Consider the following 112,518-nt stretch of genomic DNA (forward strand, 5'->3'; position numbering starts at 1 on the left):
GCGCCAGACCGCGAATGGCAAAAAGCCGCTCCTCGGTCTCTTCCAGATCGTGCGGGTTGAACTCCAGCGCATCGAGACATTCGGCGACCTCGCGCCCGGCCTCGTCAAGCTCCGCCATGGCGCGGGTCAGCGCGGCAATCGCCGCCTCCAGACGCCCCTCGGCCTTATCCGAGGCACCTTCGAGCCAGCGCAGCGCATTGGCCATGGCGCCCTCGGCCCCCTCATACCCAAGCGCATCGGAGGCCCGGGCTATATCCTCGCGGATGCGCTCGGCGGCCTGCATGGTGCGGCGGCGGGTGTCGAGTTCGGCCTCTTCCTCCGGCCCCGGCGCAAGCGTGTCGAGCTCCTCCACCGCGTGGCGCAGGAACTCCTCCTCGGCGCGCATCTCGGCCAGCGCCGCCTCCGCCGCCTCCAGCCGCTTGCGCGCGCCGCGGCGCTCGGCCCAGGCCGCGCGCACCGCCGCCAGCTCGGCGGAGATCGCCGCATAGCTGTCGAGAATCGTCCGGTGGCCCGAAGGGTTCAGCAGGCCGCGGTCGTCATGCTGGCCATGCAGTTCGACCAGCGTATCCGAGAGCCGCCGCAGCACTTCGCCGCTGGCGCGGCGGTCGTTGACCCAGCCGGTCTTGCGCCCATCCGCCGAATTCACCCGCCGCAGGATCAGCTCGTCGGAGACCGGCAGCCCCGCCTCCTCCAGAACGCCGCGCGCCGCGTGGCCGGAGCTCAGCTCGAACACCGCCGTCACCTCGCCCTGCGCGGCACCGCTGCGCACCAGCTCGGCACGACCGCGCCAGCCCAGCACGAATCCCAGCGAATCCAGCAGGATCGACTTGCCCGCCCCGGTCTCGCCGGTGAGCACGTTGAGACCGGGCTGGAACATCAGGTCCAGCCGGTCGATGATCAGCATGTCACGGATTTCAAGCGCGCGCAGCATGATGCGTATGGCGGGGGATCACCCCGCCATCCCCTAAAGCCACTGGCCCTTGACCATCTGGCGATAGATCTTCGACAGCCAGTTGTCGCCCGCGGCCTCCAGCTCGAGCCCCCGGCCCGTCAGCAGCTTGTAGCTGTCTTCGTACCAGTCGGTGCCCTGATAGTTGTAACCGAGAATCGCACCAGCGGTCTGCGCCTCGTCGGTGAGGCCCAGCGACAGATAGGCCTCCACCAGCCGGTGCAACGCCTCGGGCGTGTGGGTGGTGGTCTGGAAATCCTCGACCACCACACGGAACCGGTTGATCGCCGCGCCGTAATGCTGACGCTTGAGGTAATAGCGGCCGATCTCCATCTCCTTGCCGGCGAGATGGTCGAAGGCGAGATCGAATTTCAGAATCGACGAGCGCGCGTATTCGCTGTCGGGATAGCGCTCGATCACCGTGCGCAGCGCCTGCAACGCCTGGAAGGTCAGCCCCTGGTCGCGGCCCACTTCCTCGATCTGGTCGTAGTAGCTGAGTGCCAGAAGATACTGCGCATAGGCGGCGTCGTCATCGGTCGGGTAGAAGTCGATATAGCGCTGCGCCGATGCGCGGCTATTCTCGTAATCCTTCTCGAGATGATAGGCATAGGCCTGCATGATCAGGGCGCGCTTGGCCCAGTCGGAATAGGGATAAAGCCGCTCGACCTCGCCGAAATAGAACGCCGCTGTCTCGCCATCCCTGCGGTCGATCTCGAACTCGCCGCGCTCATAGATCTGCTCGGCGGAATAGGTCTCGATGGGAACATTCCCCCGGGCAAAGCCCGGACGTTCCTGCGCCGTGCAACCGGCCAGAACAATGGCGGAAAAAGCCGCCCCGATCACAATCTTCCGCGATCTGCCGCCTGCCATGCCCGACAATCCTCATATCCCTTGCAGCGGACCGGTCCCCGATCCTTGGCATGGTCCTAGCACAGAAAATTCCGGGGCAAAACGCCTTAACGGCGATTTGACGCCGGCAAAACGATCAGGCGACGGCGGGGATCTCGTCGCGCTCGACACCGGCCCCGGGCAGGCGCGCGGCAACCAACCGGTCGCAGAGCGTGAGGCGATAGGCCTCCGGATCCGCAAAGAGCGCATGCAGGAGCATATTGGTGATGGCGTGGCCCGCCTTGTGGCCCTCGTAATGGCCGATGATCGGCGCGCCAGCGGTAAAGAGATCGCCCAGGGCGTCGAGCATCTTGTGGCGCACCGCCTCGTCGTCATGGCGCAGACCGCCCGGCGAGAGCACCGCGTCGCCATCGACCACCACGGCGTTTTCATAGGTGCCGCCGAGCGCCAGCCCGTTGGCCTGCATCGCCTCCACATCCGACTGACGGCAGAAGGTGCGGCTGTCGCAGAGCTCGCGCACAAAGGTGCCGTTGGCGAGGTTGAGGCTCTTGTCCTGCGTGCCGATGGCGGAATCGGTGAAGGCGATGTGGAAATCCATGCTCAGCCCCTCGCCTTCCGGCGCCGGGCTCAGCCGGGCCCAGCCGCTGTCGGTCTTCACCTCGACGGGCTTGAGGATCTCGATGGCGCGCACCGGCGCATGCAGGCCGCGTACGCCGCGCGCCAGGATGCCGCGCACGAAGGGGGCGGCGGAACCATCGAGAATCGGCACTTCCGGACCGTCGATCTCGATCAGCGCGTTATGCACGCCGCAACCGGCCAGCGCGGCCATGACATGTTCGATGGTCGAGACCGCGACACCGGCGGCGTTGACGATGCGGGTGCAGAGCGGGGTCACCTCGACGGCGTCCCAGCGCGCGGGCACCAGCGTGTCGCCCAGCAGGATATCGGTCCGCTTGAACCAGATGCCGTGCTCGGCCATGGCCGGACGGATCGTCATACGCGCGGGCTTGCCGGAATGCAGGCCAACGCCTTGAAAGGTCACAGCGGAACGGAGTGTCGTCTGCACGTGGATCACCTCGGTCTTCGGAACCCGCCTCCCCAATAGGCGGCTTCTTCGAGCTTGGAGATATAGACGCCCCCCTGTCATCTCAAATCAAAGATTGTAACCGCCTGAAACATCGCCGTAACGCGATGCGCGAAACCCCGCGCAGCTTTGAAAATCGCCTCGGAACCCACTGTTATAGAATAGAAAAACGCCCCGAAATCGGGGGCGTTCCCATCCGCTTTCGCGAGAAAATCAGTTCGCCTGACGCCGCAGGAAGGCGGGAATTTCAATCCGGTCCTGATCCTGCGCCTCTTCCGGATCCGACACCGGTGCCGGCTGATGAGCCTGAACCGGCGGCTGCTGGCGGCGCGGCGCGGGCGCCGCTTCCTGGGCATGGCCGGTCATGCGGTTGATCAGCGAGTTGATGCCAAAGCGCGGCTTGTCGCCCTCGGTTCCGCGCGCGGCCCCCGCAGGCTGCTGCGGCTGCATCTGACGCGGCGCCTGCGCCTGCCCTGCCGCCTGCTGGCGGTTGCGCGCGGCGGCGGCCTGAAGCCGGGCCATGGTGTCCGGCGAAGGCGTGCCCGGCGTCGGCGCGCGCGGCGCGACAAAGGTTTCGGGCTCGGCTTCGAGCGCGTCGGGCTGCGGCTGGAACTGCGCCACCTGCGGACGGTAGGCCGGCGGCGGCAGATCGTCCTGGGCCTGGGCCGCGGCGGGGGCCGGCTCTTCGAAGAGGCTCTCCGCAGGCTCTTGCGCGTGGCGCTCGCTCTCCAGCGACTCAAAGAGCGACGGCTCGTCCTCCTCGTATTCCGGCTCTGCCACCTGCGCGGCAACCGGGGCCGGCGCGGGTTTCGGTGCCGGAGCCGGGGCCTGTGCCGGCGCGGGAGCCGGTGCGGCGGCAGCCGGGGCCGGCGCTTCATCGGTCATGGTCGGCTTCAGCGGCTCCGACAGTTTGCGGCGCGGCACCGGGATATCGTTCTGCACGGCGGTGGCGTCGATGCCGGTGGCGACGACGGAGACGCGCATCACGCCTTCCATGCTGTCATCCAGCGTCGAGCCGACGATGATATTGGCGTCGGCATCCACTTCCTCGCGGATGCGGTTGGCCGCCTCGTCGAGTTCGAACAGCGTCAGGTCGTGGCCGCCTGTGATGTTGATCAGCACGCCCTTCGCGCCCTTCAGCGAAATCTCGTCGAGCAGCGGGTTCGCTATAGCCTTCTCGGCCGCCTGGATCGCGCGTTCCTCGCCCTCGGCCTCGCCGGTGCCCATCATCGCCTTGCCCATCTCGTCCATCACCGAGCGGACATCGGCGAAGTCGAGGTTGATCAGGCCCGGGCGCACCATCAGGTCGGAAATGCCCTTCACACCTTGATAAAGCACATTGTCGGCAAGCGAGAACGCCTCGGTGAAGGTGGTCTTTTCGTTGGCCAGACGGAACAGGTTCTGGTTCGGAATGATGATCAGCGTGTCGACGACCTTTTGCAGCGCCTCGACGCCGTCCTCGGCCTGACGCATGCGCTTGGCGCCTTCGAACTGGAAGGGCTTGGTCACCACGCCGACGGTCAGCACGCCCAGCTCGCGCGCGGCCTGCGCGATGATCGGGGCTGCACCGGTGCCGGTGCCGCCGCCCATGCCGGCGGTGATGAAGCACATATGCGCGCCGGCCAGGTGATCGACGATCTGCTCGATGCTCTCCTCGGCGGCGGCGGCGCCCACGGAAGCCCGCGCACCGGCGCCCAGCCCCTCGGTCACCTTCACGCCCAGCTGCACCTTGTTATGCGCCATGGACTGTTGCAGCGCCTGCGCGTCGGTGTTCGCGGTGACGAAATCCACGCCCTCGAGCTGCTGGGTGATCATGTTGTTGACGGCGTTGCCGCCGGCACCGCCCACGCCGAAGACCGTAATCCGGGGCTTCAGCTCTTCCTGGCCGGGCATCGAGAGGTTGAGTGTCATATGCTGGTCCGCCTGTCTTTTATGACTTGTTTGCACGCCTGTCCTGCGCCTTTGCGAGCAATTCTTACCGATATCTGACGGGTCGGTCACGTAAAAAACGCAGATTCGCCACGAAATATAGGGGATTCTGGGGCCGTCCGCGCGGGATTTCGCCGAAACCGCTAGATTTTGCGGCCTGCGCGCATCCACGCGCAACAGACCTCGGGCGGCACACCGGGATCACGGGTGCCGTCAGGGTGTTTCGCTCGCAATTTTCCGGGAAGTCTGCCCGACAACCCTCACCTCTGCGTCTTGTGCACAGATCTGTGGATAAGCTAGCAGAGTCGCGCTCCGCCGTCACCCCGGTATCTGTGGCGAAACGCGCGGATTTTCGCGCGCCCCGCCCTTTCATCTTTCTTCAAATACTCAAAAAAAACATCCCGCCCGCGCCACGGGCGCCGCCGCTCACCAGTTGTCGCGGAACCATTTCACCGCGCGTTTCAGCGAGCGCGCCGGGTATTTGTCGACCGGGATCTCGAAATCCCACCATTCGTCCTGCGGATGCGCCGCGAAAAGGCACATGCCCACGGCGCTGGCAAAGCCCGGGCCGGTGGCCGCCTGCGGCAGCCCGTGCACCCGCATCGGCCGGCCCAGACGCACCTGCGAGCCCAGGATCCGGCTCGCCAGCCCGTCGAGCCCGGGGATCTGGCTCGCCGCGCCCGTCAGCACGATCTGCTGGCTCGGCATATGCTCGAAGCCGGCGGCATCCAGACAGGAGCGCACCTCTTCGAGGATCTCCTCCACCCGGGGCCGCATGATGCCGATCAGCTCGGCGCGGCTGACCTGCCGGCGGTCATGATGCCAGTCGCCGGTATCGCCCGAGATCTCGATCATCTCGCGGTCGTCCATGCCGGTGGCGACGACACCGCCGTAAAAGGTCTTGATGCGCTCGGCCATCGCCATGGGGATCTGGAGCCCCATGGAAATGTCGCCGGTCACATGGTTGCCGCCCATCTGCACGGCATCCGCATAGATCATGTGTTTCTTCATGAAGATCGACACGCCGGTGGTGCCACCGCCCATGTCGATACAGGCCGAGCCCAGCTCCTGCTCGTCCTCGACCAGCGCCGCGATGCCGCTGGCATAGGCCGAGCTCGCGAGCCCCGCGAGCTCCAGATCGCAGCGCTTGACGCAATGCGCGATGTTCTGGATCGCCTGCGCGTTCACCGTCAGCATATGCATGTCGGTGGCAAGCTGCTGCCCGATCTGGCCGCGCGGGTCGTTCAGCCCGGAGCGGTGATCGAGCGCGAAATTCACCGGCTGCGCGTGCAGCACCTCGCGGCCATGGCCGAAATCCGGCACGTCGCAGGCCGAGAGCACCCGCGCCACGTCCTGCTCGGTCACCATGGTGCTCTCGATCTCGACCTGCCCGGCCAGCCCGTAGCTGCGCGGCTCGGCGCCCGAGAAACAGACGATGACGTGATCGACCCGGATGCCGGCCATCTTCTGCGCCGCCTGCACGGCGGTGCGGATGGCGCGCTCGGTCTCGCCCATGGCGGCGATCTCGCCGAATTTCACCCCGCGCGAGCGCGTCGTCGCCGCGCCGATGACGCGGAAGCCCGACTGACCGGCCAGCGAGCCGATGCCGTCATCGCCCAGCTTTTCCGTGCCGTCGAAGCGCAGCACCAGGCAGGCGATCTTGGAGCTGCCCACGTCCAGGATCGCCACCACCCCCCGCTGCATCGCCGCCTTGCGCATGTTGCGCATGGCGCGCTGGGATTCATAGAGCTCGATCATTATTGGTTTTCTCCGGTCTCCATGGCCTTGATCCGCCAGTATTCGCCTATCGCCTCGCCGTTCAGCCGCAGCGTCGGGCGCCGCGGCAGCCGCAGATCCACCGCCGCGATATCGCGCGACAGCATGTCCACCGCCTGATCCATGGCGATGGCGCGTTCCAGCGCCCGCACCGCGCCCGTCTCGGGCAGCATCAGGCGCTGGCCGCGATCCAGCACCACATCCCAGCGGCGTTCGCCGATCCGCTCCAGACCGCGCAGCCGCCCGGCAAGCGGCGCCGCCGCCTGCACCAGCTCCACCGCCTCGGCGACGAAATCGTCCGCGCCCTTGCCCGCGATCACCGGCAGCTCGGGATAGTCGCTCCGCGCCATCGCCGGCCTGACCCGCGCGCCGCTATCGTCGAGCAGCTCCAGCTCGCCGCGCAGCCGCCAGAGCGCCACCGGCACGCGCTCGGTCACGTCGATCTGCAACACCCCGCCCTGCCGGATGCGCAGCCGCGCGCTCTCGACCGCATCCAGCCCGACAATCGCGCCCTGCATCAGGCCGAGATCGAGATCGAAGGAGCTGACGGGAAAGTCGATGGGCAGGATCTCGCGGATATCCTCGGAGACGCCGGGGCTGGCGCCGTCGATGGCCATGAGATTGACCATGAATTCCGGCCGCGTCTCGATCTGGTTGCGGATGCCGGCGATCGCGTCGAGCACGGCGGTGCGGTGATCCTCATAGGAGAAATACCAGCTCGTCGCACCGAAACCGATCAGCGCCGGCAGCCCGACCCGCAGCGCCAGCCGGAAGAGCGGCGTCAGCATCAGCCGCTCGATGCGGTATTTCAGCCGCGAGGGCGCGGGATCGGGGCGGTGGACCTGCGGCGCGGGCGTCTCGGTCATCGGTTGCAAGAGGCATCCTCCACCAGCCAGCGGCAAAACTGCCCGAAGCTGTAACCAAGATATTGCGCCTGCTCGGGCACCAGCGAGGTCGGCGTCATGCCCGGCTGGGTGTTGGTCTCGAGCAGCACCAGCCCGGCAAGACCGCGACTCTCGTCCCAGCGGAAATCCGTGCGGCTGGTGCCCCGGCAGCCCAGCGCCTCATGGGCGCGCAGCGCGTAATCGAGACAGGCGTCAAAGATCTCCTGCGGCACCTCGGCGGGCAGCACATGGCGCGAGCCGCCCTCCTTGTACTTGGCGTCGTAATCGTACCAGCCATCGGTGAGAATATCGGTCACCGTCAGCGCCCGGTCGCCCATCACTGTGGTGGTAAGCTCGCGCCCGGGCACATAGGCCTCGACCATCAGCGTCTCGGGCATCTCGGCGGCCAGGCGCGGCGGCGAATTGGCCCCGTCCTGCACCAGATAGACACCGACCGAAGAGCCCTCGTTATAGGGCTTCACCACATAGGGCGGCGCCAGAACGTGGCGCGCTTCGATCTCGGATTTGTCGGCAAGCAGGCTGTCCACCACCGGCAGCCCGGCGGCGCGATAGACCTGCTTGGTGCGTTCCTTGTCCATGGCCAGCGCCGAGGACAGAACGCCGGAATGGGTATAGGGAATCCCCAACCATTCCAGCAGCCCCTGCACGCAGCCGTCTTCGCCCCAACGGCCATGCAGCGCGTTGAACACGACATCGGGCGCGAGCGCTGTCAGCACCTGCGCCAGATCGGGGCCGGCATCGACCTCGGTGACCTGGAATCCTTCATCCCTCAAAGCGGCGGCACATTCCCGTCCGGAACTGAGAGACACCTCGCGCTCTGCGGAGGGGCCGCCCAACAATACCGCCACTTTCGGGTTTGCCCTGCTCGACATCCCCAAAACCGCCTCGAAATGATGGGGCTTTGCGCCCCTTGTTCTGCTCTGGGGGTGATCCCCCTTATGGTCGGCGCCCCGCGTTTTGCGATGATCGCCGCGTCCGTTTCAGCGCGGTTGCCCGGCCTCAGGACACTGCGGGTTCTCCGACCCGCATGATTTCCCAATGTAACGCTATTCCGCTGTGTTGGAAAACCTTTTTTCGCACCTCCTCGCCCAATCCTTCCAGATCGGCGGCGGTTGCACCTCCGGTGTTCACCAGGAAATTCGAATGTTTGGGCGACATCTGCGCCCCGCCCCGTGTGGCGCCGCGCAGGCCGGCCTCGTCGATCACCTTCCAGGCTTTCAGCTCGTGGGAGTCGTCGGCGCGGCCAGTGGAGCTGAACCCCGCCGGGTTGCGGAAGGTCGAGCCGGCGGTACGGTCCTTGCTGGGCTGGCTCTCGTCGCGTTTCTTGAGCTGCGCCGCCATGCGCGCCTCAAGCGCCCGCGGGTCGCCCGGCGCGCCCTCGAACACCGCCTCCGTCAGCACCCAGCCCTCGGGCAGCGCGCTCTGGCGGTAGGCGAGTTTCAGCTCAGTCGGCGTCAGCATCACCAGCGCGCCGTCGCGGGTGACCGCACGCGCCTCGATCAGATGATCGGCGACGTAGGAGCCGTAGCAGCCGGCATTCATCCGCACCGCGCCGCCGATGCTGCCCGGGATGGTGCGCAGAAAGGTCAGGTCCACCCCGGCCTGCGCCGCGCGCTTTGCCACATGCGCATCGAGCGCGGCGGCACCGGCGGTGACGCGGGTGCCCTCGATGGAGATGCCGTTGAAGCCGCGCCCCAGCCGGATCACCACTGCGCGGATGCCGCCGTCGCGCACGATCAGGTTCGACCCCACGCCCATGGGGAACACCGGCTGCCCGGCAGGCAGCGCGCGCAGAAAGTCGCGCAGATCGTCGAGATCGGCGGGTTGAAAGAACAGATCCGCCGGCCCGCCCACGCGCAGCCAGGTCAGATCGGAGAGCGGGCGGTCCGCCGTGAGGCGCCCGCGCACGGGGGGAAGCGTGTCAGTCATCGCGCGCCTTCTGCCGCGCCCTGCGGCGGCAGTAAAGCCCCGGCGCCTCATCGGCGACGGACAGACAGCCTCACTCGGCGCTCATTCGCCAAACCCGAGCCGCACGCGCAGCCAGCGCCAGAGATAGCGCAAAGGCCAGCGCAGGATGCTCATCCCGGCCAGCAGCACGATCAGCCCGATCCAGGGCCCGTTTTCCCAGACCACATAGACCAGCAAGGGCAGGCCCGACCCGATCAAGAGATAGGCCCGCCGCCAGTGATTGTCGCGCGAGGGCAGCATCGCCAGCACATTGGCGGCAACGGCCCAGACACAGGCCAGGAAAAGAGAAAGGGTCATCGGCATCCCCTGCATGCGTCACGGGCAGGCCCCAAACTGCCCCGGATCAGCCCTGTCCCGCAAGGCCCGCGACAAGCGCCAGCAGCGACAGCGCCACACCGGCCACCGGCACCGCCATGGGCACGCGGAACGGGGCGTCAGGCACCCGCCGCTTGACCGCGATCAGCGCCGCGTTGATCAGCACAAAGACCGCCAGCAGCACCGCCGATGTCGTCCCGGCCAGCACGTCGACCGGCAGCAGCAGCGCCGCACCGATCACCGCCGCGCCGACCAGGGCGGTGGCGGGCAGCGGCGTGCCGAAGCGCGGATGCGCGTGGTGGAAGACCGCCAGCACGCCGCCGGCCTTGCCGAGCCCGAACAGCACCCGCGCCGCCATCACCACCTGCGCCAGCACACCGTTGAGCGCCGCAAAGACGGCAATCGCCGAAAACCCCGCCGCGCCGCCGCCCCGCGTCTCCTGCCAGACCAGCGCCAGCGGCCGTTCGGAAGCGGCCAGTTCCTCCAGCGGCACCGCCCGCACGGCAGCCCAGGAGACCAGCGCATAAAGCAGGGTCGTGACGACGAGAGAGGTCAGGATCGCGCGCGGCATCGTGCGGGTGGGCTCACGCACCTCCTCGGCCATGTTGACCATGTCCTCGAAACCAATGAAGGCGAAAAACGCCAGCACCGCCCCGGCACCGATGGCCGCAAAGCCGGGCGGCGGCGCGGTCACGTAATCCGGTGCTGGCGCGGCGCCCATCCCGGCCCAGACGATCAGCGCGAGCCCGGCAAGCTCGATCACGGTGAAGAGCGCGGCAAGGCTCAGGCTTTCCAAAACCCCCAGCCCGGCGACCAGCGTCAGCGCCAGACCGAGCCCCGCGACCCCGAGCCAGATCGGCAGATCGACGATACCGGTCAGATACCCGACCCCGCCGCGCAGCACCGCTGCGGCGGAGATCGTGCCGGCCACGACGATGGCGAGCCCGACGAGCACAGCCAGCCGCGGCATATCGAACCCCGCGCGGATATAGGCGGCCTCACCCGCCGCCTCCGGCACCCGCGCAGACCATTCGGCATAGGAAAGCGCGGTGGGCGCGGCCACGGCTCCTGCCGCCAGAAACGCCAGCGGCGCCCAAACGCCCGCCGCCCCTGCCACGGCGCCGACCAGCACGTAGATACCCGCGCCGACCATGACACCGACGCCATAGGCGGTCAGCAGCCCGAAGCCGATCCGGCGTTTGAGTTGCTCGCTCATCCTCCCTGCCCTCACCTACAGCGTGGCGCCAAAGATTTTTCGTACGAAAAATCTTCGGCCTCGCGTCAGTCGGCCAGGCGCTGCGGCAGGTTGTTGGCCCAGGCCGAGATCGTGCCCGCACCAAGGCAGACCACCATGTCGCCCGGCCGCGCCTGTTCGCGCACCAGCCGTTCCAGATCGTCCTCGCTGAGGATCGCGCGGGCATGCCGGTGACCGTGGCGGATCAGCCCGGCGACCAGATCGTCGCGCGTGGCGCCCTCGATGGGCTCCTCACCCGCCGCATAGACCTCGGCGATGGCCACCACATCGGCCTCGTTGAAACAGGCGCAGAAATCGTCGAACAGCGAATGCAGCCGCGAATAGCGGTGCGGCTGATGCACGGCGATGACCCGGCCTTCGGTGGCCTGACGCGCGGCTTTCAGCACGGCGGCGATTTCCACCGGGTGGTGGCCGTAATCGTCGATGATGGTCACGCCGTTGACCTCACCCACCCGGGTAAAGCGGCGGTTCACGCCGCCGAACGCCGCCAGCGCCGTGCGGATCTCGTCGCGCTTCATCCCCAGATGCCGCGCCACCGCGACGGCGGCCAGCGCGTTCGAGACGTTGTGATCGCCGGGCATCGGCAGGGTGCAATCCTCGATCTTGCTGTCCTCGCCCTGAAGCAGGATGTCGAAATGCGCGATGCCCTTCTCGTAGCGCAGGTTCACCGCGCGCACATCCGCCTGGGCGTTGAAGCCATAGGTCGTCACCCGCCGGTCGCTGACCCGGCCCACCAGCGCCTGCACCTCGGCGTGATCGGTGCAGCAGACCGCCAGCCCGTAGAAGGGAATATTCGAGACGAACTGATAGAACCCGTCGCGCAAGTTCTCGATGCTGCCCCAGTGCTCCATGTGCTCGGGGTCGATATTTGTGACGATGGCGATGGTCGCAGGCAGGCGGTTGAAGGTGCCGTCGCTCTCGTCGGCCTCGACCACCATCCACTCGCCAAGCCCGACGCGCGCGTTGGATCCGTAGGCATGGATGATGCCGCCATTGATCACCGTGGGATCGTAATTGCCCGCATCCAGCAGCGTCGCCACCATGGTCGTCGTGGTGGTCTTGCCATGGGTGCCGGCCACCGCGACGTTGGATTTCAGCCGCATCAGCTCGGCCAGCATCTCGGCCCGGCGCACCACCGGCAGACCGCGCCGGCGCGCCTCGTCGAGCTCGGGATTGCCCGGCTTGATCGCCGAGGAGATCACCACCACCTCGGCGGTCTCGAGGTTCTCGGCCGTCTGGCCCTCGAAGATATGCGCCCCCAGCGCCTCCAGCCGCTCGGTGATCTTGGAGCGTTTGAGATCCGAGCCTTGCACCACATAGCCGTGGTTGAGCAGCACTTCGGCGATACCCGACATGCCGATGCCGCCGATGCCGACGAAGTGAATGGGGCCCACATCGCCCGGAAGTTTCGTCGCGGCGCTCATCATGCCCCCCTCGGTGACCCGTTCGTGTTTCATCCCTGCCCGTCCTCTGCTGCTTATTGTTGTTGGTCTTCGTCCTGCCCGAACCCGGCGAGCTGCTCGACCAGCCAGGCCAGATGCTCTGCTGCCTCCGGCTTCGAAACCGCGAGCGCCGCGTGCGACATCTGCGACGCGCCCTCGGGGTTGCTCAGCACCGCCATGATCGCCTCGGACATGTTCTCGACGCTGAGCTTGCTTTCGGGGATGCGGATCGCGGCTCCGGCATCGACCAGCCCTTGTGCGTTGACCGACTGGTGATCGCCCGCCGCCGCCGCATAGGGCACGAGGATCGCGGGCCGCCCGATCACAGAGATATCGGCGACCGACGAGGCGCCCGAGCGCGAGATCACCAGCTGCGCCTCGGACATGCGGGCGGGGATATCGGTGAAGAAGGGCTGCACATCGGCGTCGATGGCGTGCTGGTAATAATATTGCGTGACGCGCTCGCCATCCTCGTCGCGGGCCTGATGACTGACGCGAAGATTGCGCAGGATCTCGATAGGCAGGCGCTCGATGGCCGGCGGCACGATGTCCGACAGAATGCGCGCGCCCTGGCTGCCGCCGATCACCAGCAGCGACATAGGGTAATCGCCCGGCACGATATAGCCCGCGCCTGCCCGCTCATGCACCGCCATGCGCACCGGATTGCCGGTATGCACGCCCTCCACCCCCTCGGGCAGCTCCGTGGGCCAGGTGCCGCAGGCCACAACGTCGACTTTCTTGGCAAAGATCTCGTTGACCCGCCCCAGCACGCCGTTCTGCTCGTGGATCATCCGCGGCAGTTTCAGCAGCCAGGCCGCCGTCAGCGCCGGGATCGACGGGTAGCCGCCAAAGCCCACCACCGCGTCGGGCCGGTCCTTGCGGAAGCGCATGAGGGTCGACAGCACACCGCCGGCGAGGCGGAACGGCACGGCAAGCCTGGCCAGCACGCCGCCGCGCGCGAAGGTCGCGGCGCTGACCTGCTCGATCTCGGTGGAATGGGGAAAGCCGCCGGTATAGCGGGCGCCGCGCGCATCGGTGGAGAGTTTAACCCGCCAGCCGCGCCGCAGCATCAGCTCCGCCAGCGCCTGGGCGGGAAACATATGCCCGCCGGTGCCGCCTGCGGCAATGACCAGAAGGGGACGCCGGAACCGCTCTGCCATCTCAGCTTTCATCCTTCCCTGCCGCGGGCATTCCGGAGCTCATCGCCCGCGCACCCGCATCGCACCGCATGTTCTGGTGGTGCGCCAGGCGCCCACCGCAAAATCCGGGCACCCTTATCGCAGCGCAGCGGCCGGGTGAAGCCCCGCAGGCCGGCGGCCCGCTCAGCGCGGTCGCCCGCGCAGGATTTCGCCGATCTCGCCCTGCGGGCGGGTCCGGGTGAAGGCCAGAAGCATGCCGACGGCGATGCCGCCGGCGATCAGCGACGAGCCGCCATAGCTCACGAAGGGCAGCGTCATGCCCTTGGCCGGCAGCAGCCGCACCGCGACGCCCATATTGATCATCGCCTGCACGCCGAACATCGCCGCGAGCCCGGTGCCCGCCAGCCGGATGAAGGGATCGCGCTCGCGCATCAGCCGCAGCACCGAGCGCACCACCACCACGGTGTAAAGCGCGATGATCAGCAGCACGAGGATGAGCCCGTATTCCTCGGCGGCCACCGCGATGATGAAATCCGTATGCGCATCCGGGAGCGACCATTTCACCGTGCCCTCGCCGACGCCGACGCCGAAGAAGCCGCCCTCCTGAATGGCGTTGGTGGCATAGCCGAGCTGGGTGGTGGGATCGACCTCGGGAGTGAGAAAGCCGTCGATGCGGCGGGCGAAGTGTTCGGAGCTGTTATAGGCCACCATGCCGCCCATCACCACGAGTCCGGCGAGCGCCACCAGCAGCAGCATCGGCGCGCCGGCGATGAACCACATCACCCCCCAGCCGAAGAGCACAAGGCTCGCCTGACCGAAATCCGGCTGCATCGCGAGCGCCAGCACGATGGTGACGGTCAGCCCGAAGGACCAGAGCTTGCCCGGCGGGCCGCCGATCTCCTGGCTGGCGGCCATCATCCAGGCGGCGACGATGACGAAGAGCGGCTTGAGGAATTCCGAGGGCTGCACCGAGGCAAAGCCCAGCGAATACCAGCGCACCGCGCCCTTGCCGAAATCGGTGCCGAGGAAGGGCAGGCCGAGCAGCGAGATAAAGGCCACGAGAAAGCCGATCACCGCGAGGCGCCGCACCAGCAGCGGCGTCAGCATCGACGTCAGCATCATCGCGGTCAGCGCCAGCCCGCCGAACACCGCCTGCCGCTGTACGTAGTGGAAATGCGCAAAGCCGTTGCGTTCGGCCAGCGGCGGCGAGGCGGCGAGCCCCAGCAGGATGCCGATGCCGAAGAGCAGGAAGATGCAGGACAGCGCCCAGCGATCGACCGTGCGCCACCATTTGGGCAGAACAGGCTCGCCCTCCTGCACGGAGACCGTGCCGTAAACCATTTCCGTCATGGGACCACCGCTCGTATTGGCCGCTCAACGGCCGGATTGCCTCTGCTCGCCCGGGTTGGCCCGGATCATGCAACGAAGGGTAGCAAAGCGGGAGGGTTTTGGGAAGACTTGGTTGCGGCTTGCCCCCTGCCCCGGCGCCGCGCGGGCGGATGGGGCGGCGGTGAGTATTTGCGGAAAGATGAAAGCCCGGGGGCTTGTGCGGGGCGGCGTTCCGTGGTCCTGAGCCGGCATGCAGATCGAAACGCTGATCCTCGGGGCCGGAGCCGCCGGCATGATGTGCGCCGCAGAGGCCGGGCCGGGCACGCTGGTGGTGGATCATGCGCGCAACCCGGGCGAAAAGATCCGCATCTCCGGCGGCGGGCGCTGCAACTTCACCAATCTCGGCGTCGAGCCGGGCTGTTTCCTGTCGGAGAACCCGCATTTCTGCAAATCGGCACTGGCGCGCTACACGCAGTGGGATTTCCTCGATCTGATCGGACGCCATGGCATCGCCTGGCACGAAAAGACGCTGGGCCAGCTCTTTTGCGACGGCAAGGCGACGCAGATCATCGCCATGCTGCTGCGCGAGATGGAGGCGGCGGGGGCGGAGCTCGCGCTCTCGACCGAGCTTGCCGAGCTCAGCCATGACGGCACCCGCTTCGTGGCGCGGCTGATGCGCGAGGGTACGGAACAGGTGGTCTCGGCACGCAATCTGGTGCTGGCGACCGGCGGCAAGTCGATCCCCAAGATGGGCGCCACCGGGCTTGCCTATGACATCGCGACACGCTTCGGGCTGGAAATCGTCGCGCCCCGCCCCGGGCTGGTGCCCTTCACCTTTCCCGACGGCCGCTTCTCGGCGCTCTCGGGCCTGTCGCTGCCGGTGCGCGCGCAGACCGCGCGCGGCGCCTTCGAGGAGGCGATGCTCTTTACCCATCGCGGGCTTTCGGGGCCGGCGATCCTGCAAATCTCCAGCTACTGGCGCGAGGGCGAGGCGATTACGGTGGACCTGCTGCCGGGCAGCGATCCCGCCGCCGCGCTGCGCGCCGCGCGCGGTGAGGCCGGGCGGCGGGCGCTGAGCACCGCGCTGGGGCAGCTTCTGCCGCCGAAGCTGGTGGCCTATCTCGGCGAGACGCTGGATCTGAGCGGCAATCTCGCCGATCTCTCCGACCGGCGTATCGCCGCGCTGGCGCAGGCGCTCAGCGGCTGGGAGCTGCGCCCGCAGGGCACCGAGGGCTGGCGCACCGCCGAGGTGACGCTGGGCGGCATCGCCACCAACGGGCTGTCGTCGAAGACGATGGAGGCCAAATCCGTCCCCGGGCTCTATGTCATCGGCGAGGCGGTGGACGTGACCGGCTGGCTCGGCGGTTACAACTTCCAGTGGGCGTGGTCTTCGGGCACCGCCTGCGGGCGCGCCATCGCCGAGACGCATCGGCGCTCTTGAATTCGTCACACTCCCGTTACATCTTTGTCGCTCAGATGTCACGGAGCGCGCCCGCATGGCCTTTGCCGATCATCCCACCCTGCACCCCGCCAACTGGCTGCGGGATATCGAGGCACAGGTGCCGCGCAAGGCCGTGCGCGACCTCTGGAACCGCTTCCGTTACGGCGCCGACGCACCGCGTTCGGACGAGCGCATCTATCTGCCGCCCTGCGAGATCCGCGATTCCTACGATGCCAGCGCCGGGCGCAAGCCGCTGCGCCGCCAGCACAGCGGCATGATCGTCGCCGGCGACTGGGACCGCTGCCGCACGCCCTTTGCCGAGAACATCAAGTTCCAGAGCTGCCGCATGCATTACGAGGACGGCGTGGCCTGGGAAGACACACCGCTTTTCGCGCGCATGCTGCGGCATCTCGCCGAAGGGCGCCGACCGGATGGCTGCGTCACGCATGAGGATGTGGTGAACCGCTACGAGACGCTGGACCGGATCTATGAAGAGACGCAGCGGCGCGGGCGGCTGCTCACCCAGTCGGAGCTGCCGGAATATTTCCGCCGCGAGCATGGCGGCATCCTGGTGCATATCGACCGCAACGGTCAGCCGCTGCGCGCCAGCGGCGGCATGCACAGGCTGGCCATCGCGCAGATCCTGAAGCTGCCCGAAGTGCCGGCGCAGCTCGGCGTGGTGCATCCGGAGGCGATCTACAAGGCACTGCTGGCGCCGTTGCGGCAGTCGCGGCTGGGCTGAGACACAGGTCTTCCCGTTACGTCGCGAGCGTATCGCAAGGCATGGTGGGCAAGATTGCCCACCCTACGAGATCACGCCCCACCCCGGAACATCGCGCCCCGGACCCGATCCGGGGCCTCCCCCTCCGGCCCGGAGCAAACCGTTGGGACGCACCGCGAGCCCTGCCGGGAGAGCCTTATCGCCTGCCATCCCGCAGCGTAGGGTGGGCAATCCTGCCCACCTCTCCCCGACGACACCTCTGAGGCGATGGCCCTACCCCGCCAACCTCGCCCGTACCTTCTCGGCGAAATCCTCGCCGCGCTTTTCGAAATTGTCGTATTGATCGAAACTGGCGGCGGCGGGCGCCAGCAGCACCACCTCACCCTCCTGCGCCTCGGCCACCGCTCGGGTGACGGCGGTGTCCATCTCGGTGCAGATCTCCGCCTCGATCCCCGGCAGCCCCAGCGCAAATCCCGCCGCCTCGCGCCCGATCACATAGGCCTTGACCACATTCTCCAGCCCCGGCGCCAGCGCGTCGAGCCCGCCCTCCTTCATCAGCCCGCCGCAGACCCAGCGGATGCGCGGAAAGGCCTGCAGGGCCTTCAGCGCCGCGTCCACATTGGTGGCCTTGCTGTCGTTCACATAGGTCACGCCGCCGGCCTCGGCGACGATCTGGCTGCGATGCGGCAGCCCCTCGAAGCTGTGAAACGCCGCCTCGATCACGCGCGGCGCCAGCCCCAGCGCGCGGGTTGCCGCATAGGCGGCGCAGGCGTTCTGATGATTGTGCGCACCGGGCAGGCCGCGCACCGACCGCAGGTCGATGGAGGCCACCTGCCGCCCCTTGCGCCATTCGGTGAGAAACCCCTTGCGCGCGAACACGTCCCAGCCCGGCCCCGAGAGCTTGCTGCCCGACGACACCCGGATCACCCGGTCGTCCGCCGGCGCCTCGGAGAGCTGGTTGGCCAGATAGCGCCCCTCGTTCTCGTCCACGCCGATCACGCAGCGATCCGGCCCGCCCTCGGCAAAGAGCCGGCGCTTGGCGGCGAAATAGCCGCCGATGCCGCCGTGGCGGTCGAGATGATCGGGCGAGAGATTGGTGAAGACCGCCACATCGGGCGTCAGCGCGCGGGCCAGATCGGTCTGGTAGCTCGACAGCTCCAGCACCACCACGCCGCCCTCGCCCGGCGGGTCGATATCCAGCACACCGCGACCGATATTGCCCGCAAGCTGGCTGTCGCGCCCGGCGCTTTGCAGGATGTGATGGATCAGCGCCGAGGTGGTCGACTTGCCGTTGCTGCCGGTCACCGCCACCACCTTGGGCGGCTGATCGAACATCGCCCAGTCGCCGCTGCCGAAAGAGCGGAAAAAGAGCCCGATATCGTTGTCCACCGGCACCCCCGCCGCCCAGGCGGCGGCGATCACCGGGTTGGGCGCGGGGTAGAGATGCGGAATGCCCGGCGAGACCACCAGCCAGTCGACCCCGTCGAAGCCGCCGGCACGCGCCAGATCGCGGACCCCGAACCCCTCGGCGTCCGCGCTCGCCCGCGCCTCCGGGTTGTCGTCCCAGCAGAGCGGCACCGCCCCGCCCTCGCGCAGCGCCCGCGCCGCCGAGAGCCCGGAGCGCCCCAGCCCCAGAACCGCCACCGACCGTCCCTCGAACCCGGATACCGCAATCATGCCCGCCCCTCGCATCGCCGCAACAGCACCAGCGCTAGCGCAAAGCGCCCGCCTTGACCAGAGCACCCCCTGCGCTTCTTCTCTTTGAAAATACGCCGCGCGACGCGCCCGCCCCGCGCGGCGCCGGGCAAAAGCACCGCCCCCGCGAAGAGCCCGGAAACGGGCGATGAGCGGTCCCGCTCAGCGCACTTTCAGTGTCGCCAGCCCGATCAGCGCCAGGATCAGCGAGATGATCCAGAAGCGGATGACGATCTGCGGCTCCGCCCAGCCCTTCTTTTCGTAGTGATGATGGATCGGCGCCATCAGGAACACCCGCTTGCCGGTGCGCTTGAAATAGAACACCTGGATGATCACCGAGAGCGCCTCGACCACGAAGAGCCCGCCGACAATGGCCAGCACGATCTCGTGCTTGGTGGCCACCGCAATCGCCCCCAGCGCACCGCCCAGGGCCAGCGAGCCGGTATCGCCCATGAACACCGCCGCCGGCGGCGCGTTGTACCACAGAAAGCCCAGGCCGCCGCCGATCAGCGCGGCGGCAAAGATCAGGATCTCGCCGGTGCCGGGCACGTAATGCACGTCGAGATAATCGGTGAAATCGGTCCGCCCCACCGCATAGGCGATGATGCCCAGCGTGCCCCCGGCGATCATCACCGGCATGATCGCCAGCCCGTCCAGCCCGTCGGTCAGGTTCACCGCATTGGCGGCGCCGACGATGACGATCATCGAGAACGGCACGAAGAAGATCCCGAGATTGAGCAGAGCGTCCTTGAACACCGGAAAGGCCAGCTGCCCGGTAAGCTCCGCGGGGTGGAACCAGGCCGCCCAGGCGCCGGCGATCCCTGCAATGAGAAAGCCCAGCAAAAGCCGCACCTTGCCCGACACGCCCTTGGTGTTCTGCTTGGAGACCTTGGCGTAATCGTCGGCAAAGCCGATGGCGGCATAACCCATGGTGACAAAGAGCACCATCCACACAAACGGATTGTCGAGCCTTGCCCAGAGCAGCGTCGCGGTCAGCAGCGCGCCGACGATCAAGAGCCCGCCCATGGTCGGCGTGCCGGCCTTGACGAAATGCCCCTCCGGCCCGTCATTGCGGATCGGCTGCCCCTTGCCCTGGCGCTTGCGCAGCACGTCGATCAGCGGCCGCCCGAAGAGGAAGCCAAAGATCAGCGCGGTCAGGAACGCCCCGCCGGCGCGGAAGGTGATATAGCGGAAGAGGTTGAAAAGGTCGCCCCCGTCGCTGAGTTCGGTCAGCCAGTAAAGCATCGTCCGGTCCTTCTCACCCGTTTCCGCCCGCGGGCACTTGTCCCATTTTCCGGATTGCGTCAACCACGCGCGCCAGCGCCATCGACAGCGAGCCCTTGACCAGAACCACATCGCCGGCGTCGAGATCATGACGCACGCGCTCGGCCATGGCGGCGCTGTCCTCGGTCCAGTGGCCGCGCTTCTCATCCGGCAGCGCCTGCCAGAGATCGCGCATCAGCGGACCGACGCAATGCACCGTGTCGATACAGCCCATCGCCGGCAGCGCGGCCACGGCGCGGTGCAGATCGTGCTCGCCCTGGCCCAGCTCCTTCATATCGCCGAGATAGGCAATGCGGCGGCCATGGGCGACCCGGCCCAGCCCGTCCTTGGGATGGGCGCCGGCCAGCACCTCCAGCGCCGCGCCCAGCGAGGCGGGGTTGGCGTTATAGGCGTCGTCGATCAGTTCCAGCGTCAGATGGGTTTCCACCGGGTCGAGCAGGATCACCTCGCGCAGGCCCCGGCCCGCACCCGCCTGCCATTGCCCCAGCGCGGTGATCGCCAGCGCCCGGTCGAGCCCCAGCGCATGCGCCACCGCCAGCACGCCCAGCCCGTTCACCGCGAAATGCCGCCCCGGCACCGCCACCTTGAAGAGGATCGGCGTGCGCCAGGCCCGGCCCTGCGCCACGGTCGTGGCATCGCCCACGGTCACCTCGGTGATGCGGTGGTGATTGCCCGCCGCCTCGCCAAAGGTGATGACCTGCGCCGAGCGCGCCTCCGCCATCTCCACCAGGATCGGCGAGACCTCGAGATCGCCGTTCACCACCGCAGTGCCGCCCGGCTCCAGCCCCTCGAAGATCGCGCCCTTCTCGCGCGCGATGCCCGCCAGGCTCTCGAAGGCGGCCAGATGCGCCGGCGCCACGATGGTCACCATCGCCACATGCGGCCGCGCCATGCGGCTCAGCGGCGCGATCTCGCCGGGATGGTTCATGCCGATCTCGATCACCGCGAAATCCACGTCGCGCGGCATCCGCGCCAGCGTCAGCGGCACACCCCAGTGGTTGTTATAGCTCTTCTCGGCGGCATGCACGGTGCCCTGCGCGCCCAGCACGCAGCGCAGCATCTCCTTGGTCGAGGTCTTGCCGACCGAACCCGTCACCGCCACGACCTGCGCCCGCGTGCGCGCCCGCGCCGCGATGCCCAGCCGCTCCAGCCCCGCCTGCACGTCGTCGACCAGCAGCAGCCGGTCCTCGTCCACGCCCTCGGGAATGCGGCTCACCAGCGCGGCGGCAGCGCCCTTCTCCAGCGCCTGCGCCACGAACTCGTGCCCGTCGCGCGCCGCCTTCAGCGCGACGAACAGATCGCCCGGCGCCAGCGTGCGGGTGTCGATCGAGACCCCTGTCGCCTCCCAATGCGCCGAGACGCGTCCGCCGCAGGCCTCTGCCGCCTCCTTCGCCGTCCAGAGCGTCACAGGCCCCTCCCGTCCAGCGCCGCCACGGCGACGCTCGCCTGTTCCACATCGTCGAACGGGTAAACCGTATCGCCGACGATCTGCCCGGTCTCGTGACCCTTGCCGCAGACCAGCAGCGCGTCGCCCGGCCCCAGCAGATCGACGCCGCGCAGGATCGCCTCAGCGCGGTCGCCCACCTCGGTGGCGCCCGGCGCGCCCTCCAGCACCTGCGCGCGGATCGACGCCGGATCCTCGGAGCGCGGGTTGTCGTCGGTCACGATGACCATATCCGCGTGTTCCGTCGCGGCCTTGCCCATCAGCGGGCGCTTGCGCGCGTCGCGGTCGCCACCGGCGCCGACAATCGCGATGAGCCGGCCCATGACATGCGGGCGCAGCGCCTGGATGGCGGTCGCCACCGCGTCGGGCGTATGGGCGAAATCCACATAGACCGCCGCGCCATTGTTGCGCGTCGCCGCAAGCTGCATGCGCCCGCGCACCGTTTCGAGCCTCGGCAGCGCGCGAAAGACGTCCTCGGCCTCGGCGCCGCAGGCGATGACCAGCCCCGCCGCCAGCAGCGCGTTCCAGCCCTGAAACCCGCCGATCAGCGGCAGCCGCAGCTGCTCCACCACGCCGTGCCAGCTCAGCCGCAGCTCCTGCCCCGTCGCGTCGAAGCGCTGGCCCAAGAGGCGCAGATCGGCGCCCTCGGCCTCGCCAACGCTCAGCACCTCCTGCCCGCGCGCCTTGGCGATGGCCAGCATGTCGATGCCGCGCGCGTCGTCGATATTGATCACCGCCATGCCCTCCTCGGGCAGCACGCGGGCGAAGAGCCCGGCCTTGGCGGCGAAATATTCCTCGAAATCCGCGTGGTAATCGAGGTGATCCTGGCTGAAATTCGTGAACCCCGCCGCCTTGAGCTGCACCCCGTCGAGCCGCCGCTGGTCGAGCCCGTGGCTCGACGCCTCCATCGCCGCGTGATCGACACCGGCCTCCGCCGCCTCGGCCAGCGCCTTGTGCAGGGTGATGGGCTCGGGCGTGGTGTGGCGCAGCGGCGCCTGCCAGTCGCCCTCGACCCCGGTGGTGCCCAGATTGACCGCGCGATAGCCCAGCTCCTGCCAGAGCCGGCGCACGAAGGTAGCGACGGAGGTCTTGCCGTTGGTGCCGGTCACCGCCACCATCGTGGCGGGCTGCGCGCCGAAGAACAGCGCGCAGGCATAGGCCAGCGCCTGGCGCGGATCGGCGGCGATCACCAGCGCCGCCTCGCTCTCGCCCAGCGCGTCGCGGGCGATCTCGGCGCCCTCGGCATCGGTCAGCACGGCAACGGCGCCCTGCGCCAGCGCGGTCTCGACAAAGCGCGCGCCATGCACCTTGGTGCCCGGCATCGCCGCAAAGAGATGCCCCGGCATCACCGCCCGGCTGTCCACGGAAATGCCGCTCACCTTCGCCTCGCGCCCGCCCCGCGCGGTCAGGCCCAGATCCGAGAGGCTCTTCTCCCCGCTCATGGCAGCCCTTTCATCTTTCCCAAAATACTCAAACCCGGCGGCGCCGACGCGCCCTCAGTTCCGGATGAGTGTCACATTGGTCATGTCGCTCATATCGTATTCCGGACGCAAGCCCAGAAGCGGCGCGATCCGGCCGATCATCTCGGCGGCCACCGGCACGGCGGTCCAGCCGGCGGTGCGGCGGGGCTTGGAGCCGGAGGTCTCGACCGGCTCGTCGAGCGTGACGACCAGCACGTATTTCGGATCATGCGCCGGGAACATCGAGGCAAAGGTGGCGATCACCTTGTCCTTGTAATAGCCGCCGCCATGCTCCTTGGGCTTGTCCGCCGTGCCGGTCTTGCCGCCGACGTGATAGCCCGGCACCTCGCCAAAGCTCGCCGTGCCCTCGCTCACCACCTTGCGCAGCATCTGCCGCGCCGAGGCCGATACCTGTTCCGAGAGCACACGCGGCCCGATTTTCGGACCGTGCTGCTTCAGCAGCGTCGGGCTGACCAGATGGCCGCCATTGGCAATGGTGGAATAGGCCGCCGCCAGATGCAGTGGCGAGGAGCTGAGCCCGTGCCCGTAGGAGATCGTCACCGACGACAGGTCGGTCCAGCGCGAGGGCAGCAGCGGCTTGCCGCCCGCCGCCTCGACGATCTCGAGCCCGGTCGGCTCGAAAAAGCCCAGCGATTTCAGAAACTCCTGCTGCCGCTCGATGCCGATGGCCAGCGCGATCTTGCCGGTGCCGCGGTTGGAGCTCTTCACGATGACCTGCTCGACGCTGATCTCGCCGTAATTGTGCCCGTCGAACTCGCCGATGCGGTGGCCGCCGACCTTGAAGGGCGGGCGGGTGTCGATCACCGTGTCGGGGCGCACCAGCCCCAGCTCCATCGCCTGGGCCGCGGCAAAGATCTTGAAGGTCGAGCCCAGCTCATAAACCCCCTGCACCGCGCGGTTGAACAGCGGGCTGTCGGAGGGGCTGCCCTCGGTCGGCGGGCGGGGCCGGTCGTTGGGGTCGAAATCGGGCAGCGAGGCGATGGCGATCACCTCGCCGGTATGCACATCCATCAGCACCGAGGCCGCGCCCTTGGCGTTCATCAGCCGCATGCCCGAATCCAGCACCCGCTCGGTGGCGGCCTGAATGGTCAGGTCGATGGAAAGCTCCAGCGGCGCCCCCTCGCGGGCCGGATCGCGCAGCTTGGCGTCGAAATATTTCTCGATCCCGGCGGTGCCGATCACCTCGGCGGAATGCACGCCTTCGCGCCCGAAACTGGCGCCGCCAAGGATATGCGAGGCCAGCGCGCCATTGGGGTAAAGCCGCATCTCGCGCGGACCGAAGAGCAGCCCGGGCTCGCCGATATCGTGCACCGCCTGCATCTGCTCGGGGCTGATTTTCTTCTTCACCCAGAGAAACTTGCGCTTATCGTCGGTGAAATCCTTGACCATCCGCTCTTCGTCGAGATCCGGGAAGATCGCCTTCAGCTCCTTTGCCGCGCGCAGCGGTTCGATCATCTGCTGCGGATGCGCGTAGAGCGAATGCGTCTCCATATTGGTGGCGAGGATACGGCCATGACGGTCGGTGATGTCGGCGCGGCTGGCGATGATCGAGGCGCCGGTGGCCTGGGCGCGCGGCTCGCTGGGTTCGGAACCGGCCAGCACGCCCATGCGCACGCCGATGGTGCCGAAGGCAATGAAGAACAGCACGCCCAGCACCAGCAGGCGGCCCTCGGCGCGCACCCTTGCGCGGTCGCGCATCTGCTCGTGGCGGATGCGGATGTTCTCGCGTTCGATGGCGTCGGGGTTCTCGCCCTTGCGGCGGGCGTCGAGGATGCGGGCCAGAGGGCGGAGCGGGGTGCGCGTGGTCATTGCCCGGCCCCCGCGCTGGTCACGTCGACGGGCTCGGTGACCACCAGCGGATGTATCACCGGATAGGCGACCTGATCGACGCGGCCATATTGATCGGCCCGCATCGGCAGCAGTTCGAGCCGGGGAAAGTTGATCTCGGCCAGATCGCGCAGCCGGTCGGGGCGGTTGAGATAGGCCCATTCCGCCTTGAGGATCGCCAGCCGCGCCCGCGCATCGGCGATGTCGCGGTGCAGATCCTCAACATGGTCGAGCGCCGCCTGGGTGTCGTAGTTTTCGCGATAGGCCCAGAAGGCGAGGCCGATCAGCCCCAGAAAGGTGGTCACATAGAGCATCGTTCGCATCAGCGCTTCCCCTTCAGTTGCGGCATGTTCAAAGTCGCCGACCCGATCTCGCCCGGCACCGCCTCGGTACGGCGCCCGATGCGCAGCCGCGCCGAGCGGGCGCGCGGGTTGGCCTGCAACTCCACCTCATCCGGCCCCACCGCCTTGCGCGTCACCAGCTCGAAGCGCGGCTCTTCGGTCTCGGTCACCGGCGCGTGGCGGCTCACCGAGCCGAGCCGACCGGAGCGCGCCTGGAAGAAGCGCTTGACCATGCGGTCCTCGACCGAATGAAAGGTCACGACGCAGAGCCAGCCGCCGGGCTTCAACGCCCGCTCGGCGGCCATCAACCCGCGCCAGAGCGCGCCGTATTCGTCGTTCACCGCGATGCGCAGCGCCTGAAAACTGCGCGTCGCCGGATGCGACTGGCCGGGTTTCGGGCGCGGCAGGCAGGCCTCGACGATCGAGGACAGCCGTGCGGTGGTATCGATCGGCTCCTCGGCGCGCGCCTTGACGATGGCCCGCGCGATGCGGCGCGAGGCGCGTTCCTCGCCATAGGTATAAAGCACATCCGCCAGCGTGGTTTCGTCCAGCCGCTTGACCAGATCGGCGGCGCTTTCGCCCGCCTGCTCCATGCGCATGTCGAGCGGCCCGTCCTTCTGGAAGGAAAAGCCCCGCTCTGCCCGGTCGAGCTGCATCGAAGAGACGCCGAGATCCAGCACCACGCCGTCGACGTCGCTGGCATAGCGATCCATGTCGGCGAAATTGCCCTCGACCAGCTCCAGCCGGTCACCGTATTCGCCGATCCATCCCGCCGCCATCTCATGCGCCAGCGGATCGCGGTCGATGCCGATCACCCTGCCCGCGCCCGCCTCCAGCAACCCGCGCGCATAGCCGCCGGCGCCAAAGGTGCCGTCGATCCAGGTGCCGCCGACCGGTGCCACCGCCTCCAGCAAGGGACGCAGGAGGACCGGGACGTGCGGCGCGCCGTCATTCTGCTCCGCCGCAGGGGCCATCTAGATCTCCTCGTCCTCGTCGTCATCTTCGTCGAGCAGCGTCAGCGGATCGTCGTCGAACTCGTCGAGCTCTTCCTCGGTCTCGGCCAGATCGGCCTCATAGGCCTCGGGCTCCCAGATCTGGAACGTGTCGACATTGGATGCGAACTGCGCCTCGCCCGAGAGACCGATCTTTTCGCGCAGCTTCGCGGGCAGCACGATGCGGCCGGTCTCGTCGACGCTGGTGGTGATTGACTGGGTGGAGAACAGCCGTTCGAGAATGCGGCGCTTTTTCGAGCCGCGCTTCATGCGGCTGATGCGATCCTCGACCGCCTCGATCTCGTCGATGGTGTAGCATTCCAGGTATTTGCGGCGCTGGTCGCCGTAGACGATCACGAAGTTGGGGTTCAGCCCCTCGACCCAGTCCGGGTCACCGGCTTCAAGCACACGGCGAAAAGAGGCCGGGATGGACACCCTGCCCTTGCTGTCGACCTTGTGCCGACTTTCGCCTCTGAACCTTAGCCTGCGGCTCACTGTCCCTACTCTCGCCCCCTGAAACGAAATACGGCGGGTTGATCTGCTGCCACTGATCAACCCGCCGCCTTGACCCGCTTTGCGGGCTAGTCCGACTGCGCGCGCCACCTGGGGGGATGTCTGCTCGCTCGCGCGCCGGATCTCTTTGTTCACGATGAAGGGCGGGTGCCTGTATGAACCTGCTCTTTTATTGTTTTGGGATGTTTTGCCGGGGTCTTTGTTGTGCCCCTTGTCCGTCCCTCATCGTGGTAAAAGGTATGTCATGGGATTTCATGGGAGGCAATGGTTTTTTTCGGGTAAAACCCCCTGCATCTTGTCCACAACCCCTGTGGAAAACAACATCTTGGGGGAATTTTCACCTCAGATCACGGATATGTGGTGAGCGGGAACCAGCCCATCGCTAGATATAGTAACGGCGCTGTGAGGAAAAAATCGCCCATGATTTCCCAAAAAATTACTTCAGGGACGATGTATGGAGCACAGGCCGCGCAAAAACCACCCCATCCCATGCCGTCCCATCCCCTGAATCAAGGCGAATCCGACGAGTCGCCCAGGGCATTCGCGACTCGCGGCGTGTCGGCGGCCCGGTCCGGCCCATGATTTCCCATATCCGGATCCCATCCCGTCCCATGCCCCATCTCATCCCATGCCGGCCCGCGACGCGACGCGCGCCAGCGGCTGGAGATGCAGACCGCGCGCCTCTCTCGGGGCGGACCCCGGGTGCGGAAACGCCCCTCCCGGCGCGGCAGAGCGACCCAAACGCCTGTCATATGAGCTTTACCAAACCGCGATACCTCTGGTGCGACCACTGCATCTTGCGAGGCTTGCCAGGCGTGAAACGCGAGATATAGTGTTTTCAAGCTGGGGCGGGTCGTCCCGCTCTGGTGCTTCTAGACGGGCAGACAGGGCAGGGAACGAGTCATTCCATGGACGGCGACTTCAGAACGCATTTCGTAAGAGAACCATCAGCGCTCAAACAACACCCGGCGCTGGTGCTGAACGCGGATTATCGACCGCTTTCCTACTATCCGCTATCGCTCTGGCCCTGGCAGGAGGCGGTGAAGGCGGCCTTCCTCGACAGGGTCGACATCATCGCCGAATATGACGAGGAGGTCCGAAGCCCCTCGATGACGCTGAAGATACCCAGCGTGGTGGTGCTGAAAGATTACGTCAAACCGAGAAAGCGCGTGGCCTTCACGCGCTTTAATCTTTTTCTGAGGGATGAATTCCGCTGCCAGTATTGCGGATCCAAGGGCGAGCTGACCTTCGATCATGTCGTGCCCCGCGCCTCGGGCGGCATCACCAGCTGGGAAAACGTGGTCGCCGCCTGTGCGCCCTGCAACCTGCGGAAGGGCTCGAAATCGCTGCGCAAGGCGAACATGTCGCTGCGCAAGATCCCGCGCCAGCCCGGCGCGTCGGAGCTGATGAATGTCGGGCGCAAGTTCCCGCCCAACCACCTGCACGACAGTTGGCTCGATTTCCTCTACTGGGATGCCGAGCTGGAGGCCTGAGCCCGGCCCGGGGCTTGCCTCGCCGCCCTGCCCGGCCTAAGCCGCTGCCGGGCGCCTCGGCGCGCCGGGAAAGGGTGTCATGCTGCTCTATCGCCTGCTGGTTTCGGTCTTTGCGCTGGGTGTGCTCGCCCGGCTGGCGCTGCGGCGCGACCGTGACGCGCTGCGCCAGCGGCTGGCGCGCGGTCCCGCCGAGCCCGGCCCGCATCTGTGGCTGCACGCCGCCTCGAATGGCGAACTGGCCTCGGCAAGGCCGCTGATCGCCGCGCTGCAAGCCGCCCGCCCCGACCTCAAGCTGTTGATCACCTGCAACTCCGCCACCGGCGTCGCGCTGGCGCAAGGCTGGGGGCTCGCCGCCCGGCTGGCACCGCTCGATCTGGCGCGGGTGGCGCGGCGCATGCACCGGCGCTGGGACGTGCGCGGCCATATCGCGATGGAATCCGAGCTCTGGCCGCACCGGGTGCTCACCTGCCCCGGCCCGGTCTTTGTCATGGGCGGGCGGCTGACCGAAAGCACCGCGCGGGTCTGGCGCCTCTTCGGCGGGCTGCAATCGCGGCTGCTGCGCCGCATCGCCTGGCTCTCGCCGCAGGACGCGGGCTCGCGGACGCGCTACTGCGCCGTCGGGCTGCCCGAGGCCGCCACCGGCCCGGTGGTCGACCTGAAGGCGCTCTACACGCCCGAGACGCGGCGCGACCCGGCGCTGACGGCGGCCTTCGCGCGCGGCAAGACCTGGCTCGCCGCCTCGACCCATGAGGGCGAGGAGGAAATCGTGCTCGCCGCCCATGCCCTGGCGCGCGAGGCCGAGCCAGACCTGCGGCTGATCCTCGCTCCGCGCCATCCCCGCCGCGCCGAAGCGGTGCTGCGCCTGATCGCCGATGCCGGGCTGAGCGTTGCCCGCCGCAGCGCCGGCGACGCCCCCGAGGGCGCCGATGTCTATCTCGCCGACACCATGGGCGAGATGGGGCTGCTCTACCCGCTGGCCGGGCGCATCCTCATCGGCGGGACGCTGAGCGATGTCGGCGGCCACACCCCCTACGAGCCCGCCGCCTATGGCGCCGCCCTGCTGCACGGCCCGGATTTCGCCAAACACCGCCCCGGCTTCGACCGGCTGCACGCGCAAGGCGCCGCGACGCAGGTGCGCAACACCGAAGAGCTGGCCCGGGCGCTCAACGCGCTTGCCGCCGAGACCGCCCAGCAGACCCACGGCGCGGCGGCGCAGGCGGCGCTGCGCCCGCAGGCCGATGCGCAGACGCTGGCCGCCGGCATCACGCAACGGCTGGACACCTGAGCGCCGCTCGCCGGACGATCCGTTCCGCTTGAACTTTCCCGCCAAAGGCTTAGGTCATAAGGGACACTTACGGGTGAACGACCATGATCCAGTATTCCCTCAAATGCGCGCAGGATCACCACTTCGACAGCTGGTTCCAGTCCGCGAGCGCTTTCGACAAGCTGCATGCCGCCGGCATGGTGACCTGCGCCGTCTGCGGCTCCTCCGAGGTCGAGAAGGAGCTGATGGCGCCCCGCGTGAATGCCGGCGCCGAGAAACCCGCCGACACCGCGCCGCTCTCCGCCCCCGCCTCGCCCGCCGAACAGGCGCTGCGCGAGCTGCGCACAGAGATCGAGAAGACCTCCGATTATGTCGGGCGCGATTTCGCCCGCGAGGCCCGCGCCATGCATGAGGGCGACCAGCCCAAACGCGCGATCTGGGGCGAGGCCCGAGGCGACGAGGCGCGCAAACTGGTCGAAGACGGCATTCCCGTCGCGCCCCTGCCCTTCCGTCCCTCCAGAAAGAGCAACTGATGCGCATCCTGATCACCGGCGCCAATCGCGGCATCGGCGCCGCGCTCGACAGCGCGCTCAGCGCCCGCGGCCACACCGTCATCGGCACCGCCCGCGGCCACCCGGAATACCAGGAGCTCGACGTCACCAGCCCCGCCTCCGTCGCGGCGCTGGCCGAGCGGCTCGAAGGCCAGCCGCTGGATGCGCTGATCTGCAATGCCGGCGTCTATCTCGACAAGGGGCACAACCTCGCCGATGGTTTCCCGGCGCAGATGTGGGCCGATGAATTCGCGGTGAACGTCACCGGCGTGTTCCTCACCGTGCAGGCGCTGCTGCCGCATCTCCAGCAGGCCGAGGCGCCCCGGATCATGATCATCTCCTCGGATATGGGCTCGGACGCCCGCGCCCCCGGCGGCAGTTATATCTACCGTGCATCCAAGGCCGCCGCGCTCAATCTCGGGCGCAACCTCTCGGTCGATCTCAAACATCTCGGCATCTCGGTTGGCATCTATCACCCGGGCTGGGTACAGACCGACATGGGCGGCAGCGGCGCCGCGATCACGCCCGACGTCTCGGCAAACGGTCTCGCCGACCGGCTGGACGCACTGGGGCCCGGCAATACCGGCTGCTTTGAGGCCTATGATGGCGAACCGCTGGCCTTCTGAGCCCGAAGAGTTCCCCGCCGCCTTCGCCCGTGCCTGGGCGACGCGCGAGGGCACCGAGATCGCCGCGCTTTTCACCGAGGACGCGGATTTCGTCAATGTCACCGGGCTTTGGTGGACGGGACGCGACCGCATCGCCGCCCCGCATGACTACGCGCTGAAAAGCTTCTTCGCCGAGACCGAACTGCGCCCGGGCCGCATCGCCGTGCGGCGTCTGGGCGAGGACATCGCCGTGCTGCGCTGCCGCTTCACCCTGACCGGCCAGCGCCTGCCCGGGGGCGGCACCGCCGGGCCACGCCAGACCATCCTGCTCTTCGTGCTGCAAGATGGCCCCGAGGGCTGGCGCGCGGTGACCGCGCAGAACACCGATGTGGTGCCCGGCATGGAAACCCATGTGAATGACGGCACGCTTCGCGCCGCCGATTACCGCCCCCGCTGAGCCCGCTCTTTCATCTTTCTGCAAATACTCGAAAAACAGACCGTGCCGCCGGGCGCTGCCGCCCGCCGCCTCTTGCGCGAACCGCCCCCCCGGCGTAAACCGCGGCTGATTCAACGACCACCCCGGGGAAGCCTCATGCCCGTTCTCGTGATGAAATTCGGCGGCACCTCCGTCGCGACGCTCGACCGGATCCGGCGGGCGGCGAAACGCGTGGGCGTCGAGGTGGCCAAGGGCTATGACGTCATCGTCATCGTCAGCGCCATGTCGGGCGAGACCAACAAGCTCGTCGGCTATGTCGAGGAAACCTCACCGCTCTTCGACGCGCGCGAATACGACGCCGTGGTCAGCTCGGGCGAGAATGTCACCGCCGGGCTGATGGCGCTGACGCTTCAGGAGATGGACGTGCCGGCGCGCAGCTGGCAGGGCTGGCAGGTGCCGCTGATGACCACCTCCGCCCACAGCGCCGCGCGCATCGTCGACATCCCGACCGACAACATCACCCGCAAGTTCGGCGAGGGCATGAAGGTCGCCGTGGTCGCCGGCTTCCAGGGGATCTCGCCCGAGGGCCGGATCACCACGCTCGGCCGGGGCGGCTCGGACACCACCGCCGTGGCCTTTGCCGCCGCCTTTGACGCCGAGCGCTGCGATATCTACACCGATGTGGACGGGGTCTATACCACCGACCCGCGCATCTGCGAAAACGCCCGCAAGCTCGACAAGATCGCCTTTGAAGAGATGCTGGAACTTGCCAGCCTCGGCGCCAAGGTGCTGCAAACCCGCTCGGTCGAGCTGGCGATGCGCTACAAGGTCAAGCTGCGGGTGCTGTCGAGTTTTGAGGAACAGTCGGACGAGGCCGGGACGCTGGTCTGCGACGAGGAGGAAATCATGGAACTGAACGTTGTTTCCGGGGTCGCCCATTCGCGCGACGAGGCCAAGATGACTCTGTTCTCGGTCGCCGACCGCCCCGGCATCGCCGCCGCCATCTTCAGCCCGCTCTCCGAAGCGGGGATCAACGTGGACATGATCGTTCAGAACATCTCCGAGGATGGCCGCACCGACATGACCTTCTCCTGCCCCACCAATCAGGTGAAACGGGCCGAGGAAGCGCTGAAGAAGGCGCAGGACTCGGGCGAGATCAATTTCCACAACCTGCTGGCCGACACCAATGTCGCCAAGATCTCGGTTGTGGGAATCGGAATGCGCTCTCACACCGGCGTTGCGGCGAAAATGTTCGAGGTTCTCTCGCAAGAGGGTATCAACATTAAGGTCATCACAACCTCCGAGATAAAAATTTCCGTTCTCGTCGACCGGAAATACATGGAACTCGCGGTTCAGGCGCTGCATGATGCGTTCGAACTGGAGAAGGCGGCCTGAGGTGACCCGGGCCGGCTTTTCGCTGGGACGGGGACAGGTCTGACCGATATGCCGGATGGCTCGGAAAGCGAAAGCCGCAAGCTGCTTGGCCGGCTGCGCGACACCATGGCCGAAGAGGCCGCGGGTCAGGCGCGGCTGGACAAGATCACGCATCTGACGGCGGATTCGATGGGCACCGAAGTGTGCTCCGTCTACCTCTTCCGCGACGAGGACACGCTCGAGCTCTGCGCCACCGAGGGGCTCAAGCAGGAGGCGGTGCACCACACGAGGATGAAACTCGGCGAGGGCCTGGTGGGCCGCGTGGCGCGCACCGGCAAGATGGTCAACACCGCCGACGCGCCCTCCGAGCGCGGCTTCCGCTACATGCCCGAGACCGGCGAGGAGATCTTCTCCAGCTTCCTCGGCCTGCCGATCCAGCGGCTGGGCGAAAAGCTCGGCGTGCTGGTGGTGCAGACCAAGGCCAAGCGCGAATTCACCTCCGACGAGATCTACGCACTTGAGGTCGTCGCCATGGTGCTGGCCGAGATGGCCGAGCTCGGCGCCTTCATCGGCGAGGGCGCGGCGCTGAAGGCGCGCCATACCCAGGCGGCGATGATCCGGGGCATCACCGGCCAGGAGGGCACCGCCGAGGGCCATGTCTGGCTGCACGAGCCGCGAGTCGTGGTGACCAACCTGGTTAGCGACGATCCCAAACGCGAGCGCGAGCGGCTGAAAACCGCCGTGGAGAAACTGCGGGTCAGCGTCGACGAGATGCTTGCAGGCGCCAGCGGCGAGCAGCTCGAAGTGCTCGAAGCCTACCGCATGTTCGCCAATTCCAAGGGCTGGCGGAAGCGCATGGAAGAGGATATCGACCGCGGCCTCTCCGCCGAGGCAGCGGTGGAAAAGGAGCAATCCGCCGCCCGCGCCCGCATGGGCCAGGTCACCGACGCCTATCTGCGCGAGCGGCTGCACGATCTCGACGACCTGTCGAACCGGCTGCTGCGCATCCTCACCGGTCAGGGCAGTGAGACCGGCGCCGAGATGCCCGCCGATCCGATCCTAATCGCCCGCAATATCGGCCCCGGCGAGCTGCTCGATTACGGGCGGCGGCTCAGGGGCATCGTGCTGGAGGAGGGCTCGGTCGGCAGCCACGCCGCCATCGTCGCCCGCGCGCTGGCGATTCCGCTGGTGATCCGCGCCGACCGGGTGCTGACCGAGGCACTGAACGGAGATCACATCATGGTCGACGGCGACCAGGGGCTGGTGCATCTGCGTCCCGACGAAAGCGTCGTCAGCGCCTTCCGCGACAAGATCGCGATGCAGGCGCAGGCGCAGGAACGCTATGCCTCGATCCGCCAGAAACCGGCCATGTCGATCTGCGGCAAGCAGATCAACCTGTTCATGAATGCGGGGCTTCTGGCCGATCTGCCGTCGCTGCCGAGCTCGGGTGCCGAGGGCGTCGGGCTGTTCCGCACCGAGCTGCAATTCCTCATCCGCAACCAGATGCCGCGCCGCACCGAGCTAGTCGAGGTCTACAAGCGGGTGATGGATTCCGCCGGCGACAAGCCGGTGATCTTCCGCACGCTCGATATCGGCTCGGACAAGGTGCTGCCCTATATGAAGCCCAATGACGAGCCCAACCCGGCGCTCGGCTGGCGGGCGATCCGCGTCGGGCTCGACAAGCCGGGCGTGATGCGGATGCAGATCCAGGCGCTGCTGCGCGCCTCCGAGGGGCGGCCGCTATCGGTGATGTTCCCCTTCGTCGCGCAATACGAGGAATTCCGCGCCGCCCGCACCGAGGTCGACAAGGCGCTCGCCATCGAGCGCAAGCTCGGCCACAAGGTGCCCGAGACCATCACCATCGGCACCATGCTGGAGACGCCGAGCCTCGCCTATGCGTCGAAGAAATTCTTCGAGGACGTGGCCTTCATCTCCATCGGCGGCAACGATCTCAAGCAGTTCTTCTTTGCCGCCGACCGCGAGAACGAGCGCGTGCGCCGGCGCTACGACACGCTGAACGTGAGCTTCCTTACCTTCCTCGAAGGCATCGTGCAGCGCTGCTCCGAGACCGGCACGGCGCTGAGCTTCTGCGGCGAGGATGCCGGGCGACCCATCGAGGCGGTGTGTCTCGCCGCCATCGGGCTGCACAAGCTGTCGATGCGCCCGGCCTCCATCGGCCCGGTGAAGAGCCTGATCATGCGCACCGATCTCGATGCGCTCTACGATGTGATCTGCGATGCGCGCGAACGCGGCGAGCAGTCGGTGCGCGAGTCGGTGCTGGATTACCTGCGCTGGAACGGCTGAACACGGTGGTGCGCGGTGGGGTGAACCCCCACCCTGCCCCGCACCCGTAGGGCGGGGTTCCTCCATCACCCGCTCGACATCTTCCCCCGCACCCGATACGGTATACCAAGGCATACCAAAATCGGACACGCCCATGCTCCTCTCCCTGCACCACATACAACTCGCCATGCCGCGCGGTCGCGAGGCCGAGGCCATCGCCTTCTATGCGGATGTGCTGGGGCTGGACCCGGTCGAGAAACCCGCCCCGCTGCGCTCCCGTGGCGGCGTCTGGTTCGAAGGCGGTGCGCTGCGCGTACATCTGGGCATCGAAGAGCCCTTTGCCCCCGCCCGCAAGGCGCACCCCGCCTTTCAGGTCGCGAATCTCGACGCGATGATCGCCCGTCTGGATCGCGCCGGCCTGTCCTGGCGCCGCGACATCGACCTGCCCGGCCTGCGCCGGATCTATGTGGACGATCCCTTCGGCAACCGCATCGAACTGCTGGAGCCGCACGCAGAGTGACACCTTTCACACGGGTGCGCGCTCTCGGAGCACCTGTAAGCGGTAAGCCCGAATGCGCCTACAGACAAAGCCGCCCGGCCAGACCGGAGCCTCTCCGCGGCCGGGCGTAGTCTGTTCTGTCGCGCGCCGATGCCCTTCTGGCAACGGACACTGCCCGCACCTTCTGCGCGGGATTACCCCTGCCCGGGAACCGGTGAGACCACGATCCGGCGGCCCCCGTGCATGTCCGGGCGGGGCTGCGGAGAAGGACTTTGCCGCTCCGCCCCACCCTGTTAGGCGATTAACCTTGAGAAAGGCTTAACCAAGCCGCGCCAGCTCGGTTTTCAGCGCATCGACCAGCGCCGCGCGCTCCTGCCCGCTCTCGCGCGCCAGACGCAGCAGGCCGAAATGCACATGCGCCATCTGCTGGTAATAACTGGTATAGGCGTAGTTGGTCGCGGCGCCTGCCGCCGCCCCCAGCACCGGCACCGTCTGCGCCGCCAGCTTCTGCCCCAGCACCGTCGCCAGCCGCGGCGCCACCCGGCGGATCAGCCCGTGCACCGTCGCGCCGGTCAGCGTCACCCGCGCCGAGAGAAAGCCCATATCCACCCCGTCATCCTGTGCCAGCGGCCCGGCGGAGGCAAAGACCGCCAGGCATTCGGCGCGGATCTCCGGCGCATCGGGGTCGAACCCCTGTTCGGCGGCGATGCCCTGGATCGTGCGCAACAACACCGTGGTGGTCACCGGCAGCTCCGCCAGCGCCGAGGGCAGACCGCCGGCGCCGCCCGCCGCCCCCATCGCCGTGGCAAGCGCGGTGTTGAGCCAGCCCTTCTGGTCGCGCACCACCCCGCGCGAGCCCGCAGCGGCGCGCAGCGCGGTCTCCAGCGCGCGCTCGGTGGCGCCCTCGAGCCGGTCCTTGACCCGGTCGGGCAGCCGTTCGAGCAGGTTCTCCGCCTGCCCGCCGATCAGGTTCAGCACCTGCAAACCGACACCGCCCGCCGCGCGATAGCGCCGCGCCAGCGCGGCGATCTCGCCGCTGGTATCGAGAGGAACAAGCTCGGTTCCGGTCATGGCGCTCCCTTTCCTGCCTGTGGGAAAGATCGGCATGCCGGCGCGCGAAATCAAGCGCCGCGCGTCACCTCGCCCGTCACCCCCTCCCAGGCGCCGGGGGCCAGCTCCAGCCCCAGCACCCGCTCGGGGTTGGTCGGCGGCGGCATCTCGACCCCGCTCAGCTTGCGAAATCCGAAACGGCGGTAATAGGGCTCGTCGCCCACCAGCAGCACCCGCGCCCATTCCAGAGCCCGCGCCCGCTCCACCGTGTCGCGGATCAGCGCCGCGCCCAGGCCTTCGCCCTGCGCCGTCGGGTGCACCGCCACCGGCCCCAGGAGCAGCGCCTGCCAGGCGCCGATGCGCACCGGCCAGTAGCGGATCGCACCGCCCAGAATGCCGGTCTCGTCGCGCGCGATGCGGCACAGCTCCGCGACCGGCGGCACATCCTCGCGCAGCCGATAGGAGGAGAGCGCCGTGCGCCCCGGCGCAAAGCTGAGATCGTATAGCGCCTCGATCTCCCACCAGTCGTCGGGCTTTTCCTGTGACAGCGTGAACAGCGCCGCTTCTCCCGTGCAATTGGCCGCGAACCGGCCTATTCCAGACTCTATAGGTGCAAATATCTGAAAGGACAGCGATGTTCTACCGCCCCGAAGATGGCCACGGCCTGCCGCACAACCCGTTCAATGCCATCGTCACGCCGCGCCCGATCGGCTGGATCTCCACCCGGGGCGCGCTCGGCGACAATCTCGCACCTTACAGCTTCTTCAACGCGGTGGCCTATGTGCCGCCACAGGTGATGTTCGCCTCGACCTCCGCCAAGGACGACCGCGGCGACACCAAGGACAGCGTCGCCCAGCTGCGCGAGCGGGGCGTGTTCTGCGTGAACATCGTCGAATACGCCATGCGCGACGCGATGAACCTCAGCTCGGGTCCATGGCAGGCCGGGCAGGACGAGTTCGAGATGGCCGGTCTGGAAAAAGCCGAGTGCGAAACCATCGACTGCCCGCGCGTGGCGCGCGCGCCGGCGGCGCTGGAATGCAAGGTCGTGCAGATCGTGCAACTGCCCGGAAAGTCCAATTTCGTGACCTTCGGCGAGGTCACCGGCGTGCATCTGCGCGACGATTGCCTGGTCGATGGCATCTTCGACATCACCCGCTTCCACCCGCTCTCGCGGCTGGGCTATCGCGACTATACGGTGGTGCGCGAGCTGTTCTCGCTCAAACGCCCCGGCGAATAAGCTGCCACCGTCAGTCAGCGCACTCTCCCGGTTTCCATTGGCCCAAAATATCCCGGGGAGTCGGCCGCAGGCCGACGGGGCAGCGCCCCAACACGCGCGCCGCAGGCGTCCTCGCCAGATACAAACGAAAAGGGCGCGCCGCGTCAGCGGCGCGCCCCCGGGCGTCGCGGGCAACGCCCGCGGCGCAATCCCTGCGGCCTCAATGCCCGCCGAGGATCCCCGTGCGCACATGGTAATCCACTGCCAGCGCGTAATCCGGATCGTCGTCGCTATCGACCATCAGATGCCCCGCCTTGGTCAGCAGCCGGTGACAGTCGCGCGACAGGTGGCGCAGTTGCAGCCGCTTTCCGGCCGCCTGGTATTTCGCCGCCACCGCCTCAATGGCCTGAAGCGCCGACTGGTCCACCACCCTGCTGTCGGCGAAATCCACGATCACCGTCTGCGGATCCTCCGCCACGTTGAAGAGCTCGGCAAAGCCCTCCGACGAGCCGAAAAACAGCGGCCCCTGCACCTGATAGACCTTCGCCCCCTCCGGCGTCACGTAGCTGCGTGCATGGATGCGGCGGGCGTTGTTCCAGGCATAGGCCAGCGCCGAGACGATCACCCCGACCACCACGGCCACGGCGAGATCCTCGTAAACCGTCACCACCGTCACCAGCACGATCACGAAGGCATCGGTCAGCGGCACCCGGAACAGGATGCGCAGCGAGTTCCAGGCGAAGGTGCCGATCACCACCATGAACATCACCCCCACAAGCGCCGCCAGCGGAATGAGCTCGATCAGCGGCGAGGCGAAGAGGATGAAACTCAGCAGGAACAGCGCCGCCACGATGCCGGCGATCCGGGTCCGCCCGCCGGAATTCACATTGATCATCGACTGGCCGATCATCGCACAGCCGCCCATGCCGCCAAAGAACCCGGTCACCGTATTGGCGAGCCCCTGCGCGATGCATTCCTGGCTGGCGCCGCCGCGCTGGCCGGTCATCTCGCCCACGAGGTTCAGCGTCAGCAGGCTCTCGATCAGCCCGATGGCGGCGAGGATCACCGCATAGGGCAGGATGATCTCCAGCGTTTCCCAGTTGAGCGGCACCATCGGGATGTGGAAGGCCGGGAACCCGCCCTCGATCGAGGCCATGTCGCCCACCCGCGGCGTATCGAGCCCCAGCGCGATCACCAGCGCCGCGGTCACCGCGATCCCCGCCAGCGGCGCCGGTACGATGCGCGTCAGCTTCGGCAGCAGCCAGATCACCGCCATGGTCAGCGCCACCAGCCCCAGCATCACCAATAGCGGCGTGCCGCTCAGCCACTCACCGCCGCCGATGCCGCCATGGCCCGAGGCCTCTGCGCTGCCCGGCACCTTGAACTGGGTGAGCTGCGCCATGAAGATCACGATGGCCAGCCCGTTCACAAAGCCCAGCATCACCGGATGCGGCACCAGCCGGATGAACTTGCCCCAGTGCATCACCCCGGCAAAGATCTGCAACAGCCCCATCAGAACCACCGTGGCGAAGAGGTACTCGACGCCGTGATCGGCCACCAGCGCCACCATCACCACCGCCAGCGCGCCGGTCGCCCCCGAGATCATCCCCGGACGCCCGCCGAACACGGCGGTGATCAGCCCCACCATGAAGGCCGCATAAAGCCCCACCAGCGGGTGCACCCCCGCGACAAAGGCAAAGGCCACCGCCTCGGGCACCAGCGCCAGCGCCACGGTCAGCCCGGAGAGCAGATCGGTCTTGACCTGTCCCGGCGTCAGCCGCCCGGTCGGGTGGATGCTGAGATCGGGCATGGAAATGCGGCTGGCGTAGCGCGCCAGTAGGGCCTTGGCCATGGAGCTGTCCTGTTCGTTGCTTGCACGCAGGCCGCAGATACTGCACCGCAGCGAAAAACGCCACCCATACGCTCGAAATCGGCCCCTTGCGCGCACTCATACAAGCGGGGCGGCGAAAGTCACGGCTTTCCTGCGCATACCGCCCCCGCAACCCGCTGCGAGAGGGCGTTTTTGCCGCCCGGCCCTTCCCTTCGCCGCCACGCCGTTGCACGCTTCGCCCAAGGATATCACGGAGCGGATTGCATGACAGAGACCATGATCGGCGTGATCGGAGGATCGGGCGTCTACGATCTCGACACGCTGGAAGACAAACGCTGGGTGGCGGTCGAATCGCCCTGGGGCCTGCCCTCGGACGAGATCCTCACCGGCACGCTCGGCGGCGTGAAGATGGCCTTCCTGCCCCGCCACGGGCGCGGCCATGTGCATTCCCCCTCCACCGTGCCCTACCGCGCCAATATCGACGCGCTGAAACGGCTGGGCGTCACCGATGTGATCTCGGTCTCGGCCTGCGGCTCCTTCCGTGAAGAGATGGCGCCCGGCGATTTCGTCGTAATCGATCAGTTCATCGACCGCACCTTCGCGCGCGAGAAGAGTTTCTTCGGCAGCGGCTGCGTCGCGCATGTCTCGGTGGCCCACCCTACCTGCCCGCGCCTCGGCGCCGCCTGCCTGACCGCCGCGAGCGAAGCGGGCATCCGGGTGCATGACGGCGGCACCTATCTGGCAATGGAAGGCCCGCAATTCTCCACCCTCGCGGAATCGAAGATGTACCGCGACAGCTGGGGCGCCGACGTGATCGGCATGACCAATATGCCCGAGGCCAAGCTCGCCCGCGAGGCCGAGCTCTGCTACGCCTCGGTCGCCATGGTCACCGATTACGACAGCTGGCACCCCGATCACGGCGCCGTCGACATCACCGAAATCGTCAAGATCCTCACCGGCAATGCCGACAAGGCCCGCGATCTGGTCAGCCGGCTGCCAGGACTGCTGGGGGCCGAGCGCACGCCCTGCCCGCATGGCTGCGACCGCGCCCTCGATTACGCCCTGCTCACCGCACCGGAGAAACGCGACCCGATGCTGATGTCCAAACTCGACGCCGTTGCCGCAAGGATGCTGACATGAGTCTCGATCTCTGGCTGACCTTCGTCGCCGCCTCCACCGCGCTGCTGCTGATCCCCGGCCCCACCGTGCTGCTGGTGCTCTCCTACGCGCTCTCCAAGGGCCGCTCGGTTGCCGTTGCCTCCGCCGCCGGCGTCGCGCTCGGCGATTTCACCGCCATGTCATTGTCGCTCGCCGGGCTCGGCGCGCTGGTGCTGGCCTCGGCCACGCTCTTCACCGCGCTGAAAGGGATCGGCGCCGCCTATCTGGTCTGGCTCGGCATCAAACTCATCCGCTCCGCCCCAAAGGAAGGCCTCGCGATCCCGCGCGCCGAGGTCACCGCAAGAGGCGTCTTCGCCCATGCCGCCGCCGTGACCGCCCTCAACCCCAAGAGCATCGCCTTCTTCATCGCCTTCGTGCCGCAATTCATCGACGCCTCCGCGCCGCTGCTGCCGCAATTCGTCATCCTGATCGCCACCTTCGTGGGCCTCGCGGCGATCAACGTGCTGGTCTATGCGCTGGCCGCCGACAGGCTGCGCAGCGCCGTGGCCCGGCCCGGCATCATCGCCTGGCTCACCCGCGCCGGCGGCGCCGCGCTGATCGGCATGGGCGTGCTCACCGCCACCCTGCGCCGCGCGAACTGAGGCCCGCCATGATCGCCCAGAAACAGGTTCGCGACTATATCCGCTCCATCGTCGATTTCCCGCATGAGGGCATCGTCTTTCGCGACGTGACCACGCTCTTCGCCGATCCGCGCGGTTTCCGCATGGCCATCGACCAGCTGCTGCACCCCTATGCCGGGATGCGGTTCGACAAGGTGGTCGGGCTCGAGGCCCGCGGCTTCATCCTCGGCGGCGCGGTGGCGCATCAGCTCTCGGCGGGCTTCGTGCCGATCCGCAAGAAGGGCAAGCTGCCTGGCGCCGTGATCTCGGAAAGCTATACGCTGGAATATGGCGAGGCGGTGGTAGAGATCCATGACGACGCCATCGCCCCCGGCGAACGCATCCTGCTGGTCGACGACCTGCTGGCCACCGGCGGCACCGCCGAGGCGGGCATAAAACTGGTGGAACGGCTCGGCGGCGAGATCATCGGCTGCGCCTTCATCGTCGATCTGCCCGATCTGGGCGGGCGCGCGCGGCTCGACGCGATGGGCATGGATGTGCACGCGCTCTGCGCCTTCGAGGGTCTCTGACCCCGAAAAACAGCACCCGGCCCAACTGCCGGATATGCGTATTTGAAAAAGAGAAGAAGAGCAGACGCGCCGCCCCTGCCCGTCTTCTCTTTCAAAAATACGCCCTTGAAAGACCGCCACGCGTCGCGACGCCGCTCTTGATGTATCAGACCGGCCAGAGGCGCCGAGGCCCCCGACAAAGACGGGGGCCGAGACAGGCTGCGCGCCGCAGGCGCACCATCAGGTCAGGCCGCGTTGGCGGCCTTTTTGCGGGGGGTGCCGGCATTGGTGTCGATGAAATCGAGCACCAGCGGGCGGATATTGTTGCGCCAGCTCTTGCCGGCGAAGATGCCGTAATGGCCCGCGCCCGGCTCCAGATGGCTGGCCTTCTTGCTGTCGGGCAGCCCGGTGCAGAGATCCAGCGCCGCCACGCATTGGCCCGGGGCCGAGATATCGTCCTTGGCCCCCTCGACGGTCTTCACCGCCACATCGGTGATCTTGCCGATATCCACCTGCTTGCCCGCCACCACAAAGCGGTTCTGCGCGATCTCGCCATTCTTGAAGATCCGCTCCACGGTCGACAGGTAGAACTCCGCCGTCATGTCCATCACCGCGAGATATTCGTCGTAGAAGCGGTTATGCGCGTCATGATCCGAGCCCTCGCCGCGCGTCACCCGCAGGATCTGTTCGTTGAAGGCCTTGGAGTGGCGGTCGGCATTCATCGCCACGAAGGAGCTGAGCTGCAACAGGCCCGGATAGACCAGCCGGCCGACGCCCTTGTACTTGAAGCCCACCCGCTGGATCATCGATTCCTCGAGCTGGCCCATGGTCACGCGGTTGCCGAAATCGGTCACTTCGGTGGGCGTGGCATCGGGGTCGATCGGGCCGCCGATCAGCGTCAGCGTGCGCGGCTGCGCGTCCGGATCGAGCTCTGCCAGATAGGCGGTGGCCGCCAGCGTCAGCGGCGCCGGCTGGCAGACCGCGATCACGTTGGTCTCCGGCCCCAGCGCGCGCATGAAGTCCATCAGGTAGAGCGTGTAATCCTCGATATCGAACTTGCCGCAGCTCACCGGAATGTCGCGGGCGTTCTTCCAGTCGGTCACATAGACCTCGGCATCGGGGATGAGCGAGATCACCGTCGAGCGCAGCAGCGTGGCATAGTGCCCCGACATCGGCGCCACCAGCAGCACCTTGCGCGGTTTCTCCTCGCGGCCCTGCACGTTGAAATGAATGAGATCGCCGAAATCCTTTTCGACCACCGTCTCGATCTGCACCAGGTGGTCCTTGCCGTCGTCGCAGGTGATGCTGCGGATGCCCCAGCTCGGTTTGACCACCATGCGCTTGAAGCTGCGCTCCGTCACCTCGCCCCACGCCGCCATCCACGCGATGCCCGGATTGGGCAACGCGGCGAGCGCAGGATAAGAGGCCATGGCCTTGGCTGTCGCGCCAAGCCACTGGTTGGTGTTGCGAAGGGATTCCATCAGGTCGTAGGTCGCCATGTAACGCATGTGCGATATCTCCTGTTTCACGGCTCGACCGGGCTCTCTTCAGCCCTGGCCTGCACCCCTCCGCTGCACCCAAGACCCACCCGATGTCAAACCAATTCGCCGCTTTGACCGCGGCACTGGCATCGTTATTCTAAGTCTGGGAGAAGATAGGGGGGATTCGCGCTCATGACAACAAAAGCCGCCACCGTCAGCCCGGAACGCGAGAAACTGGAAGACAATCTCGCGAAAGTCGAGGAATTGACCCAGCGCCTGATGGATGCGCTGGCGCATCGCAAACCGATGCCCACCGGTCTCAGCGGTCCCGAGCCCACGCTCTATGCCAAGGCCGCGCAGGCCTATTGGCAGGAATGGCTCAACAACCCCACCAAGGTGTTCGAGCAGCAGGTCGGGTTCTGGGGCAAGTCGCTGTCGCATTTCATCGAGGCGCAGAAGGCGCTGTCGGAGGGCAAGCTCGCCCCGCCTGAGGATCCCGGCCCGCGCGATCGCCGGTTCAAGAACCCGCTCTGGGACAGCCACCCCTATTTCAACTTCATCAAGCAGCAATATCTCATCAATGCCGATGCGATCCGCGGCGCGGTGGACGAGATCGAAGAGCTCGACGACACCGAAAAGCGCCGGCTGCGCTATTTCGCGCAGCAGATCACCGACATGATGGCGCCGACCAATTTCTTCGCCACCAACCCCGATGCGCTGCAAAAGGCGCTGGAGACCGAGGGCGCGAGCCTGGTGAAGGGCCTGGAAAACCTCGTTGCCGATCTCGAAGCCAATCACGGCGAGCTGGTGGTGCGGCTCGCGGATGAAGACGCCTTCTCCATCGGCGAGAACATCGCCACCGCCGAGGGCAAGGTGGTCTGGCGCAACCGCATGATGGAGCTGATCCAGTATTCGCCCACCACCGATCAGGTGCGCGAGACGCCGCTGCTGCTCTTCCCGCCGTGGATCAACAAGTTCTACATTCTCGATCTGAAGCCTGAGAACAGCCTGATCCGCTGGATCGTCGATCAGGGCTACACGCTCTTTGTGGTGAGCTGGATCAATGCCGACGAGAGCTATCGCGACGTGGGCATGGAGGATTACATCGAGGATGGTTTCCTCACCGCCATGCGGCTGGTGCGCGAGATCTGCGGCGTCGAGCGCATCAATGTGGTGGGCTACTGCATCGCCGGCACCACGCTGGCGCTCACCCTGTCGCTGCTGAAGAAACGCGGCGACAAGCAGATAAAATCCGCCACTTTCTTTACCGCGCTCACCGATTTCAGCGATCAGGGCGAGTTCACGCCCTTCCTCCAGAATGATTTCATCGACGCCATCGAGGAGGAGATCAAGGCGAGCGGCATCCTGAAAAGCTTCATCATGGCGCGGACCTTCTCGTTCCTGCGCTCCAACGATCTCATCTACACGCCGGCGATCCGCTCTTACATGATGGGCGAGACCCCGCCGGCCTTCGATCTGCTCTACTGGAACGGCGATGGCGCCAACCTGCCCGGCCGCATGGCGATGCAGTATCTGCGCGGGCTCTGCCAGGACAACCAGTTCTCGGAGGGCAAGTTCGAGCTGATGGGCGAGACGCTCGACATCAACGACGTGGATGTGCCGCTGATTTCGATCACCGCCGAGACCGACCATATCGCCGCCTGGAAAGACTGCTATCGCGGCGTGCAGAAGATGGGCTCGCGCTCGAAGACCTTCATCCTGTCGGAATCCGGCCACATCGCCGGCATCGTCAATCCGCCCAGCAAAAAGAAATACGGCCATTACCTAAACCCCGACCTCAAGCTCGATGCCGAGGCCTGGCAGAAGACGGCTGAGTATCATCAGGGCAGTTGGTGGCCGGAATGGGAAGCCTGGCTACGCAAGCGTTCGGGCAAGCTGGTGCCGGCGCGTCAGCCCGGTGATTCGGAGCATCCCGCGCTCGAGCCGGCCCCCGGAACTTACGTACGCGTAAAGGCCAATCAGTAAAATCAACCGGTTGCACAATTGCGCTGCATCGCAGAAATTTCCCTTGAAATGCTGCGGTGCAGCATTCATATTCTAGGGAGCTGATGAATTCGCGGGGTGGGCCCGCGAGGCAGACAGACAGGAATATGACAATGGCCGCCAAGACCCAAGACTTCACCACCATGATGAAAGACATGATGGGCGCGTTCCCCGTGGACACCAAAGCCATGGACGAAGCCTTCAAGACCACCGCGACGCTGAACGAGAAGCTCTCCGCCGTGGCTCTGGAAGCCGCTGAAAAATCGACCGAGATCTCCGCCAAGTGGACCAAGGACACGCTGACCAAGCTGACCGACATGTCCAAGGTCAAGAAAGAGCCGGCTGACTACGCCAAGGCGATGTCCGACTTCGCGTCGGCTCAGGCAGAAGTTGCCGCCGAGAACATGGCCGCCTTCGCCGAGATCGCCAAGAAGGTCCAAATGGACACCGTGGAACTGATGATGGCCGCCGGCAAGGACTTCACCGAAGACGCCAGCGCCGCCGTCAAGAAAGCCACCGACGACATGACCTCGGCCGCCAAGAAAGCGACCGCGAAGTAATCGGTTTCCGGGCCTCTCCTCCCGGGGCCCGGATCAGAAATTGCGCCCCTCTCCTCCCAATCCGGCGCAATGACGTGGGGGCGGGTTCATATTGCGAGCTCGCCCCTTTTTTCTTTATTTGCAAAAGCTTGCACGGATGCGGTGCGACCCTTCGCCGGTGACGGCGGAGTCCCGCGCATTTCGTGACGCTTTTCTGAAATCGCGGCTGGCAGCCTTGCGCTGCTGCGCCGCAGAATGCCACACTCAAGGCAGCGTAAGCCTAGGCGGGGCACCCGCCGCAATTCCGCAAGGAGAGACACAATGGCACTGACGCAAGATTTCACGAAACCTTTCAAAGATATGATGGGCAACTGGCCGATGGATTCCGATGCGATGGAGGGCGCCTGGGCGACGTCTGCGGGATTCGGCGAGAAGCTGTCGAACATCGCGTTCGGCGCGGCTGGCAAGACCACCGATATCTCGATGCAGTGGACGATGGAAACGCTCGGCCGCATGGGTGATATGACCAAGGCCAAATCCGACCCGGCGGATTACGCCAAGGCGATGAGCGATTTCGCCACCGCCCAGATGGAAAGCGCCACCAGCCACATGACCGCACTCGGCGAGGTCGCCAAGCAGATGCAGAGCGAAACGCTCGAGCTGATGATGTCGACCGGCAAGGATCTGGCGGATGATGCCTCGGCTGCCGCCGCGACCACCGCCAAGGCAACCGAAGAGGCCGCCGAAAAGGCGACCGCCGCTGCCACCAAGCCCGCCGCAGCCGCCAAGCCCGCCGCAGCGGCTCCGGCCAAGCGCAGCACCTCGACCGCGACCACGCGCAAGACCGGCACGACCGCGTCCAGCAGCACGAGCTGAGCGCGCAGACAGCGCTGAAACGGAAAACGCGGCCTCCGGGGCCGCGTTTTTTTTGGTTTCACTAAGATACCGCGATCAGTTGACGATGGTCGCCTCGGTGGCGGCGCGCAGCTCGTCCTCTGTCACGCCATCGGCCAGCTCGACGATCTTCAGCCCGCCTTCCACCACATCAAGCACACCGAGATTGGTGATGATGCGGTTGACCACACCGGTGCCGGTCAGCGGCAGGGTGCAGGCCTTCAGCACCTTGCTTTCGCCGTGCTTGTTGGTGTGGTCCATCACCACCACCACGCGGCCCACGCCGGCCACCAGATCCATGGCGCCGCCCATGCCCTTGACCAGCTTGCCCGGGATCATCCAGTTCGCCAGGTCGCCGTTCTCGGCCACTTCCATGGCGCCCAGGATCGCCGCCGCGATCTTGCCGCCCCGGATCATGCCAAAGGACATGGCGCTGTCGAAATAGGCCGTCTTGGGCAGCTCTGTGATGGTCTGCTTGCCGGCATTGATCAGGTCGGGATCCTCCTCGCCCTCATAGGGAAAGGGGCCCATGCCCAGCATGCCGTTTTCCGATTGCAGCGTGATCTCCTTGTCGCCCACATAGTTGGCGACCAGCGTCGGGATACCGATGCCGAGATTCACATACATGCCGTCTTCGAGTTCCTCGGCCGCCCGTGCGGCCATCTGATTGCGATCCCAGGGCATTACGCCTCCTCCCGGCTGCGCGTGGTGACTTTCTCGATCCGCTTCTCATGCTCGCCTTTGATGATGCGGTGCACAAAGATGCCCGGCAGGTGAATGTGATCGGGATCCAGCTCTCCGGGCTCGACGATCTCCTCGACCTCCATCACGCAGATCTTGCCGCACATCGCCGCCGGCGGGTTGAAGTTGCGCGCGGTCTTGCGGAAGACGCAGTTGCCCGTGGTGTCGGCCTTCCACGCCTTGACGATGGAGAGATCGGCAAAGATCCCCTCTTCGAGGATGTAATCCTCGCCGCCGAACTGCTTGACCTCCTTGCCCTCGGCGATCTGGGTGCCGACGCCGGTCTTGGTGTAAAAGCCCGGGATGCCACAGCCCGCGGCGCGCATGCGCTCGGCCAGCGTGCCCTGCGGGTTGAACTCCAGCTCCAGCTCGCCGCTCAGATACTGGCGCATGAACTCGGCATTCTCGCCCACATAGGAGGACATCATCTTCTTGATCTGCTTGGTATCGAGCAGCTTGCCGAGGCCGAACCCGTCGACACCGCAATTGTTCGAGGCGATGGTCAGATCCTTGACGCCGCTCTCGACAACGGCGTCGATCAGCAATTCGGGAATGCCGCAGAGGCCGAAGCCGCCGGCAGCGATCAGCATCCCGTCCTCGAGCAGGCCGTCCAGCGCTTCTGCTGCCGAGCCATAGACCTTCTTCATGGAAATCTCCCCTCCTGAAGCTATCGGGCATTTTGTGCCGTGCGACAGGTCCAGAGTCAACGAAGGCGGCGCCATTGCGACACCGCCTTTACGTCCCGATCACTACGGTCGCCTCAGATCACCCGCACCTGCGTGCCGATGGGGCAAAGTGCGTAAAGTTCAGCGATTTTTTCATTGTAGAGCCCGATGCATCCGTCCGAGCTGCGACGCCCGATCTTGCGGGTGTCATGGGTGCCATGGATGATGTAGGCGGGCCAGCCCAGATACATCGCATGGGTGCCCAGCGGGTTGTCCGGCCCGGGCGGGATCGGCTTCCAGTCGGGGAAGCGTTCGAGCTGCGACGCCGTTGGCGTCCAGGACGGGCCGACCACCTTGCGCACGATTTCCGTATAGCCGCGTTTGGTCAGCTCGTCGGTCTTGGGAACGGAGGTCGGATAGACGCGATAGTCGCGCCCGTCTCCGGACCAGAAATGCAGCGCGCGCGAATTGGTGTCGGCAACGATGCTGGCGACACCCAGCGTCTCGAAATGGTCACGCCAATCCTGCATGGTGAAGCTGGAAATGTTGTGGCGTATGAGCGGCTTTGCCTGGGCCGGAAGCGCCGGGGCCAAAACCATGGCACCTGCCGCACCAAGCAGCGTGCGGCGTGAGTATGTTCGAGCGGACATCACTTTGCCCTTCTTGATTATCATCTGAGAGTACTGCCCATCACTTGGGGCAGATACATAGCATTTTCCAAACACATTATCTTGCAAAATGTTCCATACCACATGTCACAAGCCGCCCGGGCGTAGTGGCGCCGGGCGGCTTTTAGAGGGCGGTCGACGGGCGCTGGCGCGCCAGATCAGCCCTTTTTGGTGGTTTTCTTGGCCGTGCTCTTCTTGGCCGCGGGCTTTTTGGCCGGCGCCTTTTTCTTGCCGCCCTTCTTGGCCTGCTTCTCCGCCAGAAGCTCGAGCGCCTTCTCAAGGCTCACATCGCCGGGCTCCAGATCCTTGGGCAGGGTGGCGTTGACCTTTTCCCACTTCACATACGGCCCGTAACGCCCTTCGTAGACAGCGATTTTTCCGCCATCCGGGTGGTCGCCCAGCTCCTTCAGCGCCTTGGCGGCAGAGCCGCGCCCGCGTCCGGGATTGGCGCGTTTCTCGGCCAGAAGCTCGACCGCGTGGTTCATGCCGATCTCAAAGACCTCCTGGAATTCCTTGAGGTTCACATAGACCGGCTTCTCCTCGTCGGGGGCCTGATGCATGATATAGGGGCCGAAGCGGCCAAGGTTCGCCTTGATCACGCCGCCATCGGGATGCATGCCCACCTCACGCGGAAGTGTCAGCAGCGTCACCGCCTTTTCCAGAGTCATGTCATCCGGCGACCAGCCCGGCAGGAACGCCCCGCCCTTTTTCGGCAGCGAGGCGCGCGGCGGCTTCTTGTTCTCGGGCGTCGGCTCACCGCGCTGTACATAGGGTCCGAAACGGCCCGCCTTGAGCCAGATCTCGTCCTCCTGATCGATGCCAAGCAGACGCTCCTCGCCGTCGGCCCCCTCGCCCGCGATGGGGCGGGTATAGGTGCATTCGGGATAGTTGCCGCAGCCGACGAAACCGCCGGTGCGCGAAGTCTTGAGATGCAGCCGCCCCTGCCCGCATTTCGGACAGATGCGCGGATCGGAGCCGTCTTCGCGCGGCGGGTAGAGCTGCGGCGCCAGCGCGTCGTCGAGCACGTCGAGCACCTCGGCGATGCGCAGCTCGGAGGTCTCGGCGATCGCCGCCGAGAAATCGCGCCAGAACTTGGCCAGCAGCTGCTTGTAATCGAGATCGCCCGCCGAAACCTCGTCGAGCTCGTTCTCCAGCTCGGCGGTGAACTCATAGCCCACATAGGTGCGGAAGAAGTTCAGCAGGAAGATCGTGACGATCCTGCCCTTGTCCTCGGGGATCAGGCGGTTCTGTTCCTTGCGGACATATTCGCGATCCTGGATCGTGCCGATGACGCTGGCATAGGTCGACGGGCGGCCGATGCCCAGCTCTTCCATCTTCTTGACCAGCGTCGCCTCGGTGTAGCGCGGCGGCGGCTGGGTGTGGCTTTGTGTGGCCAGCACCGCGCCGTTCTCCGACAGCACGGCGGCGCCATTGCTCTGCATGCCGGGGGCGCTGTCGTCGATCACCGCGTCGGCCTTTTCCCCCGCCTTGTCGAACTGCGCCTGAAGGCTCGCCTTGGCAAAGGCCGCCGGCTCGCCCTGCATGATCTGCGGCAGGCGCTTGTCGTCATCGTCGGCCACGTCGTCGCGGCCTTCCTCGTAGATCTTCAGGAAGCCGTCGAAAAGCACCACCTGTCCGGTGGCGCGCAGGCCGACCTGGCCGTCCTCGGAAGCGATCTCGACTGTGGTGCGCTCGAGCCGCGCCGCCTCCATCTGGCAGGCGAGCGTGCGCTTCCAGATCAGATCGTAGAGCTTGCGCTGGTCGTCCTCGCGCAGCTTCAGGCTCGCCGCATCCTTGGTCATGTCGGTGGGGCGAATACATTCGTGCGCTTCCTGCGCGTTCTTCGCCTTGTTCTTGTAGATGCGCGGGCTGCCGGGCACGTAATCCTTGCCGAACCGGTCGGCGATGGCGTCGCGGCAGGCGCTGACCGCCTCGGGCGCCATGTCGATGCCGTCGGTCCGCATATAGGTGATGTGGCCGGCCTCATAGAGCCGCTGCGCCGCGCTCATGCAGGCGCGCGCGCCCATGCCGAACTTGCGGCTCGCCTCCTGCTGGAGCGTCGATGTCATGAAGGGCGCCGCCGGGTTGCGGGTGGAGGGCTTGGCCTCGACCCCGGCGATCTTCAGCGCGCGCGAGGTGATCGCCTGCACCGCCAGCTCGGCCTGTGTGGCGTTCTCGATATCGAAGCGGTCGAGCTTCTTGCCGCCCAGCACGGTGAGCCGCGCTTCGTATTCCTGCCCGCGCGGCGTGGTGAGCAGTGCCTTCACCTGCCAGTATTCGCGCGGCTTGAACGCCTCGATCTCCATCTCGCGCTCGACGATGAGCCGCAGGCAGACCGATTGCACCCGCCCCGCCGAGCGCGCGCCCGGCAGCTTGCGCCAGAGCACCGGGCTCAGGTTAAAGCCCACCAGATAATCGAGCGCGCGGCGGGCCAGATAGGCCTCGACCAGCGGCGCGTCGATCTCGCGCGGGTTTGCCATGGCCTCGGTGACGGCCGCCTTGGTGATCGCGTTGAAGGTCACGCGGCTGACCGGCGTGTCCTTCTTGATCGAGCGGCGCTTGGTCAGCGCCTCTTTCAGGTGCCAGGAAATTGCCTCGCCCTCGCGATCGGGGTCCGTCGCGAGGATCAGGGCGTTGTCGGATTTCAGCGCCTCGGCGATGGCGGCGACATGTTTGCGCGAGTCGTTGGCGATTTCCCAGGTCATGGCGAAATCGTGCTCGGGATCGACAGACCCGTCCTTCGGAGGCAGGTCGCGGACATGGCCGTAGGAGGCGAGAACGGTGTAGTCGGATCCCAGATACTTGTTGATTGTCTTGGCCTTAGCCGGGGACTCGACGACGACGACTGGCATGAAATGACCACCTTTCCTGGAAATACGACCGCAGGCTGAGCGCGGGGCGCGTATGGCGGCGCAACATGTGGGGCGCAAGGGGGAAATGTCAATGTGGGGCCAGATGCCGCTACATGCGTGGCGCCCCTGCCCGCTTTTCAGGCGCGGCTTGCCAGCGACAGCAGCCCGCCCGGCTGACGGCGGATGCGCCCGTCGAGTTCGAGATCGGTGAGCGCCGGCGACACCCGGTCGGAGGGCGCGGCGAGATCGCGGATAAGCTGGTCTTCGGCCAGCGGGGCGGGGCCGAGCCGCGCCAGGATCTCGCTGTGCAGCGCGGCGGTCTCGCGCAGACTGCGCCGTTCCGGGGCGGCCTGCGGCACGGCGGGCGCCCCCTCGGCCAGCGGCAGCTCCGGCTGCGGCGCGGCGGCGCCGGCCAGCGGGCCCAGCGCCTCGATCACATCTTCGGCATGGCGGATGAGCTGCGCGCCGTCGCGGATCAGGATGTTGCAGCCCCCGGCCCGCGCGTCGAGCGGATGGCCCGGCACCGCCAGCACCTCGCGCCCCTGTTCGAGCGCGCAGCGCGCGGTGATCAGCGAGCCGGATTTCGCCGCCGCCTCGACCACCACGCTGGCCCGCGCCATGCCCGAGACGATGCGGTTGCGCGCCGGGAAGTGCCGCGCCTGCGGCTGCATCCCCATCGGCATCTCCGAGGCCAGCGCACCGCCCTGCGCGCGGATCTGCTCTGCCAGCCGGGTGTTTTCCGAGGGGTAGAGCACATCGACGCCCCCCGCCAGCACCGCCACCGTACCGCGGTCGAGCGCGGCGAGATGCGCCGCCGCGTCGATGCCCCGCGCCAGCCCGGAGACCACGGTAAATCCAGCCTCCCCCAGCCCCTGCGCCAGGGCGCGCGCCATGCGGGTGCCGAGCGACGAGGCGTTGCGCGCGCCGACCAGCGCCACCATGGGCCGGGTCAGCGCCGCCGGGTCGCCTGTGACCCAAAGAAGCGGCGGCGGATCGGAGATATCGGAGAGCAGCGCGGGATAGTCGGGCATGCCGCGAAAAACCGGCTGCGCACCATGGGCGCGGGCGGCCTTGAGCTCGGCCAGAACCACGCCTTCGGGGCAGATCCGGTAATCCTCGACCCCGGCGGCGGCGGCAACGCCGGGCAGCGCCTCGAGCGCCGCCTGTGCGGTGCCATGTTCGGTTAAAAGCCGCCAAAAGGTCGTCACACCGACGCGGCGAGAGCGCAAGAGACGGAGCCAGGACAGCCGATCGTCTTCCGTGGTGGGTGGGAGTGGGGGGTGAGTGGAAGAATAGCTGTTGCTGCCCTCGGTCATCCCTGTGCCCCATCTGCTTGCAGGGATATCTCTAGCCCAAGTTTCCTTAATCAGTGGTAAACCAACTCGAAAAATCCCCGGCCTGGGCCAAAAAACACTGCCCTCTTTCAAAAAACGTACGCCCCCCGGAACCGCGAACCGCGCGTCAATCCGCCGTTCGCCCAGCCAGAGGCCGTCGCAGAGCGGCGCCGTGTATCAGCGCCAGTATCGGCCCGATCAGCGCCACGGGCCACAGATCCAGCGCCTCCGCCCAGAATGCGCCGATCGCCAGGCCGGCCAGCGCCACACTGAGCCAGCCGGCCATACCGCATCGCGTCATCACGTTGAGCAGGACAGCAAGCGGCAGATGACCCAGCCAGATCATGAGGAACGACATGCCAAACAGCACGCCGAAGCTGCTCAGGACCATGCCCATATCAGGCGAGAGTAACGCGAGGACCTCCCCCGCGCCGATCAGAATGATCCCCGCGAATGCAGCCGCAATCACTGTCAGCGCGAAAGCGCCAAGATGCCGCGACAGCCCGGCCCCGGGGGCCGGAACCGAACGCAGCGGATGCCAGCGGCGTTCAGGCCTGCGCACCGCCAACGGTCAGGCCCCCGATCATCACCGTCGGCTGGCCCACGCCCACCGGCACCCATTGCCCCTGCTTGCCGCAATTGCCCATGCCCGGATCGAGCGCCATGTCGTTGCCGAGCGCGCGGATCTGTTGCAGCGCCGTGGCGCCGTCGCCGATCAGCGTGGCGCCCTTGACCGGGGCGCCGACCTTGCCGTTCTTCACCCGGTAGGCCTCGGTGCAGGAGAACACGAACTTGCCGTTGGTGATATCCACCTGACCGCCGCCGAAACCGACCGCCCAGATGCCGTCTTCAAGATCCGCGACGATATCGCCGGGATCGGTGTCGCCGCCCAGCATGTAAGTATTGGTCATGCGCGGCATCGGCGCATGGGCATAGCTTTCGCGGCGCCCGTTGCCAGTGGGCGTCACCCCCATCAGACGGGCGTTCTGGCGGTCCTGCATGTAGCCCACGAGCACGCCGTCCTCGATCAGCACGTTCTTTCCCGAGGGCGTGCCCTCGTCATCCACGGTGATCGAACCGCGCCGGTCGGGGATGGTGCCGTCGTCCAGCACCGTGACACCCGGCGCCGCGATGCGCTGCCCCATCAGCCCGGCAAAGGCCGAAGAGCCCTTGCGGTTGAAATCGCCCTCGAGCCCGTGGCCGATGGCCTCGTGCAGCAGGATGCCCGGCCAGCCCGGCCCAAGCACGATATCCATCACCCCCGCCGGCGCCGGCTCGGCGCTCAGGTTGACCAGCGCGATGCGCAACGCCTCGCGCGCCTTGCCCTGCCAGTCGGCGGGCTCCAGCAGCCCGTCGAGCAGGAAGCGGCCGCCGCCGGAGGCGCTGCCGGCCTCGCGGCGGCCGTTCTCCTCGACGATCACGCTGACCGTGACGCGGGTCATCGGGCGGGTATCGGTGACCAGCGTGCCCTCGGGGCGCAGGATCGCCACCTCCTGACAGCTCGCGGCGATGGTGGCGGTGACCTGAACCACGCGTTTGTCGAGCCCGCGCGCATAGGCGTCGATCTCGCGCAGCGTGTCGATCTTGACCGGGAAGGCCTGCCCGACGATCGGGTCGGCATCGGTATAGAGCGTGCGGTTGGTGCCCGCGGGCGGCGGCGCCAGCACGCCGCCGCCATCGCCCACCGCCAGCCGCGCGGTTTCCGAGGCGCGCGCGATGGCGCGTTCCGACAGCTCGGTCGCATGCGCATAGCCCGCCACCTCGCCTTTCACCGCGCGCAGGCCGAATCCCTCGGATGCGTCGTAGCTCGCGGTCTTGATTCGCCCGTCATCGAGCACCAGCGCCTCGGCGCGGCGGCGTTCCAGGAACAGCTCTCCGTCCTCGGCGCCGTCCAGCGCCGCGCGCAGCTGCGCCAGCGTCCGGTCGCGATCCAGCGCTGTTTCAAAGGGGCGAAAAGGGGCTTCGGCCATGAGATACCTCGATTTATTTGATCCAGATCAAAAAAAGCGCCTTTTTGCCGCGCCAGACCTGCTTTATTTGATGCACGGATTGTGCTTTTTAAAGAGCGGAACTCAGAGGGGAGGAGGTCTCGCCCAGTCGCACCGCGCTGGATGTATCCTCCTGCGAACGAACAAGAACGACAACCGGATCAGGTGACACATGCGTAAGATTTCGATGCTGACGGGGCTTATGGCCAGCCTTCTGGCCGCGCCCGCCATCGCCCAGGACCTGGAAGTGGTGGGACGCCCGCATCAAGGCGGCCTGGGCTTCCAGCCCGCCGCGACCGAGCTGGCCCGCGACCTCCAATGGCTCGACGGCATGCTGCTCATCATCATCACGGCGATCACCCTGCTGGTGGTGGCGCTGATGGTCTTTGCCTTCATCCGCTTCAACCGCCGCGCCAACCCGACGCCCGCCAGCTTCACCCACAACACGCCGATCGAGGTGGCCTGGACCATCGGCCCGATCATCATCCTGGTGGTCATCGGCGCCTTCTCCCTGCCGGTGCTGTTCAAGCAGCAGGAGATCCCCGAGGGCGACGTGGTCATCAAGGTGACCGGCTACCAGTGGTACTGGGGCTATGAATATGTCGGCGAGGATCTGGCCTATGACAGCTACATGATCGGCCAGCCCTACACGCTGGCATCCGAGGACGAAGAGGCCGGCGCCCGCCCCTATGTGTTCAACGACGCGATGGAAGCCAAGCTGGTGAGCGCCGGCTATTCCAAGGACGACTGGCTGCTGGCCACCGATACCTCGGTCGTCGTGCCCGTGGGCGCCACCGTGGTGATGCAGGTCACCGGCGCCGACGTGATCCACTCCTGGACCATCCCCGCCTTCGGCGTGAAGCAGGACGCGGTGCCGGGCCGGATCGCCGAGCTGTGGTTCAATGCCGAGCGCGAGGGCGTCTATTTCGGCCAGTGCTCCGAGCTCTGCGGCATCTCGCACGCCTATATGCCGATCACCGTGAAGGTGGTCAGCCAGGAGGCCTATGACGCCTGGCTTGCCGCCTCGCAGGAAGACGGCGGCTATGTCGACGTGCGCCAGTTCCTGGCCAACTCCTGAGCCTTCCCGGCGCGCCCCGCCCCGGGGCGCGCCACTAACGACCTGAAAGAGCCAAAGATCTTCGCATGACCGATCTCAGCACCAACACCACCGTCACCGCATCCCAGCCCGGCGAGGCACAGTTCGGCGACTATTTCGCCCTTCTGAAGCCCCGGGTGATGACGCTGGTGGTGTTCACGGCGCTGGTCGGTCTGCTGGCCGCGCCCACCCCCGTCCACCCGTTCATCGGCTTCTGCGCGATCCTGTTCATCGCCGTGGGCGGCGGCGCCTCGGGCGCGCTCAACATGTGGTGGGACGCCGATATCGACGCGGTGATGAAACGCACCGCCAGGCGCCCGATCCCCGCCGGCAGGGTGCAGCCGCAGGAGGCGCTGGCCTTCGGTCTGGCGCTGTCGGTCTTCTCCTGCGTCTTCCTGGGCCTTGCCACCAACTGGCTGGCCGGCGGGCTGCTGGCCTTTACCATCTTCTTCTATGTCGTGATCTACACCATGTGGCTGAAGCGCTCGACGCCGCAGAACATCGTGATCGGCGGCGCCGCGGGCGCCTTCCCTCCGATGATCGGCTGGGCCGCGGCCACCGGCTCGGTGAGCGTCGAGGCGGTGCTGATGTTCTGCCTCACCTTCATGTGGACGCCGCCGCATTTCTGGGCGCTGGCGCTCTTCATGCGCTCCGATTACGACGATGCGGGCGTGCCGATGCTGACCGTGACCCACGGCCGCCGCGCCACCCGCGTGCATATCCTCGTCTATACCGTGCTGCTGGCGGCACTGGCCATCGGCACCGGGTTCACCGCCATCGGCGGGCCGGTCTATCTGGCCGTGGCGCTGGTGCTGAACGCGCTCTTCCTCAAGGGCGCCTGGGAGATCTTCCGCCGCGACGAAGCGGATTCGGAAGCGGACAATTTCAAAACCGAGAAACGCTTCTTCAAGCTCTCGCTGCTCTACCTCTTCGCGCATTTCGGCGCGATTCTGGCAGAGGCCGGGCTGGCGCAATTCGGGCTGGGAGGCTGGGCATGAGCATCGCCAAGCAACACGAGCTGCACAAACGTCGCTTTGGCCGCAATGTCGGGCTGGGGCTGGTGCTGGCGGCCTTCATCGTCATCGTCTTCGGCATGACCGTGGTGAAGGTGACCAACGGCAATTTCTCGGCGGCGCTTCAGAGCAACGCACAGGTGCAGAATGGCGACTGACGGCAAGAACAAGACGCTGCTCCAGCTGGTCGGCGTGGTGCTCTTCATGGGCGCCATGGCCTGGGCGGCGGTGCCCTTCTACAACTGGTTCTGCCGGGTCACCGGCTTTGCCGGCACCACCAATGTGGCCGAGGGGCCGGCGGGCGAGATCCTCGACCAGACCATCAAGGTCCGGTTCGACGCCTCCAAGGCGCGCGGCTTCCCCTGGGAATTCAAGCCGATGCAGACCGAGATGACCGTGCGCATCGGCGAAGAGGGGCTGGCCTTCTACGAGGCCTACAACCCCACCGACCACCCGGTCGCCGGTCAGGCCGCCTACAATGTCTACCCCTATGAGGCAGGGGCCTATTTCAGCAAGATCGAATGCTTCTGCTTTACCGAGCAGGTGCTGATGCCCGGCGAGCGGGTGCAGATGCCGGTCAGCTTCTATGTCGATCCCGAGATCGTCGAGGACCGCGATGCCAAGCACAGCAAACACATCACGCTGAGCTACACTTTCTACGAGATCGACCTGCCCGAAGAGGCGCAGGCCGCGCTCGATACCAAGACCGCGGACGAGAATTCCGTGAACTGAACGCCGATCCAACGAGGGAAACGAGATGGCGCACGCTAAAAACCACGATTACCACATTCTGAACCCCTCCATCTGGCCGTTCATGGCCGCGGTGGCGGCGTTCATCATGCTGTTCGGGACCGTGCTCTGGTTCCATGGCAGCGGCCCCTGGATCTTCCTCGCGGGCTTTGTCGGCGTGCTCTACGTGATGTTCGGCTGGTGGTCCGACGTGATCGCCGAAAGCCGCGTCGGCGATCATACCCCGGTGGTGCAGATCGGCCTGAAATACGGCTTCATCCTGTTCATCATGTCCGAGGTGATGTTCTTCTTCGCCTGGTTCTGGTCGTTCTTCAAACACGCGCTCTATCCGATGGGCCCGAACTCGCCTGCGGTCGACGGTGTCTGGCCGCCCGCCGGGATCGAGACTTTCGACCCCTGGCACCTGCCGCTGATCAACACCATGATCCTGCTCTGCTCGGGCTGCGCGGCGACCTGGGCGCACCACGCGCTGGTGCATGAGAACAACCGCGAAGACATGAAATGGGGTCTGATCATCGCCATCGTTCTGGGCGCGATCTTCTCGGTCTTCCAGGCCTATGAGTACAGCCACGCGGCCTTTGGCTTCTCCGGCAACATCTATGGCGCCAACTTCTTCATGGCGACGGGTTTCCACGGCGCACATGTCATCATCGGCACGATCTTCCTCTTCGTCTGCCTGCTGCGGCTGATGAAGGGCGATTTCACGCCGACCAAGCATATCGGCTTCGAGGCCGCCGCCTGGTACTGGCACTTCGTCGATGTGGTGTGGCTCTTCCTCTTCGCCGCCGTCTATGTCTGGGGCGGCTAAGCCTCCTCGCGACAAGCGCAAAATAGAAAAGCGGGCCTTCATGGCCCGCTTTTTTGTTGGATCGAGGCTCCGGTGTGGTGGGCAGATTGCCCACCCTACGACGTTTTCACGATGTCCTTGAGAGGCTTCCGCCCGATCGGTGCGTGTAGGGTGGGCAATCTGCCCACCGCCCCCCGGACCGAACCTCTCAGAGCTGATCCACCCGCATCAGCCGCTGCGCCAGCACCTGCACCTCGTCGAGCCAGCGTGTCACCAGCTTCGGATCCGACGGCGCCGCAGACACACCCGGCGCGATCTCGCGGTTCAGCACCGCCTCGACCGCCAGCGACACCGGCACCGAGACCAGCCGCCCCATGGCATTGCCGCGCGCATCGCCCCAGGCATCCATCACCCAGGTCTTGTGCCAGACCGGCACACCGTCCTTCTCCGCCTTCAGCGAGACGCAGAGCACCACCCGGTCGGGTTCCCCCTCCTCATAGGCGTTGGCCTCCAGGAGCTCGCCCGCCAGCTTCGCCAGCGCCGCGTCATCCGCCGTCTCGACCGTCTCGAAGACATCCTTCCACGCCTCCGCCCAGCCATTGAGCCGCAGCGTGCCGCGCACGAACTCCTTCACCTTCCAGCTAGGCTCGAACCCGTATTGCGCCATGAAGGGCAGCGAGTCGCGGTTGGGATAGACCTCGAAGCTCTCCGGCGGGTCGAGCGGCGCATCGTAGCGCCCCAGCGCCTCCCAGGGGCGCGACACCTCCAGCTCCGAGAAATGCCGGATCGAGCGCGACGGCGAACGCAGCGCCTTCAGCACGCCGACCGGCGCCCAGGAGAATTTGTAGCGAAACGCGTTGGCCTGTTTCGGCACGCCGCCGCAATAGCTCACGAAGCTCAGCGCGTTCTCTGCGTCGAAAGCCTCCGACTCGCGATAGGCGCGCACCAGATCGTGGGCCATCAGGTGGTCGATCCCCGGGTCGAGCCCGACCTCGTTGACCAGCGCCACGCCCGCCGCCCTCGCCTTGTCCTCCAGCGCCCGCATCTCCGGCGCGATATAGCTCGACGAGACGAAATGCGCGCCCTTGGCAATGGCGATCTCCGCCAGCGGCACATGCCAGTCGGCGGGCAGCATCGAGACCACCACATCGCCGGGCTGCACCGCCGCCTCGACCGCTTCCGGCGCAAAGGCGAGGATCCGGTTGGTCAGATCCCCCACCGCCTCGCGCGCCTTGGTCTCGGTGCGGTTCCACACCATGACATCGTGCCCGGCCTCGATCAGGCGCCGCAGCCCCGGGATCGAAGAAAGCCCCGTTCCGCACCAGTGAATCATGTCCCTGCCTCCGGTTTATGTTGTTCGAATGTCTCTCGGGCGCGGCCCCAGACGCCGTCCTCCAGCGCCTCCAGCCGCGTCAGCCAGGGCAGCAGCTGCCCGGCGAAATCCTCGCTGCTTTCCAGCGGCAGCAGCGAGGGCAGATTGTCGATCGCCATCACGTCGAGCGGCGGATCCTCATGCACCCGCAGCACCGGCGCGTCCCAGCTGGTGGCGCGGTCATAGACCTTGACGGGCGAGAAATCGCTGTCGGGATCGCAGGCGATATCCCCGATCACGCGCAGCCGTCGCGCATCGCCCGGCGCCGAGGCCGGCACAAAGACCGGCGTGCCCGGCCGCGCCAGGATGCAGTTGAGAAAGAGCTCGTGCTCCAGCACCTCGGGAAACGGCCCGCCATGGGCGGTCTCGGCCATGTCCCACTGCGTCACCCGCACGCCCATCTTCTCGCAGAGATCGCTGGCGCCGCTGCCCACGCGCCCCAGCGCGCCGATCACCAGCGCGCGTGGCCGCTCGGCCCCCGCCGCCGCATCCAGCGCGGCGCGCAGATCGGCCTCCATCTCTGGCGAGTTCGGCCAGACCGAGACCGGCGCGCAGATCCCGCCGGCGCGCTGCGCTGCCCAGGCAAAGAGCGACACCGCCGCCCCCGCATAGCCTGCCCAGTAGCCGAAGGCCGCCACCCGGCGCCCCTCGACATCCACCAGATATTCCAGATCGTAGAGCGCACCGCCACCGGCGGCAAAGCGCCTGAGCAGCACCTGCCCCGCCGGCTGGCCCTTATAGGCATGGCCGAACATGATGTGCCGGTGCACCAGCGGCGTACCATCCTCCGGCAGCTCCTTCAGCCCGAAGATCAGCGCCTCGCGCGGCGCCTGCGGCCAGCTGCCCTCGGGCGCGATCTCCGCCCCGGCGTCACGATAGGCGCCAATGCCGATCACCCGGCTGCGGCTCTCCTCCACCGTCACGCGCATGCCCTGCGCCACCAGCGCGGCAACGCCCCGTGGCGTGATGCCCACGCGATCCTCGTTCGGGCGCTGTTCGGCGCGCACCCACAGATGTGTCATGCTGTCTCCCGCTCTGTCCGGCGCCACGCTACCCCAGCGCGCCCGGGGGTGAAACCCGGGGCTCAGAGATGGGAGCGGGCAGCGGCCCTTTCGGCCCCTTCCAGATGCGGCACCGCGTTGAAAAGCGTCAGCGCCAGCCCGGTGGCCAGCGGCTGGAACCGGTGCAGCGAGCTGTTCTCGATGGCGAGACAAGCATGCGCCAGCGCCCCCATCCCGAGCCCCATCGTGGCGCGCATGGCAAAGCCGATCACCCCGCCCGAGGTCACCACCACCGCGCGCCCCTCGCCGGCGGCGATCTCGTGCAGCGCATCCGAGACCCGCGCCTCGAAATCGGCAAAGCGCTCGGGCGCGCCCTCCAGCCCGCCCTCGCGCCAGATGGTGAAGAGCCGCGGCAGATGCAGCACGAATCCCTCGCGGTCGGTCGGGATCGCCACCCCGTGCTGCTCGGCAAAGAGCTGCGCCATGGTGAAATATTCCAGCTCGTTGAGCCGCGCATCCGGCACGAGCTCGAGCCCGAGATCCATCTCCTCGGCGGTCTGACGATGCCGGGTCAGCGTGCCGCAATAGGCCCGGGCAAAACGCTCGCCGCTGCCGCGCAGATGCGCGCCCAGCCAGCGCGCCTGCTGCCGCCCGAGATCGCTCAGCCTGTCATATGAAATCTCGTCGCGTGCGCCGGTATTGGCCTGACCGTGCCGCACCAGAGTGACATGGGACATCCACCACCTTCCTTTCCCCCGCCTCTTACGAAGCGCGGGCGGAAATGAAAAGCGCCACGCAGCCCTTTCATCTTTCCGGCAAATACTCCCACGCCGCCCCCGCCACGGGCCGAACGCATAAGCAGCGCGGCAGACACTGCCACAGGCGCCCGCCGCCGCCTGACGCCAGAGGCGTCGGGCGGCTCCCCCTGTGCCGCGCCAGCGGCGCCGTCAGATCAGGCCGCGCCGCCCTGCTGGCGCTCGATCCAGGCGCGCATCTCCTCGGCCTCGTGGCGCGCCTCGCGCAGCCCCTCCATCGCCGCCGACAGCTCCGCCTCGGTCTGCGCCAGCTGGTTGGTCAGCTCCGCCTCGCGCTGTTGCAGATAGGTGATCGCCTGATCGCGGGTCTCCTCGGCCTCGTGCAGCTCCTGGCTCATGCGCTCCAGCTGGTCCACATCCGCCTGGCTGATCCGCTTGAAGCGATGCACCAGCCAGTTGGCGAACCAGCCCATGCAGAAGGCCACAAAGAGAATGATCGCCGTGGCGATCACGAATTCCGTCCTGTTCATTCCCCTGCCCCTTCTTCTTCCGCGCCGTCGGCCTCCGTATCGCCTTCCCCGCCGGCCTCTTCAAGCTCTTCCAGCGTGGTCTGCACCTCCGGCACCGGCTCGGGGCGGATCAGCTTGAACTCGATCCGGCGGTTCGCCTCGCGTCCGGCCTCGGTGCCATTGTCGGCGATGGGCAGCTCCTCGCCGTAACCGGTCACGCGATAGGAGGCGGTCAGCACCCGGCGGTTGCGCAGCGCATCCAGCACCGCCTGCGCGCGATCCTGGCTGAGCGCCTGGTTCATCGACTCGCGGCCCTGGCTGTCGGTATGGCCCTGAATCTCCAGCGGGATATCGCCGCAGAGTTTCAGCAGCTCGGCGATGTCATCCATCACATCCTTGGCGGAGGCATCGAGATTGGCCGAACCCGGCTCGAAGGTGATCTTGCGGTCGCCGATGATCTCGACGATCTGCGCCTCGCATTCCTCCGGCGTGGGGATGCCCAGCGTCGGGTCGAGTTTCTCCTGATAGGTGACGTCGATCTCGACCTCCGCCGCTTCGCCGAGCTTGTCGGAGAGCAGCCCCGCGATCTCGTCGGCAGCGTCGGCATTGCCGGTATTGCCCGCCACCGCCACCAGATCCGGGGTCACCCGCACCACGCCGTTCGACAGCTCGCCCAGCGCCTCAAGCCCGGCCAGCACCCGCGCCGACCAGCCCGAGGGCAGCGTGTCGTCGACCCGCGCGGCGGTATAGACCGACTCGGAGGTGAAGAGCGCGCGCGCGAAACTGTCGGCGGTCTGGCGCGAGATCTCCGACTGCACCCGCCCACGCAGCTGCACCGAGCCCTCGGGGCTCAGCGTCGCGGTGAATTCCGGCGGGCCCTGGTCCCTTTCATCGGGCGTCTCGGGCAGCACCGCCTTCAGCGCGAAAACCTCCGGCAGCCCGCTTTCCAGCTCGCCCACGACGCGGTCGAAGAGGCCTGTATCGGTGCCTTCGGGCGCCAGCAGCGCGACATCGGCATTGGAGATCGTGACCGAGCCGCCGCCCAGATCCTGCACCGCGCCGATGGCCAGCACCACGGCATCGCCCCAGCGCCGCGTCGGCACGCCCAGACCCAGCCGGCAGTTTGCGCCATCCGCGACACCCGCCTCTTCCGCCGCCGCAAGGATGCGGCTGCGGGCCTCTTCGGTATCGGCGGAACAGGCGTCGAAGCGCGCGCCCTCCTCGTCGATGAGAAAGCGCAGGATGAAGGGGGTGATCACCGGGCGCGGCGCCGAGAGATCGAGCGCCAGCTCCACCCCGTCGGGCACCTGGCGTTCGAGATCGGCGAGCAGCCGGCGGCGCGCCTCCTCGCTGTCGGTCATCGCCTTGATCGCAACCGCACCGGCACCGACCGACACCTTGGAGCGCGGCAGATCGCGCAGCACGCGGGAGCCGAAGCGCATCGCCTCCGACCAGCCCTCGGGCGCCGGGAAATCCGCCACTTCCAGCAGGTCGGACACCTCGCCCTCGTCGCCGGCGAGATCGGTGAAGCGCTCGATCATCGCCTCGCGATCCGTCGCGGCGGGGATCAGCCCGATCACCGAGATGCCCTCGTCATTGCGCAAGATCTCGACCGAAAAGCGCGGCGGCCTGATGGCGTCGGCATCGGCGACGAGCATCTGGTCGATCACCCGCGCCGAATCCACCACCGTGCCGGCCACGGTCACCGCCTGAAAGCGTGCCGCCTCGTCCGGTGCCTCGCCGATCAGGAAGACCTGAAGCCCGTTCACATCGACCTCGGCCCAGTCGAGCTCTGCCAGATCCAGCGCGGTCTCGACCCCGGCGCGCGAGCTGTCCTCGACAAGGCGCAGCGCAAAGACGGCGGCGAGGAGACAGATAAGAGCGGCAGCCAGAAGGGTCGCGGCGGGGATGGCGAGTTTGGACAGGCGCATCGGCCTCGGCTTCCTTTTTGTTGTTGTTGCGGGGTCTGATACGCGCCGCGGCGGCGTGGCGCAATCAGGCGAGCAGCGCAGAGGCGAAAAACAGCACAGGCAAAAGCCCCGCATCGCGGTTGGCGCGGAACAGCATCAGCAGGCGGTCATTGTCGTTCACATCGAGCTTGCGCAGCTGCCAGAGCATGTGCCAGCCCATGGCCCAGGGCCCACCGATAAGGATCACCAGTTGCAGGATCTCGCCACGCGGGGCGGCGGCGATGATGGCCAGCCCCATGAGCGCGATACTGACCACCAGGAACCGGGCGAGCCATTTCGGCGTGGCATCGTCGCCAAAGAGCCGCGCGGTGGATTTGACGCCGATCAGCGCGTCGTCCTCCTTGTCCTGATGGGCGTAGATCGTGTCGTAGAACAGCGTCCAGGCCATGCCGGAGAGATAGAGCAGCACCGCCGGCAGGCCGAGCGAGCCGCTATGGGCCGTCCAGGCCAGCAATGCACCCCAGTTGAAGGCGATGCCGAGAAAGACCTGCGGCCACCAGGTGAAGCGCTTGGCGAAGGGGTAGATCGCCACCGGCAGCAGCGACAGCACGCCGAGCGCGATGGCCATGGGCGGGAAGGTCAGCAGGATCGCGAAGGACACCAGCGCCTGCGCCGCCGCCCAGGCCAGCGCCTGTTTCGCCGAGACCCGCCCCGAGGGAATCGGGCGCGAGGCGGTGCGCGCCACCGATCCGTCGATATGCCGGTCTGTGAAATCGTTCCAGGTACAGCCCGCGCCGCGCATCAGAAAGGCGCCGATGCCGCAGCCGGCAAAGATCCAGAGATCGAACCAGGAGGCGCGCCCGTCATGCACCATCGACAGCAAGAGCCCCCACCAGCAGGGCAGCAGCAAGAGCCATGTGCCGATGGGCCGGTCGGCGCGCGACAGCCGCAGATAGGGGCGGAGCCAGGCCGGCGCCCAGTGATCGACCCAGTTGCCGCGGACGGCGTCCGCGACCTGGCCTTCTGCCTCTGGCGTTGTTCCGTGCTGGCTCATATGGTGCGCCTCATGACTGCGAAGGTTCGCCTGTTTGTAGATCACCCGCTGGGCGCGGGACAACCTGTCCCGCTGACGCGGGAGCAGGCGCACTATCTCTTTTCCGTGATGCGGCTCGGCGCCGGGGCAGAAATCCTGCTCTTCAACGGGCAAGACGGCGAGTGGCGCGCGGAGATTTCCGAGGCCGGCAAGCGCGGCGGCGAGGCGGTCTGCGCGGAACGGACGCGGGCGCAGGAGATGCCGCCGGACCTGTGGCTGCTATTCGCTCCGATCAAGAAGGCGCGCACCGATTTCATCGTGGAAAAGGCGGTGGAGCTCGGGGTGCGGCGGATCGTGCCGGTGCAGACGCGGTTCACCAATTCCGAGCGCATCCGGCAGGACCGGTTGCAGGCGCATGCGGTGGAGGCCGCCGAGCAATGCGGCGCCTGTTTCGTGCCCGAGGTGACCGAGCTTGCGCGGCTCGACCGGCTGCTCGACGGCTGGCCGGCGGAGCGGGCGCTGCTCTTTTGCGACGAGGCCGAGGCGGGCAGCCGCTCCTCCGCCCTTGCGGGCGTCCTCGCCCCGGCGGCGGTGCTGATCGGTCCGGAGGGCGGGTTTTCCGAACCCGAGCGCGCCCGGCTCGGGGCGATGGATCAGACCCGGGTGATCGCGCTCGGGCCGCGCATCCTGCGCGCCGACACGGCGGCGGTTGCGGCGCTGACGCTGTGGCAGGCGACGAACGGGGACTGGGCATGAGCCTGGTTCGGCCCGAAGTCCGGGCAGCGCTATCACAATGGCGCGAGGCGCTTTACGGCGCGGGCGTGCTGGCGCTGGGGCTCTACTGGGCATTCTTCACCGGCGGCGGGCTGCTGCACTGGGTGGGCTATGTGGTCGCCGCCGCCGGCGCGCTGCTGCTGGTCGCCGGGCTCCAGCGCGGGCGCTTCCGCATGGGCGGCGGCGGGCCGGGGATCGTGCAGGTGATCGAGGGTCGCATCAGCTATTTCGGCCCGCTGACCGGCGGCGCCGCCGACCTCGACACGCTCACCGCCCTCACCCTCGACCGGCGCGGCAAACCGGCGCATTGGCTGCTGCACCGGCCCGACGAGCCACCGCTCGCCATCCCGCTCAACGCCGAAGGGGCGGATGCGCTCTTCGATGCGTTTGCCACCCTGCCCGGCCTGCCGACCGAACGCATGCTCACCGAGATGCACCGTGCGTCGCGGCACTCGGTGACCATATGGGAGGCGCCTTTGCGCGAATCCACACACCTCCGTCTGCATTGACAAGGCAGATCATTCCGCCCATGCCTGACCTTCAAAGCGACAGGCCAAGACAATCGGAGCGCCCTCATGTCCATCCCTCAATCCGGCGGCGGCCCGATCGAAAGCCACGCGCAGCTCGCGGACTACCTGGCCGCCGGCTGCAAGCCGAAAGCCGACTGGCGCATCGGCACCGAGCACGAGAAATTCGGCTATCTCACCGACACCCACGCGCCGCTGCCCTATGACGGGCCGCGCTCGATCCGCGCGGTTCTGGAGGGGCTGCGCGACCGCTACGGCTGGGCGCCGGTCAGCGAGGGCGGGCATATCATCGGGCTCGAAAAGGACGGCGCCAATGTCTCGCTGGAGCCCGGCGGTGCGCTGGAGCTTTCGGGCGCGCCGCTCGAGACCATCCACCAGACCTGCGACGAGGTGAACGAGCATCTGCGCGAGGTGAAATGCGTCGCCGACGAGATCGGCGTGGGCTTTATCGGGCTCGGCGCCGCGCCGGAGTGGATGCATGACGAGATGCCGCTGATGCCCAAGGGGCGCTACAAGCTGATGGATGCCTATATGGGCACGGTCGGCACCACCGGCACCACGATGATGCGGCGCACCTGCACCGTGCAGGTGAATCTCGATTTCGGCTCCGAGGCCGATATGGTGAAAAAGATGCGCGTGGCGCTGGCGCTGCAACCGGTTGCAACCGCGCTTTTTGCCAACTCGCCGTTTTTCGAGGGCAAGCCCAACGGCATGAAGAGCTACCGCTCTTATGTCTGGCGCAATCTCGACGCGGCGCGCACCGGCATGCTGCCCTTTGTCTTCGACGAGGGGTTCGGCTTTGAGGCCTACGCCGAATACGCGCTCGATGTGCCGATGTATTTCGTCTATCGCGACGGCAAGTATATCGACGCGCTGGGGATGTCCTTCCGCGATTTCCTCAAGGGCGAGCTGCCCGCGCTGCCCGGCGAGAAACCGACCCTGTCGGACTGGGCCGACCATCTGACGACGATCTTCCCCGAGGCGCGGCTTAAGAAATTCATCGAGATGCGCGGTGCCGATGGCGGACCGTGGCGGCGGCTTTGCGCGCTGCCGGCCTTCTGGGTCGGGCTGACCTACGATCAGGGCGCGCTGGATGCGGCCTGGGATCTGGTCAAGGGCTGGGATGCGGAGACCCGCGAGGGGCTGCGCGTGGCGGCCTCGGAACAGGCGCTTCAGGCCGAGGTGAACGGCATCGGCATGCACGATCTGGCGCGCCAGACGCTGGAGATCGCCGAGGCCGGGCTCAAGGCGCGCGCCTATCCCGGCGCCGGCGGGCTGCTGCCCGACGAGACGCATTTCCTCAACGCGCTCAAGGAGAGCGTGGAGACCGGCAAGGTGGCCGCCGACGAGCTTCTGGAGCATTACCACGGCGACTGGAACGGCGATCTGAGCCGGATCTACGCACAGTATAGCTACTAAGCGCGGCCTCTCTGCGTCGTCCGGGCCAGCCCCGCGGCCCGGAGCCGCTTTCGACCGTGCTCAGGCGGAGGCGCGGCGCGAGACGTTGCGCTTGAAATACTCATGCACTTCCTGCTTTCGGCGGGCAATCTCTTCCGGCGAGGGCTCGGCTTCGGCCTGGAGCAGCACCGCGTAGGAATCGAGCGCACTTGGCCGATGCCCGCGGGTCCGGCGGGCGGAGGTCGGGGCGCCGGGTTCGGCGTCATCGCGAGCATGCGGTCTCACCTGGCCGCGCGGCTGGCCCCAGGCGTTTTCTCGCGGCTCGGAGGGCAGAGACAGCAGCAGAATGTAGATCAGCCCGCCAACCATCGGCACCAGCATCACGAGCACCCAGAGTCCAGAACGCCCGGTATCGTGCAGGCGACGGATGCCGCAGGTGATATTCGGCACCAGCGTCAGCAGCGACAGCAGCGGCGTCCAGTAGGAGAACGGGTTCAGCGGCGGAAGCCCACCCGCCTCGCTCACTCGCATCACCGTCATCGCATCGGCAACCCCTGCCGCGATCATCGCCAGCCCGACGATGAGGGCCGGCCACCAATATTCCGAGCGCGTCGCCCGGGCGTTCAGTGTCAATGCGTTGAAAAGATAGGATTCGAAGGCGGAGATGGGGCCGTACATGACGATGTCTCTATGAGGATGGCAAAGCGTTTGCACAGCAGGCTCGCGCGTTGCAAAGGCCGAAATGCGGCGCAAGCGGGACCTTTTCGGGGGAGAGCGTTGTTTGGCGTCTCACGCGGTCAGACGCTCAGACAGGCCGGCGCTTGCGGCGCGGCAGTCCTCTGCGGCTACGGTATTTGGGGGAGTTAAGTACCTCGGCGCCACGCACTGGGTGGGGGCTGAAACGGCGCGACGCCGAGGGAAGCCATATGCAGCTACCCTCTCTGTATCGCGCTGCATTCGGGCGGAATTGTGATCTGTTGGTGTTCATCCCACGGCAATCGCATCTCGCCGCCGATGCGCGGGAAAACGCGAAAAACCCACGCGGGGCGGGTGGCGAGGAAACGGTGGATTTTGGGGGAAGTACCTCGGCGCCACACACTGGGTGGGGGCTGAAATGGCGTGGCGCCGAGGGAAGCTATATGCAGCTACCCTCTCTGTATCGCGCTGCATTCGGGCGGCAATGAGATGGGAATGCGGCAGTTTCAGGGAATTCCGGTCAATCGCGGCTGACAGGCGTTATTCCGCGCCGCCGCCGGCGTGATCGGCACGGCGCATGTGAATCTCCAGCCGGTTGCAGCCCTCTGTCCGGCGATAGGAGAGATGGCTTGCCAGGCGCCGGATCAGATACCAGCCGAATCCGCCCTCGGGCAGATCCCCGCGGGCCTCGGGATCGACGGGGGCGCCGGCCGGCAGCCGGTGCCCCGGCATGGCGCCGCCGCTGTCGCGGATCACCAGATCGGCGCTGCCCGCCGTCGCATCCAGCGTCAGGTGAATGCGCCCGTCCGGGGCGCCGCCATAGGCATGTTCGACGATATTGTTCAGCGCCTCGGCCAAGGCCAACTCTACCGCGCCACGGGTTTCCGCATCCCAGCCGATGCCATCCAGCCCCCGCGCCACGCGCCCGAGCGCGCCGCGCACCTCCGCCGGCGTGCTGGCGAAATCGAACGCGAGCGCAAGCGTCGGGCGCTGATCTGGCATGTCGGGCATCGCACCTGGTCCTCTTGCGGCGCCTCCTCAGCTGCCGCCGCTGCCGCAGGCGGCCTCTACACTGTCATGAATGACAAAGATCGTGTCCATACGGGTCATGCGGAACACCTTGTCGACCATCGGGCGCAGCGCCGCGAGATCGAGCCGCTGACCCTGCGCCATCCCCTTCATCGCGGCGACGATGGCGCCGAGCCCGCTCGAATCGATGAACTCCACCTGCCCCAGATCGAGCACAACCCGCGCCGCATCCGCCGAGACGGCGCTGCGCACCGCGTCCTTGAACTGGATCGCCACGGCGGAATCGATCCGCCCCTCCTCGACCCGAATGATCTGGGGATCGCCTGTCCCGAGAATGGTGAGATGCATCTGCCGGCCCCTGCACTGCTTTCCTGAACGGCAGGCTAGACGGCATTCCTTACCATTCGGTATGCAGGACCAAAGCTCTAGGGAGGAGACGGCATGACAGATGTGGTGATCACCGGCGCGGCGCGCAGCGCCATGGGCGGGTTTCAGGGCATGTTCACGGATCTCAGCGCCGCCGATCTCGGCGGCGCGGCGATCCGCGCGGCACGGGCGGAGGCCGGCAGCCCGGCGGTGGAGGAGCTGCTGATGGGCTGCGTGCTGCCCGCGGGCCAGGGCCAGGCGCCGGCGCGGCAGGCGGGGTTCAAGGCAGGCCTTGGCGAAGAGGTGCCCGCCACGACGCTCAACAAGATGTGCGGCTCCGGCATGAAGGCCGCCATGACGGGGTTCGATCAGATCGCGCTCGGCCATGCCACCACGGTGATCTCCGGCGGCATGGAGAGCATGACCAACGCGCCCTACCTGCTGCCCAAGATGCGCGGCGGCGCCCGTATCGGCCACGGTCAGGTCATCGACCACATGTTCCTCGACGGGCTGGAAGACGCCTATGACAAGGGCCGCCTCATGGGCACCTTTGCCGAGGATTGCGCCGAGGCGTTCCAGTTCACCCGCGAGGCGCAGGATCAATACGCCATCGCCTCGCTCGACAATGCGCTGGATGCGGAGCGCTCCGGCGCCTTCGCGCGCGAGATCACCCCGGTCACCATCCACGCCCGCACCGGCGAGGAGGTGATCACCCGCGACGAACAGCCCGGCCGCGCCCGGCCCGAGAAGATCCCGCATCTGAAACCGGCCTTCCGCAAGGACGGCACGGTGACGGCGGCCAACTCCTCCTCGATCTCCGACGGCGCGGCGGCGCTGGTGCTGACCACGCTCGACGCCGCCGCGGCCACGGGCACCACACCCCGCGCCCGCATCCTCGGCCATGCCAGCCATGCGCAGGCGCCCAGCCTCTTCCCCACCGCCCCGATCCCGGCGGCGCAGAAACTGCTCGACCGCATCGGCTGGAAGAAAACCGATGTCGACCTCTGGGAGGTGAACGAAGCCTTTGCGGTGGTGCCCATGGCCTTCATGAAGGAGATGGGCCTGCCGCGCGACGTGGTGAACGTGCATGGCGGTGCCTGCGCGCTCGGCCATCCGATCGGCGCCAGCGGCGCGCGCATCATCGTCACGCTGCTGAACGCGCTGGAAACGCGCGGGCTGAAGCGTGGCATCGCCGCGATCTGCATCGGCGGCGGCGAGGGCACGGCCATCGCCATCGAGCGGATTTGAGCGCATCGCCCGCCGCGCGATCCCGGGGGAGCCGCCCCGTGGGCGGGGGCTCTGCCCCCTCTCCCCCCGTTCCGTTCCGCGAAAGGCACCGTCATGACCGACTATCCAAGCCTTGCCCGCACCGTCGCCGCGCTCACCGAGAATGAGGACGACCCGGTCGCGCTCATGGCCACGCTCGCCTGCGAGATCCACCACGCGGACGAGCGGTTCGACTGGACGGGTTTCTACCGGGTCACCGCGCCCGAGCTTCTGAAGATCGGCCCCTATCAGGGCGGCCATGGCTGCCTGACCATCCCGTTCTCGCGCGGGGTCTGCGGCGCCTGCGCCCGCACCGGCACGGCGCAGCTAGTGCCCGATGTGGAGGCCTTCCCCGGCCATATCGCCTGCGCCAGCTCTACCCGTTCGGAGCTGGTGCTGCCGGTGCGCGATGCCTCCGGCGCGCTGATCGCGGTGCTGGACATCGACAGCGACCGGCCCGACGCCTTTACCGAAGAGGATGCCGGGGCGCTCCAGGCGATCCTCGACAGCGTCTTCGCGCGATGAGCTGGGAGGGCTGGAGCGTCTTCGCGCTGTTCTGGGTGGTCTTTGTGACCTCGCCCGGGCCGAACGCGGTGAATTGCATCCAGACCGGCATGAGCGCGGGCTTTCTGCGCGCGCTCTGGGGCGTGCTCGGCATCCTGACACAGGCGCTGCTCTTCCTGACGCTCTCGGCGGCGGGGGTGACGGCGCTGCTGATCCATTCGCCCACGGGCTTTCTGATCGCCAAGATCCTCGGCGCGGGCTTCCTGCTCTGGCTCGGCATCCGCAACTGGCGCGCGGCGTCCCGACCGCTGGCCATGGCGCATGCGGCCTCGGGCTCGATCTATACCCGCGCCTTCCTGATCGCGACGATCAACCCGAAATCGGTGGCGGGCTATCTCGCCGCCTTTTCGCAATTCGTCATGCCGAACGTGCCGATCTGGTCGCAGATGCGGGTGATCGTGCCCACCGCGCTCTGCATCACCGCCGCGAGTTACATCACCTACACGGCACTCGGGGCGCTGCTCGGGCGGGCGGCGCTCGGGGCGGTGGCGAATCTCTGGGTGCGGCGGGTGCTGGCGGTCTGCTTTCTGGTCTATGGCGTGGCGCTGGGGGCCACCGCCCTGCCCTGAGACTTGCGGCGGCGGCCCGGCTTTGCCACATGAGGCGGATGAGCGACGATTACGCACCGCCCTCGGGCGAGATCCCCGTCCTGCACGAAGATCACGAGATCCTCGTGGTCGACAAACCCGCAGGCCTCCTGTCGGTGCCCGGCAAGGGCGCGCAGCTGGCCGATTGCCTGATCGCGCGGCTGGAGCGGGCCTTTCCGACGGTGCGGCTGGTGCACCGGCTCGACCGCGACACCTCCGGGGTGATGGTCTTTGCGCTGACCGCGCATGCGCAGCGCCATCTCGGCCAGCAGTTCGAAGCGCGGAAGACCAGGAAGACCTATATCGCCCGCGTCGCAGGACGGCTGGAGCCGAAGACCGGCAGCGTCGATCTGCCGCTGATCGTCGACTGGCCGAACCGCCCGTTGCAGAAGGTCGATCACGAAGCGGGCAAGCCGGCGCTGACCGAATACAAGGTGACCAAGGTCAGCGATGCCGAGAGCCGCGTGCGGCTGCACCCGGTGACCGGGCGCAGCCATCAGCTGCGGGTGCATATGCTGGCGCTGGGGCATCCGATCCTGGGCGATCCGCTTTACGCGCCGGAGACGGCAGGAGACTTTCCGCGCATGATGCTGCATGCCGAGGAGCTGCGGCTGCACCATCCGGAGAGCGGGATCGGGGTCAAATTCCGCTCGAAGGCGCCGTTTTAAAGAGATTTCAGGCAGAATCGCGACCATATTTGGCGCGAGAAATGCCCGAACGCCGCGCCGGTCCTATCGGAGCGCCGTGAGTATTTGCCGGAAAGATGAAAGGCCTGCGCGGCACGGGGAGGCGATGAGGCGCACCGCCTCCCCGATAGCGGTTACTCGGCGGCCCAGCCGCTCACCGCCTTGATCTCGAGGAAGTCGTGGATACCGTGGATCCCGCCCTCGCGGCCATTGCCGGACTGTTTCATGCCGCCGAAGGGCGCGCCGGGGGCGCGGCTCTTGCCGTTCATCTCGACCATGCCCGAGCGGAGCTGGCGCGCCAGCCGGTGGCGGCGCTCCGCGTCCTGCGATTGTACGTAGTTGGTGAGCCCGTAGGGCGTGTCATTGGCGACCGCGACCGCCTCTTCCTCGCTCTCGAACTTCATGATCGACAGCACCGGGCCGAAGATCTCTTCGCGGGCGATGGTCATGTCGGGCGTCACATCGGCAAAGACCGTGGGGCGCACATAGAAGCCCTTGTTGAACCCTTCCGGACGGCCCGGACCGCCGGCGACGAGCCGGGCACCTTCCTTGATGCCGGTCTCGATCAGGCCCTGGATCTTTTCGTATTGCGTGGCATTCACCACCGGGCCGATATGCTTTCCGTCCTCGGAAGGCGCACCGACCTTCACCGTGGCGGCGATCTCGGCGGCGCGCTCGACGACGCTGTCGTAGATCGGCGCCTCGACCATCATGCGCGAGGGCGCGTTGCAGCTCTGGCCCGAATTCTGCATCATGTGCATCACGCCCCGCTTCACCGCCGTCTCGTCCGCATCGGCGAAGATCAGGTTGGCGCCCTTGCCGCCCAGCTCCAGATGCACGCGCTTCAGCGTGTCGGCGGCGGCCTTGGAGATCGCCCGGCCGGCGCGGGTCGAGCCGGTGAAGCTCACCATGTCGATATCCTCATGCGAGGAAAGCTGCGTGCCGACACCCGCGCCATCGCCGTTCACCAGGTTGAACACCCCCTTGGGGAAGCCCGCCGCATCCATGTATTCGGCAAAGAGCATCGCCGAGAGCGGGCTTTCCTCCGAGGGTTTCAGCACCATGGTGCAGCCGGCAATGGCCGCGGCGCCGACCTTGAGCGTGACCTGGTTCATCGGCCAGTTCCACGGCGTGATCAGCGCGCAGACCCCCACTGCCTCGTGGATCATACGGGTGTCGGGGAAGGCCTCGGAGAAGGGCTTTTCGAACTCGAAGCGCTTGGCCGCCTCGATGAAGTTCTTCAGGTGAAAGGCGCCTGCCCCCACCTGGTTGGCCCGCGCCAGCGCGATGGGCGCGCCCATCTCGGTGGAGATTGCCTGCGCCATCTCCTCGCCGCGCTCGGAATAGATCGCCAGCAGCTTCTCCACCAGCGCGATGCGCTCGGCCACCGGCGTCGCCATCCAGCCCGGCAGCGCGCGCTTGGCGGCAGCGACCGCCGCGTCGGTATCGGCCTGCCCGCCCAGGGCGATCATCGCGCAGGGCTCTTCGGTCGCCGGGTCGATGACCGCGTGGTCGCGCCCCGCCAGCGCATCCACCCAGGCCCCGTCAATATAGAACTGACGCTTCTCAATCATGTTGTCTCTCCGTTAGGCACGATTTGATCAAATCCTCCGCTGAGCGACACTCTGTCACCCTGCCCCCAGAGCCGCAAGCCGGGGTCTTTACTTCATCGGTTTAGAAAGTATCTAAAGAGCAAGACCAAAACCGAGTGATTTGGACAGGAAAGGACACCACCATGGCTCTTCGTATCAACGACACGATTCCCAACCTCCACGTCGTCACCGACCTGGGCGAGTACGACCTGCACGACTGGATCGGCGATAGCTGGGCGATCCTGTTCTCGCACCCCAAGGATTTCACCCCGGTCTGCACCACCGAATTCGGCGCCGTGGCGCAGCTCGCCGACGAATGGGCCAAGCGCGGCACCAAGGTGATGGGCATCTCGGTCGACGGTGTCGATGAGCACAAGCAGTGGAAGGGCGATATCGAGAAAACCGCCGGTGCCGATGCCGGCTTCCCGATCATCGCCGATGAGGATCTGGCCGTGGCCAAGGCGCTCGACATGTTGCCCGCCGACGCCTACCTGCCCGATGGCCGCACCCCCGCCGACAGCGCCACCGTGCGCTCGGTCTTTATCGTGGCGCCGAACAAGAAGGTGCAGCTGATGATGACCTACCCGATGTCGGTGGGCCGGAACTTTGCCGAGGTGCTGCGCGCGCTGGACGGTCTGCAACGCACCTATGAGCAGCCGCTCGCGACCCCGGCCAACTGGGAAACCGGCCAGGACGTGATCGTGGCACTGTCGCTGGACGACGCCGCCGCCACCGAGAAATTCGGCGAGCTGGACATCAAGCTGCCCTATCTGCGCTACGCCAAGAACCCGGCCTGATCCCGCCCGCTCTCTGCCCGCCGCCGCGTGCCCCGCGTGGCGGCGGGTTTCGTTTGTCCCGCTGCGCGTTTTCTGATGCGTGCATTTCGGCAACGCCGCGCGGCTTTCGCCACCGCCCGCGCCCCCTGCTCTGCAAACAATGATATGTTTCCGCGAAACCCGCCCGGCCGCGCATCGCCGCCGCATGTCGAGAGGCGGGCGTAAAAACGTGCAGGTTATCAACAGGATCGGGAGCCGCCTTTGCCCCTCCCCCGGAAATTCCGCAAAGCGGCGCTCACCGCCGAAACCAACGGGTTTTTCAAGGACCTGAACCGCCATTTCGCGGTGCATTTCCAGCGCGGCAGCACGCTTGTCGTGACCTTCGACAATATGAAGAGCCGCGATATGCCGGTGCCCCGGTTTCCCTGGGGTATGGAATTTCTCGAACGGCGCGGGCATTCCCATCTCGGCATCATGATGCGGCGGCGCAACGACTGGTTTCGCCAGAGCCGGCTTTGCGATTTCTTCGACGAGCTGCGCGATGGCGGCTTTTTCGACCGTTTCGAAAAGGTGGTGTTCTACGGCAGTTCGATGGGCGGCGACGGCGCCCTCACCTTTGCCGCCGCCTGCCCGCGTGCGCGGGTTGTCGCCTTTTACCCGCAAACCACGCTGTCGCCCGCGCTCGCGCCGTGGGAAACCCGCTATCGCGACGCCCGGGACCGTGGCGACTGGGATGAGCCCCGCTATGCCGATGCCGCCGACACGGTGCGCGAGATTGGCGAAGCGATGGTGCTCTACGATCCCTATCACCAGCTCGACAGCCGCCACGCGGCGCGCCTGACGGCGGAGAGCGTCACCCATCTGCGCTGCCCCTTCCTCGGCCACAAGATCCCGCGCTATTTCGCGTTCTGGAACATTCTGAGCACCGTCACGACCCGCGCCATCGACGGCACGCTGACCGAGGCCGAGTTCTACAGCCTCCTGCGCGCGCGCCGGGATCACAAGAGCTATGTCCGCCATCTCCTGACCCGGGCAACCGATCACGGCCACGCGCCACTCGCCGGACAGGCGCTCGCCTGGACCGGTCGGCATCGGCCGGACTGGCAGCTCGAACGCAAGACGCGGCAGCTCGGACTCGCCGCCTGACCGGCGCGCCCGCTCAGATATCGAAGTAGTACGCCCCGCCGCGCCCGCGCGCGATGGCGTGGCGCTCGATCATCCGGCGGGTATGCGGGCGCTCGGGGCCGCGATGCAGCGCCAGCAGACGCTCGTAGGTGCCGTGATCGGCCTTGGTTCGGCGCGTGTTGTGACGGATATATTCCACCCAGGTCGGGACGTGATAGGTCTCTTCCCAGATCCTCGGGTTTTCCAGATCGCGCATCAGCACCCAGTTTTGCGCCCCGTCGCGGATGCGGATGCGTCGGCGCTCGGCCATGACCTCAAGAAATTCCGCCTCGTCCTTGTGGTCGATCTCGAACCGGGTCACCGCAAAGATCGGCCCGCTGCGCGGCTGCACGTCGAGTTGCAGCATCGGCTCGCGGAACAGATCCAGCGGCGACATGTCGAGATTGCCGTATTCCGGCAGCGGCTGGCGCAACCCGACCGCCGCCGCCAGCGCCAGGGTCAGCGCCGCGCCCAGCAGCGCCAGCGTCAGCCCCTGCGCGTCCGAGGCGGCGCCCCAGATCCAGCTGCCCAGCGCCATGCCCCCAAAGGAGGCGCTCTGGTAAAGCGCAATCGCGCGCCCCACCACCCAGCGCGGCGTCGAGAGCTGCACCGTCACATTGAAAAGCGACAGCGCCACGACCCAGCAGGCGCCGCTCAGCAGCAGCGCCGGCAGGCAGAGCCAGATCACCGGTGCAAAGGCCAGAAGTATCGTCGAGCCGGTGCCCGCCAGTGCTGCGAAACGGATGATATGCTCGTTGTCGAACCGCTCGCGCAGCCGGGCGTTGGAGAACGCGCCACCGATGGCGCCGACGCCAAAGCAGCCAAGCAGGATGCCATAGGTGGTGGCGTCGCCGCCCAGCCGCTCATGCGCGACGATGGGCAGCAGCGACAGCACCGCGACAGACCCAAGCCCGAACAGAAAGGCCCGCCCCAGCACGTTCATCAGGTTGGGCGACATCGCGACATAGCGAAGCCCCGAGCCGATCGCGAGGCGCAGCGGCTCGCGCGGGAGGGAATTGTCGGGCAGCGGCGCCTTCCACAGCCACAGCGCCACGATCATCGCCACATAGCTCACCGCGTTCAGCGCGAAGGCGGCGGCGGCGCCTGCGGCAGCCACGATGATGCCGCCCACGGCGGGGCCGATGGAGCGCATGGCGTTGAAGGCCATGGAGTTCAGCGCCACCGCCGAGGGCAGATCGTTGCGCGGCACGATATCGCCCATCGAGGCCTGCCAGGACGGGTTGAAGAAGGTCGAGCCGGTGCCGATCATAAAGGTCAGCAGCACCAGCAGCCAGGGCGTCATCAGCCCGGCCCAGGCCAGCACCGTCAGCAGCGATGCCGAGGCCATCATGAAGAACTGCGCCCCGATCATCACCCGGCGCCGGTCGTGGCTGTCGGCCAGGGTGCCGGCAAAGACCGCAAACAGCATCATCGGCACCGTCACCGCCGCCTGCACCAGCCCCACCATGGCGTCGCTGTCGCTGATCTGGGTCATCATCCAGCCCGCCCCCACCGACTGCACCAGCGTGCCCAGATGCGAGACCAGCGAAGCGGCCCAGCGGTTGCGGAAGGCGGGGATGCGCAGGACGGCGAGCGGAGAAGCGGAACGTGGCGGCATGAGGCCCCTTGAGCGGTTGCGGGGGAACCGGCGGGCAGCCCGACTGTCGCCCATCCACCGGCGCCGCGCTACGGGCGCAGACCTGGAAATATGTCCCCTAATGCGGCCCCAAGGTCAAGCTGCCGACGCCGTTGCGGCACCGTCATGGAGCGACATGAAAGCTTCACAAATCCTTCATCTGCCGGAAACAGCGCTCTGGCACCCAACGCCAAGATCCCTGTCGCCCGGCTGCCGGGCTGGCATATCCGTTTCCTCAAGCTTTCAGCCAAAGGGTATCCCAATGGACATCAAGAAAACCGTCGACCTCTCCTGGGACGAGTTCGACGAGCTGCGCGACCCGCGCCCCGACGCCAACGGTTTCGACGCGGTTGTCGAGCGCGCGATCTCGCGCCGCGGCTTCCTCGGCGGCGCGCTGGCCTTCGGCTCCGGCGCCGCCGTCTTCGGCACCGGCGTGCTGGGCTCGGCCAGTTCCGCCCGCGCGCAGGCTTCCGCCTTCGGCTTCGAGCCCATCGGCATCGCCACCGATTACGACATCCATGTCCCCGCCGGCTACCAGTGGAAGCCGCTGGTGCGCTGGGGCGATGCGCTGTTCTCGGAAGCCGAGGGTGCCTATTCGCCGGAAACCGGCGTCTCGGTCGAGATGTCCGACAAGGTCTTCGGCGAGAACACCGACGGCATGGAGACCTTCACCCATGACGGCCACACCCTGCTGGCGATCAACTCCGAATACGTGAACCCCAAGATCAACCTGCCCGCCGCCTCCGAAGGCGTGCCGCAGAGCGCCGACGAGGTGACGCTGCTCAAGAACATGCAGGGCGTGACGGTTCTGGAGATCGCCGAGGGCGATGACGGCTATGCGGTTGTGATCGACAGCCCCTATAACCGCCGCATCACCCACGAGACCCGGATGACCATGGACGGCCCCGCCGCCGGCTCGGATCTGGTCAAGACCAATGCCGACCCCGAGGGCATGAGCCCCAAGGGCACGATGAACAACTGCGGCTCGGGCAAGACGCTCTGGGGCACCTATCTGACCTGCGAAGAGAACTTCAACGGCTATTTCGGCGCCACCGGCGACTACGAAGAGACAGCCGGCATCACCCGTTACGGCATCGGTGGCGAAGGCCGTTATGCCTATGAAAAATTCGACAGCCGCTACGATCTCAGCGCCGAGCCGAACGAGCCGAACCGCCACGGCTGGGTGACCGAGATCGACCCAAAAGATCCGACAAGCACCCCGATCAAGCACACCGCGCTCGGCCGTTTCAAGCACGAGAACGCCGAGATGGTGCAGGCCGCCGACGGCCGCATCGTGGTCTATATGGGCGACGACGAGCGCGGCGAATTCATGTATAAATTCGTCTCCAACGGCACCTGGGCCGAGGGCCAGCCCACCGACGGCCTGCTGTCGGACGGCACGCTCTATGTCGCCAGGTTCAACGACGACATGAGCGGCGAATGGCTGGCGCTGACGCCGGAGACCACCGGCATGCCGCTGGAAGAGATCCTGGTGTTCTCGCGCCTCGCGGGCTCCAGGGTCGGCGCCACCACCATGGACCGTCCGGAATGGATCGCCGCGAACCCGCTGCGCGCCGAGGCCTATTGCGCGCTCACCAACAACAAGAACCGTGGCGTGAAGCCGAATGCCGGCGGCGACGAGACCCCGGTGGGCGGCCCGAACCCGCGCGAGACCAACAATTTCGGCCAGATCGTGCGCTGGCGCCCCGAGGGCGAGGACCACGGCGCCGAGACCTTCACCTGGGATCTCTATGTGATGGCGGGCAACCCGACGGTCTATGACAACAGCTATGCCGGGTCCGAGAACGTCACCGAGGGCAATATGTTCAACTCGCCCGACGGCATGGCCTTCTCGTCGGACGGGATGCTGTGGATCCAGACCGATGGCGACGACAGCAACGAGGGCGAGTTCGCCGGTCAGGGCAACAACCAGATGCTGGTCGGCAACCCGGAAACCGGCGAGATCGCCCGTTTCCTCACCGCGCCGAACGGCGCCGAGGTGACCGGCCTGACCTGGTCGCCGGACGGCACGGTGGCCTTTGTCGGCATCCAGCACCCGGGCGGCTCCTGGCCCGACGGCACCGGCAAGCCGCGCTCCTCGGTCATCGCCGTGTGGCGCGAAGACGGCGCGATCTTCGGCTGATCTTTCGGTCTTGGCTTATCGAAAAGGGCCGGTGCGGATGCGCCGGCCCTTTTTGCGTGTTGTTCAGGGCCATCTGTGGGCGAGACCGCTCCGAAGGCGATGGCAGCTATGAGCCCAAATCACCAGATGCGGCAAAGTCCACGAGTGGCAACTTCCGGGAACCAGACTTTTTGAGGGTGCTTTTGATTTCGTCGAGGAGTTATGGATCGTCTGATTGCTCCAGAGGCGATTTGAACCAGGGCCAATAACCCAGAACTTCGTCTTCAGTTTCGTCGAACTGCACATGGTAGTGATGGCTATGAGGAGAAGGCACCGTGACTCTACCTTCAGTATACCCCTCAGCACTGAGATGGGCCGTCATCCGATCAAGATCGCCGTACGCAAAGATGTAGTTGTGTTGGTCGAAAATGAATTGGCCTTCACCAGAAAGCGACGAAACCCAAATCGCATGTCGCCCATCTTGCTCGAAGTATTCTTGGAAGGTGTACATAAACAATTCTAGATCGTCATAGTCAATTGGCGCAGGGCTTTGATACCTCGCCGGCTCATTGCCCAAACGGGACACAAGCAAAACATAGAGAACGCCAAAAGGCCCACTTAGTGGTCGACATAATTCCAGTATGCGGCGCACCTCGTGCTGCTTAGACCCGATTAAGAGGCGAGAGTATTCGGGATATGTCTCTCGCTCCCAAATATTCGGAAAAGTGAACTCTGTCGGTTGAGAGACAGATGAGCTCTTTCCTTCAGAAAACTTCACGTAGGAGGGCATGTCCCTTGTCCTTTCAATCTCAATCCTGAGCATGGATCGCGCTTAACGTGTGCGTATGCAAGGTCTGTGCGGAAATTGACAATCCAAGGTGCCAAAAGTGAACCGCAACTCCCGAAAGCAGCCCTTTGCACCGCGGCAGCGAAAGCTAAATTGGTCCCGCACAGCCGCCACCCCAAATAAAAACGCCCCCGCAGACATCTGCGAGGGCGTCGCGCCTTGATCTTCAAGGCTGAAGAGAGCTTTCTCGGACCCAGCTCAGAGCTTCGGATAAAGCGGGAACTGTTTGCAGAGCGCTTCCACCTCGCTCCGCACCTTGGCCTCGACCTCGCCATTGCCCTCGTCGCCATTGGCGGCCAGCCCGTCGACCACCTCGACGATCCAGTCGGCGATCTGGCGGAACTCGGCCTCACCGAAGCCGCGCGTGGTGCCGGCGGGCGAGCCGAGGCGGATGCCGCTGGTCACGAAGGGTTTCTCCGGATCGAACGGCACGCCGTTCTTGTTGCAGGTGATATGCGCGCGCCCCAGTGCCGCCTCGGCGGCCTTGCCGGTCACGCCCTTGGGCCGCAGGTCGGCGAGGCAGAGGTGGTTGTCGGTGCCGCCCGACACGATGTCGATCCCGCCCTTCATGAGCTGGTCGGCCATCGCCTGCGCGTTCTTCACCACCTGCGCGGCGTAGTCCTTGAAGCCGGGGCGTAGCGCCTCGCCGAAGGCCACGGCCTTGGCGGCGATCACATGCATCAGCGGGCCGCCCTGAAGGCCGGGGAACACCGCCGAGTTCACCTTCTTGGCGATATCGGCATCGTTGGTCAGGATCATGCCGCCGCGCGGGCCGCGCAGGGATTTGTGAGTGGTCGTCGTCACCACATGCGCATGCGGCAGCGGCGAGGGATGCGCGCCGCCGGCCACGAGCCCCGCGATATGCGCCATGTCGACCATCAGATAGGCGCCCACCTCATCGGCGATCTCGCGGAAGGCGGCCCAGTCCCAGACGCGGGAATAGGCGGTGCCGCCGGCGACGATCAGCTTGGGCTTGTGCTCGCGGGCGCTCTCGCGGATCGCCTCCATGTCGAGCAGCTCGTCCTGCTGGCGCACGCCGTAGGAGACCACGTTGAACCACTTGCCCGACATGTTGACCGGCGAGCCGTGGGTCAGGTGGCCGCCCGAGTTGAGGTCGAGCCCCATGAAGGTGTCGCCCGGTTTCAGCAACGCCAGGAACACCGCTTGGTTCATCTGGCTGCCGGAGTTCGGCTGGACGTTGGCGAATTCGCAGTTGAACAGCGCCTTGGCACGCTCGATGGCCAGCGTCTCGGCCACGTCGACATACTGGCAGCCGCCGTAATAGCGCTTGCCCGGATAGCCTTCGGCGTATTTGTTCGTCATCACCGAGCCCTGCGCCTGCATCACGGCGTAGCTCACGATGTTTTCCGAGGCGATGAGCTCGATCTCTTCGCGCTGGCGGCCCAGCTCGCTGGTGATCGAGCCGAAGACTTCGGGATCGCGGGAGGAGAGTTCTTCGGTGAAAAAGCCGTTGTCGCGGTGCGGGGCGTTCATGAGGCGGGTCTCCGGTTTCATGGATTCTTCATGTGGCGCCTACGTAAAGGAAAGCGGGGTCTGCGCAAAGCCGTCAAAGCGGCATATCGGAATTATCCACCGGCATGGCTGGCGGCGCCGGGAACTTTGTGCTTGTTTCGGAACCGCCGGCCCGGCCGAGGAAACACCAAAGGACAGTCATGTCGCTGAAAATCGCCTTCTGTGCCTCGAACGCGCCCGTCGCGCAATCCGCGCTGGCCGGGCTGACCCGGCGCTACGGCAACCATGCCGAGGAGGGCGCGGACGTGATCGTGGCGCTCGGCGGCGACGGGTTCATGCTGCACACGATGCACCGCACACAGGAGCTGGAAGTGCCGGTCTATGGCATGAACCGCGGCACGGTCGGCTTTCTGATGAACGAGTATTCCGAGCACGGGCTGGAGGAGCGCCTCGCCGCCGCCGAGGAGGCGGTGATCAACCCGCTCTCGATGCGCGCCCATCGCAGCGACGGCTCGCTGCACGAGGAGCTGGCGATCAACGAGGTCTCTCTGTTGCGCGCGGGCCCGCAGGCGGCGCGGCTGGCGATCCATGTGGACGGCAAGCTGCGCATGCCCGAGCTGGTCTGCGACGGCGCGCTGCTGGCCACCCCCGCCGGCTCGACCGCCTATAACTACTCCGCGCACGGGCCGATCCTGCCCATCGGCGCGGAGGTTCTGGCGCTCACCGCCGTCGCCGCCTTCCGCCCCCGCCGCTGGCGCGGGGCGCTGCTGCCCAAGGCCGCCGAGGTCACCTTCGAGGTGCTGGAGCACGAAAAGCGCCCGGTCATGGCCGAGGCCGACAGCCAGTCGGTGCGCGACGTGCTGCGCGTCGATATCCGCTCCGAGCCCTCGGTCGCCCACCGGGTGCTGTTCGATCCGGGTCACGGGCTCGAAGAGCGGCTGATCCGCGAACAGTTCGTCTGAGCCCGGCGGAACCTTTTGCCGCCCGGCGTCGTTTCCTGATTGAAGCCCCGCGAGTAGGCGGGAGAACCCTAACAAGGGAGTGAAACGATGAACTGGGATATTATTCAAGGTAAGTGGAAACAGCTGAAAGGCGCCGTTCAGGAGAACTGGGGCGAGCTGACCGAAGACGATCTCGACAAGGCCGCTGGCAGCCGCGAGCAGCTCGTGGGCCTGATCCAGGAACGCTACGGTCTCGCAAAGGCGGATGCCGAGCGTCAGGTTGATGAGTTCTTCGCCGACAAGGCCGCCTGAGGCAGCCTCAGCGACGCTTTTTAAGGGCCCCGGCATTGCGCCGGGGCCTTTGTCGTTTCGCAGTCCCGATTTCGCGCGGGGGCTGGCACCCGGCGGAACGGCGCAATAGCCTGCACAAACGCCGCGCCTCGCCGGCACGCCAGCACGGAAGATGCAATGCAGCTCAAGGCCATTCACCATGTCGCGCTGATCTGCGGCGACTATGCCCGCAGCCGGGCGTTTTATGTCGATCTTCTGGGGCTGCGGGTGATCGCCGAAACGCTGCGCGAGGAACGCCAGAGTTGGAAGCTCGACCTCGCGCTGCCGGATGGCGGCCAGCTTGAGCTGTTCAGCTTCCCCTCCCCGCCAGAGCGCCCCTCGCGCCCCGAGGCCAAGGGGTTGCGCCACCTTGCCTTTACCGTCGATGACGTGACCGTGGCCAAGGACTGGCTGGAGGCGCGGGGCATCGCGGTGGAACCGGTCCGCACCGACGCGCTGACCGGCAAGCGCTTTACCTTCTTCGCCGATCCCGACGGGCTGCCGCTGGAGCTTTACGAGCGCTGAACCGGAGCCGGTCAACGACATCTCATGCGATTATCCGGCAGACGGGCGGGAACCCGCCGGCGCGGCACACCGTTTGACCGGCGAAAGGACATGCCATGCAAGCCGTCGAAAGCGTTATCGCCTCGCCCTGGTTCCTGATTGTCTGGGCGCTGCTGATGATCCCCTCCGAGATCGCCCTCCTGCGGGATCTGAAAACGAAGAACAGCCATCTGATGAGCCTGATGAAGCTCGTCTGGGCGTTGACCGTGCTCTATTCCGGTCCGCTCGGTCTGCTCATCTACTGGACCTGTGGCCGCAAGGAGATCCCCGAGGACAATCTGGCGCGTCGCGCGTTCCGCTCGGTGGCGCATTGCTATTCCGGCTGCGGACTGGGCGAGATCACCGGCGTTATCCTCGCGGTGGGTCTCCTGCGGGTCGGCACCGGGGCGACAGCGGCCATCACATTCGCTTTCGCCTATACGGTGGGTTTCGCGCTCACCTTCGGCCCGCTGATACAGGACGGCGTCTCGAAACGTCTTGCGCTCAAAGACACCTTCCTGGCCGAGACCCCCTCGATCTTCGTGATGGAGATCGTGGCCATCGCGGTCGACCTGACGCTGGCCGGCAATGCCGGGATGAGCGATGTCCGGTTCTGGTCCTCGCTGATCGTATCGCTGACCTGTGGCCTTGTCGCCGCCTACCCGGTGAACGTGCTGCTGCTGCATTTCGGCGTGAAGGAAGGCATGATGGATCCGCGCATGACCGATCACGGGACGCACGGCCACCACGAGGCCCATGCGCACTGAGGACCGCCCTGCCCCGGAAATGACAGACGCCCGCTGCGGAACAGCGGGCGTCTTTGTCTTTCGGCACGGCGCGCGGGTGTCAGGCGGGCTCTTTCTTGGCGTAGCCCAGCCCTTGCAGCGCGGTGCGGATCTCGTCGAGGATCGCCGGATCGTCGATGGTCGCCGGCATCTTGAATTCCTCGCCATCGGCGATCTTGACCATGGTGGCGCGCAGGATCTTGCCCGAGCGCGTCTTGGGCAGACGGTCGACCACGGCGCAGAGCTTGAAGGCCGCAACCGGGCCGATCTGGTCGCGCACCAGCTTGACGCATTCCTTGCAGACCTCGGCCTCGTCGCGATCCACGCCTGAGCTCAGGCAGATGAAGCCCAGCGGCATCTGCCCCTTGAGCTCATCGGCAACCCCAATCACCGCGCATTCGGCCACATCCGGATGTGAGGCCAGCACCTCCTCCATCGCGCCGGTGGACAGGCGGTGGCCCGCGACGTTGATCACGTCATCGGTGCGCGACATGATGTAAAGATAGCCGTCTTCGTCCTTCATGCCCGCATCGCCGGTCTCGTAATAGCCGGGGAACTGGGTGAGATAGCTCTTCTTGTAGCGCGCCTCGGCGTTCCACAGGGTTTGCAGCGTGCCCGGCGGCAGCGGCAGCTTGATCGCGATGGCCCCCAGCTCGCCCGGGGCGACCTCATGGCCACCTTCATCGAGAATGCGCACGTCGTAGCCCGGCATCGGCACCGAAGGGCTGCCCAGCTTGATCGGCAGCTCCTCGATCCCGATCGGGTTCGCGGCGATGCCCCAGCCGGTCTCGGTCTGCCACCAGTGGTCGATCACCGGCACGCCGAGGTGTTTTTGCGCCCATTCGATGGTCGACGGGTCGGCGCGCTCGCCCGCGAGGAACAGCGCCTGGAGATCGTGCAGCTTGTAGCGCTTGATCCATTCGCCGTCCGGATCGGCGCGGCGGATGGCGCGCAGCGCGGTCGGCGCGGTGAAGAACGACTTGATCCTGTGGTTCTGGATGATCCGCCAGAACACGCCCGCATGCGGGGTGCCAATGGGCTTGCCCTCGAACACCACGGTCTGTGCGCCGGTGATCAGCGGGCCGTAGCAGATATAGGAATGCCCCACGACCCAGCCCACATCCGAGGCCGCCCAGAACCGGTCGCCCGGCTCGATATTGTAGATGTTCTTCATCGTCCATTGCAGGGCGACAAGGTGACCGGCGGTGGAGCGCACCACGCCCTTGGGCTGGCCGGTCGTGCCGGAGGTATAGAGAATATAGGCCGGGTGATTGCCCTCGACCGGCACGCACTCGGCGGGCTTCACACCGTACTGGAAGCCGTGCCAGGAGAAATCGCGCCCCTCGATCAGCTTGGCCACCTCCTGCTCGCGCTGGAAGATCACGCAGAATTCCGGCTTGTGCTCGGCCTGTTCGATGGCCTCGTCGAGCAGCGGCTTGTAATGCACCACGCGGCCCGGTTCGAGCCCGCAGCTCGATGCGATGATCGCCTTGGGGGTGCAATCGTCGATGCGCACCGCCAGCTCATGCGCTGCAAAGCCGCCGAACACCACCGAATGCACCGCACCAAGCCGGGCGCAGGCCAGCATCGCCTCCAGCGCCTCGGGGATCATCGGCATGTAGATGATGACCCGGTCGCCCTTTTCGACGCCGCGCATCTTGAGCGCACCGGCGAGCGAGGCGACGCGCGCCTGCAACTCGCTGTAGGTGATGCCCTTGGTGGAATGGGTGATCGGGCTTTCGTGCATGATGGCGATTTCGTCGCCCCGCCCCGCCTCGACATGGCGGTCGACCGCGTTCCAGCAGGTATTGACCAGCCCGTCCGAGAACCACTCATACATGTCCTCGCCCTTGTCGAAGAGCGCCTTGGAGGGCTCCTTGACCCAGTCGATCGCCTGCGCGGCCTCCATCCAGAACCCTTCGGGATCGGATTTCCACGCCTCGTATACGTCCTTGTAGCCCATGGGGAAGCTCCTCCTCTCGCATTTGGGTAAGTTGATTAGGCAACGGCCCTTACCCGAGCAAGTATGTTACCGGTAAGCAGGACAGAAAACCGCACCGATTTGCCATTGCAGGCAAATTGTGGACCTCAAATCTTTGCAAAGAAAGGAGTTTATTAACCGAATTTTGCGAATAAGACGGCATTTTGCAAATTTGCAAAGCGGTCAATTGCAAAACCAGACCGAATCCCGGCGGGGCAATCGGATTCACTGCCCATCTGCGCCGCACTCACGGGCGTCTTGAGGAATTTCCGGGCGGCGGCCGGCCCTGTGTCGGTCCGGCCTCGCCGCTGCTCAGCCGTAGCTCGCCACCGGCGTGCCGGCGATGGCCGCCATGTTCAGCAACCCGCGCGAGGTGATCGAGGGCGTCACGATATGCGCGCGATTGCCCAGCCCCATCAGGATCGGCCCGACCTCCAGCCCGCCGGCCTTGAGCCGCAGGATGTTGCGCACGCCGCTGGCCGCATCGGCCTGGGCGAAGATCAGCACATTGGCGGCGCCCTGCATGCGGTTCTCGGGCATCAGCCGCTCGCGCAGCTCCGGGTCGAGCGCGCTGTCCACATGCATCTCGCCCTCATAGATGAAATCGCGCGGCTGGCTGTCGAGGATCTCCAGCGCGGCGCGGATGCGCGGGCCGGAGCCGTCGGCCTGGTTGCCGAATTGCGAGCGCGAGCACAGTGCGATCTGGGGCGTGAGCCCAAAGCGGCGCACATGGCGCGCGGCGCCGATGACCGTCTTGGCGATCTGCTCGGGCGTCGGCTCCGTCCAGACCTGGGTGTCGGCGAGAAACAGCGGCCCGTCTTCCAGGATCATCATCGACAGCGCACCCTGCGCCTCGTGGCCATCGTTGCCCAGCACCTGGGTGATGTAGTTGAGATGCCAGCGATACTCGCCGAAGGTGCCGCAGATCATGCTGTCGGCCTCGCCGCGATAGACCATGATCGCGGCAATCGCGGTGAGGTTCGTGCGCAGGATCGCGCGCGCCAGATCCGGCGTCACGCCGCGCCGCGCCATCAGCTTGTGATAGGTTTCCCAGTAATCGCGATACCGCGGGTCGTCCTGCGGGTCGACGATGTGGAAATCGCGGCCCGGGCGGATTTCCAGCCCCATGCGCTCGCAGCGGCTTGCCATGACGTCCGGGCGACCGATGAGGATCGGCTGCTCGGTGGTTTCTTCCAGGATCGCCTGCGCCGCGCGCAGCACCCGTTCGTCCTCGCCCTCGGCAAAGACGATCCGGCGAGAGGCCGAGCGTGCCGCCTCGAAGACCGGGCGCATGAGCAGCGCCGATTTGAACACCGAGGCGTTGAGCTTGTCCTTGTAGGCCTGAAGATCGTCGAGCGGACGCGCCGCCACGCCGGAATCCATCGCCGCCTGCGCCACCGCCGAGGAGACGACAGCGGAAAGGCGCGGATCGAAGGGTTTCGGGATCAGATAGTCGCGCCCGAAGGTCAGCTGCTCGCCATGATAGGCCGCCGCCGCCTCGGCAGAGGTGGTGGCGCGGGCAAGCGCCGCGATGCCCTCGACGCAGGCCACCGACATGGCGTCGTTGATCTCGGTCGCGCCGACATCCAGCGCGCCGCGGAAGATGAAGGGGAAACACAGGACGTTGTTGACCTGGTTGGGAAAATCACTGCGCCCGGTGGCGATGATCGCGTCGGGCGCCACGGCGCGTACCGCGTCGGGCATGATCTCGGGCGTGGGATTGGCCAGCGCAAAGACGATGGGAGCCTCGCTCATGCGCGCCACCTGTTCGGGCTTCAGCACGCCGGGGCCGGAAAGCCCGAGGAACAGATCCGCCCCCGCGATCACATCGTCGAGCGTGCGCAGGTCGGAATTCTGCGCAAACGCCGCCTTCTGCGGCGTCATATCCTCTTCGCGGCCCTCATAGACCAGTCCGTGAATATCGCAGAGCCAGACATTCTCGCGCTTCACCCCGAGCTTCAGCAGCATGTTCAGACAGGCGATGCCCGCAGCACCGCCGCCGGTGGAGACGACCTTGATATCCTCAAAGGACTTGCCGGCCACATGCAGCGCGTTGGTGGCCGCCGCGCCGACAACGATGGCGGTGCCGTGCTGGTCGTCGTGGAACACGGGGATGTTCATCCGCTCGCGGCAGATCTTTTCCACGATGAAACAATCGGGCGCCTTGATGTCCTCAAGGTTGATCGCGCCAAAGGTCGGCTCCAGCGCGCAGACGATCTCGGCCAGCTTTTCCGGGTCGGGCTCGTTCAGCTCCAGATCGAAACAGTCGATATTGGCGAATTTCTTGAAGAGGACCGCCTTGCCCTCCATCACCGGCTTGGAGGCGAGCGGGCCGATATTGCCCAAGCCCAGCACCGCCGTGCCGTTCGACACCACCGCCACGAGATTGCCCCGCGCGGTGTAGCGGGCGGCGGTCTGCGGATCGGCCTTGATCTCGAGACAGGCCTCGGCGACGCCGGGCGAATAGGCGCGGCTGAGGTCGCGGCCATTGGCCAGCGGCTTGGTCGCGCGGACCTCAAGCTTCCCGGGCTTGGGATTTTCATGGTAGAACAGCGCCGCCTGGCGCAGGCTTTCCTGAGCGGTATCGGTCATGCCGGCCGGGCTCCCGAATTAGTTCAACATTGAACAATCCGCAAAACGCGGATGGGTGCCCAATAGCAGGAGTCCGGTAAGGCGTAAATGGCTAAGCCGCGGACCCCGCTTTTGCGCGGATCGCGGCCTGCGCCGATATGTCGGGAAAACCGCCCGCCTCAGAACCTCAAAAGGCCACGTCTTCAAGCAGTTCGATCCGGCGCTCCGCCTCGCGGCGGGTCAGGTCGGGATCGAAGCTCTCGCCACTGCGCTCGCTTAGCACGCGCAGCCGCGCCTCCTGTTCCTCGGTCATCGGCTCTTGCGGCGGCGGCGGCACATCTAGCGCGGCGTCGACATCTTCGGCACGGGGTGTTGAGTTCATCGGTTGGAACCTCCTTTACCGCCCCGAAACGCAACGCCCCCGGGTCAGGTTCCATAAGATATCGCAACCGTTTGCGCTCACGCCCCGGACGCTCCGATTTCCGTAGGTGACAAGGCCGCGCCCCGCTCCTATAAGGCGCGCGAAATTCCGATCCCCCACCAAGGAGCTTTTCCTATGACGACCCTGGTTTTCGGCCACAAATCCCCCGACACCGACAGCACCGGCAGCCCCATCGTCTGGGCCTGGTACATGAACGAGGTCAAGGGCGAGGCCGCCAAGCCCGCTCTGCTCGGCGAGCCCAACACCGAGGCCGCCTTCATGCTCCAGCACTGGGGTCTGGACAAGCCCGAGATCATCGGCGACGTGGCCGAGGATGCGCCGGTCGTCATCGTCGACACCAACAACCCCGCCGAGCTGCCGGCCTCGATCAACGCCGCCGACATCAAGGCGATCATCGACCACCACAAGCTGGTGGGCGGCCTGGAAACCAAGGGCCCGATCGACATCACCGTGCGCCCGCTCGCCTGCACCGCCACCATCATGTACGATCTGATGGGCGACGATGCCGCCAAGATGCCCGAGGCGATCAAGGGCGCGGCGCTGACCTGCATCCTCTCCGACACGCTGGAATTCCGCTCGCCCACCACCACCGAGCACGACAAGGAGGTCGCCGGCAAGCTGGCCACCGATCTCGGCCTCGACATCACCGAATTTGCCGCCAAGATGTTCGCCGCGAAATCCGACGTCTCGGCCTTTTCCGACGCCGAGCTGATCCGCATGGACTCCAAGGAATACGAGGTCGACGGCACCAAGTTCCGCGTCTCCGTGCTCGAGACCACCGCGCCCGAGATCCCGCTGGGCCGCAAGGACAGCCTGATGGAGACCTTCAAGACTGTCGCCGCCGAAGATGGCGTCGATCAGGTGCTGCTCTTCGTCGTCGACATCCTCAAGGAAGAGGCGACGCTGCTGGTGCCGAACGATCTGGTGAAGACCGTGGCCGAAAAGAGCTTTGGCGCCAGCGTTTCCGGCGACACCGTGGTCCTGCCCGGCGTGATGAGCCGCAAGAAGCAGATCATCCCGAACCTCAAGGTCTGAGCGCGCCAGATCTATCGGATTGTCTCGACACCGGTCGCATCGCGCGACCGGTGTTTTCGTTTGCGCAGCGCTCACTCTGCGCGCACCACCTCATAGAGCGCGGCATTGGGCACCACACCGTCGACCGGCGGGAAGGCCCCCGCAGCACGCATCGCCGCGATCGCATCGGCGAAATGCGCCGGGCTTTCCCAGCGCGCGATATTGACCAGCGAAAACCGCGCCTGCGGGTCGAGCGAGCCGTGCAGCGCCGTCGAGAGATAGCCGGGCTGCTCTTGCAGAAAATCCCGCGCCTTCTCCCAGGCGGCGATGGCTGCGTCCCGCTGCCCCGGCGGGACCTCGAAAACGTTGATCAGCGTCACCTCGGCAATGGCGGCACTGCCGGTCAGCAAAAGCACCGCCAGCGGCGCCAGGATTTTCGGGAAGGTCATGAGTCGCTCTCCTAAATTTTAATAGCATGCTATTTATATAAACAGAGCATGCTATTCAATATCCATCCGAGGCTTTCCGATAAAAATGCAAGAACCCGCTTGCCGCCCCCTGCCCTGCGGGAGTAGCGATAGCGCCATGACACCCAAAATCCTGACGACTCTGCGCGAATACAGCGTCGAGAGCTTCCGCGCCGACCTCTGGGCCGGTGTCACCGTGGCCATGGTTGCGCTGCCGCTCAGTCTGGCGATTGCCATCGCCTCCGGCGCCGGCCCAGAGACCGGGCTAATCACCGCCATTGTCGCGGGGTTCCTGATCTCGGCGCTCGGCGGCAGCCGGGTTCAGATCGGCGGCCCGACCGGCGCCTTCATCGTCGTGGTGGCCGGTGTCATCCACACGCACGGGTTTTCCGGCCTGGTGACCGCCACCTTCATGGCCGGGCTCATCCTGCTGGCGGCGGGGTTCCTGCGCGCCGGGCGGCTGATCCGCTTCGTTCCGGAACCAGTGATCAACGGCTTTACCATCGGCATCGCTGTGATCATCGCGCTGAGCCAGCTCAGGGATGTGTTCGGCATGACCGCCCCGATGCCCGCCGAAACGCTGGAAAAGCTCGCAGCGCTCTGGGAGGCGCGGGGCGAGATCGCGCTCTGGCCACTGGCCATCGGCCTCATCACCATGGCGCTGATCACCCTGTTCCGCCGGCTCGCGCCGTCCTGGCCCGGGCTGATCGTGGCGGTGGGGCTGACCTCAGGCGCGGTGGCGCTCTTCGGCCTGCCGGTCGAGACGCTGGGCGACCGCTTCGGCACCCTGCCCCGGGGCCTGCCGATGCCCGAGCTGCCGGACCTGTCGCCGGCCAAGCTGCGCGAGCTGCTGCCCTCGGCGCTGATCATCGCCTTTCTGGCCGGGGTGGAATCGCTGCTCTCGGCCATGGTTGCCGACCGCATGACCGGCTTTCGGCACCGCTCCGGCGCCGAGCTGCTGGCGCAGGGCGCGGCCAATCTGGGCTCCTCGCTCTTTGGCGGGCTGCCCGCGACTGGCGCCATCGCGCGCACCGCGACGAATATCCGCGCCGGCGGGCGCACGCCGGTGGCCGGGCTGGTACACGCGCTGACCATCCTGCTGGCGATGCTGGTGGCGGCACCGCTGGCGTCGAGCCTCGCCATGCCGGCGCTGGCCGGGCTGCTGCTGCTCACCGCCTGGAACATGAGCGAACCGCAGCACTGGCGCGCGCATTTCCTCGAAGGCCGCCGCAGCGACCGGGTTCTGCTGATCATGACCTGTGTGCTGACAATCTTCGCCGATCTCACGGTGGCCATCGGCTTCGGCGTCGCGGCGGGGCTGGCCCTGCGCCTGCAACGCCGCGAGGTGCCGCCCGCCGACTGGACGCCGCCGGACAGGTAAGCCATTTCGCGCGGGCGGGAGACCGCCTCGTGCAGAGGTTCCGGCGCTGTGCGCCCGGGACTCGGGAAGGCCACCCTGCGGGGCAATACGGCAATAGGGTGGGCAATCAGCGCACCGCCCCCCTCGCGCAGAGAGCTTTCCTCCCGCCGGCCCACAGAACAGAGAATATTTCTTTCCCGACAGGCAAATCCCTGAAAACTCTCCCCGCATCCTCCCCTAGCCTGAGCGCATAAAGGAGGTGTGTGACCATGACCGATCTGTCGAACCGGCCCACGCTCGGCCTCACCGACCCAGAACTTCTTCAGAACGCAGGCGATTTCCCCGGCCAGGGGCGCCTCGCCGTGCGCGACCCGGCCACCGGCGCGCTGATCGCCCAGGTGGCGATGAGCGATGCAGGCGGCGCCCGCGCCGCCGTCGATGCCGCGCAGAACGCCTTTCCCGGCTGGGCCACCATGCTGCCGCAGGACCGCGCCGCGATCCTGCACCGCTGGCACACGCTGATCATGGCCGCCAAGGAGGATCTCTCGCGCCTCATGGTGGCCGAACAGGGCAAGCCGCTGAGCGAGGCGCGGGGCGAGATCGACTATGCCGCAAGCTTCGTGCAGTTCTATGCCGAAGAGGCGCTGCGCCCGAATATCGAGGGCGTCACCAGCCACCTGCCCGATGCCGAGATGGAGCTCTGGCGCGAGCCGGTGGGGGTCGCCGCACTCGTCACCCCGTGGAACTTCCCCTCGGCGATGATCACCCGCAAGGCCGCCGCCGCGCTCGCCGCCGGCTGCACCGTGGTGATCCACCCCTCCGCCGAAACCCCGCTCTCGGCGCTGGCGCTGGCCGAGCTGGCGCGCCGCGCCGGCTTCCCCGACGGCACGGTGAACACCGTGATCGGCGACGCCGCCACCATCGTCGGCGAATGGACGGCCGACGCCCGCGTGCGCGCGCTCTCCTTCACCGGCTCCACCGAGATCGGCCGGCTGCTCTACCGCCAGTCCGCCGATACGGTGAAGCGGCTGGTGCTCGAGCTCGGCGGGCACGCGCCCTTCATCGTCTTCGAGGATGCGGATCTCGACCGCGCCGTGGCCGAGGCGATCAAGGCGAAATTCGCCACCTCCGGGCAGGATTGCCTGGGCGCCAACCGCTTCTACATCCAGCGCCCGGTTTATCAGGAATTCTGCGAGCGCTTTGCCCGCGCCACCGAGGCGCTGCGGCTCGGCAAGGGCATGGACGATCCCGACATCGGCCCGCTCATCCATGAGCGCGCGGTGGAAAAGCAGGCGCTTCAGGTCAATGACGCGCTGACCAAAGGCGCAAAACTGCTCACCGGCGGCGCCATCGACCCGGCGCTGGGGCCGCTCTTTTTCCGGCCCACGGTGCTGGCCGATGTGACAGACGACGCGGCGATCATGTCGGAGGAGACCTTCGGCCCGGTTGCCCCGCTCACCCCCTTCGACGACGAGGCGGAGGTGATCGGGCGCGCCAACGCCACCGAATACGGGCTGGTCGCCTATGTGCACAGCCTCGATCCGCGCCGCATCTACCGCCTCACCCGCGCGCTGCAATTCGGCATGGTGGCGGTCAACCGCACCAAGGTCACCGGCGCGCCGATCCCGTTTGGCGGGGTCAAGCAATCGGGCATGGGCCGCGAGGGCGCACGCCAGGGGCTCGAGGCCTTTACCGATATCAAATACGTCTGCCGCGACTGGGGCTGAAAGGAGAGCATATGCTGACGAACGACCAACTGGGGAAATGGGACCGCGAGAGCTTTTTCCACCCCTCCACCCATCTCGGCCAGTTCGCCCGGGGCGAGGCGCCGCAGCGCATCGTCACCGGCGGCGAGGGTGTCTATATCACCGACCGCGACGGCAACCGCCTGCTCGACGGGTTCGCCGGGCTCTATTGCGTGAACGTGGGCTATGGCCGCCAGGAGATCGCCGAGGCCATCGCCGCGCAGGCGCGCGAACTCAGCTATTACCACGCCTATGCCGGCCACGGCTCCGAGGCCTCGATCACCCTGGCCAAGATGGTGATGGACCGCGCCCCCGATCACATGGCGCGGGTCTATTTCGGCCTCGGCGGTTCGGATGCGAACGAGACCAACATCAAGCTGGTCTGGTATTACAACAACATCCTCGGACGTCCCGAGAAGAAAAAGATCATCTCGCGCTGGCGCGGCTATCACGGCTCTGGCCTGATGACCGGCTCGCTCACGGGGCTGGAGCTCTTCCACAAGAAATTCGACCTGCCGCTGGCGCAGGTGATCCATACCGAGGCGCCCTATTACTTCCGCCGCCCCGACACCGCGATGACCGAGGCGGATTTCACCGCCCATTGCGTCGCCGAGCTGGAGGCGCTGATCGAGTCCGAGGGGCCCGAGACCATCGCCGCCTTCATCGGCGAGCCGGTGCTGGGCACCGGTGGCATCGTACCGCCGCCCGAGGGCTACTGGCCGGCGATCCAGGCGGTGCTGGACAAGCACGACATCCTGCTCATCGCCGATGAGGTGGTGACCGGCTTCGGGCGTCTGGGCTCGATGTTCGGCTCGGATCACTATGGCATCAAGCCCGATCTCATCACCTCGGCGAAGGGGCTGACCTCGGCCTATGCGCCGCTCTCGGCCACCATTGTCGGGCAGCGCATGTGGGATGTGCTGATGCAGGGCACCGACGAATACGGTGTGCTGGGCCATGGCTGGACCTATTCCGCCCACCCCATCGGCGCGGCCGCCGGCATCGCCAATCTAAAGCTGATCGACGAGCTTGGCCTCGTGCAGAACGCCGCAGACACCGGCGCCTATCTCGCCCAGACCATGCGCGACGCGCTCGGCGCGCATGCAAATGTCGGCGAGGTGCGCGGCGAGGGCATGCTCTGCGCGGTGGAGCTGGTCGCCGACCGCGACAGCCGCCGCTTCTTCGACGCCTCCGAAGGCAAGGGCGCCAAGGTCGTGGCGGCGATGCTGGAGCGCGGCGTGATCGCACGGGCCATGCCGCAGGGCGACATCCTGGGCTTTGCGCCGCCGCTCTGCCTGACCCGCGCGGAAGCGGACGAGATCGTCTCGGTGACGGCGGACGCGGTGGAAGCCGTACTTGGCTGACGATACGCATATCGGGCGGGGCCGCTCCGGCGGCCCTGCCTTCCGCCCATCACCTGAGATTGGGTGGTAGTGGCACCGAACCGGGCGACGCCACATGTACAACGGCTTCAGCGTAAATTATTGAAAAGCATCAGACACCGGAACCTCCCCGTTGAGAGGACGCCGCGCAACAGTGACATGGATCTAGGGGGGGGCGCGCGAACTCCGTATGGATCCGGCTGACATCACCTGCAGCGAAAGGCCATCCCAACCGTGGTTCAGGTAATATGCTGGCTCTCAAACCGGAACCGGCCTCGAGCTGCGCATCGCGCGGCGGGCCGGGTAAAGTTGGTGCGGTCGAGAAGACTCGAACTTCCACGGGAGTTACCCCACAGCGACCTCAACGCTGCGCGTCTACCAATTCCGCCACGACCGCACTGCCATTGGCTTGGTGACGCGCTCTCTACAAAAGCTGCGCGGAGAAGGGAAGAGGGAAATCGCATTCGGACCAGATTTTCGCGCACCGCGTGCTCCGATGCAAAAAAGCGGGCGCCAGTGGCGCCCGCCTGCCCGCCCTCAAGGGGCACTCAGTTCTCGATCGTAAAGACCGGCAGGGTCGCCGCCTTGGTCACCACGCCCTCCGGCGCCGTCTGCACCGCGGCATTGCCGCCGAGCATGAGCGAGGCCTTGCGCAGCAAGCCCGCGCGCTCCGGCTGTCCGGACGCAAAGACCGGCACAGCGCCACCGTCCAGCGCGTCCAGCGCCTGACCGTACCAGGAGACCGCGAGATCGAGCCGTTTGCTGGCGCCGAAGCCCTGGCTCAGGTGATGGCCCAGAAGCTCTGCATAGGGCGCCTGGCCGAGCGAGACCAGCATCAGCGCCGCACCCATCGCGGTATCGAGATCATCGGTCTTGTAGCCGGAGGCGAGGCAGATCTGCGCGGTTTTTTCCAGCTGCGCCGGCGACATGCCCGTCGAGAGCAGGAACTGACCGACGCCTTGCAGCACCTCTTCGCGCGGTTGCAGCGACACCGCCGCCACGTTTTCCTTGAGGAGCTCGCCGAAGCTCGCGCATTGCGCGGCGATCTGCTGCGGCGTCGCGCCGGACACCTGCGCCATGAGCTCTTCGCCACGCGCAATGGCATAGGTGCGGGTGAGGCACATCTGCTCGTCCATGGCCGCGACCGGATCGGTCAGCGTGTCGGCGGTGATGTAGCCGCCATTGGTCGAGGTCACGAGGCTGACCGTGTTGCAATGCGACGCGAGCGAGGCCTCCACCGGGGCCGCGCCGAAGAAATTCGGCAGCGCCGGGCTGGCGGGCTGCGCGGCGACGGGCGCGGTCGAGGGCACCACCGGCTGCGCCGAGGCGACGGGCGGTGCCACCCCTGCCCCGGACATCGCCGCCATCTGGGTCTGCGGCGGCAGCTGCGGTGCGGGCATGCCCGGCGAGGCCGCCGTCATGGTGCCGCCATCGCCGGTCTTGGCGCAGGTGCCGCGCTGGCAGGTGAACATCGCCGGTGTCACGTTGAAGGCCTGGAAATCATTGCGCTCGTAGCCATCGGGCGTCGAGGCGAAGACCCGCACCGCGCAACTCTGCGCGCTGCACCAGAAGGCCGAGCCGGTCACCGAGGTGTCGATCAGGTAATCTGTGCGACCGTCGCCATTGATATCGGCGAGCTGGATGAAACCGTGGCGCTGCACCAGCTGCTCCGCCGTCGGATCGGAGCTCTTGGCGATCTCGTTCACCGCCGCGGCCACCACGCTGGGCAGGCCGTAATGCCCGCCGATAGAGGCGGTGGCCGAGTTGCCGCTGCCATTCATCTGCTCGTCGCGATAGGCGGTCAGCAGCCCCTTCACGCCCATCGGAGAAGAGGCGATCATCTGCGCGGTGGTCGGCCCGCCCGCCTGGGCGCGGTGATAGGAACCGACTAGGAAATCGCGCTCGTACTGGGTGATCTGGCCGGTGGGCGAATAGCCCATATGCGCCTGATAGGCGGAGATCGCCCTACGGCTGCGGCTGCCCATCACGCCATCTACCGAACCCGCGTCAAAGCCGAAATAGTTCAGCGCGGTCTGGGTGTCGCGATTCTGCTGGCGCTGCGCGGAGTTCGCAGAGCTGCTCTTGTAGGTCTTCTTGGCGGGTGCGCGATAGACCTTCTTCTGCGGCTGGTTGGCGATGGCGCTGCCGATGATGCCCCCCACCAGACCGCCGACAAAGGCGTTGTCGGCAAGGGCGGGAAGCGGGGTAAGCGCGACGCTGGCGGTCAGCAAACCTGTTACGAAACGACGTTTCACAGGGAATCTCCTCTATAAAAATATGGGCGCCGGGAGATTATGAGCGCTGCGTGCCATGCCCTCACCAAACGATCCGTGGCAAAAATCGTCCCCCCAGATCACGATTCTGTCAACCTTGCACTGACGCCAATTCGCGACAAGCCGGGAATACCAGCCCCAAAACCCGGTCTTGACGCCCTCCGAAACTGCGCCTAGCCCGCTTTTTCATGACCGAATGGATCACCAGCGACGGCCTGACCGGCTACGAAGAGGCGGTCTCCTTCATGGAGGCCCGCGCCGGGCAGATCGCGCGCGGCGAGGCGGATGAGGCGATCTGGCTGCTCGAACACCCGCCGCTCTACACCGCCGGCACCTCGGCGCGGCGCGAAGACCTGCGCGACCCGGACCGCTTCCCGGTCTTTGAGAGCAAGCGCGGCGGGCAGTACACCTATCACGGGCCGGGCCAGCGCGTGGTCTATGTGATGCTCGACCTCAACACGCGCGGGCGCGACATCCGCCGCTTTGTCCAGCAGCTCGAGGCCTGGGTGATCGCCGCGCTGGCGGAGTTCAACGTCACCGGCCATATCCGCGAGGGCCGGGTCGGCGTCTGGGTCGAACGGCCCGACCGCCCGCGCCTGCCCGACGGACGCATGGCCGAGGACAAGATCGCCGCCATCGGCATCCGCCTGCGCAAATGGGTGAGCTTTCACGGCATCTCGATCAATGTGGAGCCGGAACTGGAGCATTTCTCCGGCATCGTGCCCTGCGGCATTTCGGATTACGGCGTGACCAGCCTGGTCGATCTCGGCCTGCCGGTGACGATGACCGATGTCGACGTGGCGCTGAAGCGCGGTTTTGCCGAGACCTTTGGCGATTGACCGGCAGCGCGGCTATCGCAGCCGCTTTTCCATATAGATCCGGTGCAGCCCGTTCACCTCGGCGCGGTGGGTTTCCTCATAGCCGCGCCTGGCATAGATCGCGATATTCTCGACCATGCTTACATGGGTGTAGAGGCGGATCCGGTCGTAGCCCCGGCGCAGCGCCTCCGCCTCGGCATGATCCATCAGCCGCCGGCCATAGCCCCTGCCCTGCGCCTCCCCGGCAACCGCCACATTGTCGAGCAGCAGGTGACCCGGCGCGTCGATCAGCACAAGGAGGCCCGCAACCTGCCCCGCCGCGCGCAGCACCAGCAGCCGACCGGCGGCGAGATGGGCGGCGTAATCGTCGCGCATCGGGCCGGGCAGCAGCCCCATGCGCGGCACGTAAGGACGATAGGCCGCGTCGACCAGCGCGCGGATCGCCTCAAGCTCCTCCGGCGCCGCAGGGGCGATGGTGACGGGTGTGTCCTGCATGGGGGCTCCCTGCAAAAAATCTGACCGGAGCGGCTGGATCTGGGGAGAAGGCCGCCCCGGTCAGGCTATCCCGCGTGCGGTGGGAACAAAACCGTCCGCGGGTGCAAACGCGACCGCCCTGGGACGGGGCGGCGCGTCTGTTCGGATGGCGCGCAGCCGCTCAGCGGGCGCCGAAGACATGCGCGAGGATCTGATCCCGGCGCAGCCCCATCTCTGCCAGCTCGCCATCGTCGAGCGCCCGCAGCGCCGCCACCCGGGCGGCAAGCCGGCGCTGGCGCTCGGCGAAGGGCGTGTCGAAGATCCGGGCCAGCCGGCGCGACAACGGCTCGGCGAGGCTGTGGTCGGTGAAATAGGTCATGGCGGTTTCCCCGAAGGCAGCGGTGTTGAGCAGCAGTTGCCGGAGAGTGTGCCGGGTTCCGCCGCGAAGCACAGGTCAGGAAAACCCGACGCAGGGGCAGGAGCCGGGTGGGGAATACCCGACCCCGGCCCCGATATGACGCCACCGCGCCGATGCAAGAAGGTGCGACAATAAAGTTTGATCCAGATCAAACGGCTATATGGACGCGCCAGCGGCGACCTTTTAAAAGGGAGAATGGAAAGAGGGGTGGTCTGCACATGTTTGCGGCCCCCGGGGACGCGATCAAGACGAGATCAACAGGAGGCAGACAATGGCAGACGCCGCCATTCACGGCCACGAACATGAGGACAACCGGGGGTTCTTTACCCGCTGGTTCATGTCCACGAATCACAAGGATATCGGGATTCTTTACCTGATTACCGCTGCGGTCGTGGGCCTCATCTCCGTGTGCTTTACCGTTTACATGCGACTGGAGCTCATGGAGCCCGGCGTGCAGTACATGTGCATGGAAGGGGCGCGGCTGTTCCCCACCTCCACCGCGGAATGCTCGCCCAACGGCCATCTCTGGAACGTGATGATCACCGGCCACGGCATCCTGATGATGTTCTTCGTGGTGATTCCCGCGCTGTTCGGGGGGTTCGGCAACTATTTCATGCCGTTGCAGATCGGCGCGCCGGACATGGCCTTCCCGCGGCTGAACAACCTCAGCTACTGGCTCTATGCCGCCGGCACCACGCTCGCGGTCTGCTCGGTCTTCGCTCCGGGCGGCAACGGCCAGCTCGGCTCGGGCATCGGCTGGGTGCTCTACCCGCCGCTCTCGACCAACGAGGCCGGCATGTCGACCGACCTTGCGATCTTTGCGGTGCACGTCTCGGGCGCCAGCTCGATCCTCGGCGCGATCAACATCATCACCACCTTCCTGAACATGCGTGCCCCCGGCATGACCCTGTTCAAGGTGCCGCTCTTCGCCTGGTCGGTCTTTGTCACCGCCTGGCTGATCCTGCTGTCGCTGCCGGTCCTGGCGGGCGCCATCACCATGCTGCTCACCGACCGTAACTTCGGCACGACCTTCTTCGATCCGGCCGGCGGCGGCGATCCGGTGCTCTACCAGCACATCCTGTGGTTCTTCGGCCACCCGGAAGTGTATATCGTGATCCTGCCGGGCTTCGGCATCGCCAGCCACGTCATCGCCACCTTCTCGCGCAAACCGGTCTTCGGCTACCTGCCGATGGTCTGGGCGATCATCGCCATCGGCGCGCTCGGCTTCGTGGTGTGGGCGCACCACATGTATACCGTGGGCATGTCGCTGACCCAGCAGAGCTACTTCATGCTGGCCACCATGGTGATCGCGGTGCCGACCGGGGTGAAGATCTTCTCCTGGATCGCGACGATGTGGGGCGGCTCGATCGAGTTCAAGACGCCGATGCTCTTCGCGCTCGGCTTCCTGATCCTGTTCACCGTCGGCGGCGTGACCGGCATCGTGCTGAGCCAGGCGGGCGTGGACCGCGCCTATCACGACACCTATTACGTCGTGGCGCATTTCCACTACACCATGTCGATGGGCGCCGCCTTCACGATCTTCGCGGGCTGTTACTTCTACATGCCCAAGATGACCGGCAAGATGTATCCGGAACTGCTCGGCAAGCTGCATTTCTGGATGTTCTTCATCGGCGTGAACCTGACCTTCTTCCCGCAGCACTTCCTGGGCCGTCAGGGTATGCCGCGCCGCTATATCGACTATCCGGAGGCCTTCGCCACCTGGAACGCCGTGTCGAGCTGGGGTGCGCTGCTGTCCTTCTCCTCGTTCCTGCTGTTCTTCGGCATCGTGATCTACACGGTGCGCGCGGGCAAACCCGCCACCGAAAAGAACCCGTGGAACGAATACGCGGACACGCTGGAATGGACCCTGCCCTCGCCGCCGCCGGAGCACACGTTCGAACAGCTCCCGAAGCGCGAAGACTGGGACAAGCAGCACGCTCACTAAGCGCTGCCTGAGACACCACCGAAAAGGCCCCGGCTCCCCGCCGGGGCCTTTTTGCATGGGCAGAGCGGCCCGTCCGGTTTCGCCCGCCCGCATCGCATCCGGCCCGGGACCAACCGCGCCTTCCCTCTCCCTCTCCCTCTCCCTCTCCCTCTCCCTCTCCCTCTCCCTCTCCCTCTCCCTCTCCCTCTCCCTCTCCCTCTCCCTCTCCCTCTCCCTCCCTTCGGAAAGGGCGCGCAAGACCAGCATCTTCCTCAACCCCGTCCCTTCATCTTTCTCCAAATACTCCCCGCAACGCCGGCCACAGGCGGCCCCATCCCCCTTGCGCGCCACCTCAAAACAGGCTGCACTCATCCCATGACCCTGCCCGACCGTTTTGCCGTCCTCGCCGACATCCATGGCAATGCCGACGCCCTGCGTGCGGTGCTGCAAGACATCGACGCACAGGGGATCGGCACCGTTCTGAACCTTGGCGACATGTTCAGCGGACCGCTCGCGGCGGGCGAGACCTGGGCGCTCCTGCACGACCGCGCCTTCCCGACCGTGCGGGGCAATCACGACCGCTATCTCATCGAGCAACGCCCGGAGGAGATGCAGCCCTCCGACCGCGCGGCCCATGACGATCTCCCGCCCGAGGCGCTCGACTGGCTGCGCAATCTGCCCGTGCGTCTGGAGCTGGACGAGGCCCTGCTCTGTCACGCGACACCACGCGACGACCAGACCTACTGGCTCGAAGACGTGAGCGCCGAAGGCCATGTCCACCCCGCCACGCACGCGAGCGTTGCGGAGAGGCTGGGCGCGGTCACCCAGCCGCTTATCCTCTGCGCCCACACCCATCTGCCGCGCATCGCCCGGCATGGGGATCAGCTCATCGTCAACCCGGGCAGCGTCGGCTGCCCCGGCTATGCCGACACGCATCCGGTGCCCCATGTCATGCAGACCGGCACGCCCGATGCCTGCTATGCCCTGCTCACCCGCGCGGGCGCGCGCTGGCAGGTCACACACCGGCATGTGCCATATGACAGCACCCGCATGGCGGCACTCGCCCGTGCCCGGGGGCGCGAAGATTGGGCAGAGGCGGTGGCGATGGGGTGGCTCACGCAATAAATGCAATCCTGCGGCATCTTTGCCTTAGACGCCGCCGGCACAGCTGATAAATTCGCGCCGTCATGCCGTATCGCTGGGAACAGAAAACCGCCGAACCGCAGGCGGCCGAGCTGCATCTCTGGCCGCACCAGTCGCTCTCGGCGCACGGGTTCTCGCTGTTCATCCTCAGCTTTTTCCTGCTGGCGCTGATCCCCTTTTTCGGGCTCATCGGCACGGTGCTGCTCTGGGGGCTCCTGCCCTTCATGCTGGCGGCGGTGGCGGGGATCTGGTTCGCCATCATGCGCAACAGCCGCGACCGGCGCATCCTCGAAGTGCTGACGCTCAGCCCCGAGCGCACCCGCCTCATCCGCCACAACCCGCGCGGCCCGGCGCAGGACTGGGAGAGCAACACCTACTGGGTCCGCGTCGCCATGCATGAGCGCGGCGGGCCGGTGCCCTATTACGTCACACTCCAGGGCAGCGGGCGGGAGGTTGAGATCGGCGCGTTTCTGAGCGAAGACGAGCGCAAGGCGCTTTTTGCCGAGCTGAGCGACAGGGTGCGGATCCTCACCCGCCCCTGACGCACCCGGAGGATGATGCGATGGCGCAGGCCCAAGCGACGCCGAAACTCAAACGCGCCGCGCTGCTGGCGGCGGCGGCGCTCAGCCCGGGGCTCGCCCGGACGCTCTCGCCCGCCCCTTCGGAGGTGGCGGCGCTGGATCTGCGCGCGGCACTGCGCGGGCGGGCGCAGCCACGCGCAGAGCAGGTGATCTTCCTCGTGCCGCTGGTCGGCCCGCATCATGTGAGCGACTGGCAGGTGGTGACGGAGCGTCTGGCACAGACCGTCGAGAGCTTTCGCCGGCAGGAGGGTGCCTGGCAGGCGGTGATCTGCTGTCAGGAGCGCCCGCCCCTGCCCGACGACCCGCGGCTGCACTGGCTGCCCTTCACCGATCCGACGCCGGGCAACGACAAGTGGCGCAAGCTGGCCGCGCTCTGCGATCATCTCGCGACGATGCAGACCGGCCCGGCCTATGTGATGAGCTTCGATGCCGACGACCTGCTGCGCGAGGGCCGCGTGGCCGAGATGCTGGAGCGGCAGGCGCCGGGCTATCTGGCAGAGACCGGCTATGTGATGGATCACGCCAGCCGAGACGTGGCGCTGGCCGGGCCGCGCAGCCTGCGGCACCCGCTGCGCAAACCCTTCTGGAAGCTCTGCGGCTCCTGCGCCGCGTTGCTGCACGACCCGGAGCTGCAGCAAAGCGCCGCCTTCCTGCGTGCCATGACAGCGCATGAGCACCGCATGTTCCCCTATCTCGCCCGGCTCGCGGGCAGGCGTCTTACGGCGCTGCGCCATCCTTCGGTGCTCTACGTGCTCAATCACGGCGAGAATTTCGGCGCGCGGCGCGGGCGCGTTGGGTTCAAGACCCGCTTCGTGCGGCGCTACCCGGTGGATCCGCTGGACTGGGCGCAGGCGGCCGGAGAATTCCCCGCCCCCTGAAACGCGCGCCAAATCTCTTCGAAGAGATTTGCAAGATCCTTCGAAGGAACTTGCCCGCTCAGCCGCCGGTCGCGAGCCGATCCTTGACCATGGGCCCGACGGCGCCGAAATCCATGCGGCCCTGATAGCGCGTCTTCAGCACGCCCATCACCCGCCCCATATCGCGGATCGAGCTTGCACCCACCTCCGCAACAGCGGTGTCGAGCGCGGCGGAAATCTCTTTCTGGCTCAGCGGCTTGGGCAGGAACTCCTCAATCACCTCGACCTCGGCCAGCTCGCGCTCCGCCAGATCCAGCCGCCCGCCCTCTTCATAGGTCCGCGCGCTCTCGCGGCGCTGCTTGACCATCTTGCCGAGGATCGCCAGCAGCTCGCTCTCGGCGACCCCGTCGCTGCCATCGGCCCGGGCCGCGATGTCGCGATCCTTGAAGGCGGCGTTGATCAGCCGCAGTGTCGACAGGCGGGCCGCCGCCTTGTCCTTCATCGCCTGCTTGGTCGCAGCCGAGATGCGTTCTCGCAATTCCATTGAAACGGTATCCCCAAAGCCATTCCGAGCATCCAAACTACCGAAAGCCCCGCGGCGGTGCAACTCCGCTCCCCTCCGTCATATCATATTGATTTTCATGGATTTTACATTTTCCACGGAGTCTTGACCCCGCCCCGTGCAGGTTTTACCTATGGCGCAATTTGCCGTCCGCCCGCTGCCATCAGGAGTCGCCCCATGCCGCAGAATCCCAAGCCCACCGCCTGCCTCGCCCTCGCCGACGGCACGCTGTTCTATGGCCAGGGCTTCGGCGCCACCGGCCAGACCGAGGCGGAGCTCTGCTTCAACACCGCGATGTCGGGCTATCAGGAGATCATGACCGACCCCTCCTATGCGGGCCAGATCGTGACCTTCACCTTCCCCCATATCGGCAATGTGGGCGTGAATCCCGAGGATGACGAGACCGCCGATCCGGTGGCCGCGGGCATGGTGGTGAAATGGATGCCGACGGCGGCGTCAAACTGGCGCGCGGTGCAGGAGCTTTCGGACTGGCTGGCGCCGCGCGGACGCATCGCCATCGGCGGCATCGACACGCGGCGGCTGACCCGGGCGATCCGCCAGTCGGGCGCGCCGCATGTGGCGCTGGCGCACGATCCCGAGGGCAATTTCGATGTCGAGAAGCTGGTTGCCGCCGCGCGCGCCTTCCCCGGTCTCACCGGGCTCGACCTTGCCAAGGACGTGACCTGCGCGCAGAGCTATCGCTGGGACGAGATGCGCTGGGCCTGGCCCGAGGGCTATGCGCGCCAGACCACGCCCAGGAAAAAGGTCGTCGCCGTGGATTACGGCGCCAAGCGCAATATCCTGCGCTGCCTCGCCTCGGCGGGCTGCGAGGTGACCGTGCTGCCGGCCACCGCCACAAAGGACGAGGTGCTGGCACATGGTCCCGACGGCGTGTTCCTGTCGAACGGCCCGGGCGATCCGGCGGCGACCGGCGAATATGCCGTGCCGATGATCAAGGGTCTGCTCGACGACACCGATCTGCCGATCTTCGGCATCTGCCTCGGCCACCAGATGCTAGCGCTGGCGCTCGGCGGCAAGACCGTCAAGATGAACCACGGTCATCACGGCGCCAACCACCCGGTCAAGGAGATCGAGACCGGCAAGGTCGAGATCACCTCGATGAACCACGGCTTCGCTGTCGACGGCCAATCGCTGCCCGCAGGCGTGATGGAGACGCATGTCTCGCTCTTCGATGGCTCGAACTGCGGAATCCGCATGGCCGACCGCCCGGTGTTCTCCGTCCAACACCACCCTGAGGCGAGCCCTGGACCTCAAGACAGCTTTTACTTGTTCGAACGCTTCGTGCAATCGATGTGACGCTCGTAGAATTCTCTGCAAGCCCCTGATTATTAACCCTCTGTTTACCGTCTTCTGCTGACCTGCTCTCATAAAGGGGACAGGAGACGGAGATGAACAGGCAGAGCTCGGTCTTTGAGACCTCTCGTCTCGCGCAATCGGCATCGCCGCGCGGGCGGCCGCTGGGCGCGGTCCTCGTTCAGACCGGGAAGCTGCCCCCGTCCGACGCGATTGATGCGCTCGCGGAAAGCCATCGCTGCGGCGCCGAGCTCGCCCATGTGATGGTCGCCGAAGAGATCGCGAGCCCCGAGGCGGTGTTGGAGGCGCAGGCGCTGAAATACGGCGCCATCCGCCTCGACCGTCACGCCCATCCCCCAGATCCCGAACTGGCCGGCCTGCTGGCCCCGGAAACCTGCCTGCGCCACGCGGTGCTGCCCTGGATGCGTCTTGGCGACACCCTGGTTCTGGCCACCGCCCGCCCCGAAGCATTCGCCGCTGCCACCGCGCTGCTCGCCGACGGGAGCAAGAAGGTGGCGATGGCGCTCGCTCTCGAAGCCGATATTCATGCCGAGATCGCCAGCCGCCACGGCGACGAGATGGCGCGGCGTGCCGAAATGCAGGTGCCCGCAGACGAAAGCTGCCGTGACCTGAACCGGATGAGCCCGCTCCGGGCGCTTTTCGCTGGCGGGTTTGCCACGACATGCCTCGCCCTGATCATTCTGAACCCCGGCCTGTTCTTTTCGCTGGGCATCGCCGCCGCTGTTCTGACCCTTTGCCTTGCGCAGGTCATGAAAGTTGCCGCGCTCGCCGCCAGCCGCACGCTGCCGGATCGGGATCCGTCGCCGCCAAAGGCCCTGCCGGCGATATCGCTTCTGGTGCCGCTCTTTCGCGAAGAGAATATCGCACGCGACCTGCTCCAGCGGCTGAAGCGTCTCGACTATCCGCGCGCCCGGCTCGACGTATTGCTGATCCTCGAAGCCAGCGACGACCGGACGCGCGAGGCGCTGGCCGGGGTGCGGCTGCCGCCCTGGATGCGGGTGATCGAGGTGCCCGACGGCCCGGTCACCACAAAGCCCCGCGCTCTGAACTATGCGCTGCGGTTCAGCCGGGGTGAGATCGTCGGCATATACGACGCCGAAGACGCGCCCGCCGCCGACCAGCTGCGTCGGGTCGCGGGGCGTTTCGGGCGCGCGCCCCCGGCCGTCGCCTGCCTTCAGGGCATTCTGGATTTCTACAATCCCAAGGCCAACTGGCTGTCGCGCTGCTTTACCATCGAATACGCCACCTGGTTCCGGGTGCTGCTGCCTGGCCTCGCACGTCTGGGCTTTGCCGTGCCGCTGGGCGGCACCACGGTGTTCTTCCGCCGCGCCGCGCTGGAACAGGTGGGCGGCTGGGACGCGCATAATGTCACCGAAGACGCCGATCTCGGCATCCGTCTGGCGCGCCACGGCTATGTGACCGAACTGCTGCCCATCGTCACCCGCGAAGAGGCCAACAATCGGCTCTGGCCCTGGATCCGGCAGCGCTCGCGCTGGCTCAAGGGCTATATGATCACCTGGATGGTGCATATGCGGTCCCCGTCCCGGCTCCTGCGGGAACTCGGTTGGTGGAAGACCCTCGGCTTCCAGCTCATCTTTCTCACCGCGATCCTGCAATTCCTGCTGGCGCCGGCGCTCTGGTCGTTCTGGCTGGTGCTGGCGGGCTGGCAGCCGCCGATTGCCGCATGGCTGCCGCCGGAGGGTCTAAGCGTGCTGCTCTGGGGCTTTCTCGGCGCCGAGGCAATCTCGCTTCTGGTCGGCATTGCCGCCGTCTCGCGCAGCCCGCATGTCGGGCTGCTGCCCTGGGTACCGACGCTGTTCCTGTATTTCCCGCTCGGCGCCGTCGCCGCCTACAAGGCCGCATGGGAGCTGCTCACCCGCCCCTTCTTCTGGGACAAGACCACGCATGGCAAATCCGCCCCGGACCACGCCGGCGCCGACATTCCCGAAGAGAAAACGCCCTGAGCCTCAGTCCACCTTCTGGCTGTCGAGCTTGAGCCGCGTCACGAAAGCCACCGAGATATGATCGCGCAGCGCTTTGTAGGCGGCATCCTCGTCGCGCCGGGCAATGGCATCGACAATCGCCTTGTGCTCGGCCAGCGCGATCTCGCCCCGCCCCTGCGCGGCGAGCGAGGTGGTGGCCATCAGCGCCATGGAACGGTGCACCAGATCGAGCTGCTGCACGAGAAACCGGTTGTGCGAGGCAAGATGGATCATCTTGTGAAACCGCCGGTTGGCTCGCGCCAACGCGGTGGGATCGTTCAGCAACGCGCGGTCCTCGCTCACCATGTCGCGCAGCACCTGGATCTCCTCCTCGCTGGCGTGACGCGCCGCAAGCCGCGCCGCCAGCCCCTCCAGCTCGGTGCGCACCACGTAAAGCTCGGCCATCTGGTTGTGATCCAGCGAGGCCACGATCAGCGAGCGCCCGTCACGGGCAAGCAGCGATTGCGTCTCAAGCCGCTGCAACGCCTCGCGGATCGGCGTGCGCGACACGCCGAAGCGCTCCGCCAGCTCGCTTTCCACCAGCCGGTCGCCGGGGCGGTACACCCCGGAATCGATCGCCTCCAAGATCAGCGTATAAGCGTCCTTGTTGGGCGTCCGGATCTGGTTCATCTATCTCTCCTCGCTCAATCCGGCACACGATAGCGCCAGCAGGGCCGCGGGATCAATGCACCCATTGCCGCAAGTGCCGCGCAGGATTAGGATCGGACCATGGTGAAACGGCATTTCTCCCATGTGCGGCACTGGGTGTTCGACCTCGACAACACCCTCTATCCGCCCGCCGCCCGGCTCTTCGACCAGATCGAGCGCCGGATGAACGATTTCGTCATGCGCAGCCTCGGCATCGCGCGGGACGAGGCGGACCGGCTGCGCAAAAGCTACTGGCACCTGCACGGCACCACGCTTGCCGGGCTCATGGCCGAACACAAGATCGACCCGGACGCCTATCTCGAAGAGGTGCATGACATCTCCTTCGACGTGCTCGACCCCGATCCGCATCTGGCCGAGCTCATCGGGCAACTGCCGGGGCGCAAGATCGTCTACACCAATGGCAGCGCGCCTTACGCGGCGCAGGTGCTCAAGGCGCGCGGGCTCGATGCCGCCTTCGACGCGATCTATGGCGTGGAGCATGCCGGCTACCGCCCGAAGCCCGAGGCGGAGGCGTTCCGCGCGGTCTTTGCCCGCGACGGCACCGATCCGCAAACGGCAGCGATGTTCGAGGACGATCCGCGCAACCTCGCCGCGCCGCATGCGATGGGGATGCGCACCGTGCATGTCGCCCCCGAACGCGCCGAGGGCGGGCATATCCAGCATCACACCGACGATCTGTCGCGCTTTCTCGGCGCGCTGCGCTGAGCCCTGCGCGATTTCGCACATGCGGCAATCTGCCTGAATGATACAGGCGGAATGCGACATTATTTCCCTGTGAATGATCCGGGACAGCCCCTATCCCGGCGGCATCGCACAAGGAGATCCGAATATGAGCATGAACGAAGCGACCGCGACCGACCTCCCCGCCGAGCGCAGCAAGAGCGTGAGCGTCGAGGCAAAGATCTTTGCCGGTCTGGCCGTCTTCCTCGCCGTGGTGATCGCGGCCACCGTGACCTGGGGCGCGGTCGGCCTGGCTATGAGCGCGCTGGCCTGCGTGCCGGTCTGCTATGCGGCGATCCTGCTGATCACCATCGGCAAGTAAGCCGCATGGAAATCCCCCCGCGCCTGCCCTAGAACCATGGGCAAAGGAGAGCGGTCATGGATTACGACATTCTCATCTCGGGCGGCGGCATCGCGGGTCTGACCGCGGCCGCCGCTTTCGGTGCCTCGGGGTTCTCGGTGCTCTGCGTCGACCCCGCCCCGCCGGTGACCGAGCGCGATGCGCAGGGCGCCGATCTGCGCAGCACCGCCTTCCTGCAACCGGCGCAGGCCTTTCTTAGCGAGGCCGGGCTCTGGGACAGGCTCGCCGAACACGCCATGCCGCTTCAGGTGATGCGCATCGTCGATGCCGGCGGCGAACGGCCCGAGCCGCGCGTGACCCGCGATTTCGATGCCGGGGACATCTCGGAAAAGCCCTTTGGCTGGAACCTGCCCAACTGGCTGCTGCGCCGCGAGCTGGCGGCGCATCTGCACGATATGCCCAATGTCGATTTCCGCCCCGGCACCGCCACCACCACGCTCTTCACCCGCGAGGCCTATGCCAGGGTCGGGCTGACCGAGGGCGGCCCGGTGCAGGTGCGGCTGGTGATCGCGGCGGACGGGCGCAATTCGCTGATGCGGCAGGCGGCGGGGATCGAGGTCAAAACCACCCGGTTCGGGCAGAAGGCGCTGGCCTTTGCCGTCACCCACCCGATCCCGCATGGCAATGTCTCGACCGAGATCCACCGCACCGGCGGCCCGTTTACGCTGGTGCCGCTGCCGGATTACCAGGGCAAGCCCTCCTCGGCGATTGTCTGGATGGAGGAAGGCCCGAAAGCGCAGGAGCTGCTGGCGCTGGACGTGCCGGAATTCGAGGCGGCGATGTCGGAGCGCTCCTGCCATCTCTTCGGGCCGCTGACGCTGGCCTCGCGGCGCACGATCTGGCCGATCATCGCCCAGCATGCGGAAACGCTCTATGGCGAACGGCTGGCGCTGGTGGCCGAGGCCGCGCATGTGGTGCCGCCCATCGGCGCGCAGGGGCTGAACATGTCGCTCAACGACATGCGGGCGCTGCACGCGCTGGCGGTGGCGGCGCCGGAGCGACTGGGCGAGCGGGCGATGCTGGAGGCCTATCACCGCAAGCGCATTGTCGATATTCGCGCCCGGGTGGCGGGGATCACCCTGCTCAACAAGACCTCGATGCTCTCCGCCCCGCCGCTGCGCGACGCCCGCGCCAAAGCGCTGGACGCGCTCTACGGCATCACGCCGGTGCGCAAGACGCTGATGCAGCTGGGTCTCGGCGCGCGCGGGTAAGGCGTGCGCCCGCCCCAGACCCGATCCGGGGCCTCAGCGGTGACCCTCTTGTGAAAAGGCAGCGGTGGGCACCCCGCCCACCGCCCAGACGCCCCTCACATCACCTGATCGAGCACCGCCTCAAGCCGCGCCACGGTGCCATCGACATCCTTGAGCTTGTCGAGCCCGAAGAGCCCCAGCCGGAAGGTCGAGAACCCCGCCGGCTCGTCGCATTGCAGCGGCACGCCGGACGCGATCTGTGTGCCCTTCGCGGCAAAGGCCCGGCCCGATTGCAGCTCCGGATCGGCGGTATAGCTCACCACCACCCCCGGCGCGGCAAAGCCCTCGGCGGCGACCGAGACCACCCCGCGCGACGCCAGCAGCGCCCGCACCTTGTCGCCCAGCTCCCACTGCGCCGATTTGGCCGCGTCAAAGCCCATCTCGCGGGTCTCGACCATGGCGTCGCGGAACATGCGCAGCCCGTCGGTCGGCATGGTGGCGTGATAGGCATGCCCGCCCGCCTCATAGGCCGCCATGATCTGCTGCCATTTCTTCAGATCCATCGCGAAGGAGTTCGACACCGTCTCCTCCATCCGCGCCATGGCCCGCTCCGACAGCATCACCAGCCCGGCGCAGGGGGTCGCCGACCAGCCCTTCTGCGGCGCCGAGATCAGCACATCGACGCCGGTCTGTTTCATGTCCACCCAGACGCAACCGCTGGCGATACAGTCGAGCACCATCAGCGCGCCCACCTCATGCGCCGCCGCCGCCATCGCGGCCATGTAATCGTCGGGCAGGATCACCCCGGCGCTGGTTTCCACATGCGGGGCAAAGACGATCTGCGGCGCCTCGCGGCGGATCGCCTCTGTCACCTCCTCGATGGGCGCGGGCGCAAACGGCGCGGTGGGCTCGTTGCCGGTCTGGCGCGCCTTCATCACCGTGACCTCGCCGCCGAACCCGCCGGCGTCAAAGATCTGCGACCAGCGGAAGGAGAACCAGCCGTTGCGCACCACCAGCGCCTTGGCGCCCTGGCCGAACTGCCGCGCCACGGCCTCCATGCCAAAGGTGCCGCCACCGGGCACCAGCGCCACCGCATCGGCGCCGTAGACCTCGCGCAGCATGGCGGAAATATCGCGCATCACCTCCTGAAAGGCGGCAGACATGTGGTTCAGCGAGCGGTCGGTGAA

The 112,518-nt window shown here is 66.6% G+C and carries 105 protein-coding genes and 1 tRNA gene (2 of these 106 only partly in view); 50 read left to right on the top strand and 56 right to left on the bottom strand.

From position 1 onward, the window contains the following. The 13 genes from recN to Ga0080574_RS06080 form a co-directional block, all read right to left on the bottom strand. Positions 1-931: the 5' portion of a DNA repair protein RecN gene (gene recN, locus Ga0080574_RS06020; RefSeq protein WP_076696076.1), read on the bottom strand. 722 nt of this gene lie to the left of the window's left edge; only the first 931 of its 1,653 coding nucleotides appear in the window; its start codon is at positions 929-931; its stop codon lies off the left edge, out of view. Positions 932-964: 33 nt separating this feature from the next. Then, the gene (locus tag Ga0080574_RS06025) at positions 965-1,819 is read right to left on the bottom strand and encodes an outer membrane protein assembly factor BamD (RefSeq protein ID WP_076696078.1); all 855 of its coding nucleotides are present in this window, start codon (positions 1,817-1,819) and stop codon (positions 965-967) included. A 115-nt stretch (positions 1,820-1,934) separates the two neighbouring features. Next, complete coding sequence (lpxC, locus tag Ga0080574_RS06030) at positions 1,935-2,864, bottom strand: UDP-3-O-acyl-N-acetylglucosamine deacetylase (RefSeq protein ID WP_076705717.1); 930 nt, start codon at positions 2,862-2,864, stop codon at positions 1,935-1,937. Positions 2,865-3,095: 231 nt separating this feature from the next. Next, entirely contained in the window at positions 3,096-4,793 is a 1,698-nt protein-coding gene (gene ftsZ / locus Ga0080574_RS06035) for a cell division protein FtsZ (protein WP_076696080.1), read from the bottom strand. 444 nt (positions 4,794-5,237) lie between these two features. Beyond that, on the bottom strand, positions 5,238-6,569 hold the full coding sequence (ftsA, locus tag Ga0080574_RS06040; RefSeq protein WP_076696082.1) for a cell division protein FtsA: 1,332 nt from the start codon (positions 6,567-6,569) through the stop codon (positions 5,238-5,240). Then, positions 6,569-7,453 carry a cell division protein FtsQ/DivIB gene (locus tag Ga0080574_RS06045; protein ID WP_076696084.1) on the bottom strand — a complete coding sequence of 295 codons (885 nt, stop codon included), beginning with the start codon at positions 7,451-7,453 and terminating at the stop codon, positions 6,569-6,571. The genes ftsA and Ga0080574_RS06045 overlap by 1 nt, the downstream gene beginning before the upstream one ends. After that, the gene (locus tag Ga0080574_RS06050; RefSeq protein ID WP_198039778.1) at positions 7,450-8,364 is read right to left on the bottom strand and encodes a D-alanine--D-alanine ligase; all 915 of its coding nucleotides are present in this window, start codon (positions 8,362-8,364) and stop codon (positions 7,450-7,452) included. The genes Ga0080574_RS06045 and Ga0080574_RS06050 overlap by 4 nt, the downstream gene beginning before the upstream one ends. A gap of 127 nt (positions 8,365-8,491) precedes the next feature. After that, the gene (gene murB / locus Ga0080574_RS06055) at positions 8,492-9,421 is read right to left on the bottom strand and encodes a UDP-N-acetylmuramate dehydrogenase (protein WP_076696089.1); all 930 of its coding nucleotides are present in this window, start codon (positions 9,419-9,421) and stop codon (positions 8,492-8,494) included. An 81-nt stretch (positions 9,422-9,502) separates the two neighbouring features. Beyond that, entirely contained in the window at positions 9,503-9,757 is a 255-nt protein-coding gene (locus Ga0080574_RS06060) for a DUF2484 family protein (RefSeq protein WP_076696091.1), read from the bottom strand. Between the two features lie 46 nt (positions 9,758-9,803). Beyond that, a complete protein-coding gene (locus Ga0080574_RS06065; RefSeq protein ID WP_076696093.1) occupies positions 9,804-10,991 on the bottom strand; it encodes an APC family permease in 1,188 nt (395 codons plus the stop codon). A 65-nt stretch (positions 10,992-11,056) separates the two neighbouring features. Continuing rightward, positions 11,057-12,454: a UDP-N-acetylmuramate--L-alanine ligase gene (murC, locus tag Ga0080574_RS06070; RefSeq protein WP_076705719.1), complete on the bottom strand. Its 1,398-nt coding sequence runs from the start codon at positions 12,452-12,454 to the stop codon at positions 11,057-11,059. Positions 12,455-12,507: 53 nt separating this feature from the next. Continuing rightward, a complete protein-coding gene (locus Ga0080574_RS06075; protein ID WP_076696095.1) occupies positions 12,508-13,632 on the bottom strand; it encodes a UDP-N-acetylglucosamine--N-acetylmuramyl-(pentapeptide) pyrophosphoryl-undecaprenol N-acetylglucosamine transferase in 1,125 nt (374 codons plus the stop codon). A gap of 162 nt (positions 13,633-13,794) precedes the next feature. Next, a complete protein-coding gene (locus tag Ga0080574_RS06080) occupies positions 13,795-14,961 on the bottom strand; it encodes a peptidoglycan glycosyltransferase FtsW (RefSeq protein WP_076696097.1) in 1,167 nt (388 codons plus the stop codon). A gap of 229 nt (positions 14,962-15,190) precedes the next feature. Between Ga0080574_RS06080 and Ga0080574_RS06085 the strand changes: the two genes are divergently transcribed. Continuing rightward, entirely contained in the window at positions 15,191-16,381 is a 1,191-nt protein-coding gene (locus Ga0080574_RS06085; protein WP_076696099.1) for a BaiN/RdsA family NAD(P)/FAD-dependent oxidoreductase, read from the top strand. Positions 16,382-16,436: 55 nt separating this feature from the next. Next, positions 16,437-17,123 (top strand): hypothetical protein, encoded by a 687-nt coding sequence (locus Ga0080574_RS06090; RefSeq protein ID WP_076696101.1) that lies wholly within the window; start codon positions 16,437-16,439, stop codon positions 17,121-17,123. A 252-nt stretch (positions 17,124-17,375) separates the two neighbouring features. On the opposite strand, the gene murD is transcribed toward Ga0080574_RS06090, so the two are convergent. The 8 genes from murD to mraZ all read right to left on the bottom strand — a co-directional run bounded on the left by murD (position 17,376) and on the right by mraZ (position 26,661). After that, on the bottom strand, positions 17,376-18,779 hold the full coding sequence (gene murD / locus Ga0080574_RS06095; protein WP_076696103.1) for a UDP-N-acetylmuramoyl-L-alanine--D-glutamate ligase: 1,404 nt from the start codon (positions 18,777-18,779) through the stop codon (positions 17,376-17,378). A 180-nt stretch (positions 18,780-18,959) separates the two neighbouring features. Next, positions 18,960-20,042 carry a phospho-N-acetylmuramoyl-pentapeptide-transferase gene (mraY, locus tag Ga0080574_RS06100; protein WP_076696105.1) on the bottom strand — a complete coding sequence of 361 codons (1,083 nt, stop codon included), beginning with the start codon at positions 20,040-20,042 and terminating at the stop codon, positions 18,960-18,962. A gap of 13 nt (positions 20,043-20,055) precedes the next feature. Continuing rightward, positions 20,056-21,489 (bottom strand): UDP-N-acetylmuramoyl-tripeptide--D-alanyl-D-alanine ligase, encoded by a 1,434-nt coding sequence (locus tag Ga0080574_RS06105; protein WP_076696107.1) that lies wholly within the window; start codon positions 21,487-21,489, stop codon positions 20,056-20,058. Continuing rightward, on the bottom strand, positions 21,486-22,967 hold the full coding sequence (locus Ga0080574_RS06110) for a UDP-N-acetylmuramoyl-L-alanyl-D-glutamate--2,6-diaminopimelate ligase (protein WP_076696108.1): 1,482 nt from the start codon (positions 22,965-22,967) through the stop codon (positions 21,486-21,488). The genes Ga0080574_RS06105 and Ga0080574_RS06110 overlap by 4 nt, the downstream gene beginning before the upstream one ends. 54 nt (positions 22,968-23,021) lie before the next feature. After that, the gene (locus Ga0080574_RS06115) at positions 23,022-24,815 is read right to left on the bottom strand and encodes a peptidoglycan D,D-transpeptidase FtsI family protein (RefSeq protein ID WP_076696110.1); all 1,794 of its coding nucleotides are present in this window, start codon (positions 24,813-24,815) and stop codon (positions 23,022-23,024) included. Next, on the bottom strand, positions 24,812-25,156 hold the full coding sequence (gene ftsL, locus Ga0080574_RS06120) for a cell division protein FtsL (RefSeq protein ID WP_076696112.1): 345 nt from the start codon (positions 25,154-25,156) through the stop codon (positions 24,812-24,814). The genes Ga0080574_RS06115 and ftsL overlap by 4 nt, the downstream gene beginning before the upstream one ends. Further along, positions 25,156-26,148, bottom strand: coding sequence for a 16S rRNA (cytosine(1402)-N(4))-methyltransferase RsmH (rsmH, locus tag Ga0080574_RS06125; protein ID WP_076696114.1), 993 nt, complete (start codon positions 26,146-26,148; stop codon positions 25,156-25,158). Before rsmH ends, ftsL begins: the two co-directional genes overlap by 1 nt. Continuing rightward, entirely contained in the window at positions 26,149-26,661 is a 513-nt protein-coding gene (mraZ, locus tag Ga0080574_RS06130) for a division/cell wall cluster transcriptional repressor MraZ (RefSeq protein ID WP_076696117.1), read from the bottom strand. 926 nt (positions 26,662-27,587) lie between these two features. Here mraZ and Ga0080574_RS06135 point away from each other — a divergent pair. The 8 genes from Ga0080574_RS06135 (at position 27,588) to Ga0080574_RS06170 (ending at position 35,205) form a co-directional block, all read left to right on the top strand. Next, the gene (locus tag Ga0080574_RS06135; protein ID WP_076696120.1) at positions 27,588-28,172 is read left to right on the top strand and encodes an HNH endonuclease; all 585 of its coding nucleotides are present in this window, start codon (positions 27,588-27,590) and stop codon (positions 28,170-28,172) included. A 79-nt stretch (positions 28,173-28,251) separates the two neighbouring features. Continuing rightward, entirely contained in the window at positions 28,252-29,457 is a 1,206-nt protein-coding gene (locus Ga0080574_RS06140; RefSeq protein ID WP_076696122.1) for a 3-deoxy-D-manno-octulosonic acid transferase, read from the top strand. An 83-nt stretch (positions 29,458-29,540) separates the two neighbouring features. Then, the gene (locus tag Ga0080574_RS06145; protein WP_076696124.1) at positions 29,541-29,969 is read left to right on the top strand and encodes a DUF1178 family protein; all 429 of its coding nucleotides are present in this window, start codon (positions 29,541-29,543) and stop codon (positions 29,967-29,969) included. After that, positions 29,969-30,613, top strand: coding sequence for an SDR family oxidoreductase (locus tag Ga0080574_RS06150; protein WP_076696126.1), 645 nt, complete (start codon positions 29,969-29,971; stop codon positions 30,611-30,613). Before Ga0080574_RS06145 ends, Ga0080574_RS06150 begins: the two co-directional genes overlap by 1 nt. Then, positions 30,591-31,049, top strand: a complete 459-nt coding sequence (locus Ga0080574_RS06155; protein ID WP_076696129.1) for an SgcJ/EcaC family oxidoreductase — start codon at positions 30,591-30,593, stop codon at positions 31,047-31,049. The genes Ga0080574_RS06150 and Ga0080574_RS06155 overlap by 23 nt, the downstream gene beginning before the upstream one ends. Positions 31,050-31,184: 135 nt before the next feature. After that, positions 31,185-32,423: an aspartate kinase gene (locus tag Ga0080574_RS06160; RefSeq protein WP_076696131.1), complete on the top strand. Its 1,239-nt coding sequence runs from the start codon at positions 31,185-31,187 to the stop codon at positions 32,421-32,423. A 48-nt stretch (positions 32,424-32,471) separates the two neighbouring features. After that, a complete protein-coding gene (gene ptsP / locus Ga0080574_RS06165) occupies positions 32,472-34,706 on the top strand; it encodes a phosphoenolpyruvate--protein phosphotransferase (protein ID WP_076696133.1) in 2,235 nt (744 codons plus the stop codon). A gap of 133 nt (positions 34,707-34,839) precedes the next feature. Beyond that, positions 34,840-35,205 carry a VOC family protein gene (locus Ga0080574_RS06170; protein WP_076696135.1) on the top strand — a complete coding sequence of 122 codons (366 nt, stop codon included), beginning with the start codon at positions 34,840-34,842 and terminating at the stop codon, positions 35,203-35,205. A gap of 297 nt (positions 35,206-35,502) precedes the next feature. Here the strand turns inward: Ga0080574_RS06170 and Ga0080574_RS06175 are convergent, their stop codons facing one another. After that, entirely contained in the window at positions 35,503-36,255 is a 753-nt protein-coding gene (locus tag Ga0080574_RS06175; protein WP_076696137.1) for an EcsC family protein, read from the bottom strand. A 50-nt stretch (positions 36,256-36,305) separates the two neighbouring features. Then, the gene (locus Ga0080574_RS06180) at positions 36,306-36,791 is read right to left on the bottom strand and encodes a GNAT family N-acetyltransferase (protein ID WP_076696139.1); all 486 of its coding nucleotides are present in this window, start codon (positions 36,789-36,791) and stop codon (positions 36,306-36,308) included. Between the two features lie 77 nt (positions 36,792-36,868). On the opposite strand from Ga0080574_RS06180, the gene Ga0080574_RS06185 reads away from it, so the two are divergent. Next, positions 36,869-37,471, top strand: a complete 603-nt coding sequence (locus Ga0080574_RS06185) for a flavin reductase family protein (RefSeq protein ID WP_198039779.1) — start codon at positions 36,869-36,871, stop codon at positions 37,469-37,471. Between the two features lie 199 nt (positions 37,472-37,670). On the opposite strand, the gene Ga0080574_RS06190 is transcribed toward Ga0080574_RS06185, so the two are convergent. Beyond that, positions 37,671-39,302: a SulP family inorganic anion transporter gene (locus Ga0080574_RS06190; RefSeq protein WP_076696141.1), complete on the bottom strand. Its 1,632-nt coding sequence runs from the start codon at positions 39,300-39,302 to the stop codon at positions 37,671-37,673. Positions 39,303-39,545: 243 nt separating this feature from the next. Here Ga0080574_RS06190 and Ga0080574_RS06195 point away from each other — a divergent pair, with 243 nt between their 5' ends. Genes Ga0080574_RS06195 through Ga0080574_RS06205 form a run of 3 tightly spaced genes read left to right on the top strand, consistent with a single transcriptional unit; the run spans position 39,546 to position 41,589 of the window. Beyond that, positions 39,546-40,421: an S-methyl-5'-thioadenosine phosphorylase gene (locus Ga0080574_RS06195; protein WP_076696144.1), complete on the top strand. Its 876-nt coding sequence runs from the start codon at positions 39,546-39,548 to the stop codon at positions 40,419-40,421. Beyond that, the gene (locus Ga0080574_RS06200) at positions 40,418-41,041 is read left to right on the top strand and encodes a LysE family translocator (protein ID WP_076696146.1); all 624 of its coding nucleotides are present in this window, start codon (positions 40,418-40,420) and stop codon (positions 41,039-41,041) included. Before Ga0080574_RS06195 ends, Ga0080574_RS06200 begins: the two co-directional genes overlap by 4 nt. 11 nt (positions 41,042-41,052) lie before the next feature. After that, positions 41,053-41,589, top strand: a complete 537-nt coding sequence (locus Ga0080574_RS06205) for an adenine phosphoribosyltransferase (protein WP_156876445.1) — start codon at positions 41,053-41,055, stop codon at positions 41,587-41,589. 224 nt (positions 41,590-41,813) lie between these two features. On the opposite strand, the gene phaZ is transcribed toward Ga0080574_RS06205, so the two are convergent. Further along, positions 41,814-43,076 carry a polyhydroxyalkanoate depolymerase gene (gene phaZ / locus Ga0080574_RS06210; protein ID WP_076696151.1) on the bottom strand — a complete coding sequence of 421 codons (1,263 nt, stop codon included), beginning with the start codon at positions 43,074-43,076 and terminating at the stop codon, positions 41,814-41,816. Positions 43,077-43,241: 165 nt separating this feature from the next. Here phaZ and Ga0080574_RS06215 point away from each other — a divergent pair, with 165 nt between their 5' ends. From Ga0080574_RS06215 to Ga0080574_RS06225, 3 genes are all read left to right on the top strand, one after another. Continuing rightward, on the top strand, positions 43,242-45,035 hold the full coding sequence (locus Ga0080574_RS06215; RefSeq protein WP_076696153.1) for a PHA/PHB synthase family protein: 1,794 nt from the start codon (positions 43,242-43,244) through the stop codon (positions 45,033-45,035). A gap of 131 nt (positions 45,036-45,166) precedes the next feature. After that, positions 45,167-45,613: a phasin family protein gene (locus Ga0080574_RS06220; RefSeq protein WP_076696155.1), complete on the top strand. Its 447-nt coding sequence runs from the start codon at positions 45,167-45,169 to the stop codon at positions 45,611-45,613. 300 nt (positions 45,614-45,913) lie between these two features. Next, entirely contained in the window at positions 45,914-46,468 is a 555-nt protein-coding gene (locus tag Ga0080574_RS06225; RefSeq protein ID WP_076696157.1) for a phasin family protein, read from the top strand. Positions 46,469-46,543: 75 nt separating this feature from the next. On the opposite strand, the gene Ga0080574_RS06230 is transcribed toward Ga0080574_RS06225, so the two are convergent. From Ga0080574_RS06230 to tldD, 7 genes are all read right to left on the bottom strand, one after another. Further along, entirely contained in the window at positions 46,544-47,170 is a 627-nt protein-coding gene (locus Ga0080574_RS06230) for a 3-oxoacid CoA-transferase subunit B (RefSeq protein WP_076696159.1), read from the bottom strand. Next, a complete protein-coding gene (locus Ga0080574_RS06235) occupies positions 47,170-47,874 on the bottom strand; it encodes a CoA transferase subunit A (RefSeq protein WP_076696161.1) in 705 nt (234 codons plus the stop codon). The genes Ga0080574_RS06230 and Ga0080574_RS06235 overlap by 1 nt, the downstream gene beginning before the upstream one ends. Before the next feature lie 113 nt (positions 47,875-47,987). Further along, a complete protein-coding gene (locus Ga0080574_RS06240) occupies positions 47,988-48,542 on the bottom strand; it encodes a L,D-transpeptidase (protein ID WP_076696163.1) in 555 nt (184 codons plus the stop codon). 176 nt (positions 48,543-48,718) lie between these two features. Next, entirely contained in the window at positions 48,719-51,412 is a 2,694-nt protein-coding gene (topA, locus tag Ga0080574_RS06245) for a type I DNA topoisomerase (protein WP_076696165.1), read from the bottom strand. Between the two features lie 137 nt (positions 51,413-51,549). Then, on the bottom strand, positions 51,550-52,728 hold the full coding sequence (dprA, locus tag Ga0080574_RS06250; RefSeq protein ID WP_076696167.1) for a DNA-processing protein DprA: 1,179 nt from the start codon (positions 52,726-52,728) through the stop codon (positions 51,550-51,552). 145 nt (positions 52,729-52,873) lie between these two features. Then, positions 52,874-53,314 carry a hypothetical protein gene (locus Ga0080574_RS06255; protein ID WP_076696169.1) on the bottom strand — a complete coding sequence of 147 codons (441 nt, stop codon included), beginning with the start codon at positions 53,312-53,314 and terminating at the stop codon, positions 52,874-52,876. After that, positions 53,295-54,716 (bottom strand): metalloprotease TldD, encoded by a 1,422-nt coding sequence (gene tldD / locus Ga0080574_RS06260; RefSeq protein WP_076696171.1) that lies wholly within the window; start codon positions 54,714-54,716, stop codon positions 53,295-53,297. The genes Ga0080574_RS06255 and tldD overlap by 20 nt, the downstream gene beginning before the upstream one ends. Before the next feature lie 190 nt (positions 54,717-54,906). Between tldD and coxB the strand changes: the two genes are divergently transcribed. The 5 genes from coxB (at position 54,907) to Ga0080574_RS06280 (ending at position 58,401) form a co-directional block, all read left to right on the top strand. After that, positions 54,907-55,812 (top strand): cytochrome c oxidase subunit II, encoded by a 906-nt coding sequence (coxB, locus tag Ga0080574_RS06265; RefSeq protein ID WP_076696173.1) that lies wholly within the window; start codon positions 54,907-54,909, stop codon positions 55,810-55,812. Between the two features lie 65 nt (positions 55,813-55,877). Beyond that, the gene (gene cyoE, locus Ga0080574_RS06270; RefSeq protein WP_076696175.1) at positions 55,878-56,828 is read left to right on the top strand and encodes a heme o synthase; all 951 of its coding nucleotides are present in this window, start codon (positions 55,878-55,880) and stop codon (positions 56,826-56,828) included. Further along, a complete protein-coding gene (locus Ga0080574_RS26185; protein WP_198039780.1) occupies positions 56,825-57,001 on the top strand; it encodes a cytochrome c oxidase system small membrane protein in 177 nt (58 codons plus the stop codon). The genes cyoE and Ga0080574_RS26185 overlap by 4 nt, the downstream gene beginning before the upstream one ends. Further along, positions 56,991-57,575: a cytochrome c oxidase assembly protein gene (locus tag Ga0080574_RS06275; RefSeq protein ID WP_076696177.1), complete on the top strand. Its 585-nt coding sequence runs from the start codon at positions 56,991-56,993 to the stop codon at positions 57,573-57,575. Before Ga0080574_RS26185 ends, Ga0080574_RS06275 begins: the two co-directional genes overlap by 11 nt. Before the next feature lie 25 nt (positions 57,576-57,600). Then, entirely contained in the window at positions 57,601-58,401 is an 801-nt protein-coding gene (locus Ga0080574_RS06280) for a cytochrome c oxidase subunit 3 (protein ID WP_076696179.1), read from the top strand. 187 nt (positions 58,402-58,588) lie between these two features. Here the strand turns inward: Ga0080574_RS06280 and Ga0080574_RS06285 are convergent, their stop codons facing one another. From Ga0080574_RS06285 to ubiA, 6 genes are all read right to left on the bottom strand, one after another. Beyond that, positions 58,589-59,713, bottom strand: a complete 1,125-nt coding sequence (locus Ga0080574_RS06285) for a saccharopine dehydrogenase family protein (RefSeq protein ID WP_076696181.1) — start codon at positions 59,711-59,713, stop codon at positions 58,589-58,591. Beyond that, a complete protein-coding gene (locus Ga0080574_RS06290; protein ID WP_076696183.1) occupies positions 59,710-60,774 on the bottom strand; it encodes a saccharopine dehydrogenase in 1,065 nt (354 codons plus the stop codon). The genes Ga0080574_RS06285 and Ga0080574_RS06290 overlap by 4 nt, the downstream gene beginning before the upstream one ends. 62 nt (positions 60,775-60,836) lie before the next feature. After that, positions 60,837-61,490: a histidine phosphatase family protein gene (locus tag Ga0080574_RS06295; protein ID WP_076696185.1), complete on the bottom strand. Its 654-nt coding sequence runs from the start codon at positions 61,488-61,490 to the stop codon at positions 60,837-60,839. A gap of 215 nt (positions 61,491-61,705) precedes the next feature. Next, complete coding sequence (locus Ga0080574_RS06300) at positions 61,706-62,038, bottom strand: hypothetical protein (protein ID WP_076696187.1); 333 nt, start codon at positions 62,036-62,038, stop codon at positions 61,706-61,708. Beyond that, positions 62,035-63,948 carry an OmpA family protein gene (locus tag Ga0080574_RS06305; protein ID WP_076696189.1) on the bottom strand — a complete coding sequence of 638 codons (1,914 nt, stop codon included), beginning with the start codon at positions 63,946-63,948 and terminating at the stop codon, positions 62,035-62,037. The genes Ga0080574_RS06300 and Ga0080574_RS06305 overlap by 4 nt, the downstream gene beginning before the upstream one ends. 64 nt (positions 63,949-64,012) lie before the next feature. Next, positions 64,013-64,981 (bottom strand): 4-hydroxybenzoate octaprenyltransferase, encoded by a 969-nt coding sequence (ubiA, locus tag Ga0080574_RS06310; RefSeq protein ID WP_076696191.1) that lies wholly within the window; start codon positions 64,979-64,981, stop codon positions 64,013-64,015. Positions 64,982-64,993: 12 nt separating this feature from the next. Between ubiA and Ga0080574_RS06315 the strand changes: the two genes are divergently transcribed. The 3 genes from Ga0080574_RS06315 (at position 64,994) to Ga0080574_RS06325 (ending at position 67,680) form a co-directional block, all read left to right on the top strand. After that, positions 64,994-65,716, top strand: coding sequence for a 16S rRNA (uracil(1498)-N(3))-methyltransferase (locus Ga0080574_RS06315; protein ID WP_076705723.1), 723 nt, complete (start codon positions 64,994-64,996; stop codon positions 65,714-65,716). After that, a complete protein-coding gene (locus Ga0080574_RS06320; protein WP_076696194.1) occupies positions 65,713-66,243 on the top strand; it encodes a hypothetical protein in 531 nt (176 codons plus the stop codon). Before Ga0080574_RS06315 ends, Ga0080574_RS06320 begins: the two co-directional genes overlap by 4 nt. A 66-nt stretch (positions 66,244-66,309) precedes the next feature. After that, positions 66,310-67,680 (top strand): glutamate--cysteine ligase, encoded by a 1,371-nt coding sequence (locus Ga0080574_RS06325; protein ID WP_076696196.1) that lies wholly within the window; start codon positions 66,310-66,312, stop codon positions 67,678-67,680. A gap of 60 nt (positions 67,681-67,740) precedes the next feature. Here Ga0080574_RS06325 and Ga0080574_RS06330 read toward each other — a convergent pair whose 3' ends face one another. The 3 genes from Ga0080574_RS06330 to Ga0080574_RS06340 form a co-directional block, all read right to left on the bottom strand. Further along, entirely contained in the window at positions 67,741-68,337 is a 597-nt protein-coding gene (locus Ga0080574_RS06330) for a DUF805 domain-containing protein (protein ID WP_076696198.1), read from the bottom strand. Positions 68,338-68,895: 558 nt separating this feature from the next. Beyond that, entirely contained in the window at positions 68,896-69,366 is a 471-nt protein-coding gene (locus Ga0080574_RS06335) for an ATP-binding protein (RefSeq protein ID WP_083716781.1), read from the bottom strand. A gap of 27 nt (positions 69,367-69,393) precedes the next feature. Continuing rightward, entirely contained in the window at positions 69,394-69,732 is a 339-nt protein-coding gene (locus Ga0080574_RS06340) for an STAS domain-containing protein (RefSeq protein ID WP_076696200.1), read from the bottom strand. Between the two features lie 93 nt (positions 69,733-69,825). On the opposite strand from Ga0080574_RS06340, the gene Ga0080574_RS06345 reads away from it, so the two are divergent. The 4 genes from Ga0080574_RS06345 to Ga0080574_RS06360 all read left to right on the top strand — a co-directional run bounded on the left by Ga0080574_RS06345 (position 69,826) and on the right by Ga0080574_RS06360 (position 72,835). Next, on the top strand, positions 69,826-70,998 hold the full coding sequence (locus Ga0080574_RS06345) for an acetyl-CoA C-acyltransferase (RefSeq protein ID WP_076696202.1): 1,173 nt from the start codon (positions 69,826-69,828) through the stop codon (positions 70,996-70,998). 93 nt (positions 70,999-71,091) lie between these two features. After that, on the top strand, positions 71,092-71,541 hold the full coding sequence (gene msrC, locus Ga0080574_RS06350; protein ID WP_076696204.1) for a free L-methionine (R)-S-oxide reductase MsrC: 450 nt from the start codon (positions 71,092-71,094) through the stop codon (positions 71,539-71,541). Continuing rightward, positions 71,538-72,149, top strand: coding sequence for a LysE family translocator (locus tag Ga0080574_RS06355; RefSeq protein ID WP_076696206.1), 612 nt, complete (start codon positions 71,538-71,540; stop codon positions 72,147-72,149). The genes msrC and Ga0080574_RS06355 overlap by 4 nt, the downstream gene beginning before the upstream one ends. A 38-nt stretch (positions 72,150-72,187) precedes the next feature. Then, positions 72,188-72,835, top strand: a complete 648-nt coding sequence (locus tag Ga0080574_RS06360; protein WP_076696208.1) for an RluA family pseudouridine synthase — start codon at positions 72,188-72,190, stop codon at positions 72,833-72,835. Positions 72,836-72,987: 152 nt separating this feature from the next. Here Ga0080574_RS06360 and Ga0080574_RS06365 read toward each other — a convergent pair whose 3' ends face one another. Next, positions 72,988-74,427: an aldehyde dehydrogenase family protein gene (locus tag Ga0080574_RS06365; protein WP_076696210.1), complete on the bottom strand. Its 1,440-nt coding sequence runs from the start codon at positions 74,425-74,427 to the stop codon at positions 72,988-72,990. A 161-nt stretch (positions 74,428-74,588) separates the two neighbouring features. Between Ga0080574_RS06365 and Ga0080574_RS06370 the strand changes: the two genes are divergently transcribed. Next, positions 74,589-75,242 carry a peroxiredoxin gene (locus Ga0080574_RS06370; protein WP_076696212.1) on the top strand — a complete coding sequence of 218 codons (654 nt, stop codon included), beginning with the start codon at positions 74,589-74,591 and terminating at the stop codon, positions 75,240-75,242. A gap of 240 nt (positions 75,243-75,482) precedes the next feature. After that, a complete protein-coding gene (locus Ga0080574_RS06375) occupies positions 75,483-76,367 on the top strand; it encodes an alpha/beta hydrolase family protein (RefSeq protein ID WP_076696214.1) in 885 nt (294 codons plus the stop codon). A 13-nt stretch (positions 76,368-76,380) separates the two neighbouring features. Here the strand turns inward: Ga0080574_RS06375 and Ga0080574_RS06380 are convergent, their stop codons facing one another. Then, a complete protein-coding gene (locus Ga0080574_RS06380) occupies positions 76,381-78,003 on the bottom strand; it encodes an MFS transporter (RefSeq protein ID WP_076696216.1) in 1,623 nt (540 codons plus the stop codon). 280 nt (positions 78,004-78,283) lie between these two features. Between Ga0080574_RS06380 and Ga0080574_RS06385 the strand changes: the two genes are divergently transcribed. Continuing rightward, positions 78,284-80,164: a PhoX family protein gene (locus tag Ga0080574_RS06385; protein ID WP_076696218.1), complete on the top strand. Its 1,881-nt coding sequence runs from the start codon at positions 78,284-78,286 to the stop codon at positions 80,162-80,164. Positions 80,165-80,363: 199 nt separating this feature from the next. Here Ga0080574_RS06385 and Ga0080574_RS25835 read toward each other — a convergent pair whose 3' ends face one another. Together Ga0080574_RS25835 and glyA are read right to left on the bottom strand one after the other, a co-directional pair. Then, a complete protein-coding gene (locus tag Ga0080574_RS25835; protein ID WP_156876313.1) occupies positions 80,364-80,933 on the bottom strand; it encodes a hypothetical protein in 570 nt (189 codons plus the stop codon). A 255-nt stretch (positions 80,934-81,188) separates the two neighbouring features. Next, positions 81,189-82,484: a serine hydroxymethyltransferase gene (glyA, locus tag Ga0080574_RS06390; RefSeq protein ID WP_076705727.1), complete on the bottom strand. Its 1,296-nt coding sequence runs from the start codon at positions 82,482-82,484 to the stop codon at positions 81,189-81,191. Between the two features lie 179 nt (positions 82,485-82,663). Between glyA and Ga0080574_RS06395 the strand changes: the two genes are divergently transcribed. The 4 genes from Ga0080574_RS06395 to Ga0080574_RS06410 all read left to right on the top strand — a co-directional run bounded on the left by Ga0080574_RS06395 (position 82,664) and on the right by Ga0080574_RS06410 (position 85,044). Then, a complete protein-coding gene (locus Ga0080574_RS06395) occupies positions 82,664-83,425 on the top strand; it encodes an NAD kinase (protein WP_076696220.1) in 762 nt (253 codons plus the stop codon). Positions 83,426-83,512: 87 nt separating this feature from the next. After that, positions 83,513-83,716: a CsbD family protein gene (locus Ga0080574_RS06400; RefSeq protein WP_076696222.1), complete on the top strand. Its 204-nt coding sequence runs from the start codon at positions 83,513-83,515 to the stop codon at positions 83,714-83,716. A gap of 156 nt (positions 83,717-83,872) precedes the next feature. Next, positions 83,873-84,259: an SMU1112c/YaeR family gloxylase I-like metalloprotein gene (gene gloA2 / locus Ga0080574_RS06405; RefSeq protein WP_076696224.1), complete on the top strand. Its 387-nt coding sequence runs from the start codon at positions 83,873-83,875 to the stop codon at positions 84,257-84,259. A gap of 95 nt (positions 84,260-84,354) precedes the next feature. Then, the gene (locus Ga0080574_RS06410) at positions 84,355-85,044 is read left to right on the top strand and encodes a DUF4396 domain-containing protein (protein WP_076696226.1); all 690 of its coding nucleotides are present in this window, start codon (positions 84,355-84,357) and stop codon (positions 85,042-85,044) included. A 79-nt stretch (positions 85,045-85,123) separates the two neighbouring features. Here the strand turns inward: Ga0080574_RS06410 and Ga0080574_RS06415 are convergent, their stop codons facing one another. From Ga0080574_RS06415 to Ga0080574_RS06425, 3 genes are all read right to left on the bottom strand, one after another. Continuing rightward, the gene (locus tag Ga0080574_RS06415) at positions 85,124-87,025 is read right to left on the bottom strand and encodes a propionyl-CoA synthetase (RefSeq protein WP_076696228.1); all 1,902 of its coding nucleotides are present in this window, start codon (positions 87,023-87,025) and stop codon (positions 85,124-85,126) included. Positions 87,026-87,355: 330 nt separating this feature from the next. Beyond that, complete coding sequence (locus tag Ga0080574_RS06420; protein WP_076696230.1) at positions 87,356-89,635, bottom strand: NADP-dependent malic enzyme; 2,280 nt, start codon at positions 89,633-89,635, stop codon at positions 87,356-87,358. Between the two features lie 166 nt (positions 89,636-89,801). After that, the gene (locus Ga0080574_RS06425) at positions 89,802-89,996 is read right to left on the bottom strand and encodes a DUF3072 domain-containing protein (protein WP_076696233.1); all 195 of its coding nucleotides are present in this window, start codon (positions 89,994-89,996) and stop codon (positions 89,802-89,804) included. 174 nt (positions 89,997-90,170) lie between these two features. Here Ga0080574_RS06425 and Ga0080574_RS06430 point away from each other — a divergent pair, with 174 nt between their 5' ends. Continuing rightward, entirely contained in the window at positions 90,171-91,091 is a 921-nt protein-coding gene (locus tag Ga0080574_RS06430) for a manganese-dependent inorganic pyrophosphatase (RefSeq protein ID WP_076696235.1), read from the top strand. A 71-nt stretch (positions 91,092-91,162) separates the two neighbouring features. Here Ga0080574_RS06430 and Ga0080574_RS06435 read toward each other — a convergent pair whose 3' ends face one another. Next, complete coding sequence (locus Ga0080574_RS06435; RefSeq protein ID WP_237219329.1) at positions 91,163-91,519, bottom strand: antibiotic biosynthesis monooxygenase family protein; 357 nt, start codon at positions 91,517-91,519, stop codon at positions 91,163-91,165. A 136-nt stretch (positions 91,520-91,655) separates the two neighbouring features. Here Ga0080574_RS06435 and Ga0080574_RS06440 point away from each other — a divergent pair, with 136 nt between their 5' ends. From Ga0080574_RS06440 to Ga0080574_RS06450, 3 genes are all read left to right on the top strand, one after another. Continuing rightward, positions 91,656-92,918: a SulP family inorganic anion transporter gene (locus tag Ga0080574_RS06440; protein WP_076696237.1), complete on the top strand. Its 1,263-nt coding sequence runs from the start codon at positions 91,656-91,658 to the stop codon at positions 92,916-92,918. Positions 92,919-93,166: 248 nt separating this feature from the next. Beyond that, positions 93,167-94,624: an NAD-dependent succinate-semialdehyde dehydrogenase gene (locus tag Ga0080574_RS06445; protein ID WP_076696239.1), complete on the top strand. Its 1,458-nt coding sequence runs from the start codon at positions 93,167-93,169 to the stop codon at positions 94,622-94,624. Positions 94,625-94,635: 11 nt separating this feature from the next. Further along, positions 94,636-96,006 (top strand): aspartate aminotransferase family protein, encoded by a 1,371-nt coding sequence (locus Ga0080574_RS06450; RefSeq protein WP_076696241.1) that lies wholly within the window; start codon positions 94,636-94,638, stop codon positions 96,004-96,006. A gap of 328 nt (positions 96,007-96,334) precedes the next feature. Here the strand turns inward: Ga0080574_RS06450 and Ga0080574_RS06455 are convergent. After that, positions 96,335-96,421 (bottom strand) — tRNA-Leu (locus Ga0080574_RS06455). A 151-nt stretch (positions 96,422-96,572) separates the two neighbouring features. Further along, positions 96,573-98,279, bottom strand: coding sequence for a peptidoglycan-binding domain-containing protein (locus Ga0080574_RS06460; RefSeq protein ID WP_076696243.1), 1,707 nt, complete (start codon positions 98,277-98,279; stop codon positions 96,573-96,575). A gap of 206 nt (positions 98,280-98,485) precedes the next feature. Here Ga0080574_RS06460 and lipB point away from each other — a divergent pair, with 206 nt between their 5' ends. Next, the gene (gene lipB, locus Ga0080574_RS06465; protein ID WP_076696246.1) at positions 98,486-99,136 is read left to right on the top strand and encodes a lipoyl(octanoyl) transferase LipB; all 651 of its coding nucleotides are present in this window, start codon (positions 98,486-98,488) and stop codon (positions 99,134-99,136) included. A gap of 12 nt (positions 99,137-99,148) precedes the next feature. Here the strand turns inward: lipB and Ga0080574_RS06470 are convergent, their stop codons facing one another. Both Ga0080574_RS06470 and Ga0080574_RS06475 read right to left on the bottom strand, forming a co-directional pair. Next, positions 99,149-99,610 (bottom strand): GNAT family N-acetyltransferase, encoded by a 462-nt coding sequence (locus Ga0080574_RS06470; RefSeq protein ID WP_076696248.1) that lies wholly within the window; start codon positions 99,608-99,610, stop codon positions 99,149-99,151. Between the two features lie 160 nt (positions 99,611-99,770). Then, positions 99,771-99,968, bottom strand: a complete 198-nt coding sequence (locus tag Ga0080574_RS06475; protein ID WP_076696250.1) for a hypothetical protein — start codon at positions 99,966-99,968, stop codon at positions 99,771-99,773. Positions 99,969-100,278: 310 nt separating this feature from the next. On the opposite strand from Ga0080574_RS06475, the gene ctaD reads away from it, so the two are divergent. From ctaD to Ga0080574_RS06495, 4 genes are all read left to right on the top strand, one after another. Then, a complete protein-coding gene (gene ctaD, locus Ga0080574_RS06480) occupies positions 100,279-101,952 on the top strand; it encodes a cytochrome c oxidase subunit I (RefSeq protein WP_076696252.1) in 1,674 nt (557 codons plus the stop codon). A 354-nt stretch (positions 101,953-102,306) separates the two neighbouring features. Next, entirely contained in the window at positions 102,307-103,056 is a 750-nt protein-coding gene (locus Ga0080574_RS06485; RefSeq protein ID WP_083716782.1) for a metallophosphoesterase family protein, read from the top strand. A gap of 62 nt (positions 103,057-103,118) precedes the next feature. Beyond that, positions 103,119-103,616, top strand: coding sequence for a DUF2244 domain-containing protein (locus tag Ga0080574_RS06490; RefSeq protein ID WP_076696254.1), 498 nt, complete (start codon positions 103,119-103,121; stop codon positions 103,614-103,616). A gap of 20 nt (positions 103,617-103,636) precedes the next feature. Further along, entirely contained in the window at positions 103,637-104,533 is an 897-nt protein-coding gene (locus Ga0080574_RS06495; protein ID WP_076696257.1) for a hypothetical protein, read from the top strand. A gap of 58 nt (positions 104,534-104,591) precedes the next feature. Here Ga0080574_RS06495 and Ga0080574_RS06500 read toward each other — a convergent pair whose 3' ends face one another. Continuing rightward, entirely contained in the window at positions 104,592-105,056 is a 465-nt protein-coding gene (locus Ga0080574_RS06500; protein ID WP_076696259.1) for a GatB/YqeY domain-containing protein, read from the bottom strand. A 195-nt stretch (positions 105,057-105,251) separates the two neighbouring features. Here Ga0080574_RS06500 and carA point away from each other — a divergent pair, with 195 nt between their 5' ends. Then, the gene (carA, locus tag Ga0080574_RS06505; protein WP_076696261.1) at positions 105,252-106,391 is read left to right on the top strand and encodes a glutamine-hydrolyzing carbamoyl-phosphate synthase small subunit; all 1,140 of its coding nucleotides are present in this window, start codon (positions 105,252-105,254) and stop codon (positions 106,389-106,391) included. 92 nt (positions 106,392-106,483) lie between these two features. Beyond that, positions 106,484-108,373, top strand: coding sequence for a glycosyltransferase family 2 protein (locus tag Ga0080574_RS06510; protein WP_083716783.1), 1,890 nt, complete (start codon positions 106,484-106,486; stop codon positions 108,371-108,373). Between the two features lie 3 nt (positions 108,374-108,376). Here the strand turns inward: Ga0080574_RS06510 and Ga0080574_RS06515 are convergent, their stop codons facing one another. Then, complete coding sequence (locus Ga0080574_RS06515; protein ID WP_076696264.1) at positions 108,377-109,021, bottom strand: GntR family transcriptional regulator; 645 nt, start codon at positions 109,019-109,021, stop codon at positions 108,377-108,379. 99 nt (positions 109,022-109,120) lie between these two features. Here Ga0080574_RS06515 and Ga0080574_RS06520 point away from each other — a divergent pair, with 99 nt between their 5' ends. The 3 genes from Ga0080574_RS06520 (at position 109,121) to Ga0080574_RS06530 (ending at position 111,352) form a co-directional block, all read left to right on the top strand. After that, positions 109,121-109,765 (top strand): pyrimidine 5'-nucleotidase, encoded by a 645-nt coding sequence (locus tag Ga0080574_RS06520; RefSeq protein WP_076696266.1) that lies wholly within the window; start codon positions 109,121-109,123, stop codon positions 109,763-109,765. Positions 109,766-109,889: 124 nt separating this feature from the next. Then, positions 109,890-110,102 carry a hypothetical protein gene (locus Ga0080574_RS06525; RefSeq protein ID WP_076705742.1) on the top strand — a complete coding sequence of 71 codons (213 nt, stop codon included), beginning with the start codon at positions 109,890-109,892 and terminating at the stop codon, positions 110,100-110,102. Between the two features lie 56 nt (positions 110,103-110,158). Then, positions 110,159-111,352 (top strand): UbiH/UbiF family hydroxylase, encoded by a 1,194-nt coding sequence (locus Ga0080574_RS06530; RefSeq protein ID WP_076696268.1) that lies wholly within the window; start codon positions 110,159-110,161, stop codon positions 111,350-111,352. 95 nt (positions 111,353-111,447) lie between these two features. Here Ga0080574_RS06530 and Ga0080574_RS06535 read toward each other — a convergent pair whose 3' ends face one another. Then, positions 111,448-112,518, bottom strand: partial view of an aminotransferase class V-fold PLP-dependent enzyme gene (locus Ga0080574_RS06535; RefSeq protein ID WP_076696270.1) — the 3' portion only. It continues 54 nt past the right edge of the window; the window shows 1,071 of its 1,125 coding nt (coding positions 55-1,125); its start codon lies beyond the right edge, outside the window; it ends in the stop codon at positions 111,448-111,450.

Origin of the sequence: Salipiger abyssi (assembly GCF_001975705.1) — a bacterium.
Classification (GTDB): Bacteria; Pseudomonadota; Alphaproteobacteria; order Rhodobacterales; family Rhodobacteraceae; genus Salipiger; species Salipiger abyssi.

Coding starts and splice junctions, on each gene's coding strand:
- Ga0080574_RS06025 (WP_076696078.1), bottom strand. CDS start 1,819: ATGGCAGGCGGCAGATCGCGGAAGATTGTGATCGGGGCGGCTTTTTCC.
- Ga0080574_RS06335 (WP_083716781.1), bottom strand. CDS start 69,366: ATGCCCGACATGCCAGATCAGCGCCCGACGCTTGCGCTCGCGTTCGAT.
- coxB (WP_076696173.1), top strand. CDS start 54,907: ATGCGTAAGATTTCGATGCTGACGGGGCTTATGGCCAGCCTTCTGGCC.
- gloA2 (WP_076696224.1), top strand. CDS start 83,873: ATGCAGCTCAAGGCCATTCACCATGTCGCGCTGATCTGCGGCGACTAT.
- Ga0080574_RS06520 (WP_076696266.1), top strand. CDS start 109,121: ATGGTGAAACGGCATTTCTCCCATGTGCGGCACTGGGTGTTCGACCTC.
- Ga0080574_RS06435 (WP_237219329.1), bottom strand. CDS start 91,519: ATGACCTTCCCGAAAATCCTGGCGCCGCTGGCGGTGCTTTTGCTGACC.
- Ga0080574_RS06355 (WP_076696206.1), top strand. CDS start 71,538: ATGAGCTGGGAGGGCTGGAGCGTCTTCGCGCTGTTCTGGGTGGTCTTT.
- Ga0080574_RS06450 (WP_076696241.1), top strand. CDS start 94,636: ATGCTGACGAACGACCAACTGGGGAAATGGGACCGCGAGAGCTTTTTC.
- Ga0080574_RS06285 (WP_076696181.1), bottom strand. CDS start 59,713: ATGATTCACTGGTGCGGAACGGGGCTTTCTTCGATCCCGGGGCTGCGG.
- glyA (WP_076705727.1), bottom strand. CDS start 82,484: ATGAACGCCCCGCACCGCGACAACGGCTTTTTCACCGAAGAACTCTCC.
- Ga0080574_RS06085 (WP_076696099.1), top strand. CDS start 15,191: ATGCAGATCGAAACGCTGATCCTCGGGGCCGGAGCCGCCGGCATGATG.
- Ga0080574_RS06530 (WP_076696268.1), top strand. CDS start 110,159: ATGGATTACGACATTCTCATCTCGGGCGGCGGCATCGCGGGTCTGACC.
- Ga0080574_RS06215 (WP_076696153.1), top strand. CDS start 43,242: ATGACAACAAAAGCCGCCACCGTCAGCCCGGAACGCGAGAAACTGGAA.
- Ga0080574_RS06235 (WP_076696161.1), bottom strand. CDS start 47,874: ATGAAGAAGGTCTATGGCTCGGCAGCAGAAGCGCTGGACGGCCTGCTC.
- Ga0080574_RS06175 (WP_076696137.1), bottom strand. CDS start 36,255: ATGACCGGAACCGAGCTTGTTCCTCTCGATACCAGCGGCGAGATCGCC.
- Ga0080574_RS06050 (WP_198039778.1), bottom strand. CDS start 8,364: ATGTCGAGCAGGGCAAACCCGAAAGTGGCGGTATTGTTGGGCGGCCCC.
- Ga0080574_RS06485 (WP_083716782.1), top strand. CDS start 102,307: ATGACCCTGCCCGACCGTTTTGCCGTCCTCGCCGACATCCATGGCAAT.
- Ga0080574_RS06430 (WP_076696235.1), top strand. CDS start 90,171: ATGACGACCCTGGTTTTCGGCCACAAATCCCCCGACACCGACAGCACC.
- Ga0080574_RS06500 (WP_076696259.1), bottom strand. CDS start 105,056: ATGGAATTGCGAGAACGCATCTCGGCTGCGACCAAGCAGGCGATGAAG.
- Ga0080574_RS06110 (WP_076696108.1), bottom strand. CDS start 22,967: ATGAGCGGGGAGAAGAGCCTCTCGGATCTGGGCCTGACCGCGCGGGGC.
- Ga0080574_RS06395 (WP_076696220.1), top strand. CDS start 82,664: ATGTCGCTGAAAATCGCCTTCTGTGCCTCGAACGCGCCCGTCGCGCAA.
- Ga0080574_RS06320 (WP_076696194.1), top strand. CDS start 65,713: ATGAGCCTGGTTCGGCCCGAAGTCCGGGCAGCGCTATCACAATGGCGC.
- Ga0080574_RS06515 (WP_076696264.1), bottom strand. CDS start 109,021: ATGAACCAGATCCGGACGCCCAACAAGGACGCTTATACGCTGATCTTG.
- Ga0080574_RS06365 (WP_076696210.1), bottom strand. CDS start 74,427: ATGATTGAGAAGCGTCAGTTCTATATTGACGGGGCCTGGGTGGATGCG.
- Ga0080574_RS06360 (WP_076696208.1), top strand. CDS start 72,188: ATGAGCGACGATTACGCACCGCCCTCGGGCGAGATCCCCGTCCTGCAC.
- Ga0080574_RS06445 (WP_076696239.1), top strand. CDS start 93,167: ATGACCGATCTGTCGAACCGGCCCACGCTCGGCCTCACCGACCCAGAA.
- Ga0080574_RS06140 (WP_076696122.1), top strand. CDS start 28,252: ATGCTGCTCTATCGCCTGCTGGTTTCGGTCTTTGCGCTGGGTGTGCTC.
- Ga0080574_RS06345 (WP_076696202.1), top strand. CDS start 69,826: ATGACAGATGTGGTGATCACCGGCGCGGCGCGCAGCGCCATGGGCGGG.
- Ga0080574_RS06415 (WP_076696228.1), bottom strand. CDS start 87,025: ATGGGCTACAAGGACGTATACGAGGCGTGGAAATCCGATCCCGAAGGG.
- murD (WP_076696103.1), bottom strand. CDS start 18,779: ATGATTGCGGTATCCGGGTTCGAGGGACGGTCGGTGGCGGTTCTGGGG.
- Ga0080574_RS06230 (WP_076696159.1), bottom strand. CDS start 47,170: ATGCCCTGGGATCGCAATCAGATGGCCGCACGGGCGGCCGAGGAACTC.
- Ga0080574_RS06475 (WP_076696250.1), bottom strand. CDS start 99,968: ATGACCTATTTCACCGACCACAGCCTCGCCGAGCCGTTGTCGCGCCGG.
- Ga0080574_RS06370 (WP_076696212.1), top strand. CDS start 74,589: ATGGCTCTTCGTATCAACGACACGATTCCCAACCTCCACGTCGTCACC.
- Ga0080574_RS06290 (WP_076696183.1), bottom strand. CDS start 60,774: ATGACACATCTGTGGGTGCGCGCCGAACAGCGCCCGAACGAGGATCGC.
- Ga0080574_RS06330 (WP_076696198.1), bottom strand. CDS start 68,337: ATGTACGGCCCCATCTCCGCCTTCGAATCCTATCTTTTCAACGCATTG.
- Ga0080574_RS06380 (WP_076696216.1), bottom strand. CDS start 78,003: ATGCCGCCACGTTCCGCTTCTCCGCTCGCCGTCCTGCGCATCCCCGCC.
- Ga0080574_RS06280 (WP_076696179.1), top strand. CDS start 57,601: ATGGCGCACGCTAAAAACCACGATTACCACATTCTGAACCCCTCCATC.
- ptsP (WP_076696133.1), top strand. CDS start 32,472: ATGCCGGATGGCTCGGAAAGCGAAAGCCGCAAGCTGCTTGGCCGGCTG.
- murB (WP_076696089.1), bottom strand. CDS start 9,421: ATGACTGACACGCTTCCCCCCGTGCGCGGGCGCCTCACGGCGGACCGC.
- Ga0080574_RS06045 (WP_076696084.1), bottom strand. CDS start 7,453: ATGACCGAGACGCCCGCGCCGCAGGTCCACCGCCCCGATCCCGCGCCC.
- Ga0080574_RS06295 (WP_076696185.1), bottom strand. CDS start 61,490: ATGTCCCATGTCACTCTGGTGCGGCACGGTCAGGCCAATACCGGCGCA.
- Ga0080574_RS25835 (WP_156876313.1), bottom strand. CDS start 80,933: ATGCCCTCCTACGTGAAGTTTTCTGAAGGAAAGAGCTCATCTGTCTCT.
- Ga0080574_RS06495 (WP_076696257.1), top strand. CDS start 103,637: ATGGCGCAGGCCCAAGCGACGCCGAAACTCAAACGCGCCGCGCTGCTG.
- ftsA (WP_076696082.1), bottom strand. CDS start 6,569: ATGATCGAGCTCTATGAATCCCAGCGCGCCATGCGCAACATGCGCAAG.
- Ga0080574_RS06525 (WP_076705742.1), top strand. CDS start 109,890: ATGAGCATGAACGAAGCGACCGCGACCGACCTCCCCGCCGAGCGCAGC.
- rsmH (WP_076696114.1), bottom strand. CDS start 26,148: ATGGCCCCTGCGGCGGAGCAGAATGACGGCGCGCCGCACGTCCCGGTC.
- Ga0080574_RS06510 (WP_083716783.1), top strand. CDS start 106,484: ATGAACAGGCAGAGCTCGGTCTTTGAGACCTCTCGTCTCGCGCAATCG.
- Ga0080574_RS06185 (WP_198039779.1), top strand. CDS start 36,869: ATGTTCTACCGCCCCGAAGATGGCCACGGCCTGCCGCACAACCCGTTC.
- Ga0080574_RS06145 (WP_076696124.1), top strand. CDS start 29,541: ATGATCCAGTATTCCCTCAAATGCGCGCAGGATCACCACTTCGACAGC.
- Ga0080574_RS06490 (WP_076696254.1), top strand. CDS start 103,119: ATGCCGTATCGCTGGGAACAGAAAACCGCCGAACCGCAGGCGGCCGAG.
- carA (WP_076696261.1), top strand. CDS start 105,252: ATGCCGCAGAATCCCAAGCCCACCGCCTGCCTCGCCCTCGCCGACGGC.
- phaZ (WP_076696151.1), bottom strand. CDS start 43,076: ATGCGTTACATGGCGACCTACGACCTGATGGAATCCCTTCGCAACACC.
- Ga0080574_RS06420 (WP_076696230.1), bottom strand. CDS start 89,635: ATGACCGATACCGCTCAGGAAAGCCTGCGCCAGGCGGCGCTGTTCTAC.
- ftsZ (WP_076696080.1), bottom strand. CDS start 4,793: ATGACACTCAACCTCTCGATGCCCGGCCAGGAAGAGCTGAAGCCCCGG.
- Ga0080574_RS06340 (WP_076696200.1), bottom strand. CDS start 69,732: ATGCATCTCACCATTCTCGGGACAGGCGATCCCCAGATCATTCGGGTC.
- Ga0080574_RS26185 (WP_198039780.1), top strand. CDS start 56,825: ATGAGCATCGCCAAGCAACACGAGCTGCACAAACGTCGCTTTGGCCGC.
- Ga0080574_RS06155 (WP_076696129.1), top strand. CDS start 30,591: ATGGCGAACCGCTGGCCTTCTGAGCCCGAAGAGTTCCCCGCCGCCTTC.
- Ga0080574_RS06300 (WP_076696187.1), bottom strand. CDS start 62,038: ATGAACAGGACGGAATTCGTGATCGCCACGGCGATCATTCTCTTTGTG.
- Ga0080574_RS06220 (WP_076696155.1), top strand. CDS start 45,167: ATGGCCGCCAAGACCCAAGACTTCACCACCATGATGAAAGACATGATG.
- Ga0080574_RS06240 (WP_076696163.1), bottom strand. CDS start 48,542: ATGTCCGCTCGAACATACTCACGCCGCACGCTGCTTGGTGCGGCAGGT.
- msrC (WP_076696204.1), top strand. CDS start 71,092: ATGACCGACTATCCAAGCCTTGCCCGCACCGTCGCCGCGCTCACCGAG.
- Ga0080574_RS06135 (WP_076696120.1), top strand. CDS start 27,588: ATGGACGGCGACTTCAGAACGCATTTCGTAAGAGAACCATCAGCGCTC.
- Ga0080574_RS06080 (WP_076696097.1), bottom strand. CDS start 14,961: ATGACGGAAATGGTTTACGGCACGGTCTCCGTGCAGGAGGGCGAGCCT.
- Ga0080574_RS06090 (WP_076696101.1), top strand. CDS start 16,437: ATGGCCTTTGCCGATCATCCCACCCTGCACCCCGCCAACTGGCTGCGG.
- Ga0080574_RS06410 (WP_076696226.1), top strand. CDS start 84,355: ATGCAAGCCGTCGAAAGCGTTATCGCCTCGCCCTGGTTCCTGATTGTC.
- Ga0080574_RS06470 (WP_076696248.1), bottom strand. CDS start 99,610: ATGCAGGACACACCCGTCACCATCGCCCCTGCGGCGCCGGAGGAGCTT.
- dprA (WP_076696167.1), bottom strand. CDS start 52,728: ATGACCGAGGGCAGCAACAGCTATTCTTCCACTCACCCCCCACTCCCA.
- Ga0080574_RS06400 (WP_076696222.1), top strand. CDS start 83,513: ATGAACTGGGATATTATTCAAGGTAAGTGGAAACAGCTGAAAGGCGCC.
- ctaD (WP_076696252.1), top strand. CDS start 100,279: ATGGCAGACGCCGCCATTCACGGCCACGAACATGAGGACAACCGGGGG.
- mraY (WP_076696105.1), bottom strand. CDS start 20,042: ATGCTTTACTGGCTGACCGAACTCAGCGACGGGGGCGACCTTTTCAAC.
- murC (WP_076705719.1), bottom strand. CDS start 12,454: ATGAGCGCCGCGACGAAACTTCCGGGCGATGTGGGCCCCATTCACTTC.
- cyoE (WP_076696175.1), top strand. CDS start 55,878: ATGACCGATCTCAGCACCAACACCACCGTCACCGCATCCCAGCCCGGC.
- Ga0080574_RS06325 (WP_076696196.1), top strand. CDS start 66,310: ATGTCCATCCCTCAATCCGGCGGCGGCCCGATCGAAAGCCACGCGCAG.
- ubiA (WP_076696191.1), bottom strand. CDS start 64,981: ATGAGCCAGCACGGAACAACGCCAGAGGCAGAAGGCCAGGTCGCGGAC.
- Ga0080574_RS06115 (WP_076696110.1), bottom strand. CDS start 24,815: ATGACCACGCGCACCCCGCTCCGCCCTCTGGCCCGCATCCTCGACGCC.
- Ga0080574_RS06160 (WP_076696131.1), top strand. CDS start 31,185: ATGCCCGTTCTCGTGATGAAATTCGGCGGCACCTCCGTCGCGACGCTC.
- Ga0080574_RS06150 (WP_076696126.1), top strand. CDS start 29,969: ATGCGCATCCTGATCACCGGCGCCAATCGCGGCATCGGCGCCGCGCTC.
- Ga0080574_RS06200 (WP_076696146.1), top strand. CDS start 40,418: ATGAGTCTCGATCTCTGGCTGACCTTCGTCGCCGCCTCCACCGCGCTG.
- Ga0080574_RS06190 (WP_076696141.1), bottom strand. CDS start 39,302: ATGGCCAAGGCCCTACTGGCGCGCTACGCCAGCCGCATTTCCATGCCC.
- Ga0080574_RS06440 (WP_076696237.1), top strand. CDS start 91,656: ATGACACCCAAAATCCTGACGACTCTGCGCGAATACAGCGTCGAGAGC.
- Ga0080574_RS06195 (WP_076696144.1), top strand. CDS start 39,546: ATGACAGAGACCATGATCGGCGTGATCGGAGGATCGGGCGTCTACGAT.
- Ga0080574_RS06225 (WP_076696157.1), top strand. CDS start 45,914: ATGGCACTGACGCAAGATTTCACGAAACCTTTCAAAGATATGATGGGC.
- Ga0080574_RS06425 (WP_076696233.1), bottom strand. CDS start 89,996: ATGAACTCAACACCCCGTGCCGAAGATGTCGACGCCGCGCTAGATGTG.
- tldD (WP_076696171.1), bottom strand. CDS start 54,716: ATGGCCGAAGCCCCTTTTCGCCCCTTTGAAACAGCGCTGGATCGCGAC.
- Ga0080574_RS06060 (WP_076696091.1), bottom strand. CDS start 9,757: ATGACCCTTTCTCTTTTCCTGGCCTGTGTCTGGGCCGTTGCCGCCAAT.
- Ga0080574_RS06305 (WP_076696189.1), bottom strand. CDS start 63,948: ATGCGCCTGTCCAAACTCGCCATCCCCGCCGCGACCCTTCTGGCTGCC.
- topA (WP_076696165.1), bottom strand. CDS start 51,412: ATGCCAGTCGTCGTCGTCGAGTCCCCGGCTAAGGCCAAGACAATCAAC.
- Ga0080574_RS06275 (WP_076696177.1), top strand. CDS start 56,991: ATGGCGACTGACGGCAAGAACAAGACGCTGCTCCAGCTGGTCGGCGTG.
- Ga0080574_RS06385 (WP_076696218.1), top strand. CDS start 78,284: ATGGACATCAAGAAAACCGTCGACCTCTCCTGGGACGAGTTCGACGAG.
- ftsL (WP_076696112.1), bottom strand. CDS start 25,156: ATGCGAACGATGCTCTATGTGACCACCTTTCTGGGGCTGATCGGCCTC.
- lipB (WP_076696246.1), top strand. CDS start 98,486: ATGACCGAATGGATCACCAGCGACGGCCTGACCGGCTACGAAGAGGCG.
- Ga0080574_RS06075 (WP_076696095.1), bottom strand. CDS start 13,632: ATGGCAGAGCGGTTCCGGCGTCCCCTTCTGGTCATTGCCGCAGGCGGC.
- Ga0080574_RS06170 (WP_076696135.1), top strand. CDS start 34,840: ATGCTCCTCTCCCTGCACCACATACAACTCGCCATGCCGCGCGGTCGC.
- Ga0080574_RS06315 (WP_076705723.1), top strand. CDS start 64,994: ATGACTGCGAAGGTTCGCCTGTTTGTAGATCACCCGCTGGGCGCGGGA.
- Ga0080574_RS06065 (WP_076696093.1), bottom strand. CDS start 10,991: ATGAGCGAGCAACTCAAACGCCGGATCGGCTTCGGGCTGCTGACCGCC.